Here is a 115,343-nt window from a genome sequence, read left to right as displayed (position 1 = left end):
ATCCCCTCACGGCCCAGGCCGGAGTCCTTCACGCCGCCGTAGGGCATGTGGTCAACGCGGAAGGAGGGCACGTCATTGATGATCACGCCACCGACTTCAAGCCGGTTCCAGGCCTTGTTGATCTTCGAGATATCGCGGATGAACAAACCCGCCTGCAGCCCGTAACGCGAGTCATTGATGGCCTCGATCGCGGCGTCGAAATCCGAGAACTTCTCCAGTGTCACGACCGGCCCGAAGATTTCTTCCTCGCGCAGCTTGCTGTCGGCCGGCGCGTTCTCGACCACCGCGGGCCGGACCACGCTGCCGTCGCGCTCACCGCCGACCAGCAGCCTGCCACCGCCGTCGACGGCCTCCTGGATCCAGTCGACCACCCGCTTTGCATCGTCCTTGGTGATCAGCGGACCGATCCAGGTCTCCTCATCACGCGGATCGCCGCCCGGCAGGTCGCCGACCTTCTCGCACAGCTTCTTGCTGAAGGTGTCGTAGATATCCTCGTGTACCAGAACGCGCTGCACGGACACGCAGCTCTGGCCGGACTGGTAGTAGCCGCCGAATACAACCCTGGCGACGGCGTCCTCGAGATCCGCATCATGGTCGACCAGGCAGGAGGCATTGCCGCCGAGCTCCATGACCACCGGCTTCTTGCCGGCCTTGCTCTTGAGCATCCAGCCGACCTTGTCCGAGCCGGTGAAGCTCATCAGCTTGAGCCGGTCGTCCTCGGTGAAGCGGTCACGGGCGGTATCGTCACCCTCAACGTTGAGGATCGAAAACGCGCCCTCGGGCAGATCGCATTCGGCCAGGATCTCGCCCATCAACAGGGCGCCGACCGGCGTCTTTTCGGCCGGCTTTAGAATGAAGGGACAGCCGGCGGCAATGGCCGGGGCGATCTTGTGCGCCACCAGGTTGTAGGGGAAATTGAAGGGTGTGATGAACGACACCGGCCCGATCGGAACGCGTTTCCACATACCGGAGAACTTTTCCGAGCGCGGGCTGATATCCATCGGGATGACTTCCCCGCCGATACGGGTGGCCTCCTCGGCGGCCACCTGGAAGGTCTCGATCAGGCGCGTGACCTCTCCCTTGGCATCACGCCGGACCTTGCCGCCCTCGACGATCAGCACCTCGATCAGTTCCTCCTGGCGCTCCCGGAACCGCTCAACACAGTGCAGCAGGGCATCACGGCGCTTGTACGACGGAAGCTCCGCCATGGGCCGGGTCGCCTTGACGGCTGCGGCGACGGCCTTGTCGACAATCGCATCGTCGGCATTGGCAACCCGCCAGGCAACTTCGCCGGTATGCTTATCCAGCACTTCAAGATCTTCATTGGCGAAAACGGCCTGGTTGGCAAGGTAGTACGGCAAGGCTTTCGCTGTCATCACTGCGCTCCGGTGGGGATACTGAGATCACATTAACGCACTACCCGTTAACTTTCATCGACCAGGCACCAACCGGCCAAGCAGCCAACGACTTATAATCGACTTATGGGTAACCGACTTTCGAAAATTTACACGCGAACTGGCGACGATGGCACCACGGGCCTGGGCGACGGCAGCCGGACAGCCAAGGACAGCCGCCGCGTCGAAGCCTTCGGCACCGTCGACGAACTCAATTCCGTCATCGGCGTCGTCGTGGCCGGGCTCAGCGACACCGAGGAACTCGGCAAGCTCTCCAGCCTGCTGCTCGATGTGCAGCACCATCTGTTCGATCTCGGCGGTGAGCTTTGCATCCCTGACAGCGAAATGATCGCCGACGGGCACATCAAGCGGCTCGAGGCCGAGCTCGACGAACTCAATGAGTCCCTGCCGATGCTCAAGGAGTTCATTCTCCCCGGCGGTTCCACAGCCGCGGCCCACGCACATCTCGCGCGTACGGTCTGTCGTCGCGCCGAGCGCCGGGTGATCGCCCTGGCCCGCCACGAGCCGGTCAACGAGCCGGCGATCCGCTATCTCAATCGTCTCTCCGACCTGCTGTTCGTCGTCGCCCGTACAATCGCGCGCGCTTCCGGCGCCGGAGAAGTCTTCTGGAATCACGAGCGCAAGCGCTGATGCTCCGCATTCTCTCCCACCCCGACTGTGCCGGGCACGTAACACCGGACGAGCATCCCGAGTCACCCGCCCGACTGGCCGCGGCCATGCGCGGCCTGGAACGGATGCAGAACGTGCACTTCCGTCAGGCCGCGCCCGTCGATGATGCAACGCTGAAACTGGCGCACACACCGCATCACATCGCGCACATGAAGAACCTGGCAGCCGAGGGTGGGGCTACGGCCATCGATCCCGACACATGGTTCGGCCCCGGAACACTCCAGGCAGCCCTGCTGGCCGCCGGCGCCGCCTGCGACGCGGTCGACCATGTCATGGAGAACCGCTGCCAGCGCGCCTTCGCCGTGGTTCGCCCACCCGGACACCACGCCGAATCCTACCGGGCCATGGGATTTTGCATTTTCAACAATATCGCGCTCGCAGCAGCACGCGCCCTGGCCGAGCACGGCCTGGAGCGAATCGCAATCTGTGATTTCGACGTGCATCACGGCAACGGTACCGAGGAGATCGTTTCAGGCAACGAGGAGATCATGTTCGCCTCCTCTCACCAGTTCCCTCTCTACCCCGGAACAGGAAATCCTGAAACGACGGCGGCCGGCAACGTTCACAACGTGACCCTGTCTCCGGGCGCGACCAGCGATGCATTCCGCGACGCCTGGCTGTCTCATCTGTTGCCGCGAATCACGGCTTTCAGGCCGCAGTTGATACTCGTCTCGGCCGGCTTCGACGGCCACTTTGCCGATCCGCTCGCGCAACTCAGGCTCAAGGACGACGATTATTTCTGGATCGGGCAGGAACTGCGCAAGATTGCGGACAAACACGCCAGCGGACGCCTCGTAGCGTCGCTGGAAGGCGGATACAACCTCGATGCACTCGAGCGCTCCGTCCAGGCCTTTGCCGACGCATTGGTCTGAGGGCAGAGCCTTCCCGCGATTGAGCCCTGGCCAAGGTGAGTCTCACCGGCCGCGGTGCGGGTCTCGACACGTCAAAGGCGGTTTCGCCCGGCGCGCTTCGCGCGCTCTTGCGGCGAATTCCTTTTGCCTCGCGCGGCAAAAGGAATCAAAAGCGCGCTTAAAAGATTGCGGATGCACCGCAGGACCAACGGGACGTGCGGGCTTCAGGATCTTGCTTCCGTCTTCGCTCTAGCTCCGTCTAGACACAGGGCGTCTTCGACGTCCCTGGGGCGTAATCGGCATTCTGACGGCCCGACCTCGATCAACCCGGCTTCGGCTACACCAGTGCAGATCGCTTCGGGTGAATGCGCCCTGGCTTCAGATCCACGGCACGGCCCTCGAACGCTCGCTTTCGAAGTCGTGACGCTGGGTGCGGGCCCGTCCAATCGGACGTCGAAAGCCCGCCTGCGTCTCAGAGATTACAAACGAAGCCCCGCACAAAATACTGAAGCCACTCCGTGGCGGGATAACTACTTGGTATCCGTCATCTTTTCAGCGCGCTTTTGGCTACTTTTTTCGCGCAAGAAAAAAGTAGCTCGCCGAAAGAGCTTGCGAAGCAAGCCGGGCGAAACAGATTTTGAATTGTCGAGGCCCGCACCGCGGCATCCCGCGGCAAGTCTTCCATCCATGGCTGCATCAGGGGTCGGCCAGCTGCCTGCGGAGCAGGCGGGCGCCAGGCAGCTGCGGTTGGAGCCAAAAGGAGCCAAAAGGCGCGAAAATGCCTGAATAGCGGCCGCGCTGGAAAGCGTGTATCGAAGTAGAAGGATGGAGCGGGCGAAGGGAATCGAACCCTCGTCACGAGCTTGGGAAGCTCGGGTAATGCCATTATACGACGCCCGCACCGGCTTGTATCGTAGCTCTGCCCTGACCCTTTTGGCAATCCCCTAAAAAAGAAAGCCCCGCACCTTCCGGTAACGGGGCCATTTCTTGTTGTTATTGATTATTGTTGTTGTAATTAAAGCGCGTGTCAGGCGTGACCATGCTTGATCAGCGTTAACTCGTGGTTGAGTGCCTTGGCCAGGCTGAAGCACATGAACAGCAAGACGACCGTAAACGGCAGACCCGTACTGACGGCACCGGCCTGCAGTGCATTGAGTGCGGCATCGCCACCGACGGCCAGCAAGACACCAGCCACGGCACCCTCGGTCACCGCCCAGAAGATGCGCTGCGGAACCGGCGCATCCAGCTTACCGCCGGCAGTGATGCTGTCGATCACCAGCGAACCGGAGTCCGAGGAGGTGATGAAGAACACCAGCACCAGCACGATGGCCAGGAAGGATGTGATCGTCGTGAACGGCAACTCGTTGAGCATCTGGAACAGCGCCAGCGAGGAGTCGCCGATGCCACCGGCAAGCTCGCCGACACCTTCCTTGACCTGGTCGATACCGCCACCGCCGAAGGCGCTCATCCACACAATGGTAACGAGCACCGGAACGATCAGAACGGCGGTCATGAACTCACGCACCGTACGGCCGCGCGAGACGCGGGCGATGAACATGCCGACAAACGGGGACCAGGAAATCCACCAGGCCCAGAAGAAGATCGTCCAGGCGTGATAGAAGGTGCTGTCCTCGCGGCCGACCGGGTTGGAAAGCGGCAGCATGTACTGGATGTAACCCATGATGGTTGTGCCAGCATTGGCGGCAAACGCAATCAGGCCGCCGGCGACCATGGTGAACAACAGCAGCGCCACGGCGATGAACATATTGAGATTACTGAGTACGCGAACGCCGCCGTGGATACCTCGAACGACCGAGACTACGGCAATGGCAGTGACGCCGATGATGATGGCAACCTGCGTCATCAGGCCACCGTCGATTCCGAACAGGAACGACATGCCGCTGGCGGCCTGCTGGGCACCCAGACCCAGCGAGGTGGCCAGACCAAACAGTGTCGCCAATACCGCGAGGGTATCGATCAGGTGACCGAACCAGCCCCAGACGCGATCACCCAGCAGTGGATAGAACGTCGAGCGGATGGTCAGCGGCATGCCCTTGTTGTAGCAGAAGAACGCCAGCGAACACGCGACCACGCCGTAGATGGCCCAGGGGTGAAGCCCCCAGTGATACATCGTGGCGCCCAGAGAAGCTTGAGCATCGCCCCCTCCCACATTCAGTGGCGTTCCATACCATTCAGTAAAGTAACCCACCGGTTCGGCAACACCCCAGAACATCAGGCCGATGCCCATACCGGCTGCGAACAGCATGGCAAACCAGGACAGGACACCAAACTCCGGTTTTGCATCCTGCCCCCCGAGCCGGATCTTGCCGACCGGAAGAATGATCAGGGCGATGCAGAACAATACGAAGATATTGCCCGCGGTCAGGAAAAGCCAATCGAATTTTTCGCCGATCCACACGCGCGTAGCGTCCAGTGTGGAGTTGGCCGTTTCCGGAAAGATCAACGACAACACGACGAAAAGCACGATCAGTGTCGAACTGATCGCGAACACGGGATGGTGGATATCCATGCCCATGGCTTCGACGTTGTCCTGCCCGACTTCATAGTCGGTGTCGTAGATCGCCTCGATCTCCTCTATTTCTTTTGGTTTCTGGTTCTGCTCGTCGAACTCACTCATGGTTTGTTCTCCCTTCGATGGAACCTCGAATGATATCGGCCCAATGCCGCGTTCGCCATGGACAATGGCATGCGGACATTGGGCCGAGTCGGTTCACTGGTTTTAGAAGTAGTATCCGAAGTTGATATTGAACCGAGTGTTGGTGCCAGGTTCGGTGGCCGAATCCATGGAACCGCCGATGAACGGTTGATTCTCAGCCAGGATCAGGTCGATATAGGTATACAGGCCACCGGACGTCACGGCCACACCGCTGACGTTCATCCAGGTGTCTTCAAGGCCGCCGGACTTGTCCGTGACCAGAGAATAGTCGTTGTAGAAGGTCAGGTTCGAAACCGGACCCCAGTTAACGGGGAGGCTGTAGGCCACGTTACCGGTGTACGATGTGGCTTCCGCCGCGATGGTGTCGAAGAAGTCATAGGCACCGACTGCCATGCGACCCGAGTCATTATCCATGTCGTACTCGTACTCGGTAGCCTGAAGCTGGATATTCCACGGACCGTAGTTACCAACCAGGTGGGCAGCAAAGGCCGACTGGCTACCGATGCCGTCTGCACCGCCGCCCTTGACGTCACCGTACTGGGCGGAAAAGCCGAGCTCTGTGGAATAGTCCGTTCCGTGACCGAGCGTGTAGGCGACGCGTCCGTTGGCAATGTTGCTGTCGAACGCAAAATTTGACGGGGTGGCGAACGTGCCTTCACCCGGATCCCGTACCCCGACGATGTCGTAGGAATAGCGGTCGTTCAGGAAGTCCGGAAAGTCACCACCGTCAAAGCCGAGATAGCTGTCGGAGCTGCCCAGTTCGTCGCCCCAGTAGAACGCACCCTGGATGTTCAGCGGCCCCTCGTCGTAAATCAGCTTGGCACCGAAGTCATAGTCGTCTTCGAGCCCGAGATAATAATTCGAGCTGAAGAAGAAGCTGTGTGAGTTATACGGCGTCACACCGAAGGGCACCTGGTTGACGCCGACCTGGCCCTGCAGTGAATCGCTGAAGTCGTAGCCGGCCCAGGCGTGGTGAATAACGTTCATGTACTGGTACCAGCGCCACTCGGCCGAAAGAATCACGTCACCCACGGTACCGTCAAAGTTCAGGCGAACGGTATCCATCTCGAACGTGCCGTTGTTGTCCTTCGAAAGATCGTTATAGTCTTCGAGGACATACTGGAACCTGACGGCGCCACCGACATCGATCTCGGTGGATTTTTTCTCGTCGTAGGTCTCGGCCGCGATTTCCTTGACCTTTTCCTGATCAGCGTCGCCTTCTTCAACTTCGGCCAGGCGCGACTCCATGTCTTCACGCTTCTCTTCTTCTTCGTCACGTTCAGCGCGCAACTCGTCGAGTTGCTGTCGCATTTCGAGAAGCTGCTGCTGCATGCGGTCGATCTGTTCCTTGAGCATGTCGGCCTCGTCCTGCCCTTCCGAAGCAGAGGCGGATGACATCGCACAGGCCATAATCAGGAATGCAGAGACTCTCAACCAGGATGGCTTTCGCATGTTCCTCTCCCTAAATGTCTGACATTGGTTTCTTCGGCAGCTGCAGTCGAGCCCGAATGAATCCTGGGAGTTTTCTTTGACCGCACTTGTCTCGACAAGCGCGTGGAGCAAAAAGGAACTCCTTGTTTCGTTCCAGCTCGAACGCGCTGCAGAAGCTCGTGATTAATGCAACCTTAACAGACGCCGATAAGTGGACGCAAACACTTATCCACTTCATCCCGTACGGGATACCTCACTCACGGTAAGGGCGTCGCAGCGGCAATCGCATGCCGAGAAGCGCCGAACGCGCCCTGTTGACGTCGGGATCCTTGCGTGAAGAATGGCGCGCGATTTGTTGTATATATGACTCATCAAACCCATGAAAGCGCGCGCCTGCCGCAATCAGGTCGACATACCAATCGAAGGGCAGCACGGCGTCGGATCGCCATTGCGACGGCGCGAGGTAGGTAAATACGTCCAATTCTTGACCGGCATGCTCGACGTTCATCAGAAACGTTTCGTAGCCGCGGCCGCAACCCTCGAACACATCCAGTCTGCCGACCTGCTCGGGATAGAGGGCGAAGAGCGCGGCATGAACCGTTTGGGCGCCCCCTGGACATGGTCTGAGATTCGCCTTGGCCGAGCCATCGCCGCCGCGCTTGTCGAAGCGAAGTTGCCAGCCGGGTAGTGCCACCGTACCAAGAATATCGGCCGGGCCGACGCGCGCCTCGAGTCGGCGCGGGTGCAGGTTCGAGCCGTAGGCCAGGTATATTCGTTGCCGCCCGCTCGGCATGACGCTTACACGAGTCCGTGCGGCCGAAACAGTCGATCGTACAAGTTCAGTGCGTAGCGATCGGTCATGCCCGCAACGTAATCGAGTACCTGCGTGAGCGGATCGGCATCGGCGATGCAGTAGGTCTCGGGAATCTGTTCGGGATAGGCAAGCAGGTGGTCAACCAGTTGGTGAATCACGCTGCGGGCGCGCTCGTTCTGCGCCACCGCTTCCGGCCGCAGGTAGACGCGCTCGAACATAAACTCGCGAAATTGTTTCATGGCCTGCAGCACATCGGCGCGCATCACGACTTTGCCCCGCTCGATCGATTCCTCGATGACCGCCTCGATCATGGCGTTGATCCAGCTGCGGCCTTCCAATGGGCCCAGCACATCGATGACCTCGGACGGTACGTCGCAAGTCCTGATCACACCGGCGCGGAGAGCGTCCTGAAGGTCATGATTGAGATACGCGATGCGATCGGCATAACGACAGACCCAGCCCTCCGGCGTATGCGGCGGCGGCTTGACCCGCCAGGTGTGGGCGCGAATTCCGTCGAGCACCTCCCAGCTCAGGTTGCGCGGTTCGAGCACCCGGAAAATGCGCACGCCCTGCTCCGAGTGCAACCACTCGCCATCGTCGATGTAGTCCGAAAGCGCCGCCTCACCCGTGTGACCGAAGGGTGTGTGGCCGCAGTCGTGCGCCAGGCAGATCGCTTCGGTCAGGGTTTCATTGAGCCCGAGGGCAGCCGATATTGCGCGGGCGACCTGTGTCACCTGCAGGGTATGCGACATGCGAGTGACGAAATGGTCGCCTTCCGGATTGATGAATACCTGCGTCTTGTGCTTCAGCCGCCGGAAAGCCTTGGAATGCAGAATCCGGTCGCGATCCCGCTCGAATTCCGTGCGGTACGGGTCGGGTGCCTCTTCCCGCGCTCGCCCCCGGCTCGCGCTGGAGCGGGTGGCCAACGGCGAGAGCCATTCCTCGCGGGCTTCACGCTGCTCGCGGGTGACGGTACTCAACGGAGGGCGCGCGGCCATTGCATCCATGCCTGACAGTCTACAGTGCGCGCTTGACCGAATCGGTGAAGCCGACCATTACCGCCTCAGCCAGTTCGAAAACCGGGCGCTTGATCAGCGTGGGATGACGAAGAAGAAGCGCTGGGGCAGCGCCCCCGTCCAATGCACGCGCCCGATCGTTCTCATCGAGGCTTCGCCAGGTCGTCGAACGCCGATTGACCAGCTTTTCGAGCCCGACGGCATCGATCCAGCCCCGGAGCGTCGACTCGTCGATGCCGTCGGTGCGGAGATCGTGCCAGCGATAGGCCCGCCCGGACTGCTCGAGCCACTTGCACGCCCTGCGACAAGCGTCGCAATTTCCGATACCGTAAACGTCGATCATGAAATGGATGTGGGAGCAGGCCGGGTGAAGCTCAAGTGAACGCGCAGCATACGCCTCATTGGAATGCGGACTGGCGACATTATATCGCATTATGCTAATATAATAGAATCGGAATCATGGGGAATGTCATGAAAGCGCGTTTGATTGTCATGGCCGCCGTAGTCACAGGGTTCGCGTCGCTGTCGCCACCGGCCGGCGCCGTTGAATGGGTGCCGGTGGAGCGGGCCAGCCTGGTCGAATCAGTGCGGCTCGACGGCGTGATCGAGGCCGTTCAGGAAAGTACCGTTTCGGCACAAACCGCCGGAACCGTCGTCGCGCTGCCCTATGACGTGGATGACGTCGTGGAGGCCGGGGAACTCATCGCCCGACTGGATGACACGGAGCAGCGCGCCCGGCTCGAGCAAGCCCGGTCCGACCTGGAAGAAACCGAATCCGGTCTCGAGGACGCCCGCCAGCGCTACGAGCGCATCGAACCGTTAGCAGAGCGCGGCGTCGCATCCCAGTCCGACCTGGACCAGGCCCGAAACGCGCTCAGCGCCGCTCGCGCACGCGTGGCGCGAGCGCGCAGCGCCATCGAAGAGGCCAATGAGCAACTCGATTACACGCGCGTGACCGCGCCCTACGGCGGCATTATTACGGCCCGTCATGTCGAAATCGGCGAATCCGTTCGTCCGGGCCAGCCCCTGCTGAGCGGTTTCGCGCTCGATCCGCTGCGCGCGGTTGCCTCGGTGCCGCAGCGCTACATCGACCGGATCGACGGTGACGGTAGCCAATTGCGGGTCGTGCTCGACAGCGGCCGTGAACTCACCACCGGCAAGATCACCCGGTTCCCCTTCGCCGATACGATCGGCCACGGCGTGACCGTCCGGATTGCCGTCGACAACGGCGATCTGGGCGTCTACCCCGGCCAGCTCGTACGCGTCATGCTGCCGGTCGAGCGACGAGAGGCGCTCTGGATTCCGGCAGATAGCCTGCTCCGGCGCAGCGAGTTGCGTGCCGTGTTCGTACGCGGCGAGTCCGGCGAGCCCCGGCTGCGCCAGGTCCGAATCGGCGCGCGCGACGATGACCGCCTGGAAGTCCTTTCGGGCCTGGATGAAGGCGAAGAGGTCGCGCTCGACCCCGAGGCCATTTTCGCCCGGGACGCGTCACAATGAGCGAACACCAGACGAGCATGGGCCCGTCCGGATTCATCGCACGCGCCTTTCAGGATTCCCGCCTGACGCCGCTACTGGCTGCCGTGGGCATTATTGCCGGTTTGCTCGCCGTGGTCGTCACGCCCAAGGAGGAAGAGCCGCAGATCGACGTCACCATGGCCGATGTCTTCGTGCCTTTCCCCGGCGCCAGCGCCGAGGAGGTCGAATTTCTGATCACCAACCCCGGCGAACAGATCTTCGACGAGATCTCGGGCGTCAAGCACGTCTACTCGACTTCCCGCCAGGGCCAGGCGGTGATCACCGTCGAATTCGAGGTGGGCATTCCCCGCCAGGATGCCCTGGTCCGCCTTTACAACAAGGTCTATTCCAACAGCGACTGGTTCCCGGCCGATCTCGGGGCCGGGCAACCGGTGGTCAAGCCCAAGGGCATCGACGATGTCCCGATCGTCACGCTCACCCTCTACGATCCGGACCGGCGCCAGACCGGCGAGGAACTCACCCGCCTGGCCCACACCCTGGAAGTGGCGCTCAAACGGGTACCCGGCACGCGCGACGTCTACACCGTCGGCGGCATTCCCGACCGAGTGGACGTGGTCTTCGACCCGGCCAGCCTGGCTGGCTACGGACTGACCCTAGCCGATATTCGTGATGCCATCCAGGCGGCCAACAGCGCCGCCGGCGAATCGCGCATTGTGCGCGACGGCGTGTCCATTCCGCTGCAGCCCGGCAGCTTGCTGGAGACCGCCGAGCAGGTTCGGCGCCTGGTCGTCGGCCTGCACGGCGACACGGCGGTGCGCCTTGGCGACGTCGCCCAAGTCCGCCGCGGCGAGACGGTGCCCGACCAGAGCGTCATGCTCGGCTTCGGCCCGGGCAGCGAGCACGGCCAGGGGCAGATCTATCCGGCCGTCACCCTCGCCGTGGCCAAGAAACCGGGCGAGAACGCCATCGACATTGCCGATGCCGTCAAAACACGCCTGGACACCCTGAAGGGCCGCGTCATCCCCGACAACACCGAGGTGCTGGTTACCCGCAATTACGGCGAGACCGCCTCGGACAAGGCCCGCTCGCTGATTCGCGACCTGATCTCGGCAACGGTGGCCGTTATCTTGCTGGTGCTGGCCACCATGGGCTGGCGCCAGGCGCTGATCGTAGGTACCTCGGTACTGGTTACCCTGCTGCTGACGCTGGTGTTTTCCTGGGCCTGGGGCTTCACACTCAACCGCGTTTCCCTGTTCGCGCTGATCTTCTCGATCGGCATCCTGGTCGACGACGCCATCGTCATCGTCGAGAACGTACACCGCCGCATCAGCATTTCGAAGCGACCGATCCGGGAGATCGTGCCGGCAGCAGTCGACGAGGTGGGCACCCCCACCATCATGGCCACCCTGACGGTCATGGCCGCCCTCCTTCCCATGGCCTTCGTCACCGGCCTGATGGGCCCCTATATGGGCCCGATCCCGATCAACGCCTCCGCCGGCATGGTGCTCTCGCAGGTGGTGGCCTTCGTGGTCGCCCCCTGGCTGGCCGTACGATTGCTCCGTCGCGACAAGGGCTCCGAGGAGAGCACGGTCGAACGAAGAGAAAGCTCGATCGAGGGCATCAACCCGCGCCTGCATCGCATCTTCTCGTCGATTTTCACCCCCTTCCTGGGCGACAAGCGCAGGAATCGATGGCTGCTGGCCGGCGGCGTCGTGGGGCTCACCCTGCTCGTGATGCTGCTGCCGATATTCCAGGCGGTGGTACTGAAGATGCTGCCCTTCGACGACAAGTCGGAGCTGCAGGTCGTCGTCGACATGCCCGAACACACGCCAATGGAAGAAACCATGCGGGTGCTGATGGCCATGGGCGACTATCTCTCCGACGTCGATTCGGTCACCAACTGGCAGGCCTACGCCGGCACCGCCTCGCCGATCAACTTCAACGGCCTGGTCCGCCAGTACTATCTCAGGGGCGAGCCCTACCATGGCGATCTGCAGATCAACCTGGTCGAGGACCGGGACCGTCAGTCGCACGAAATCGCGCTCGACCTGCGCGGCCCGCTGACCGAAATCGGCAAGCGGCACGGGGCGGCGGTGAAGATCGTCGAAGTCCCGCCCGGCCCGCCGGTGCTCTCGCCGGTGGTCGCCGAAGTCTACGGCCCCACGCCCGAGGCGCGCGCGGAGCAGGCCCAATCGCTGGCCGCGCAAATGGCCGGCATCGACGGCCTGGTCGATATCGACACAACCGTCACTGCACCCACGGAGCGCTGGCAAGTGGTGATTGATCGCCACCGCGCGGCCACCCTGGGTATTTCCCAGGCCCAGGTGGTCGACGCCCTGGCCGTTTCCCTCGGCGAGCGCAACGTCAGCTACCTGCGCGACCCAGGCGCCAAGCACGCCGTGCCCATTCGCGTCATCCTCGACGAAGGCGACAAGGCACAGCCCGCCGCCCTGATGTCGCTGCCGGTAATGAGCCGCGACGGTGAATTGATCCGCCTGGCCGACGTGGCCCGCATCGAGCAATCGCAGTGGCCGGGCATCATCCAGCACAAGGACTTGCTGCCGGTCACCTACGTCACCGCCGACATGGCCGGTGACATCGACTCGCCGCTCTACGGCATGTTCGCCCTGGCCTCCGAGCTCTACGACCAGACGAACGCGCCAACGCAGTACTGGATCAAGCAGCCCGACTGGCCGGGCACGCCGGCGCTGAAGTGGGACGGCGAATGGCAGATCACCTACGAGACCTTCCGCGACATGGGCCTCGCCTATGCCGTGGGCGTGTTCGTGATCTTCCTGCTGCTGGTCGCGCAGTTCCGCGCCTATCTGATCCCGCTGGTCGTCATGGCCCCGATTCCGCTCACGCTGATCGGCATCCTGCCCGGCCATGCCCTGCTCGGGCGCGAATTCACCGCCACCAGCATGATCGGCATGATTGCGCTCGCCGGCATCATCGTGCGCAACTCCATCCTGCTGGTGGTATTCATCCGGCAGTTGCTCGACGAGGGCGAATCTCTGGAAGACGCTGTGGTGCTGGCCGGTGTGGTCCGGCTCAAACCGATCGCGCTGACCGCGATCTCGGCCATGCTGGGTGCGGCCTTCATCCTGCCCGACCCGATCTTCAACGGCCTGTCGATCTCGCTGATCTTCGGCCTGGCGGTGTCGACCGTGATGACCGTACTGCTGATTCCCCTGCTCTACTACGTGTTCATCGGCGAACGCGAGGTTAAAACCTGATCAGCGGGCGGCGCGCAATAGTTCGTTGACCGAAGTCCGCGAGCGGGTCTTCTCATCGACCTGCTTCACGATAACGGCCGCATACAAACTGTAGCTGCCGTCCTCGGCGGGGAGACTGCCGGCCACCACAACCGATCCGGCCGGCACGCGACCGGTTGTGATCTCGCCGGTGTCACGGTTGTAGATGCGCGTGGACTGGCCCAGGAAAACACCCATACCAACCACCGCGCCTTTCTCGACGATCACGCCCTCGACCACTTCCGAGCGCGCGCCGATGAAGCAGCCGTCCTCGATGATCGTGGGATTGGCCTGCAGGGGTTCGAGCACGCCGCCGATGCCTGCACCGCCGGAAAGATGCACACCCGATCCGATCTGGGCACAGGAGCCCACCGTCGCCCAGGTATCGATCATGCTGCCGGCGCCGACGTAGGCACCGATATTGACGTAGCTGGGCATGAGCACGACGTCGTCGCCGATATGCGCCCCGCGTCGGACGGTCGCCGTCGGCACCACCCGAGCACCGCACTTCTCCGGAGAGTCGCCCTCGTCGGTGAAACGCAGATCGACCTTGTCGAAGTAGTTGCTGACGCCGCCTGCCATCACGCGATTGGGCGTGAGACGAAAATGCAGCAGGATGGCCTGCTTGAGCCAGCCGTTGACCTGCCAGTCGCCGTCCGAGCCGGGCTCGGCCACGCGCAGCTCGCCATTTTCCAGTCCCTGCAGGCAGGTATCAATCTGCCCGCGCAGTTCATCGTCGGCCGTCTCGGGCGAAAGATCGCCGCGGCGGTCCCAGGCGGATTCGATGGCGGATTTGAGTTTATCGAGATCGGTCAACATAAGGGTTCGGGGTTCGGGATTCGGGGTTCCGGAAGTCAGGATAGCGCAGTCCCTTGGTTGCCTGAACGCTTTCTTTTCCCGAACCCTGAACCCTGAACACCGAACCCCTTCATTTCCTGAACCCTGAACACTGAACCCTTCACACATCCAACCGCTTCCGCAGCTCCCCCTCAAGCCGATCGCAGGCGTCGCGGTCGAGCGGCCGGCCGTCGGCGTCGGTGATGGTAAACACGTCTTCCACGCGCTGGCCGAAGGTGGCCACGCGGGCGTCGTGCAGGCGCAGGCCGTGGGCAACCAGGGCTTCGGCGATGGCCGACAGCAGGCCCGGGCGATCGGTGGCCGCGATTTCCAGGTCGGTCACGCCGTCGCCGGCCGACAGTTTGATCTCGGAGCGCCCCATGAAGGGCTGGAGCCGGCGCGGCACCGGTCTTGGCGGCAGCGGGCGAACCTCACGTGCGTCGAGCTGATCGACCAGGGAATGCCTCAGGCGTTCGGCATCCGAGTCGTACAGGGGCTGGTTATGCGAGTCCATGACCTGGAAGATATCCCAGCTCTTGCCGTCGTCGGTGGTGATCACGCGAGCACCCATGACGTTGAGCTGCATGCGGTCGAGTTCACGCGCCACGACCGCGAACAGGCCGGCGAAATCCCCGGCGTGCACGAAGATCTCGCTGATGCCCTTGTCTTCCAGCCTTCGGCATGCCACCAGCGGCAGTGACTGGCTGCCCAATACTTCCCGCGTCGTCCAGACCAGTTGTTCGGCGTCCAAACGAAGGAAAGCCCGGTCCGGCAACGACCGCCAGCAATCCTCGACGGTTTCGGGATTCACGTCCAGGTCTTGCAGCAGCGCGAGCGCTTCACTGCGGGTCTCGTCCAGGCTCGCCTGGCGATCGACGGGGTGCTCGAGCCCGCGGCGCAGGGCTTCGGTCGTAGCCACGTAGAGCTCCCACAGCAGGCTGTCCTTCCACGAATTCCACAGCCGGGGACTGGTCGCGGCGATATCGGCCACGGTCAGGACAAACAAATGATCGAGATGGCGCTGATCACCCACCGTTTCGGCAAACGCGTTGACGACCTCCGGATCGGAAATATCCTCGCGCTGACTGGTCCGCGACATCAACAGGTGCTGGCGCACCAGCCAGACAACAAGGTCGCGATCGGCATCCGCCATTTCGAGACGATCGACGAAGCCATTGGCATCCTCGGCACCCAGCTCGGAATGATCACCGCCCCGGCCCTTGGCGATATCGTGAAAGAGCGCGGCCAGGTAGAGCACTTCCGGACGTTCGATATGCTTGAAGATCTCGATGGCGTGGTTGAAGCGATCCGGGTGCTTGGCGTAGGCAAAGCGTCGCAGGTTGCGAATCACGAACAGGGTGTGCTGGTCGACCGTGTAGACGTGGAACAGGTCGAACTGCATGCGCCCGGTGATCTGGGCGAACTCGGGCAACAATGCGGCCAGCACCCCATAGCGGTTCATGCGCGCGAGCTGGCTGTAGACCAGGCGCTCGCGGCGCAGCAGGGCCAGCAGGCAGTTGAGGATTTCCGGATCCCGGCGAAAATCATCGTCGATCAGGTAGAGATGCTCGCGCACCATGCGAATGGTGGTGGCCCGAACGCCGCGCACGTCCGGATGATCGGCGAGCACCAGGAACATGCGCATGATCAGCGCAGGATGCTGGACCAGGGCGTGCGGATCCTTGAGCTCGAGGTAGCCGTGATGGATTCGAAAGTGCTCATCGATATCGGCCGAGGGGAGGTGGCGGCGCCCGGCCAGCAACTCCTCGTCAAAACTCTGCAGCAGCCGCTCGTTGAGCCGTTCCAGCTGCATCACATTGCGGTAATAGACCTGCATGAAGCGCTCGACCGGCTCGTTGCTCTCGCTGCAGTCGCCGTAGCCGAAGGTCTCGGCCAGCCGACGCTGATATTCGAATAGAAGGCGCTCTTCCGCGCGGCCGGCCGTCTCGTGCAGTGCCCAGCGCAGGCGCCACAGGTGTTCGCGCGAAGCCACCAGGTCCTCATGCTCGCGCTCGCTCAGAAAACCATGCTCGACCAGGCCGTGCAGAGTCGACGTGCCGAAATGGCGGCGCGTCACCCAGGCGATCATCTGCATGTCGCGTAGCCCGCCTGGTCCTTCCTTGAGGTTCGGCTCGAGGTTGTAGACGGTGTCCTCGAAGTGCTCGTGGCGGTCGTCCTGTTCCTCGAGCTTGGCCGAGAAGAATTCATCGGCCGGCCACAGCGCGGGGGCATCGGTCCGCTCGCGCATCTGCCGATACAGCCGGCCTTCGCCGGCCATCAGGCGCGACTCCATCAGGTTGGTCGCCACGCCGACATCCGCACGCGCCTCCTCGACGCATCCATCGACGCTTCGGACGCTCTGCCCGGGATGCAGGTCCGCGTCCCACAGCACCTGAATGAACTGCTCGAGCGCCCCGGCGTCCGGATCGTCATCGTCCGGCAGCAGTATCAGAAGGTCGACGTCGGAGTGCGGGTGCAGTTCACCACGCCCGAAACCGCCAACTGCGCACAGCTCGAGCCCGCTGTCGGACGGGGCCAGCCGATCCCAGGCGGTGAGGATGAGCCGCTCGACCACCCAGGCCCGGGCCTGGACCAGGTCGCGGATATCCGTACCGTCAGCGAACTGGCGGCTCAGTTCGGCGTCGGCATGCTCGCGCGCCCGGCCCAGCGCAGCGCTGAGGGTATCGGGGTCGGCATCCAGTGCGTCCAGCGCCGCGAGGTCGAGGCAGTCGCGGGTGGCCGGAACTGCGCTCAATCGCTCGGTCACAGCGGATCGTCGGGCAGCTGCGTCAGGACATCGTAACCGTCGTCGGTCACCGCCAGGGTGTGTTCCCACTGGGCGGTAAGGCTGCGATCACGGGTGATCACGGTCCATCCATCCGGCAGCAGCTTGGTGTGACGCTTGCCGAGGTTGATCATCGGCTCGATCGTGAAGGTCATGCCCGGCTCGAGCACCATGCCCTGGCCCGGCCGGCCGTAGTGAAGGACCTGTGGTGCCTCGTGAAACCCCCGGCCGATGCCGTGGCCGCAGTATTCCCGCACCACCGAGCAGCGCTCGCCCTCGGCGTACTGCTGGATCGCGTGCCCGATATCGCCCAGCGTCGCGCCCGGCTTCACCGTTTCGATCCCGCGAACTAGTGCCTCGTGCGCCACGTCGCAGATACGGCGCGCCTTCACCGACGGTTCACCGGCATGGAACATCTTGGACGTATCGCCGTGCCAACCGTTCTTGATGACGGTAACGTCGATATTGAGGATATCGCCGTCCTTGAGCTTCTTGTCACCGGGAATGCCGTGGCAGACCACGTGGTTGACCGAGGTGCAGATCGATTTCGGGAAGCCCTTGTAGTCGAGCGGCGCCGGCACGGCGCCGAGCTCGTCGACGATGTACTCGTGCGCGATGCGGTCGAGTTCGCCGGTGGTCACGCCAGGACGAACATGTTCGCGCAGCAGGGCCAGGACGCTCGCAGCCTGCTGGCCGGCGACGCGCATGGCCTCGATTTCCTCGGGCTTTTTGATGTGAACTTGATGATTCATTGACCAATCTAATGCAAACCGGCGACAGTCTACCCGAAAGCACCCTGGATAGCGTCGGCAGCAGGGTTTTCCAGTCGGTATGACGATCGATTCATGCCTTTTGGCACGTGTGTCGGGCAAGATGGAAATGGCACGATGACCGCCACTGGAATCAATTGCACGAACATCGCGATCCGGGACACGCGAACCCCATGAATAAAATCCTCAAATACGCACTGCCGCCGGTGCTGGTCGTCGCCTCGATCATCGTCGTCGTCATTCTGGCCAGCAACCGCCCCGAGCCACCCGAGCGTGAGCCGGTGGAAACCGCCATGCTCGTCGACACGATCCCCGCCGAGAAGGCCGGAGACCACTTCATCGTGGCTGCTCAGGGCACCGTTCAGCCGCGCACGCAGACCACGCTGGTGCCCGAAGTCAGCGGCAAGGTCAATCGAATCTCGGATGCCTTCGTCGCCGGTGGATTCTTCCGTGCCGGCGAGGTGCTGGTCGAGATCGACCCGAGCGACTACAAAACGGCAGTCAAACGGGCCGAGGCCGACCTGGCCGCGGCGCGTGCCCGCCTGTCGGACGAGCAGGCACGGTCGGACCAGGCACGGCGCGACTGGCGCAAGCTGCACGGCAATGAGGGTGAACCACCGCCACTGGTGCTGCGCATTCCGCAGCTCGAACAGGCGCGAGCCGCCGTGCAGGCCGCCGAGGCGGACCTGGCCCGGGCCGAGCGCAACCTCGAGCGCACGCGCATCTCCCTGCCCTACGACGGCATGGTGCGCGAGCGCTCGGTCAATATCGGCCAGTACGTGAGTGCCGGCACGACCCTGGGGCGGGCCTTTGCCGTGGACGTCGCCGAGGTTCGGCTTCCACTGCCCGACCGCGACCTGGCATTCGTGAACCTGCCGAAGCCCGGACGAAACGACCAGCCCACGCCGACCGTTCGCTTCTACGCCGATGTCAGCGGCGAGCGCGGCAGCTGGACGGGCGAAATCGTGCGCACCGAAGGCGTGGTCGATGAAACCAGCCGCCTGACTTATGCCGTAGCCCGCATCGAGGACCCCTACGGCCTGCTCGTAAAAGACCGCAGCGTACCCCTGCCCATGGGCACCTACGTGCAGGCCGAAATTCGCGGGCGATCGGCGGCGGGCTTGATGGAGTTGCCGCGCGAGGCCCTGCGGGACGACAACCGGCTGTTCATCGCGGATGAAGACGATCGACTGGAAATCCGCAAGGTCAACGTCGTGCGTTCGACGCCCCAACGCGTCTACCTGGCCGATTCCATCGAGCCCGGCGAGCGCGTCATCACCACCGCCATCGCCGCGCCGATTGCCGGCAGCAAGCTCAACGTTCGCGAGTCCGGCTCGGACGAACCCGCACTGCGCATCCTGCCCGCACAGGAAGAGGATCAAGGCACGAAGCAGGAAGTCGCCGCGCAAGAGGAGGACGCGCAATGAGCCTCGAACGCAACTGGTACGGCAACATCATTGCCTGGTTCGCCCACAACTCGGTGGCGGCCAACCTGCTGATGCTGTGCCTGCTCGTCGGCGGCATAGTCACCGCGTTCACGATCACCAAGGAAATCCAGCCGCAGATCGAGACCAACTATGTCACGGTCACCGTGCCCTACCGCGGCGGCACACCGCGCGATGTCGAACAGGGCGTGCTGATCAAGATCGAGGAGGCGATTCAGGACCTCGAAGGCATCGAGGAGATCGTATCGACCGGTCGTGAGGGTTCGGGCAGCGTGCAGGTCGAAGTCGACCAGGACTACGACGTGCTCGAAGTGCTCGACGAGATAAAGACCCGTGTGGATTCCATATCGACCTTCCCGGCCGAAACCGAACGCCCCATCTACCAGCGCGACACCTTCACGCAGCAGGTCATCTGGGTCTCGGTTTTCGGCGACGTCGGCGAGCGCACGCTCAAGGAGGCCGCCCGCGAGATCCGCGACGAAATCATCGCCCTGCCCCCGGTCACCCGAGCGGAACTGGTGGGCACGCGCGACTACGAGATCAGCATCGAGGTGCGCGAGGAAACGCTGCGCGCCTACGACCTGACCCTGAGCGAGGTGGCGCAGGCGATCCGCGAATCGTCCCTCGATCTGCCCGGCGGGCGCATCGAGACCGCGGGCGGCGACGTTCTGCTCAGAACCGTCGGCCAGGCCTACGTCGGTCGGGATTTCGAGGAAATCGTCGTGCGCAGCAACCCCGACGGCTCGAAAATCCTATTGCGGGATATCGCCAATATCGACGACGGCTTCGTCGAACGCGCGCGCTACTCCCGCCATAACGGTCAGCCGGCCAACGCCATTCGCGTGCTCAGCGTGGGCGAGCAGAACGCGCTGGCCGTTTCCCAGGCCGTGCGCGACTACATCGCCGAAAAACAGTCGGAATTGCCGTCCGGCATCAGCGTCGACTGGTGGGCGGACATCTCCTACTACCTGCAGGGCCGCATGGAGATGATGGGCAAGAACCTCGTCGCCGGCGCGATCCTGGTCTTTCTCATTCTCACGCTGTTTTTGCGCCTGAAGCTCGCCTTCTGGGTGATGGTCGGCCTGCTGGTCGCCTTCCTGGGCGCGCTGTGGATGCTGCCGGCCTTCGGCGTGACCATCAACCTGATCAGCCTGTTCGGCTTCCTGGTGGTGCTGGGCATCGTGGTCGACGACGCCATCGTCATGGGCGAGTCGGCCTATACCGAGATCCGCAACCACGGTCACTCGGTGGACAACGTGGTCAAGGGTGTCTACAAGGTGGCCATCCCGGCCACCTTCGGGGTGCTGACGACCATCGCCGCCTTCCTGCCGATCCTGATGATCTCCGGCATCTCCGGCCAGTTCTTCGCCGCCATCGGCTGGGTCGTGGTGCTTTGCCTGTTCATGTCGCTGGTCGAGTCCAAGCTGATCCTGCCAGCCCATCTGGCGCATATGCGCGTCAAGAAACACGAGCCGGACACGACCAACCGCTTCATCCGTTTCCAGAGGCGCTTTTCCGACGGTCTCTACACCTTCATCGACCGCTTCTACCTGCCGTCGCTGGGCGTGCTGTTGCGCAACCGCTATCTGGCGCTGGCGGGCTTCATCTCCGTCTTGATCCTGTCGCTGGGGCTGATCGTCAGCGGCCTGATGCGCGTGGTGTTCTTCCCCGACTTCGCTGGCGACTTCATGCAGGTCGACCTGGAGATGAACGAGGGCACGCCGGCCTACGTCACCCACGCCAACATGGACCTGCTGGCCGAAAAACTGGAAAGCACCGACCGGAAGCTGCGCGAAGAATACGGCCTTGAGGAGGACATCGTGCGGACCGTCTTCGCCTGGTCGGGCTCGGACACGACCGGCGGCATGCTCATCGAACTGACCAAGAACGAAGACAGCCCGGTCACGATCACCGAACTCGAGCGCGAATGGCGCAACGCGGTCGGCCAGATCCCCGGCGCGCGCGGCCTGCGCATCGGCAACGCCGGCGGCGGCCCGGGCGGCGGCGGACCGGATATTTCCTTCCAGCTCGTCGGCAACAATCTCGGCCAGCTCGAAGCCGCCGCGGCCGAACTCGAAAGCCGCGTAAACGCCTACGAAGGTACCTACGACGTACGCAACTCCTTCGAGGGCGGCCTCAGGGAGCTGCAGCTCGACATCAAGCCCGAGGCCGAGGCGTTGGGCATGAGCCAGCAGAACCTCGCGCGCCAGGTCCGCCAGGCCTTCTTCGGCGAGGAAGTCCAGCGCATTCAGCGCGGCCAGGACGACGTGCGCGTCATGGTCCGCTACCCGCGCGAGCAGCGCACCTCGGAGGGCTACCTGGAAGACATGCGCATCCGCACGCCCGACGGCACGGAAGTGCCCTTCGGAGCAGTCGCCGAAGTCAAGTCCGGCAGCAGTCCCTCGGTCATTCGCCGTTTCGACCGTGAGCGCTCGATCAGCGTTACCGCCCGGGTCGACAAGGAAGTCGCCGAACCCGGCCGCATCACGAGCGAACTGCGCGAAACGCATCTGCCCGAGATCCTGGCCGGCTACCCCAGCGTCGACTATCGGATCTCGGGGGCAACACGCAGCCAGCAGGAGGTCGCGCAGGAACTCCTGCTCGGTACGCTATTCGCCCTGTTCCTGATCTATGCCCTGCTCGCCGTGCCGCTGCGCTCCTACCTGCAGCCACTGATGATCATGTTGGTGATTCCCTTCGGCATGGTCGGCGCCGTTGTCGGGCACTTGTTGCTGGGCATCCCGATCAGCATGCTCAGCTTCTTCGGTATCGTCGCGCTCGCGGGCGTGGTCGTCAACGACAGCCTGATCCTGGTCGACTTCGTCAACCGCCATCGCCGCGCCGGCGAATCGCGCATCGATGCGGCCATCAAGGCCGCCCGCGCGCGCTTCCGCCCGATCATCCTGACCTCGGCGACCACTTTCCTGGGCCTGGCACCGATCGTGTTCTTCGAGACCAGCCTGCAGGCCCAGATCGTCATTCCGATGGCAACCTCGCTGGCTTTCGGCATTCTCTTCGCCACGGTGATCACGCTGGGCCTGATCCCGATTCTCTACCTGATCGGCGATGACTTAGTCCACTTCATGCAGCGCATCCTGGGGCGCAAACGCACCGGCATGGTCGCCTCGCAGGAGGGTTGACCGCGTGTCGTCCCGGAAGGTGCGAAGCACCTGTCCGGGGCCTCGCACATCTCGGCCGGCAATGAGTGGGCCCGTGCAGAAAGGAAACTTGCGGGGTCCCGACTCAGGGCCGGGACGACATTCTGAGAACACCGGTTAGAATGCGATCAATGAATCCATCGGAGTAGTTCATGCGCCCGGTAATCCGATTTCCAATGCAGGCCGCCCTGGCGCTGCTTCTCGCGCTAGCCACGCTGGTCGGCTGCCAAACCGTCAAGTACCGTACGCTAGAAGCCTTTGGCGTGGAAAAGCGCGACATCCTGTCCGGCCGGGTCGAATCGGCCCGCGACGCGCAGGACGACGCCAAGGAACAGTTCTCCTCCGCCCTGGAACAGTTCCGGGCCACGGTGGCTTTCGACGGCCGTGAACTGGAAGATCTCTACGACCGCCTCGACGGCGCCTACCAGCGGAGCGTCAGGGATGCCGACCAAGTACGCGAACGCATCGATGAAGTCCGCGACGTGGCCGAGGACCTGTTCGACGAATGGTCGGAAGAACTCGACGACTACGAGAGCGTGGACCTCCGCCGCCGCTCGGCCAAACTGCTGCAGGAAACGCAGGATCGCTACGAGCGCATGATCACCGCCATGGAGCGAGCCGAGGCGACAATGGAACCGGTGCTGCAGGCCTTCCAGGACCAGGTGCTGTTTCTCAAGCACAACCTCAACGCCCGGGCCATCTCCGCACTCAGAGACGAACTCGACAGCATCGAGTCCGACACCCGCGCGCTGATCGAGGCCATGAACGAGGCCATCGCCGAAGCCGACGCGTTCATTCAGGCGCTGGAATAGATACCCTCTGTCGTCCCGGAAGCCGCAACGCGGCTATCCGGGACCTCGCACACATCCGGCGGCACTCAGTCAGGCCGTACAGACACCCGGCGTGCGGGGTCCCGGCTCGGAGGCCGGGACGACAACAAGAATGGCGCGGTGACCAGCATTCAGAGCCGGGTACCAAACAGCCAGTCGCCGATCGGATAGGTGATATTGAAGTTCTTGTCCGTCATCAGGGTCGTGTCGTGATGGCGGTGGTGCAGGCGGCGCAGACGGCGCAGGAAGGGAAACTGCAACAGCCTCGACTCCTCGGGCAGATGATAGGCGAGATGCAGCAGTTCGTAGTTGAGGTAGTAGCCCAGCGCGGTGGCCACAAACAGCCAGGCAACATTGGCCGAGGCCAACCAGGCCAGCAACAGGCCGCTCGGCAAAGCGAACCCCCCGAAGAAAAACACCATGAGCACGGCCGGGAAAAGTACCGCCCGGCAATCCCGCCAGCCCTCCAGTGCCATGTGCTGGTCGGTAAAGAAACGGTGGTGCTGGCCGGCGTGTCGCTTGTAGATCAGGCCCAGCCCGGGCACTTTTCGATGCATGACCCAGCGATGACCGACATACTCGACCAGGTTGGCATAGAGAAAGGTCAGCGGAATCGCCAGCCATTCCAGCTCCGAGACCGACTCCAGGCGCCATGCACAAAGGGCGATGCCGCCCAGGGTAAAAACCAGCACAAATGCGAAGTGCGCTCTGCCCGAATAATTCGGGCCGATGTTCTCCTGCCGATAGGCGGCTCGGTAATCGGCGTTGCTGACCATGCAATCAGATTGCCACTGCAGTGGGTGTGCTGCAAGCGGGATGGGTCTGCGCAAGGTAGCATTAGTTTGGCGTGAGAAGCCGCAAGTCGTGCGGGTCTCGACAAGTCAAAGGCAGTTTCGCCCGGCACGCTTCGCGCGCTCTCGCGGTGGCGCCTTCAATGCCCTGTCGGCAAACAGCTCGTTGCCCCGAGGCCGCTGTGCCGGCTTCGACAAGTCAAAGGCGGTTCCGCCCGCCTGCTCCGCAGGCTGATGGCGGGTACCTTTTTTCATGCGCGAAAAAAGGCACGAAAAACGCGCTTAAAAGACAGACGGATTCGACTCAGCAGCCTTCTGGCGAAGTGGCTTCACAGGATTACGATTGGGGCTTCGCTCGTGCCCGGCCGGATTCGTTGAGGCTTCGATTCAAGGCTTGGCGTGGCCCGACCGCTTGCCCCGACCTCGATAAATGCCAACAGCGGCGCCAGGGCGCCCACACTCGACGCTATGGCCCTTTAGCCTTATCCTGCCCCGCGGTGAATGGAAGTTGGCCTCTTCGAAGTCGTACCGTTTCGGTGCGGGCTACGCCCGCTTTTTACCGAAGACACCACCCAATTCGACCAATCAGGAGCGAAGACGCAGGCAAAATCCTGAAGCCCGCACGTCTGATAAGTCCTGCGGCGCATCCGCAATCTTTCAAGCGCGCTTTTGGTTACTTTTTTCGCGCGAGAAAAAAGTAACTCGCCGCAAGAGCCTGCGAAGCAGGCCGGGCGAAACAGCATTTGAAGTGTCGAAGCCCGCACCGCGTTCGGTGTCTCCAAGCGCCCCAGCGACAGGAAAGTGGATGAACCGCCCGCCATCACCCCGCGTGGCAGACAAGCGAGGTGGCACATTCACACCCAATGGGGCACCATAACCCCATGAATGCTGCAGAACTTTTCGTCAAGTGCCTGGAAAACGAAGGCGTCGACTACGTCTTCGCGGTTCCCGGCGAGGAAAACCTGGCCTTGCTCGAGGCGCTACGCGGATCGAGTATCCGGTTGATCGTCACCCGTCACGAGCAGGGTGCCGGATTCATGGCCGCCTGCTACGGACGGCTGACCGGCAAGCCGGGCGTCTGCCTGTCGACCCTCGGCCCCGGCGCGACCAACCTGATCACACCCGCTGCCTACGCTGAGCTGGGTGCCATGCCGCTGGTACTGATCACCGGCCAGAAGCCAATCAAGACATCCAAGCAGGGCCATTTCCAGATCATCGACGTGGTCGATCTGATGCGGCCGGTCACCCGCTACACGCGGCAGATCGTGTCGGCGGCGACCATCCCGTCGCGCGTGCGCGAGGCCTTTCGCCAGGCCGCCGAGGAACGCCCCGGCGCCACCCACCTGGAGCTGCCCGAGGACATCTGCGAGGAAGAGACCGATGAGTTGCCGATCAAGGCCAGCATGCACCGCCGCCCCGTGGCCGAGGAAAAGGCCGTCAACGCTGCCGTCGAGGCGATCGAGAAGGCCCGGCACCCGCTCCTGCTGATCGGCGCCGGCGCCAACCGCAAGCTGACCGCGCGCATGTTGCGGCGCTTCATCGACCACACGGGTATACCGTTCGTCAGCACGCAGATGGGCAAGGGCGTGGTCGGGGAAACCGACTGCTGGATGGGCACCGCCGCGCTGTCGGAAGACGACTATGCTCACCGGGTCATCGAGCGCGCCGACTGCATCATCAACATCGGCCACGATGTGGTCGAAAAGCCGCCGTTTTTCATGCGTGAGGGGCGGCGTACCGTCATTCACGTCAACTTCTTCAGCGCGGAAGTCGACCCGGTCTACTTCCCGCAACTCGAAGTCACCGGTGATATCGCCAACGCCGTCTGGCAGATCGACGAGAAAATCACCGTCCAGGATCACTGGGATTTCAAGTTCGCCCACAGAGTCCGCTCAGCCATGCTCGAGGACCTGGATCGTGGTCGCGACCTGGACGGTTTCCCGGTCCATCCCCGGCGGGTCGTTCACGCCGTGCGCGACGCCATGCCCGAGGACGGCATCGTCAGCCTGGACAACGGCCTCTACAAGGTCTGGTTTGCCCGCAACTATCGCACCACGCGACCCAATACCCTGTTGCTCGACAACGCCCTGGCAACCATGGGCGCAGGGTTGCCGGTCGCCATGGCTGCCCGCCTCGTCCATCCGGAACGCAAGGTCCTGGCGGTATGCGGCGACGGCGGCTTCATGATGAATTCCCAGGAAGTCGAAACGGCGGTGCGGCTGGGACTCGACCTGGTCATCCTGCTCCTGCGCGACGACGCCTACGGCATGATCAAGTGGAAGCAGCAGGACATGGGGCTGGCAGACTTTGGACTGGACTTCGGCAATCCGGACTTCGTGCGTTACGCCGACAGCTACGGTGCCAGCGGCTACCGGGCGGAATCCCCCGCTCATCTGGACGAACTCCTGCGCGAGTGCCTGGATCGTCCCGGCGTCCATCTCATCGACTGCCCGGTCGACTATTCCGACAGCCAGCACGAGCTGTTCGAGGCCATCCCCGAGGCCAGTGCATCGTTAAGCGGCTGATCGGCGCCTTCAATCCAGTGTCGCCCCGGAATCGGCGTAAGCCGATACCCGGGGCCTCGCAAGCATCACCGGGTACGACTCTGGCGTAGCACCAGCCGAAATGTGTGAGACCCCGGACAGTCGCGTCGCGATTTCAGGGGCGACAGGGCGAACCAGAGGTTGGCATTCGGCATGCTCGACCGCATCTGAACGAATAGGCGACTCGACGACAAAAATTTATGAAGCTCCCCGAGAAACAATATGTTGCAAGCTTCGACGTCGACGCTCAACGCACGTTCACGCCGCTGTGCCCGGATGAACTACCGGTCGACGAAGGCGACACCATCGGCCCCGAGCTCAACCGTCAGGCCGGCTTTGCCGCCTTCCGGCTCGGGTCGAAGGACGCCCACAACCCGAAGGCCGTGTGGGTCACGGACATCCCCCAGAAGATCGGCAGGCCCGGCGTGGATGGCGACAATGTCGAGGAACACTGGCCGGTCCACGCCGTCCCCGGCACCGAGGGCTTCAAGCTCGTTCCCGGCCTGCCCCGCCCGGCCGATTACGATTTCTTCGTCTGGAAGGGCGTGGAGCTGGACATGCACCCTTATGGCGCCTGCTACCACGACATCGCCGAGAAAATGAGCACTGGCGTCATCGAGTGGCTCCGGGCGCGTGAGGTCAGCCACGTGCTGGTGGGCGGCCTGGCCACTGATTTCTGCGTCTGGGCGACCGCACGGCAACTTCAGCAGGCCGGGCTCCAGGTCATTCTCAACCGGGGCGCCTGCCGCGGTATCGCGGATGAAAGCATCGGCCAGGCACTCGAAGAGATGGAGCAGACTGGCATCGAGTTCATCGATAGCTGTGACGATGTGGAGCAGCCGGCATGATCATTGAATCGCTGCTCGACACCGACATCTACAAGTACTCGATGATGCAGGCGGTGCTGCATCAGTTTCCCGGCGCCGAAGTGGAGTACCAGTTCAAGTGCCGCAGCGAGGGCGTCGACCTGAGCCCCATCCGTCAGGACCTTGAACGGGAGATCGAGCACCTTTGCTCGCTCAAGCTCGGACCCGAGGAGCTGAATTTCCTCAGCAGCCTGCGCTACATGAAGTCGGACTTCATTGAGTTCCTGCGACTTTTCCACCTGCAGTCGCGCTTTGTCGAGATCGGGGAGGACGACGGGCAGCTCACGATCCGGATTCGCGGACCCTGGCTGCACACCATCCTGTTCGAAGTGCCGGTGCTGGCCATTATCAGCGAGCTCTACAGCCGCCATGCCTGGCCGGATCACGAACTGAAGAAAGGGCGAGAGCGCCTGGAGCAAAAGATCGAGCAGGTCAAGGCCCTCGACGAGCCCGAAGAGTTCGTTTTTGCGGACTTCGGCACCCGCCGCCGATTCTCGCGCGAGTGGCACGACGAAGTCATCGAGACGTTCGCCTCCGAAGTCCCCGGGAGCTTCCGCGGCACCAGCAACGTCCGCCTGGCCAAGGAACTCGGGCTGGTGCCCATCGGCACCATGGCGCACGAATTCATCCAGGCCTGCCAGGCGCTGGGACCCAGGCTGGCCGAGACCCAGCGCTTCGCTTTCGAGGTCTGGGCGCGTGAGTACCGCGGCGATCTCGGCATCGCCCTGTCGGACACCTACAGTCTCAGAGCTTTCCTGCGCGATTTCGACATGTACTTCTGCAAGCTATTCGACGGCGCCCGACAGGACTCGGGGGACCCGATGGCATGGGGGGAAGCCATGATCGAACACTATCGGGAGAACCGGATCGATCCGAAATCGCGCAACCTGATTTTTTCCGACTCGCTGACGATTCCTCGGGCCGCCGAAATCTGGGAGCGATTTCGTGACCGCATCAACGTCTCATTCGGGATCGGCACCGACCTGACCCACGACACCGGCGTGAAGCCGGTCAACATCGTCATCAAGATGACCGAGTGCAACGGTCAACCGGTGGTCAAGCTTTCCGACTCCCCCGGCAAGGTCGTATCCACGGACCAGCACTACCTGGCCTGGGTTCGACAGGCCTTCGATGTGCCGGCTGAATGAGCGCGAAATCCTCAGTGCTGATATGGATGCGCTAGAATCCGACCAATGACTACCGACAACAAGCCCTTGGCCGGCCGCAGCGTGTCTCTGGTGCTGGGCTCGGGCGGTGCCCGCGGCCTGGCCCATATCGGCGTGATTCGCGCGCTCGAAAAGGCCGGCCTCGAGATCCGGCATATCGCCGGCTCCTCCATGGGGGCCCTGGTCGGCGGCATCCATGCTGCCGGGCGTCTCGACGCCTACGAGGAATGGGTCTGCGGGCTCGAGCAGTCGGACATCCTGGCACTGGTCGACTGGAGCTTTTCCGGTGGTGGCCTGATCCGCGGCCGCAAGATCATCAACAAGCTGGCCGACCTGATTGGCCACTATGACATCGAGGACCTGGAGACCGAATTCACGGCCGTTGCCGTGGATCTGGACCGGGGCCGTGAAGTCTGGCTGGACCGGGGCCCCTTGTTCGACGCGATTCGCGCTTCCATCGCGATTCCCGGCGTTTTCGCGCCGCACGAGTACCGCGGGCGCACCCTGATCGACGGCGGCATTCTCAACCCGGTTCCCATCGCGCCGACCTTGCGCACCATCAACGACCTGGTGGTTGTCGTCGACGTCAATGCGCCGGCCGTCCACCCCCCGCCGCTGGAACAGCAGCGGGAGGAATCCGACGATGACGACAGCATGCTCATGCGGGTCCGGGAATTCATGAATGGCTGGCGCGACAGCGAACGGAACGAAAAGGACGAACGCCCGGGTCTGATGGCCGTGATGATGCGCGCGCTGGACACAATGGAAGCGGCCATCGCCCGCCATCACATGGCCATCTTCCGCTCGGATATCATGATCAGCATTCCGAAGAACACCTGCTTCGTGCACGAATTTCATCGCGCATCCGAGGTGATCACGCTGGGCGAGAAGCTTGCCGAAGAAGCGCTCGCCTCAACCGATGTGGAACGGCTGCACCACGCCGACTGACTGTAGTAAAAGAAACCGGAGGATCACCGATGTCCAATAATGACGACAGGCTGTTCGACGAAGCCGCCGACGCCGTGGTCGACCTGGGTAACCGGCTTGCCGCCGACAACCCGGATGTCGACCCCTGGGCGCTGGCGGACGGCCTGATCGCCGGCGCCGTGCACTTCTGGCTCTATTCCCATCAGCCCGAATCGCCGGTGCCGTCCGACGACGACCTGACCACTGCGCGCGAGCGCGTCGAGGAACTGATCGACCAGGTCATGCAGTCGGCCGAAGAGAGCGAGTATCTGCACTCGCCGCAGGACAGCGACGTCGGGCGGGCGTGAAAACATATTGGAACCACGGAAAACACCGAATTCACCGAATACGGAATGACTGTCGCCCCGGAAGCCGCAAGGCGGCTATCCGGGGCCTCGCACACTTCCGGGGGCATTGAGCTGGCCCGTGCCGGACTGGCAATTGCGAGGTCCCGGCTCTTCGCTGACGCTCAGGCCGGGACGACAGGAGGCCTTTACTGCCTGCTCTTCTCTCGGATGGCACGGAACTCGTTGCCTTCATACCACTCGGGCCAGCTTTCGCTGTCGGCGACTGAACGGCCCACGCTGTAGAGCAGTTCCACGTCTTCGGCCACGCCGCGCAGATCCCAGTCCTCGCTGTAGGTATCGGCGGTCTTGTGATAGCGGTTGGCTCGATAGTCGGCCTGCCATTCCAGACCGTACTCGCGGCCGTTCTCGCGATGATCCACGCCACCCTTGGCGTACAGGGCCGGGATGCCGATCTTGGCCAGGTTGAAGTGGTCGGAGCGGTAGTAGTAGCCGGCTTCCGGACTGGGCTCCTGCTCGATATGACGGCCCTGGCGCTCTGCGGCCTCGGCCAGGGTTTCTTCCAGCTCGGAGGACCCGTAGCCGATGACGGTGACGTCATTGGTTGGTCCGAGCACGGTCATGGCATCCATATTGATGGCTGCAGCCGTATCCCCCGGCGCGTAAACCGGGTCGCTCGCGTAGTGTGCCGAGCCCAGCAGCCCGTATTCCTCGAGCGTGACCGCGGCGAACAGCTGAGTACGTTCGGCCGGTCCGACCTCGGCGTTCAGCCGCGCCAGTTCCAGAAGGCCGGCAGTTCCGGAAGCATTGTCCACGGCACCGTTGTAGATACCCTCGGAACCCGACCGGGCCATGTTGCGCCCGAGATGGTCCCAGTGCGCCATGTAGATCACGGCCTCGTCCGGTCGCTCGGAGCCGGGCAATTCGGCCAGCACGTTGTACGACTTGCCGCGTCGAATGCTGTTTCGCACCTGGGCGGAAGCCGTGGCGTCCAGGCTCACCCACTCGAACCCGGGCTGTTTGGCGCGCTCCTTTTGCGCCTCGTAGTCAAGGCCGGCCCCGGCGAAAAGGTCGCGGGCGGCGTCGACGGTTAGCCAGCCTTCCAGGGCCACCCTCGGGGCGGATTCATCGCTAGCCAGAACGAACTCCGCGCCGGACCAGGAATTGACGACCACTTCCCAGGGATAGCTGGCCGGCTCGGTTTCATGCACCACCAGCGCGGCCGCCGCGCCCTGCCGGGCCGCTTCTTCGTACTTGTAGGTCCAGCGGCCGTAGTAGGTCATGGCGCGGCCGTTGAACAGCGCTTCATCAACCGTGGCGAAGCCGGGATCGTTGACCAGCATGACGACGGTCTTGCCCTCGACGTCGAGACCGTCGTAATCGTTCCAGTCGTACTCGGGCGCGACGATGCCGTAGCCGACAAATACAATCTCGGACTCCTCGATCGCGTGCGGATCGGTACCCAGGCGACGCGAATTGATCACCATCTGCTCTGGATAGGCCAGGGTCATGCTGTCACCAGCGAGGTCGACCGAGATATCGCTGCGCTCGGCATTGGTCAGCTCGATCATGGGCACCGGCTGCAGGTAGCTGTCGCCATAGCCTGGCTTCAGCCCCATCTCGCTGAATTCACGCACGAGATAGTCGATCGTCATGCGACCGCCACGGGTGCCCGGGGCGCGGCCCTCGTATTCGTCCGAGGCCAGGGTGGCGACATGCTCAGCGTACCGATCTGAATCCACACCGTCACCCGGCACTTCGGGAAGCGATTCTTCCACCTCGTCGGCCTGGTCCGTGCCGGCAGCATCCGAGCTGGATTGCGCCGATTCGGCGCCGGAAGCGTCGTCAGCGGATTCGGAAGGGGATTGACCACCGCAGGCGGCCAGCAGCAATACAAGAATAAGGCTCAGCAGACGAATCATGGAAATCGAGCTCCGTGGCAAAACCCCGATTCTAGCACTCCCTCAATTCAGATAAGGCCGCCCTCAAGTGCCTTCAGCACGGCCCGGGTGCGGTCCCGGACCCCCATCTTGGAGAGAATATTGGAAACATGGTTCTTGACCGTCCCCTCGGCCACGCTGAGGGCCCCAGCAATCTCCTTGTTGGAGTAACCGCCGGCCATCAAACGCAGGATTTCCGTCTCTCGGGAGGTCAATGGATCCGGCTGAGGCAGGCTGGTGAAATCCGTGCGCATCTTGCCGAGGCCTTTCATCAGCCGCTCGGTAACCGCTGGCTTCACCAGGGTCTCGCCCTCCGCGACCGCCCGGACGGCTGAAATCAATTCCTCGAGCGCGACATCCTTGAGCAAGTAGCCCTTGGCACCTGCCTTGATGCCCGCCAGCAGAAGGTCATCGTCGTCGAAAGTGGTGAGAATGATCGTCGGAGGAAGTTTGCTCTCCTGTTGCAATTCCTCCATGACATCCAGACCGTTCTTGCCGGGCATGCGCATATCGAGCAGCAGGACATCAGGCTTGATCTCCGGAATCCGCTCGATCGCAGTCTGCCCGTCCGGGGCTTCGCCGGCGACTTCAATGTCTTCTGCCAGCTCAAGCAGGGAACGAACGCCCTGCCTGACCAGGGTCTGGTCGTCGACCAGCATGACTCGAATCATGATGCTTGCTCCATGGGTAACCATGCTTTGACCTGAAATCCCGCACCCGGTCGCGTGGCGATATCCAGCCGGCCACCAAGTTCTCGCAAACGCTCACGCATGCCGCTGATACCGTTACCAGGCACCAGGTTGGGGGTACCGCATCCATCGTCACGAGCTTTTAGGACGATTCCCTGATCGTAGCTGGACAGACTGATCCAGAGATTGCCTGCACGCGCGTGACGGACTGCGTTTGTGATCAGCTCCTGGGAGCAGCGCAAGAGAATCTGCGCTCGCTTCGGGTCGGTCTGTGCCATTTCGGACGGAATCTCCAGGTGGATATTCAGGTCCGGCACACCAGCAGCCAGCATCTCAAGCGCCTGCTTGAGATCGACCTGGTCATCCCGGCGCATATCGCTGACCACCTCCCGCACGTCCGCTAATAGAAGGCGCGCAATGGAGGCAGCCTGGTCGACATGCTCGCGCGGCTTTCCTTCGGAGGTGTGGCTGGCCACTTCCAGGTTCAGCGTCAACGCCGTCAGGTGGTGCCCCACCAGGTCGTGAAGCTCGCGCGATATCCGAACACGCTCGGCGACGCGAGTGTTCTCCGTCAGAAGCGATTGTGTAGCCAGCAGTTCTGAGTTCACCCGTCGGAGCTCCGCCCGAGCCTGCATTTGCTTGAGTGCCAACAAGGAGGCAATGAAGGGAAATGAGGTCAGCCCGAGGTTCATCAGCAGGTAGACGAGGAGGAGGAGCCAGCTCCCTTCAGGGCTGAATACGATCCAGACGCTGAAAGCGAGCGCTAGGCACACCACCCCCACCATTCCGATCACCAGCGGCAGAATCCAGGGTAACAGGGCCGCCACCAGCATGGCCAGGAGGCTGCCCAGGCCGGTATGGGTGAAATAAGTAACGCCGAATGCCGATATCGACAGGACCAGCATCACCGTCACGCGCTGCCAGAACGGTGCCGTCCGCTGCTGGCCGATGACCGGATGCCATAAAACGAGCAGGAACAGCAGGGCCGCCGACCACCAGCCGATGATGTCACCGGTTTCAGGCCTTTCTGGCAACAGCCACGGAAGGAGGATCAGCGGCAGCGCAGTCAACATCCAGACAAGCACCCCGACATAGCGAAGCCAGTCGATGGTACGGATCTCCGCCAGCGAGCCGAGTCGATCCACGAGATGTTTCAGAGCCATGACGGGATTCTAAACCGTAAGCCGGGTTGGAACATGGGCCAGTCGTCATGAGCACAAAAAAAGCCGCCGGAGCGAACTCCGGCGGCTTCAGGGTCTTTCATCGGCCGCTACACCGGTGGCGCAGCGAACCGTCGGGTCAGATGATCAGACCCGGAAGTAACGGATGCTCAGACCACCCACCATCAGCATGAGCATGGTCAGCACAACCAGGCCCCAGGGCTGCATGGTCGGGATGACCAGCGGCTGACCGGTGCAACTGAAGTTGTAGGTCACCGTGCCATTATTCGGATCATTCGTGTCGCAAGTCAGGCTGGCCGAATACGAGCCTGGGTCCGGAACAGTACAACTGACATCGAAAGATCCCGCTTCGCCCGCCGCGATGGGGGAAAGCGACTCAGGACTCGATCCAAGACTAATCTGGCTCGTGTCACCGGATAGTCCGGAGCAATTGCTGATTGTCAGATCCTGATTACCTTCGTTCGAGATGCTGACGGACTCATTCAGCGAGGATCCCGGAGCAGCAACGCCTAGATTGACGTTGAGGTTGGATACGAAGCGGGCTTCTTCAACGCCATCACCTGTAGCGGTGACAGATGCTGACTGAGTATCGCCATTACCGTCGGTGCCTTCCGCCGTCACCGAGGTGGAGAGGCCGTCGCCGGCACTCTGTGGATCGAAGACAAGCTCAAACGTGCAGGAGGCATTCTTCGGGAGATCCTCTCCAGAGCAGTTGTCGCTTCCAGCGGGAATGCTGTAATGGGTGTTGTCACCTAGTGCAAGCGAAATTCCGTCGACAGTGGAGTTATCGGCTCCATCACTGGTAACCGTTACCGTCATGGACGAGGTTTCTCCGGTAAGAACATCGCCAAACTCTATAGGATCGGGCTCCATGATCAGCGCGCCGGCCGGGCCTTCCGTCCCCGTTCCACTCACAGCGACTGCATCATTCGTCACCTGACCGGCGTCGCTACCAATGACGAGGTTCGCGCTAAATGGACCCCCAATCGCTTGCGGGCTGAATACCGCTTCAATTTCACAGCTCTCGCCATCAGCGAGTGTGAAAGGAATTGGACCGCAATCAATATCGGACCACTCAAAGTGGGTGTCATCATCGTAGGCAATAGAAGAGACCTGCAAGTCAATTTCATCGGTACCGTCGTTGGAGATCGTGATGGGCTCCGCAGCTGATGAAAAACCACTTTGCGTATCCGGAAAGCCAATGCTCGGCGGCTGGACATTCAGAACCGCGCTTTCTTCAACAACCTCAATATTGGCGTCGGTAAATGTTCCTGGCGTGACATCAGTGCCGGTACAATCAAGGACTTCAACGATGTTGTTGGTTAGCGTCACCGTGTCCCCGGTTGTCAACCCACTGGCCAAATTGACTTCAATGGGTCCCGCGCCGGTGAAATCATCAATTGTGGAACCAAAATCAACCAACGCGAGCCGGATGGTTTCGTCGACCGGGTAGCCCTGGCCAGCGCACTCACCGCCCCCGGTTTCCAGTTCACAGGCAGAAAAGGTGCTACTGGCATGCGGCTCGGGAACACCGTCAAGACAACTACTCGTATCAACCGAATCGACTTCTGCCGGGTCAAAGACAATACACACGGAAATCCCGCACACCTCGGCAGGATCGGTATTCGTAAAGTCGTATGAAATCTCTGCCGTTCCTGGTGAGTTCGCGCTTGTATCCTGAAGATTTAGGTCAGGCTGCGCGAAAGCCACAGTAAAAGGCAGGGCCAGCGCCAAGAACGCGGCAGATGCTAGTGTCGCCAACGGACGAAAAACTCTGCCTGTCTGGAAAGGAATATTCATCAGTACATCTCCGAGGTTTATGCTAATTAACTATACTTTTTCTCAGGAAATCTGCCTCAAAGCAGATTATTTACGCAGAACAAATCACCGATCGTCATGCTGCCATTTTCGTCGCAATCTGGCTGACCGGCTGCAAAATCACCGCCAGGAGCGAGTTCATTGTTCACAGCAAAGAGATCGGAAATAGTTAGCGATCCAGAAGCATCGGCGTCACCAACCATCAAACGACCCGGACGTTCAACCCGGCGAGAATCGAAATCATCAAAGTCAATCCAACCGGAACCCGATTGGCCGTTAACATTACCGAGAAACGCGTTTTCGATCGTCATGCCGGAGGTATCGATAGTAGATGATGGAGTTACATCATCAGCGCCATCTACAATAAAAGCAATCTGCGCGTCGGCTGCTTGCTCCCAAACAAATTCGATGGAATGCCACCCACTTCCAGCACCAGCGACATCCAGGGTGTGTTCCGTTTCGCCAGAGTCCCATACATGCAGTGACAGATCTCCGCCATCGTACTGGACTTGAATCTGATCGTCGGTTCCATCGTTTGCAGCAAACAGCACAACCGGTCCGGACGGCGTCGCATCATCCAGGAACACATAAAACCTAGCAATGTAATTCGTCTCGCCACCCGGACTTCCGTCGGTAACGTAGCGTTCCGTGCCATCTACATCGACGCGCAGACCGCAGGGGCCGCCGTATCGGCGGTTGTCACCCTCCTGTTTGCCCGCATCGGCATCACTCAAACCGCTGGCGGTGGGAGCACCATCAACTTGCCAGTTAGAGATTACGCAGTCCTGCGCTTGGGCGTTGAAAGTGAAGCCCAGGCAAGCCGTCATGGCAATACCGGCCAGAAGTGCCTTGCGGCTGTTTGTCACAATATTCATGGTCATCAATCCTCTCGATTGGGCTGTTTCTGTTGCAGAGTAAACCGTCTGACCGGCACACACCTCCCGAGGAAGCTATTTTCCGCAAGCGCGGCAGACACTTACAAAGCCCTGCCCAGAAACTCTCGATGCGAGTTTAGCCCATGACATAAGGGGCTGCAACCCGAACCCGAATTTCAGAGCAGTGGGACTCCTACCCTAGTAATACGCATTTGGGCGGGGAAGCGTGTCAGGTTTTTTCGCTCGGTCCGAACTGGGGTTTGGATCGGGCCTCTCCCCCAGCCAGATACAGAAAAACCCGCTCTAGGCGGGCAAGGGGCCTCGGTCAAAGTCCGTGCAAAACCGGGGACTTACGGGATGGACTGCGCCAGCTTCGCTGGCTTGCCCCTCGCTTCGCTCGGGGTAGCTCCGCCCGCTTCGCGGGCTACGCATCGTTCCCTCTCCCCCAGCCAGATACAGAAAAACCCGCCTAGAGCGGGTTTTTCTGTATCTGGCTGGGGGAGAGGGATTCGAACCCCCGCTGACGGAGTCAGAGTCCGTAGTCCTACCACTAGACGATCCCCCATGAGATCGTTTGCTTTTCCTCCGATCTGGATCGAAGGGATTCGGCGAGTGGATTTTCGTCGCTGGCAAGGCTTTGGGCCGCGGAGGAAGCGCAGTGTACTTGCGTGTACATGAGCATTCCGGAGCGGCCCGAAACGCCGCCAGCGGCGAAAAGGCGCCGCCGAATCAGCGCTTGGAGTACTGGGTGGCCTTTCGGGCCTTGTGCAGACCGATCTTCTTGCGTTCGACCGCGCGATCGTCACGCGTGCAGAAGCCGGCTCTGCGCATCGGGCTGCGGAGCTCTTCGTCGTACTCCATCAGGGCACGCGTCAGGCCCAGGCGGATTGCGCCGGCCTGGCCGGTCGTGCCGCCGCCGCTGACGGTGGCGTTGACGTCAAAGCGGTCCAGAAGCTCGGCGAGCTCGAGCGGCTGGCGCACGATCATCTGGGCAGTCTTGCGGCCGAAGAATTCGTCCAGCGGCTTGCGGTTGACGGTGATCTGACCATTGCCGCGACGCAGGAAAACGCGTGCGCTGGAGGTTTTGCGTCGGCCGGTGCCGTAATACTGTTCAGTAGCCATGTCTTTTCAGTCGTCCTGTTCTTTACAGTTCCAGCGGCTGCGGCTGCTGGGCGGCGTGCGGGTGCTCGGTACCGGGATAGACCTTGAGCTTCTTCAACATTGCCCGACCGAGCGGTCCCCGCGGCATCATGCCCTTGACCGCCATCTCGATGACCGTCTCCGGCCGCTTGGCCAGCTGCTTTTCCAGGGTGATCGACTTCAGGTTGCCGATATAGCCGGTGTGCTTGTAGTAGACCTTGTCGCTCATCTTGCGGCCGGTGACGTGGATCTTGTCGGCGTTGATCACGACAATGTAGTCGCCGGTGTCCACGTTCGGCGTGTATTCCGGCTTGTGCTTGCCGCGGAGGCGACGGGCCACTTCGGTGGCCAGACGGCCTAGCGTCTTGCCGTCGGCGTCGACCAGATGCCACTGGCGGCGCACGTCTTCTGCCCTGGCGCTGTAGGTTTTCATGATTCCGTTCGCTCGCTGAATTGAGAACGTTGCAGTAAAGAGCGGGAATTCTACAGCAAGCATTCTGGCCCTGCAACAGAATTTCAGTCGTTTTCCGAGGCCTCGGCGGGCAGCATCAGCCGCTCGACCGGGCGCCCCTCGATCACGTGCGACTGGATGATCTCGTCGATGTCGGCTTCGTCAATGTAGGTGTACCAGACGCCCTCGGGGTACACCACCAGGCAGGGCCCCTCCTCGCAGCGATCCAGACACCCGGACGTGTTGGCCCGCACGCCGCCGGCTCCGGCCAGGCCCAGCTCCTTGAGCTTCGACTTGGCGTAGGCGCGCAGCCGTGCCGACCCGCACCGGCCACAGGAGGGCCGCTCGGCGCCTTCAGCGCGTACGTTCGTGCAGAAAAACAGGTGGTGGCGGTAGTAACTCACTGTTCACCGAACTTGTAGACCAGGTTGGCCGTGGTCAGCGTATCGGTCTTCTCGATGCCGGGATCGACGTCCGTGTTGTGGCGTACCGCGCCCGACAACTTGAGCGCGAAGCGTGAGTTGATCGCCACCTTCAGGGATAGCTCGTTTTCGGCGAAGGTGTTGTCGCTGCCGGACTCGACCAGCAGGGCGTTGCTCAGGTCCGCCGTCTCGGAAATTGTCCAGGCGTAATCGGTGGAAAGTCGCCCGATCACGTTGGTTTCAGTGGCGGCGAGCGGGTCGTTGGACTCGGTACGGCGCACGCCCGGCCCGACTTCCACCGACAGCTGGTGGGTGTCGGAATCCAGCAGCTGCCGCCCGTAGCCCATCGACAGGCTGGCCTGGTAATCGTTGCTGGAAAACTCGTCCTGGTCGTAGCGCAACGCGCCGAACAGATAGGATTTCTCGTTGAAGTTGTAGCCGGACTTGTAGGCCAGCGTGTAGCGCTCGGCGTTGAGCTGGCCTTCGTCCTCGGCGCGCAGCGCTGTCATACGAAGGAGGTTACGCCATTTCTCCGATTGGCGCTCGAACTCCAGGCCCAGATTCAGGGTCTCGGTCTCGGAATTGCCGCGAGCCATCACGAAACCGAATTCGCCCTTGCCCGACCACTCGGCGGCTTCAGCCGGGCACACCAGCCAGCCGCACATCAGAATCATCGCAAAAGACTGCATGGAAAAAGCTTTCTTCGTATTGAAAAGGCGCACGGCTGGCACTGACAACTCCCTCATGTCAAAGTTTCTCCCGTTTTTCATTGCCCAGCTTGAAATCAGCCGTCGAAGTATAAAACGTGTAGCATCCTCGTCATGTAAAGCACCTGATCCGGTCCCGACTCCATGCGTGAACTCACCCCCCTCGACCAAATCCTCGGCCAGCTCGACAACGGCCTGCGCGCGGCCTTCGGGCCGCCACCGTCCGGCACCCGGCCTTCTCCCGCCAATGGCCTCGACGAGACGGGGCTGGACGAAAACGAGCGCCGACTGAGCGCGGGCCTGATGCGCATCAATCACACCGGCGAGGTCTGCGCCCAGGCGCTTTACGCCGGCCAGGCCGCCACGGCGCGCAGCAGCGAGGTGCGCGAACAGATGGCCGAAGCCGCGCGCGAGGAAGAAGACCACCTGGCCTGGTGCGCCGAACGGCTCGACGAACTGGCCAGTCGCCCCAGCCTGTTCAACCCGCTGTGGTACGCCGGTTCGTTTTCCATCGGTGCGGGCGCCGGCCTGGCCGGCGATCCCTGGAGTCTGGGTTTCGTGGAGGCAACCGAACGCCAGGTCGAGGCCCACCTCGACGAACACCTCGACCGCCTGCCGCCGCAAGACCAGCGCTCACGCGCCATCGTGTCCCAGATGAAAGAAGACGAGGCCCGCCACGCCCAGATGGCCCTCGACCACGGCGCCACCATCCTGCCCGCGCCGGTGCAGCGCCTGATGTCGCTGACCGCGGGCATCATGAAGGCGGTGGCATACCGAATCTGAAAAGAAGGTTTCAGGTTTCAGGTTTCAGGTTCCGGGTTCCGGGTTCCGGGTTCCGGGTTCCGGGTTCCGGGTTCCGGGTTCCGGGTTCCGGGTTCCGGGTTCCGGGTTCGCAACATTATTCGCTTGGCACGACCGATCGCGGCTCGTCCGCCCACCGATTCTTCCGGATGCCGCCTGAACCCTGAAACCTGAACCCTGAACCCTTTCTTTTTTATCCCCGGATAATCCTTCGCCGAATCTCGCCGGAGACCATGTCGATCGCCAGCACGATCAGGATGGTGAGCACCAGCACCGCCGCGGCCTTGTCGAAGTGGCGATACCTGAGGGTATTGAGCAGCACGCCGCCGACCCCGCCGGCGCCGACGACGCCGAGCACCGCCGAGGCGCGGATATTGAGCTCGAAGCGGAACAGCCAGTGGGCGATGATTTCGGGCAAAACCTGTGGCAACACGGCAAATCGCAACGCCATCACGCGTGAGCCGCCGGCGGCCTCGACCGCCTCGACCGGCCCGAAGTCGATCGAGTCGACCACTTCCGAGCCCAGCTTGGTGAGCATGCCGATCGAAGAAATGCCAATGGCCAGCGCCCCGGCGAACGCGCCCAGGCCGACGATCGGTACGAAATAGATCGCCAGCAGGATCTCGGGAAAGGCACGTGTGGTTGCCGAGATCAGCTTGACCACGCGGGCGAACTTCGGAAACAGCGATCTGGCGCCAAGCAGGGCCAGCGGAAGCGAGAATACGGCGCCGATAATGGTCCCGATCCAGGCGATCTGGATGGATTCCGCAATCGACGGCAGTACCCTGTCCCAGCCGTAGGCCATGTCGGCCGGGTAAAAGAAGCCCAGCACCTCCGCCATCTGCGCCGGCAGTTTGCCCAGGCGCTCCGGCGAGAAGCCGATCGCCCACATCGACCAGAAGAAAAGGGCAGCAATGATGAACGTCGCCCAGGTCGCCCCACCGATTCGCCTTTGCCTCTGAAGCTTCGAGCCGCTCATGCCAGCCGACTCCGGATCGCCTCGGAAATCTCCTCGATGATCAGCACGGCCACCAACACCACCAGGACGATCATGGCCACCCGCTCGTACTCGAAATTCGCACGCTGGGTCTCGAGGATCATGCCGATACCGCCGGCACCGACCAGGCCGAGCACCATCGAGGCGCGCACGTTCAGCTCGAAGGCGTAGAGCGCGTAGGAGACATAGTGCTGCATGGCCTGGGGAATGGCGCCGAACTTGAGCATCTCGAGCCAGGTGCCGCCCGCCGCGCGCACCGCCTCGGGCAGGCCCATGTCGATCGACTCGAGCGACTCCGACCAGAGCTTGGAGATCACCGCGACGGTGAACACCGATAGCGCCAGCGCCCCGGCCACCGGCCCGAAGCCGACAGCGGTGGCGAACAGCATCGCCCAGAACAGGTCCGGCAGCGTGCGCAGCACGTTCATGAAATTGCGATCGGCAAACCAGATCACCCGGCCGAGAGTGAGGTTGCGTGCGGCCAGCACGGCAACGGGCACCGACAGGATGCCGCCGATCACCGTACCGATAATGGCAATATTGAGCGTCTCCATGAACGGCTCGGCCAGTCGCGGCAGGTAACTGAAGTCGGGCGGCCAGGATTCCGCCAGCAAACGCCCGCCGCCGCTGATATTGCAAAGGAACTCGACCACGGAAAAGCCGATACCGTTGCCCGACCACCAGGTCATCGCGAGGAGGAAGCCGGCCGTGCCGCCGATCAGCCACCAGTTGCGGGGAGGACGATCAGGAAGCACCATTCCGCTCCGTTTGTCGGAATGACCAATGACCAAGCACCAATTTGCAAACAAGGACCGAATGTCCAATGAACAAATGACCCAAACCACGCCGCACCGCCGCTGGCTGCCATCCGTTTTGGTCATTGATCATTCGATCATTGGCCCTTGATTGAAAATTGCTGCTTGGTACTTGGAAATTGGCTTTCATGACGACCCTTCTTCCAGCAAATCGTCTTCCGTAAACTCCCTCCCGTAAATATCCCGGAAGTCCTCGTCGGTGACCGTCTTCGCCGATCCGTCGTAGACCAGCTCGCCGTGCTTGAGTCCGATGATGCGCTTGCCATACTCGCGCGCCAGGTCGAGGAAGTGCAGATTGACCAGGGTGGTGATGCCCAGTTCGCGGTTGATGCGCACCAGGTCGCGCATGATCTGGTGGGTGGTGACCGGGTCGAGCGAGGCCACCGGTTCGTCGGCCAGGATGATCGCCGGCTCCTGGGCCAGGGCGCGGGCGATACCGACGCGCTGCTGCTGCCCGCCCGAGAGCGTGCTGGCGCGCACCCAGGCTTTTTCGGGAATACCGACGCGCTCGAGGGCCCGGATCGCGATATCGCGGTCATGCTGCGGCCACAGGTTGAACATGGTTCGCCAGCCGGGCACGTGGGCCAGGCGGCCGATGAGCACGTTATTGATCACGCTCAGGCGCTTGACCAGGCGAAAGTCCTGGAAAATCATGCCGACGCGCTTGCGCAAGGCCCTCAGCTCCCGGCCTTCGCGCTGTGACACCTTTTCACCGTCGACCTCCACGGACCCTGAAGTCAGCCGGTTGAGTCCATTGATGGCGCGAAGCAGGGTCGATTTGCCCGCACCCGAAGAACCGACGATGACGACGAACTCGCCGGGTTCGATCTCCAGGTTGATGTCCTTCATCCCCACCGTGCCGCCGGGATAGGTCACGCCAGCGTCGATGAAGCGGATGCGGCCGCGCTGCTCAGTCATGTCTCATTCCCCTGGGTCGATTCCTCGTTGGGTCGATTTATCGGCTGGTGGTCATTCGCGCAGCAGTTCGTAAGCCTCGCGCACCGGGTCGTAAAGCCCCTCGGTGGCGGGCACGAAGCCGTCGATTTCATACAAAACCCACAGCACTTTTTCTTCGCGCGGCAGGTGGGCCTGTGACTCGGCCAGCTTGACGAAGGCCTCGGCGATGGCCATTTGCAGATCCTCGGGCAGGCCGGGCCGCAGCTGTACCCCGTCGTTGGGAATCATCACCGTGTGATCGAAGGTGATGACCTTCTCGCCGATGTCGGGGTACTGGTCGTCGATGAACATCCGCACATCGTCGTAGGCCACGGCAAAACGAACGTCACCGGCGTAAACGGCCAGTGCGGCCGAATCGTGACCGCCCACGAACAGGCCCTCGACGTCTTTTCGCGGGTCCATACCATGCTGCATCAGATGCACGGACGGAAACAGGAAACCGGAAGTGCTGTTCGGGTCCGTGAACGCGACGGTTTCGCCCTCGAGCACGCGCACGTCGCCCCGGCAGGTCAGGAAACCGCGCTCGTCCTCGACCACCGGCGTGTCGCACACCGACGGGTCGTTGGTCATGAACTGCGAACGGTAGCCGGTCTCGCCCTCGCGAACGGAAATCAGGATGGTCTCGATATCGTAGCGGCGCTGGCCCAGCATGGCGGCGAAAGGCGGCAGCATGCCGATATCGGCGCGGCCGGTGCCGAGCGCCTCGACCAGGCCGGTGTAGTCCTGCGGCACGAAGCTGGTCACGGGCATGCCCAGTTCCTCGCTGAGGAAGTCGGCCAGCGGACCGAGGTTGTCGACCATGGCTTCGGCTTCCAGCGAAGGCACCAGGCCGAGCACCAGCTCATTCGGCCAGCCGCGTTCGTCGACCTGATCGCGCGGGCAACACCCAATCAGGACGATCGCCAGCAGTGTCAGGGAAGCATTTCGCAACGGACCCGCCCTTTTGAGACTGGCGTCATGTTAGCGGATTTACCGAAGCCGAACATGACAGCCAAGTGACTGCTGAGGAACCTCTGAACAACTCTGCGCGGGCGCGACGGGTCTTTGCGGGAGGCACGCACGACGGCTCCACTCCAGGGCTCCTTGCGCTTCGCGCAAACCGCCCTTGCGTTCTCGCCTGTGCTGCTCCGGCTTCGGCGAGCGTGGTTTGGTGGTTCCAAATGAGTGAGCCGAAACGGGGCGGAGACCCCGCAAAGGCCCGTCCCGAAGGGTTTTGCCGGAGAAGCCGCATCTCGCGCATTGCGCCGCTCGGCCGTAGCTACGGCTACTGTCACTCGCGTCGCAACACACGATCTGCGGCTTCTCCGACAAAACGCGCTCCGTGCAGAGTTGTTCAGAGGTTCCTTAGGCCACCGACTTGCCCTCGAAAAGCTGCCTGTAGTGTTTCCAGTGACCGCTGGGTCGCATCGTGGCGACCCCTCGGTCGATGGCTGCCGCCATGCCAGCGGGATCGGGCCTGTCCAGCCACTCGGCCAATTGTGCAGCCACTTCGCCGGAATCGTTCTGCAGGTCGCCGCGGGAGAAAACGTGGAAATCGAGCGGCAGCTTCTCCATCATCGTCTCAAGCGCAGCCTGCTCACGCTGCCACATCGCGCGCAGGGTCTCGACGCCGCGGAAACCCGCCAGTCGCCATTCCAGCTCCAGGTCGCGAAGCTCGGCATCGGCGAGGATCACGGTGCTGCCGGGCAGGAAGCGGGCAATCGCCGGCAATGCGGCGGCCGGCAGCCACATGGTTTCCAGGGCATATTTCCTTTCGGTACCGGCTTCACGCAGGTAACGTTTGCGCGCCAGACGGCACTGGGTCTCGTCGGCGGCAACCAGTCGATCCGGCCCGGCCGGCAGGCCCAGCGCCTCGCGTCGACGCTCGCCGCCCTCGCGGCCGAGCGTGGCGACAGCACCGCTTTCAGCCAGCGCGGCGACAAGCGCCTCGCGGCCGCTACCGGGCCAGCCCAGAACGAATATCGCCTCGGGGCGACCGTCGTCGGGTGACGATTTCGGCCAGTCATCGGTCTGAAGGCCGGCAAGGGCCTCGTACAAGGCGGCGGGCATCTCCCTGTCGCGTTCCCGGAATACCGGGGGCAGGAACCAGCCGGTGCGCGGCAGGTGGTCGCCCGCTGCTTCATGGCGCCCCACGCGATCCAGGGCACGCGCCAGCATCCAGTGCACTTTCGGCTCGGCCGAATCTTCGTCCGCGAGGGGCTGCAGGGCATCGATGCAGCCGGCCGGGTCGTCAGCCTTCAGCGCCAGACGGGCGCTGAGCAAACGCGCCTGGGTGCGAATGTGCTCGTCATCGTCATCGTGCAGCCCCTCGGCCAGTTCGGCTGCACGATCACGGTCTCCTTCGCGTTCGGCCAGCCGGGCCCGAATCAGCCGTTCGGCCCCGGGCCAGTCTTTTTCGAGGCCCTCAAGCAGCTCTCCCGCGGCGGCCGGATCCCCGGTTTCCAGGCGCAGCTCGGCCAGGGCCAGTGTGTCTCCCGGATCAAGCGAGCGCGAGCGAGCCAGGGCCTCGAGCATTGAGCGCGCCTCGACGTCACGGCCGAGTCGGCGTACGCACTGGTATTCGATGCGGAACAAGCGACCGTCGTAAGCACCCAGCCTTCCGGCCCGGGCCACGGCGTCCAGGCATTCTTCCAGGCGCCCGCGCTCAAACAACAACTGCGCCTTCGCCGCGTGAAGGTCCGGGGCGTCGGGGACGACTTCCAGCGCGTTATCGAGGCAGCGCTCGGCAAAGTCGGGATGGCCGCGATGCCGAAAGATTCGCGCCATGACGATCTGTGCCGGAACGCTCCGCGGCTGCCTTTGAACCGCCTTGGCGGCCAGTTCCTGCGCCTGGTCAAGGCGACCCACCGCGAAGTGCCGCTCGGCCAGGCCGACAAGGGCCGGCACACATTCCGGGTCGGCACGCAGGGCCGTCTGAAAATGCCCCTCGGCGCCCTTCTGGTCACCGCTGGCCAGGCACTGTCGACCGCGCTCGACGCGGGCCAGTGCATGGTTGGGATCGAGCAAGATGGCCTTCTGCAGCGCCTCGGTCGCTCCTGCTTCGTCGCCGGCCTGGCGGCGGGCGCGACCCAACTGAAACCAGGACTCGGCGCGCGAGTCGTCCATATCGACAGTTCGCTGTAGGGTTTCCAGGGCGTCGTCGCCCCGCGCCCGGGCCTGCTGGCAGGCAGCGATCAGCAATTGGAGATCGACGTGCTTGTCCTCGGAAAGCACCTCCATCAGGTCACGATAGGCTTTTTCGGCGCCCTCGTAGTCACCACGCTCGAACAGGCCGCGGGCCTGCCGGATCAGGTCTTCGTCAGTCTGCATAATTCGCTCTTCAGTCTCTGTTCTATCCAGCTGTCCAGCCGCCAATTGGCGAGGAAGCCGCAATGGCCGCCGTGGGGCAGCATTTCAATATCCAGCGCCGCCGGGCGCGGCAAGGCCTCGAAATCCCTGATCGGAATGATCGGATCGTCCGCGGCGGTGATGATCAGGGTCGAGGTCTCCAGCCCGGCGAGATAGTCGCCGGCCACCGAATACCCTTCGAGGTAGGCGTCGAGATCCTCGAAATCCGTCAGGCGCTCGATCAGCCACTCCGTCTGGGCGCGAACGCGGCCCAGGCGAAACCAGTCCTCCAAATTGTACCGCTCCGGAAACAATGATTGCTTGTGCTTGAGCGATCGGCGCCACTTGTGCACGAAGTAGCGCTCGTAGATGGGCAGGCCCTGTTCCATGGCGTCGAGCACGTGATGCGGTCGGATCACCGGGCTGACCGCGATGGCGCGGCGGATGTCGATCCCGCGCTCGGGCGCTTGGCGGGCGATGCGCAGCGTGAAGTTCCCACCCAGGGAAAACCCGGCCAGGAAGACCGGGCCGTCATACTCGCCGGCGACAGCGGCCACGACATCGAGTACCTCGTCGAGCAGGCAGGAATGGAACAGCCCCTCGTTGAGATGGTGCGAGTTGCCGTGGTCGCGGAAGTTGAGCCGGAAGGTATCGAAACCCGCCCGGTCGAGCGTCACCGCCGTCGACAGCAGGTAGTTGGAATCGGCGCTGCCCTCCCAGCCGTGGAGCATGATCACCAGCGCGTCGCGACGATCGGTCTGCGCCCGGTTGGCAAATCCCAGCAGGCGGGTACCGTCATTGGCGGTAACGATCCGCTCGGTGCAGCGCGACAGGTATTCGGCCGCGCGCTTTCGCACCTTGCGCCGACGCCAGGGGCCGGAGGTGAGGATCGACTGCACATGCGGGCTGGTCAGCAGCCCGCGCGGCTCGAATTCGGGCAGGGGCGATTCAGGCGTTGTCATAGAAATCCTTGACCACGGCGCCGGCCTTCTCGGCCAGGCGGCGCCGGCCGTTATCGTAATCGAGTATCGGCTCGCCGATCATGATCCGGCCGGTCAGCGGCGGCTCGGCCATCAGGCGGAAGAAATTGCGCAGGAAGCTCTCACCGGGGCCGAAGACGAACTCCTCGTGCAGGTCATCCTCGCGCTCGTAGCGAATGGCGACCGGCACGACCGGCATGCGCGTTCGAATCGCCGGGGCGAACAGCGGTGCGTGAAAACGGTTGACGCCACGGTCGGGGCGAATACCGCCCTCGGGAAAGATGCCGACTCGGTCGCCGCGGCGCATCAGCGCGGCCATGCGCCGCGAAATCTTCTGGCGCGATTCGAGCCTGCCGCGCACAATGAACAGCGTGCCGCCCACCTCGGCCAGCCAGCCGATCAGAGGCCAGGCGCGAATCTCCGCCTTGGCCACTAGCCACATCGGCCACAGCGCCTGCAGCAGGACAATGTCGAGCCAGCTGATGTGGTTGGCCACGACCAGGGCCGGCCCGTCGGGCAGGCGCCCGGAAATATCCATGCGTACGCCGAACAGGCGCAGCGTGATGCGTTGCCAGGTCCGGTGAGCGCGCTTTCTCAGTGGCATCCCGGCAACGGGAATTCGGCTGATGCCGGGCAGAAAGCACAGCAGGGTCAGCGGCAATCCGATGAACACATGCAGGACGAACAGCGGCACGCGCCAGGCCAGGCGCCAGGGCGTGCGGAACGCGGGTACGCGATGGTCGGTCTCGCTCATCCTCCGGCTCCGTGGGCGTGACCGCACTGCCAGCAGGTGGTGAACTGTGCCTCCAGCCGTTCGCCGCAAACCCGGCAGGTCCAGGGTTCACCATGGTCGGGATTATCGCGTCGCTCGAGTGTCCGTTTGGCGCCTTCGAGATCTTGATTGCGGACCCAGATCGACGGTCTCGCACCCTCGGAATAGTAGATCTCCACCGCCGCCGTCCAAAGCTCCATGCTTCTCACCTGGACCTCGATACCGGCCGATTCCAGCAAGCCGCGCAGAAAGCCGGCCTCGATCGGGTCGTCGGCCGTGATCAGCTTGGTCCAGTCGCTCAATTGACAAGCCCTCGATGGGCGGAATCAGTGCGCGCGCAGGTTAGCACAGCACACCCCGGGGAACCCCCAACGTTTCACCCGCAATCTGGCATCATGTAGCGCTTGTTGAAAACAACTCTTATTCAGTGTCCTCTTCCCGGAACCCTCACATCCGCATCGCCTCGACCGGCCGCGAGTTCAGCGCCCGCCCGGATGAAACCATCCTCACCGCGGCACTGCGCCAGGGCATCGTCCTGCCCTACTCCTGCCGCAACGGCACCTGCGCCAGCTGCAAATGCCGCCTGATCGAGGGCAGGATCAGCTACCCGTACAACCCGCCAACCGCGCTCGATCAGACCGAACTGCACGACGGCCAGATGCTCAGCTGCCAGGCCGTGGCCGAGGGCGATGTCGTGATCGAATCGCGCGAGATCGAACAGGTGGAGGACATTCCCGTGCGGCTGCTGCCGGCGCGCGTGGAAACCATGGATCGCTTCACCGAGGACACCATGCGCCTGCGCCTGAAGCTGCCGGCCGCGGCGCGCCTGCAGTTCCTGGCGGGACAGTACATCGACATCCTGCTGCCCGAGGGGAAGCGCCGGGCATTTTCCATCGCCTCGCCCCCTTCGGAAGGGGACTTCATCGAACTGCACGTCAAGCACGTCGAAGGGGGCGGCTTTACCGGCCACGTCTTCGAGGACATGAAGTTGAAGGAGATCCTCAGATTCGAAGGTCCGCTGGGCACCTTCTTCTTCCGCCGCAATTCCGATCGCCCTGCCGTCCTGGCCGGCGGCGGCACCGGCTTCGCGCCGCTGAAAGCCATGATCGAGGAGCTGATCCACGCCGGCGACGAACGCCCGCTGGAACTGTTCTGGGGCACGCGCACGGCCAACGACCTCTACGCCACCGAGCTGATCCAACGCTGGCAGAAGGAGCATCCGGCCCTGAATTTCGTGCCGGTGGTCAGCGAACCCGGTACCAACTGGACCGGCGAAACCGGTTTCGTCCACGAAGCCGTCCTGCGCCACCACTCCGATCTTTCCGGCTGGGACGTCTACATGTCCGGCCCGCCGGCCATGATCCACGCCGCCCGCCCGGCGTTCCTCGATGCCGGCGTGCCGGAAGACCGCCTATTCTACGATTCCTTCGACTTCGCACCGGACGTGCCGCCGGCGAGCGACTGAGAATCCCAGGCAACCCCCGGTAGCCTGTTATTCATTCAGCTAAGTCGAAACTTGATTCGGCTTCTCAACGCTTTCATCTTCCGAAGCACTGTCGAAATCGGCCTCCTCGGCCGCCGCGCTGTAGCTGTAGGGCTCACCTTCCTCGTCCTGAAGCTGATAATCGTAGGCCGCCTGCAGGCCGGTCTCCTCTTCTTCGACTTCGGCTTCTTCCGCCGCTTCTTCGATGTAGCGCGGATAAAACGGCGACAGCATCGCCACCAGGATGCCGAAGGCCGAGAAAGTGGCAAAGGCATCCGCGTAGCCGAATTCATCGACCATCGCGCCAACGACGGGTGAACCAACCGCCTGGCCGAGTGCGCAGGCCATGAACGGCAACACCGGCCCCATCGAGAGTCGGCCGGGCAGCAGGCGAATGCCGGTCATCAGGTACAGCCCGGTCAGGCTCATGTAGGCCATGCCGAAGACCAGCGCGGAAAATGCCGCCAGCACGATCTGGCCGGGGCTGGCCGCGATCAGGGCCACGCTCGCCGAGAGCATCATCAGCATCAGTGCATGCGTGATGGGCGGGTTGTTACGGTCAGCCAGGTCGGCAATGACGGCACCACCCAGGCCGGCGATGCCAACAGCCAGCCAGAGCCAACCGCTGGCCCCGGGCGCCAGCCCGCCGAGGCTCACGACCAGATCCGGGGCGAAAATCCAGTAAGCGGCCGAGATGAAGCCCATGGCGAAGCCGAACAGCGAGAGACGCAGCAGCCGCCACCATTGCAGCTTGCTGATCGGCGGTGGCGGCGCGGCACCCGCTGGCACGAAGGCCGAGACCGAGGGAATGAACAGCCAGGCGGCAACCACGCCGATGCCCGCCAGGACGGCAAACGATCCATACGCGAAACGCCAGTTACCCGCCAGGAACAGCACCGCGGGCACGGCGACGATCACGCCGATGCTGGTTCCCGCGTTCAGGACCGAACTGACGCGTCCGTGCAGCGTGCGTTTGACCAAGGCCTGCATTGCGGCGGTGAGCGCCGGCATCATCAGGCCGGTGCAGATACCGCAAGCGAATACCCCGATTCCGAGCGACAGCGGGCCGATGGACAGGCTGATCAGCGCGAGCCCCACTACGCCGAACCCGCCTGAAATCACGGCCGTGTAGCGTGCGCCGAGGCGCTCGGCTGAAAGTGGGGCCACCATCGTCGCCAGCAGGAAGCTGACTAACGGCAGGGCGCCGATGATGCCGATGACATAAGGCGTCAATCCCAGGTCGGCGCGGATGGGCGGCACGAACAGACCGAACGCGAAACGCGCCAGGCCGTAGCTGATCGCGACCAACGCGGCGCCGAACAGCGCGAAGCCCGTCGTCGAAAGCGACTTCATGCCGCCCGCACCCTCCGAGACTCTACGTTCGAATTGCCTTTGGTCACCATGCAGCCCTCACCTGGAAGGGAAACAGAGTCAGATACTACACCGCGCGGCGGATGGCTTGCCGAGTCAGCAAGTTACGCCGGCCTCAGGCCACCGTACCAGTAAGCCGCGGTTACGCCGCCGTCCATCAGAAAATCGCTGCCGGAGATGAATTGTCCCTCCGGCCCCATCAGGAGCGCGCCGAGGTTGCCGACTTCATCCGGGGTCCCGGCGCGCCCGGCCGCGCACACCTCGATCATCCGCCGGTAATCCTGGCTGTGCGGGCCGCTGAGTTCTTTCCTGGACAGGGGCGTGACGACAATCCCCGGGCTGATGGCATTGAGTCGCGCGCCGCGTCGGGCCCATCGAACCGCCTCGGCCTGAACCCTTAGCGAGCTGCCGCGCTTGGCGATCTGGTAGGCCCGCAATGAATCCGTCACTTCATCGGCCTGAAGCATGGGCAGGTCGAGCAGATCGTCGGCCGGCGTGGTCGCCAGCGCTGCGGCATCTTCGGACGCCAAGGGCCCCAGACGGTGCCCTGCTTGCGAGCTGACCACCACGCCTGAGCCGCCGCGGGCGATCACGTCTCCAAAGGCTTCGAGCACGACTGCGGCGCCAAAAAGATCGACCTTGAAGATCACTTCCGGCGGGGCGCTGGAAGGCGAGACGCCAGCGGAGTGGATGATACCGGTGACATCGCCAAGACCCAGCGCTTCCGCGACCAGTTCGTCGACGGATGCCCTGGAAGTGACGTCAACCGTCGTGGGACGGACATCGAACCCGGCATCCGTCATCGTGGAGGCCACGGCTTCCGCATTCTCTCGTTGAATATCGGCGAGCAGAACCTGTTTGCCCGCGCTCACGCGCCTGGCGATGGCCTGGCCAATCGCCCCCGATCCGATGACAACAATGACATCTGCCATAAATGCTCCCTGTCTGATAGAGGAATTGACGTCGATCCGCGACGACACTCGCACATGTGGTTTACGGGCTGTCGCCGTGACCGACCATCCTAACCGGGTCAAGCAGGCCCTCGAAAGAAAGTCGCAGGTGGGGGACCGCTTCAGTCTTGCCCGCCATGTTGAAGCGGGATATGGCCGGCAAAGCGGTTGAACTCCTCGGCGGAGAGGGGTTTCGCGAACAAGAAGCCCTGCACGAGTTCACAACCGTGTTCACGCAGGATGTCGAGTTGCGCCTCGGTTTCCACACCCTCGGCAAGGACTTTCAGCTTGAGATTCTGGGCCAGCGACAGCGAAGCAATGACCAGCTCTGCGTCTTTCGGATCCTCGGTGATATCACCGACAAAGCTGCGATCGATCTTGAGCGTATCGAAGGGAAAGTGGCGCAAATAGCTGAGCGAGGCATAACCGGTGCCAAAGTCGTCCATGGCAATACTGACGCCGCGCTTTTTGAGTTCCGCCAATGCGCTAGCCGCCTGCCCCCGCTCGTCGAGCAGAACGCTCTCGGTGATTTCCACCTGCAACGCACAGCCCGGAACCCCGGCAATGGACAACGCCTCGTCCACAATGGCCACCAGGCGCGGATCGCGGAACTGCTGGGGCGAGACATTGACCGAAATCCAGAAGTCCGGATTGCGCTGGCCACGCCAGCGCGCGGCTTGCTCGAGGGCCCGGCCCAGCACATGCCTGCCAATGGCGTCGATCTGGCCGGTCTGCTCGGCGATTGGGATGAACTCATCCGGCGACACCTGGCCCAGAGTCGGGTTGTGCCAACGCACCAGGGCTTCGGCACCGACCACGGCGCCATCGCGCAGATCGACGATGGGCTGGAATACCAGCGACAGTTCGTCCCGTGCCAGAGCGCCTCGCAATTGCTCTTCCACGCTCTGGCGCCGCTCCACGGCCTGGTTCATCGCCGGCGTGAAGTAGTGATAGGTATTGCGGCCCTCGCCCTTGGACTGGTACATGGCAATGTCGGCGTTACGCAACAGGTCTTGCGAGGTGGTGCCGTCCTCGGGGGCGATGGCGATACCCAGGCTGGCGGTAAGCATGAACTCCCTGCCCTGGATGTGGAACGGGTCCCGAAAACTCTGCAGCAGCTTCTCGGCCACCGGAAGAGCCGCCGTGGCGTGAGGCAGGCCACCAGCCACGATCAGAAATTCGTCGCCGCCGAATCGCGCCACGGTGTCCTGTTCGCGCACGTCCGCCAGCAACCGTTGGGCCGCTTCACGCAGGAGTTGGTCGCCGACCTCGTGACCCAGGGTGTCGTTGGCCTTCTTGAAGTGATCCAGGTCCAGGAACAGCACAGCCACTTGCTCGTCACTACGCTGCAGGGCCTTGAGCAACTGGTCCAGGCGGTCCAGCGCCAGGATGCGGTTGGGCAACTCCGTGACTGCATCGTAGTGCGCCAGCTGGCGCATCTTCCGCTCGGCCTCGCGCTGCTGGGTGATGTCGCGCAGCGTGCCGGCGCAGCCGATAATCCGGCCGTCCTCGTCCCTGGTCGCGCGGACGTTAACCTCGACCCAGCGGGAGTCGCCCTGGCGAGTCCGGTAGCGCACCTCCGACCGCGCCACGGTCTTGCGGCCCGCCATTAGCTGGCGAAATTCACGGTCGCTGCCGCCGCGATCCTCGGGATGGACGAACTCGATATAGCGTTGTCCCAGGGTTTTCTCGACGGGAAACCCGGTAATCTCCTGCCAGGCCGGGTTCAGGAAGGTCCAGCGACCCTCCACATCGGCCTGGAACACCACTTCCCGGATATTGTTCACCACGGACCGGTACCTGGCCTCGCTTTCCGCGATCGCGGCTTCGATGCGCTTGCGTTCGGTAATGTCCTGGATGAAGCCATACATCCGGCGCGCGTTTTCGGGCGTGCCCTCGATCTCCGCGTGAACCTTGATCCAGCGCAGCTCACCGTCGTCTTGGCGCTGGATACGGTGTTCAATGTCGTACGGGACACCCGTCTTCAGTGTCAGGCGTAGCCGCTGTCGCACCTCCTCGAGATCGTCCGGGTGCGCGATTGCCACCACCTGCTCCCGGGTCAGGACGCCGGCGCGGCAACCAGTAACCCGGCACCATTCCTCGGATGGAGAAAAGGCATCACGCTCGAAATCCCACTCCCAGCTGCCCAGATGGGCCAGACGCTCGGCGTGGGTGCGGAGCGTCTCGCTGTCATGCAGGGCGCGGGCGGTGCGCTCGCGCTGGATCACGGCACCGAATAAGTCGGCCAGCACCTGCAGCAGACGGATTTCCTCCTCGCCCCAGGCTCGTGCACGGCGGACGGAGTCGAAGCCGACGAAGCCGTGCAACTCGCCGCTGACGACAATGGGCACGACGACCAGGGACTGAATGTCCTCGGACTCGAAAACGGCGCGGTCGTCATCCCAGTCCGGAGTCAGGTCGGCGACGCACGGCACATGCATGACCTGGCGACGCTCCATCAATTCCACCACCTTCGGCACCGCCTCGCGCGGCAAGCCTTGGAGGTTGTCGATCTCGGGCGTGATCCCGGGTGCGCACCACTCGTGGGTGTTGTCCATCAACGCCCGATCGTTCTTGAAACGGAAGAGGTAGCTTCGGTCGACGTCGCAATAGCTGCCCACACGGCCGAGGACGTCGGTGATCACTTCGTCCAGATCAGCCGAACCGAGTGCGATGAAGCGCTTGGATGCTTCCACCAGGGTGCGCTGCAGGCCGGAAAGATAATCCAGCGCCGCCTCGGTGCGATACACATCGGTCATGTCGATGCCCAGGCCCGTGAGAAATTCCTCGCCGCCGAGGGTGATGCGCTGGCCCTGGAAGTGGTAGTCGAGCAATGTGCCGTCCTTCAACCGCAACGGCGCCTTGAGTACCGCCTGCCCTTCTTCGAAGACCGCGCGCATCGCCTCGTCTGCCTTGCAATGCTCGGACTGCTCGAAGAAGTCCCATACGGTCATGGTCTCGATCTCGTTGGCCGAATACCCGGTGACCGTTTCCAGATTGGCGTTCCATTGGCGGAATCGGCCTGACTTATCCATCAGGTAGAAGATGCCGGGCAGGCTGTTGACGATGCCGTTGGAGAAATCCGCCTGCCAGCGTTGCTCGGCCTCGACGCGACGGCGCTCGGTAACGTCGCGGATGGAAGCAACGGCCAGCATCCCCTCGTCGGAGGCCAGCGGGCTCAGGCTGATTTCCACGGGAAACACACCGCCATCGCGGCGACGTGCATCCAGGGCCAGCGGCGCGCCCATGGGACGCACCGCGGGACGGTCAAAATACTCCCGCCGATGTTCTGCGTGGCCTGCAGCCAGGTGTTCGGGCACGAGCACCTCCAGCAACTGGCTCTCGAGCTCCTTGCGCTCGTAACCGAAAAGCACTTCCGCCTGGCGGTTAGTCAGTCGGATGCGTCCATCCCGATCCACTACCACCATGGCATCCGGAACGGCGTCCAGAAGCTCCTGCAGGTCGCGATGACCCAGGCTGTCGACGCTGTCGATGGCACCGGTCGTCTCCAAACCAGCTGCAGAGTGTGAATTTGGGTGGGACGTCGTCAACGGCACTCCCCTTCGAAGCTGTGCCTGAAACCGATGAAACGTATCGTACCTCGGATATGGGTGGCAAACGGCTGCGTCCTGGTTTCCCGCTACTGAGGGCAGCAGAACATAATGCTCACGGCGTTGGCCACAGGGAACTGCGGCACCGTCGATGACACACCCAGCATCGCTACCGTATCCGTCCGACGCCGACCACGACCACTGACAGGATGAGGAGCATCATGCCGACTAATCCGAGACTTGAAACCGTTGCAACAGAGAAATTCTGGAACAACGGCTGCCCCCGGCAACCGTGGGTGAGCCAGAATGGCAGTTGATCGGTGGCGTGCGGGTCGCTCATGATGCCACTAACGCCTCCGGGGACGACGTCGCAGGTCTCGATACCGTCAGGTGACAACTCGGCGACGAATCGCCGCGCGGCACCCGAACCGAACATGAACTCGTTCGAGCTATCAGCACGGGCACTGTGGCTGGCCTGATCGACGGTGAGGAAACCACCCGAACGGGCCAGACCCGGAAGTCTCGCACCCAGGCTGCTGAACCCGCCCGCCGGCGGCACGCTGTTCGCCCCGCCGAGGGGATGATCGAGAACGATCCGGTGAAGCCTGCCCCACCGGTAGTCTGACTGATCGGTCGATCCTCCAAACGCATCGTCCATCGCCGGACTGGCGAGAGCTGCGAGCGATTCGGACAGCGCGCTCAGGACCACGCCATCGAGATCGCCGCCCGGGATCAACTCGAGGCCGGAAGCGCCGCTGCCGCCATTGCCCGGGAAGCCCGCGAACAGGTGTGCAAGCGCTTTGAGGCTGTCCACCGACCCTGGCCGGGGCAGTCCGCCGGCACCGTCGAGGGCATCGTCGATCGTGAGGCTGATGATGCGCTCGCGCCACACGGCGTAGATCGTCGCAGCGACACTGGCATCGACCTCGGCGGCAGTGGGCGCCTGAAGATCGTTTGGGTCGTCACCGGGATCATATCCGGGTTGGATGCCGGTCGGCGTGCTTCCGTCCCAGGCGGCGAGCCGCCCCACCGCCTCGGCCATCGCCGCGGCATCGGCTCCGGGCCAAGTGTCGCCGAGCCGCTCCCAGGCATCGGTAATATAGGGAACGAAAAACAGCGCGTCTTCGAGCACATTATCCGCCTGAATTGCTCGCGCCTCGTCCATGGAGATCTTACCCCCGCCGGCAAGCTCGGCCTCGATGCGACCTAGAATGCGCTTGGCGCGCAGCCCGGGCGCCCAGGTACGCCCGAGATAGAAGACGCCACCGTCGGGACGGGTTTCGTTGAGCGGGTCGTTGTCGAAGGTGAGGCCGAGGAGATCGTTGTTGGCGGCTGCGAGCCAGCCTTTGGCAGGATCGACGGCCGAAGGCAGTTCGGCCGCGGGAAGTACTTCGAAGTCGATCGAGCGTGTCGGGTCGACGGATGTCGCCGGCACCCACTCGTGGAACCGTGCTCCAGTGCCGTCACGGAGCAGGAAAGGCGGCACGCCGCCGTCGGCAGTCCCCAGCTCCTGCAGGTCCTCCCGCAACGGAATCTCGCCGCTCGCAAACCAGGCGATCGTCCCGTCGATATCGGCCCAGGCCCATGCCTGACTGCCCGTGTCCCATGAGGCGAGGGCGTCGTGAAACTGATCGACCGTGTAGGCGCGGCGGAATCCCAGCAGCGCCTCGATCTCTCGGGTCGCGCCGCTGCCGGTGTACTGGACGCTGATCGCCGTGGAATCGTCGGTGTCGATCTCGATGATCGGTCCGTTATTGCGCCTCGGGACGAGTATGGTTTCGGCTGGCACGCCCGAGCCGCTCCCGGCCTCGACCAGATTGTCGTCGGTGGAGTCGCCAACCTGATTGACCATGAATGACTGTGAGATGGTGTCGACCGGTTCAAGCGAACCGTCGAAGGTGGTGTGAGTGGGCAAACCGGTTCCCGAGTCGATCACGACCTCCTCGAGGTAGACGTCGGTGACGTCGGCCGGGTCCCGGGCACCGGCCCAACAACCTCGCGGATTGCAGCCGTGCAGCACGGCCGGGATACCCGGAAGGGTGACACCGCTTACCCGCATCTCCGGATCGGTGTCGGCGGTGACTTCGATGCTCACCTGGTGAAAGAATGCAGGCATATTCAGGGAAAGATGCGGGTCACTGGCGAGAATCGGACGGCCCGAAGCCGTGATGTCTCCGGAAAGGATCCACCAGTTACTGCCCCGTTCCCCGGCACTTCCTTCCAGCGCCTGCTCAAGCAGCGGCACCTCGGAAAGACGATCGACCGTCTCCTCAAGCAAAGGACTTGAGCGGCGGATGTAGTCAGGCACATCCGGAGCTTCGGCGCGCTCGGCTTCCACCACGGAAGCCCCCTCGGCGCTTGTCGCCGGGGCGAAGGGGGCAGAGCGGAACAGGTCCTCGTAAAAAAGCGCCTCTCCGTCGAAGCCGGACCCGCTGCCTGCCGCCTCGTATTGCGCTATGGTCAACGAGCGATCGAGGTCAGAGAGATCGAATGACCATCCGAAGACCAGAAGCTTCAGCACGGTGAGACTATCGACGGGTGTCCATGCGGGGATTGAAGTACGGGTAAGTTCGAGATCCGCATACTCCGGCGGCAACGGTTGGTCCGTGTCATCGAGAACGGCGTTGACCCCGTCCGCGTACGCCTGGAGCCATGCCATCGTCGTGGCATCGAGCACCGGCGCGGTCTCGTCGGCGGCGCGACGAAGGCCCAGCGTTCTGAACTGAACATCGGAAGGAAGTGCTGACGACCCGAGGAGTTCAGCAAGGCGCCCACTTGCCTGGCGGCGCAGAAGATCCATCTGGAAGAGACGATCCTCGGCGTGAACGACGCCGAGCTCATATGCTGCCGAGAGATCATCGTCCGCCGTGATATGGGCAATGCCCCAGTCATCCCGCGTGATCTTCCGTTCTGAGGTTGCCTCAGTGAGCCAATGCGTTTGCGAAGATTCTTCCGCAGCCGCGACCGGGACCATAAGCAGTACCAGGGTGGCAATGACGGCAAGGTTCTTCTTCATCTCTCCTCCTTATCCGGGACACTACTGGTACCGAATCGGTTGGCACGATGCCAGGCCAGAAGGCGTGAGGTGGCAACCTGTCGAGTCAGCAGGTACGGCAGTGAAGCACTACGGAGTATAAGCGCCCTATTTCCCGAATTCCAACCAGCACCCCAATCAGCGTCGGACTCGTACTTTGCCCCCGGTGAAACGTTTAACTCAAGCGGATAGGAACGCGTCCCCGTTTCATAATTGCCTGTGCATGCACGACCCTCCGCAAGTCAATCTGAAACCGAACTATAGTTTCTCCTGAAACCCATCCATAAATACCTCATCAATCAGGTACTCAATGGCACCCATATCCGGAAAGGGCCCGACAACGCGGCTAAAGTCAGCTCCGCGTTGGTCGAATTGCGGCATAGGCAGTGCGAGAACAGCACCCGCATCAAAAGCGGAACTCGCTTCATCAATTGCATGCGTGCGAGTTGGCCCACCAAACTGTCCCAGCTCAGAAAGATTTGCATTGGGGTCGTTCAGAAGATTCCCAACCTGATTCTGAATCAGAGAGCCCTGCGTATCACTTACCAGGGTGTGGCGGAGAAGGCAGGCGCTTCCGAAAAGGTCTGGACCGTTATTTGCAATATTGTCGCTTATGATCGAATTGGCAATATCACATGCCCCGGAATCTATGAATATGCCTCCCGATTCGGTGGATGCGGAATTGTTGGCAATTGTGGAAAAACTGATTTCCACTGCTTCAGTCGCTTGTAGAGACATCCCCGCCACATCTTGAAGAGACTCGTTTCCGGAGACGGTAGCGTTCTGAATCCAGACAGAGGATACATTGCCCGCAACACTTATACCCCCGATGGACTCCGTTGCCGTATTTTCAGAAATCTCGGAGTTGCTTATCCGCAATCGTACAGACGCATCCTGCATCTCAGGCTTCAGGCCACCTCCTCCTGATTTTTTGGATCGGTTCCCCACCACTGCAACCTGGTGCCATTCGACCAAATTACCATCACCTTCAAATTGAAACCCGCCAAAAGAGCCCTGCGCAGCCTTGTTTCCGACAACTCTCACGTTCTGCAAGACGGCATTTGAGGTGCTTTGATCCAATCGGACATAAAGGCCGCCCGCACTTCCGCTCAATGACTCATTTTCAATGAAGTCAGAGTTTTCCAGCATGAATTCGCCAGAGGCTGAGATAGAGAGCCCTCCAGCATCAAATTCTGATGTGTTTTGCTCGAAGAGGCTGTCTTTGACCGTGACCGAGGAACCCGAAAAGGTGGCGCCCCCTGCACTTCGGGCATCGTTATTCAAGACCGTATTCCCAATGAACTCAAAGTGATTTCCGGAGCCGCCCATGGCCATAACCGCACCCCCTGTCCCCTGGCTAGAAGAGTTTGAGAGAAACTGATTATCAGAAAGCTCGATAGCGCCAATACCAGCTGATCCATTAATCTGGAAAAACGCTCCCCCGCCCGAGCCACCATCACTTGCGACGTTGTTCTCAATCACATTGGAAGAAAAAACAAAGCTCTGGGAGATGTCATCCACATCAAGAAGGAAACCGCCCCCAAATGAGTCACTCGAGTTTCCAATAAATTCGTTCGACTCCAAATCTAGCGAGGCGATTGTGCTGGCTCGTATTGCCACAGCGCCGCCTCCCATTCCTGCAAACCCTCTTTCAAATTGATTATTTATGAATTTCGTGTTGGAAATAATCACGGAACCCTCGAATGCCAGAAAGCTAACTCCGCCACCGCGTGCAATACCGAGATAGGGCGTAACATCTGATGGCCCGGCCGAATTATTCCGGACAATGCTGTCTCTGATTTCCAGAAAACCCTCCGAGCTCTCTGGCGGGAAATGCCAAATGGCAGCTCCTTGATCAAGAGCGCTGTTAGCATCCATCACGACGTCCTGCAGAATGAGCGATTGACTGGTGGAGCGGATCCCAGCACCAATTGTTCCTGTTTGGCCACCTGTAATCGTCAGCCCGGAAATAGTGATATCAACGATGTCACCTGAGTCTACTTCCATCACTGGCCCGGATTCCTGGCCATCAATTGTCAAAAGGCCGGACCCCGGGCCTTGAATCTGCATGGTGCTCTCAATGAACAGAGCAGACCCCTCTCCCCCATCACTAGGTGCACTAAGTTCGATAGTTCCGCCTTGATCAAAAAGGCTTTCAAGAAACCTTATGGAATCGGTTCCGGATGACCATGAGCAGCCACCCAGGGCAGTGGTCTGATTGATGGATTGTATAGCCGCTCTCAGGGAGCAGGCATCCGGCTCTACCGAATCCGCTAGTGTGTCTACCGTGACTGATTGAGCGTTTACCGAAGAAACACTGAAGAAAATCAAGACAACGGCCAGGGAGCGAAGCAAATTGCGCGGGACTGCCGGAAAAGAGCATCGAAATTTCATTGCACACCACAAATAAAAGGTTCCATTGCTTAAGTACGAGATTTTGGGGCAATGCAGGACACTTTTCGGGAAAACAGACATCCTTTGACCTTGTCGAGGGCTGATTACCCTGGTCCGGGTACCGTAAAACCCACCTCCGGAGCGCGAGACCTTCATACTCACACCCCGGAGCGAAGGGGTGAAAACTCATCGGCTACAGGCTGGCCCAAGATGATCTCATCGACGGCCAAGCTATGCCGGAAGGGCGAGGTCCTAATCACGATTTGTGCACCGGACCAGACACCGGCGGCGACATTGTTATTTCCTTATGTCACCGTCGACCTGGACGAGAACGGTTCCAGCCCGACAACGTTTCTGTCGGTTCGCAACAACGGCTCAGAAATGTCGCCACCACCGTAGGCCAGCCAATATCGTGGAGGCGCCCGATTTTTCCTGATTTTTCGTCCGATGCTATTCTTGTTATTCGATTCTTTGTCAAATCATGCAAAACAGGAGGGCCCATGGCCACTGCAATGGACAAGGAACTTGAGGAGCTTAAGGCCGAGTATTCCGCACTGAAGAAAGAGCTCTCGGATATGAGCAAGACCGTCTCCAGGCTGGCACAGTCCGCTACCGACGAAGGCCGGGACCGTATCCGCGCGGCGGCCGATCAGTCGCGTGAGCAGGTCCACCAGAGTTGGAGCGCGTTCGAAAAGGAAGTCGAGGAACGCCCGATGACCAGCATCGCAGCCGCTCTCGGTATCGGGTTCATTCTCGGCAAGCTGCTCAGTCGCTGAAGCCAATCGACGGTAACCGGATAACGCGATGCTGAAGAAGCTGAAAAAACGCATTGAAGCCGGCGCATTGGTCACGGCGTTGGTCGTGCCCCTGGCGTTGTGCGTGTTCGCGTTTCTCGGTCTCGCCGCCTACTTCGCGTTCAGCGAGGCCTTGCCGCCGAAACTGGCCGCGCTGGTGACGGCAGCATGCGGTATCGTCCTGATCGCCGTAATTCTGGTGATCGCGCGAATTGCCAACGCCAGCCGCGGTGCTTCGTCACGATCGGCCTCTCGGTCGGATAGAGAGGACTTCGATCTGGGTGAGGATTTCGAGGCCTTCCTGCGCGAACACGCCGACCCGGTGCTGAGCGATTGGGTCCGAAACCATCCCGACAGGGCGGCAATCGCGACGCTGGTGCTGGGCATCGCGGCGGGGTACAGCGATCGTTTCCGCCAGGTACTGATGGATCTGTATTCGCGCTATTCAGAATCCGAGTCGTTGCGTCGATCCCAGCATCAGCGCTGATGTACTGAGATCACCGGGGCGGGTGCTCGCTTGTCCCGTTCGGAGGGCGATCGCCTTATTCCTCCTCAGGAAAGGCGGGCTTAGAGCGCAGGGCAGTCCCCGGCAGTTCCAGTGTCGTCGCCCAGGCCATCCCCAGGGCCAGCCCCAGGGCGATTCCCGAAGGCGCTGCCCATCCGGCCACGACCGTTCCCAGCCCGATGGTGAACAGAACGAACGTGCCGATCGCTGCACACGCAACTGCACCTCCCCAATCCAGCAACCTGGCCGTGAGCGCGGTCATATGTACGAGCAGAACCGCTGAAACGGCGACCGGCACCGAGGGGAACTCCGCGCCGGGCACGTGCCCTTCGAGCACGAAACGATCGAGGAAATAGGCGCCCCCGGCCGCACCCACAAGACCGACGCCAATTCGAATCGCGGCGAACCACCCCACCCGCCACCAAGCAAAGATCATGAATGGCGCCGCGAGGCCCAAGACTCCGGGCCAGTGAAATGCCAGCAGCCCGCTGCGTGCGATCGAGACCGCCTCATCGGTTCGGGTGTTACCCATCCACTCGAGCACCGGAAAATCAACCAGTGCCAGGCCCCGGACCGCCTGAGTCTGACTGAACACCAGGCCGACGCCTCCGATCGCTCCCAGAAGCGCAAGAAAGCCCAGCGTCAGGCTCAGTCCCTGGGCCAGCCGGGGGTCAAATCGTCGGTTCAGCCAGCGGAATCCGGGAGCAAGCGTACGTGCGATGCCCCGGGTACCCGTTACCCGGAGCGTCAGTCGGAACAAAGCTTCAACCCGGCGCCGGTTTGCCGCCACGCGAGCCGCCAGCCACCGAATACCCACGGCGACAAGGAACAGGATCAGCACCAGCAGGGCCGCGGTACCGCTCAGATCTCTGATGACGTCCCAGGATGCGCCGAGCACGTACCCGAGCGTGGCATACACCAGGGCCCAGACCAGGCTTGCCGGCACATCGAGCAACACGAAACGCCGATAGGGAAGCCTGGAGGCGCCCGCGAGAAACGGCACGACGATTCGGGTGGGAGTGGATACTCGGCTCAGCGCAATGGCCCACTCCCCCCGCCGGTACATGAAATCCTGCGTTTTCCGGATCGAAGGGCCGAAGAATCGCTGAAGCGGGGCCCATTCCAGCATTCCGGCACCCCAGCGGCGACCCACGTAGAAGCCGGTGGCATTGCCCGCGGTGGTCGCGGTCACCACCATCCCCAGCAGGACATCCATCTCGAGGTGGCTGCGCGATGAAAGAATCCCCCCGGTTACGACGGCGAGCTCTCCCGGCGTCACGAACCCCAGGAAGAATGCACCCTCCGACCAGCAAAGCAACCCGATCAGCACGTAAACCGTGAAGGGCGAAAGGTCGAGAAGCGGCTGGAGGAGTTTGTCCATGAAACCAGGTGTGTCGGGTTTAAGCCAACAATGGTCGAACAATCGTTCTTCCACAGCCCCTTGTGGAGTATAAACAAACTAATTTGACCCGAAACACCGCCCTGAGACTGAAATCAGGCTCGACCGGGACAATGCCTGAATCACGGGTATTCGACTGCTGGCTGATCAGAGGGCAGTGGCTTCGAAGGTGTCGCAGCGCGTGGGTTCGCCGTGCTCAAAGCCGGTTCGAAACCAGCGCACGCGCTGCCTTGCCGAGCCGTGCGTGAAGGCGTCTGGCACCACCACGCCACGCGATTGCCGCTGAAGCCGATCGTCTCCGATGGCGCTGGCGGTTGCCAGCGCTTCTTCGACGTCACCGGCCTCCAGCCATTGATGACGATTCTGGGCATGATGCGCCCAGACGCCGGCATAGCAATCCGCCTGAAGTTCCTGGCGCACCAGTAGTCCGCCATCACCGTCGACGTCACGACCTGCGCGTCGGGCGTCGTTAACGGCATCCGCCGACCCGGTGATCCCCTGCACGTGATGGCCGACCTCATGGGCAATCACATAGGCTTCGGCAAAGTCGCCACCGCCGCCAAGACGCCGCTCCATTTCGTCAAAGAAAGACAGATCGATGTAGACCTTGCGATCGCCGGGGCAGTAGAAGGGGCCCATTGCACTGCTGGCGCTGCCGCAAGCCGATCGTACCTGACCCGTGAAAAGCACCAGCGTGGGTGCCGCGTAGGTCGCACCGCGTGATTCGAAGAGGACGCGCCAGACGTCTTCAGTCTCGCCAAGAATAGCGGCGACGAACTGGCTGTCCTCGTCGGCCGGATCGGGCGCAGACGCGCTTGGTGAATCATTGGCCACCGTTCGAGTCTCGGATAACAGGCCGAGCAGCTCCAGGGGGTTCTGACCGAAAAGCAGGCTGATCACGACCACGATTGCGATACCGCCGAGTCCAAGCCCACCTCCGGCTGCCACTCGACGGCCGCGACGATCCTCGACATTACGGCTTTTCCGTGCGCGTTCCCATTTCATCGCTGGTTTTGTCTTTACGACCTCCGGTGAATCAATTCCAAGCTAAGATCCAATCACCCGGTGGTCTGTACGCCACCACACCCAGACCCTGTAAAGGGTCCACAAGCAACCCAATGAGTTCGACCGCTTGCGATCAAGGGATCGATTTGCCACCGGATCGCGCCGGCGGTAGATTGGTTGAACTGTCCACTGATGCTGCGCGTACGGGAGCAGTAACCATGAAGCGAGCCAACCTTTTTTCGAGCATGCTGCTGGTGCTGATAACGGCGTCGGCCGCCGTTGCGAACGAAGCCGCGGACGTGCAGGGCGTCGATGATCGCATTGCCGCCGTCGAGGGCCTGGCCGGCCCGGAAGCCGTCCACTGGGATGCGGAGCAAGAAATCTGGTTCGTCTCGAACTTCAACGGCGATGCCGCCGACGACGCGAACGGCTTCGTTTCGAAGATCGCCTCCGACGGCGAAATCCTCGAGCTCGAATTCATGACCGGCACCGATGACCACCCGCTGCACGGTCCGCGCGGGATGCGGATCGACGGTGAACGCCTGTGGGTCGCCGATGCGGACGGCTTGCACGCCTTCGACCGCCGATCGGGCGAGCAGCTCGAATTCATCGATTTCTCTGGCTTCGAGCCGGGCTTCCTCAACGATGTCGAAATCGGGCCGGACGGCGCGATCTACCTGACCGATACCGGCAACGCGCGCCTGTTCCGGATTGCCGATGGAGAGATCGCGGTCGTCGCCGATGATGCCCTGGTCTCGCCGCCCAACGGCGTTGTCTGGGATCCGGTGCACGAAGCGCTGGTGCTCGCACCCTGGGGCGGGGGACTCGACTTTCTCGGTTATCGTCCATCGTCGGGTGAGTTGGTCGACATCACCACCCTGCCGTCCGGCGGCAACATGGACGGACTGGAGCCCTGGCAAGGCGGTCTGCTGATCGCCTCCCAGAACGACCAGGCGATCTGGTTCGTGCGCGACGGCGAGACCGAGATCCTGATCGAGACCCCGGGCCGTCCTGCCGATATTGGCCTCGATCCATCCGGGCACCGCCTCGCCGTGCCCTACATTGCCCTCGATCGCGTCGATCTCTGGAAACTTCGGGACCGGCCCTGAAGACTAGGCAGCCCTGCAGCCGGCAACTACCGGATCCGGACTCGCTGCTTCGGAGACAAGTACCAGTGAAGCCGCGGAAGCAAGCACCGTCGTGCCGGCTATTACCTGGTCAATCCGCTACGATCTGATCGCGGCCCTCGGCCTTGGCGCGGTACAAGCGGTGATCGGCCGCGCGCAGCAGCGAATCGAGATCCGAGCCGTCGCTTCCCAACATGGCGATGCCTACGCTCACAGTGTGCGGGTCCGGATTGTGTGAATCGCTCCATTGGGCCGGTTGCTCGCGCCAGGCCATGCGCAGCCGCTCGGCCACGCGACCGGCCACCTCCCTGGATGTGTTCGGCAACATCGCAAGAAACTCCTCGCCGCCGAACCGGCACAGGAAGTCCTCGTCGCGAAGCTCGGATCGGAGTCGGTGGGCAAAGTCGACCAGTGCGCGGTCTCCGGCGGCATGACCGTGGACATCGTTGATGTGCTTGAAATGATCGAGATCCATCAACAGAAGCGAAAGCGGTTGATGGTCATCGCGCGCCGCGGCACAGAATCGCTCGAAGGTCTCGTCCAGCAGATTCCGGTTCGGCAGGCCCGTCAGCGTGTCGGTGGCGGCAATCTCGCGCAGCCGGTGCTCGCTACGTTCGCGGCCGCGTTCGTAGACGTGCGCAAGCGCAAGCCCCAGCATGCCGGCCAGCGAAAAATTCGCGGTCACCGTGAACGCCGCGCTGTCAGCCGGCAGTCCAAACCGGCTCCAGGCAAGCAACGCCGCACCGGAAAGACTGGCCAGGGAAACCGTAAGGCCCAGCCGGCTGCCGAGCAGGAAATGCAGAACCAGGGGCAACAGAATCGGCCAGACAAACACCGACGGCGAGGCCCTCGGCATCGCGAGGATCGCCAGCATCGCGCCAGCCCAGGGGATCACGTAGGCGACCGCCCAGAACTTGAAATGCTCGGTGCGGCCGATGACCGGCAGCAGGACGAGGGAATAACCGACGAACGCGAATTCGACCAGGGATGCCACCCAGAGACCGCGGTACAGGTTCAGCCAGGCGAACAGAATGCCGCCCAGGGCGGTGACCACCATCATTGCCCGCAAAACGGTGCGGCGCTCGCGATGACGCCGTGGTGTCGAAATGGTCATTCCTGATCTTTCCCCCTGGACTCCAGGCGCGAGGCCGTCCACTTTCCGATCAAAGCGTTTACGCGCAAGCGGGAAGGATAAACCCCTGTTCCCAGAATGCCAATTCATTCCGAATTTCCCTCTAGAATGGCGCCATGACGGGCTCACCGGATAGACAGCTGATCATCGAGGCCACTCACCAATGGCTGGAGAAGGTCGTGATCGGGCTGAACCTGTGCCCGTTTGCCGCCTTGCCGTGGCGCCAGGGCCGGGTTCGATTCAGGGTCAGCGAGGCGACCAATCAACAGCAGTTGGCCCAGGATCTGGCCGACGAGTTGCTGGCGTTGCAAGCTTCCGATCCGGCCGAGTGCGAGACCACTTTGCTGATTCATCCCCACGTGCTCGGCGATTTTTTCGACTACAACGACTTTCTCGAACTCGCAGACCGGCTTGTGGAAGACCTGGCGCTGGATGGAACGATCCAGGTTGCCAGTTTCCATCCCGACTACCAGTTTGCCGACAGCCAACCGGATGATCCGGCCAATTGCACCAACCGATCGCCCTACCCCATGTTGCACCTGCTGCGCGAAGCGAGCATCGAGGTGGCCACGGCCAACATGCCCGATCCCGATATGATCTACGAGCGCAATATCAAGACGCTGCAGGCATTAGGCATGGACGGTTGGAAAGCGTTGATGAAGGGCACGCGGAAGGAGCGGTCAGAATAAGTCCGAGAGTGCGCGCGGCGCTGTGTGTGGGGCGTCTAGTCCTGACCTTCACATCACGACGCTAAACTGGTATCCGGTTAAATAGGAACCTTCCAATGCTGCTCGGCCGTCGTTTGGCAATCGCGAGCCTGCTCACCATGGCTCTGTTCATCGCTGGCTGCGCGGGCTTCCCGCAATCGCAGGAGGGTCTGCAATTCGACGACGGATTGAGCGCCGAGCAGTGGTTCGAGCGCGTGATGCGTGCGCACGGCGGCAATCTGTCCGATGATTCCCGCGACTTCAATCTGGCCATGACCGGCGAGTGGTCGGGGCTCATCCAGCGAATCCAGCCCTTGGTCACCGACGCCGACTACCGAATATCAGCCGAGGAACGGTACCGCCCGTCGGAGGATCTCTACGTGATCCGGCACCGCGGCCCGGAAGGCATCAAGACGGTCTGGCGCAAGCGCGGGGAAATCCGGGTCTGGTACGACGGCGAGCCCGTAAACGATCCGGATGTGCTGGCCGCAACGGCCATGACCACCGACGCCTTCGAGCTGTTTCACTACGGGCCGTCCTTCCTGGCACGCCGCGCCCGGGACATGACACGGTTGCAAGCAGGCCGCGAGCGCGGTCAGGACTATCCGCGGATTCTTTTCACCATCCAGCCGGGGTTCGGACAAGCCGAGCGCGATCAGGTCGTGGCCTGGATCGACCCGGACAGCCACCGCCTGTTTCGCGTGCACATCACGCTCAACGGCTTCGAGACAACACAGAACGCTCACGTGGACACCACCTTCTCTGAATACGTGGAACAGGGTGGCTACTGGTTTCCGACCACATTCGAGGAGCGTGTTCGCGGCCCGATTCGCATCCATGCCCACGACTGGCGCATCACCGGTCGGGACATCGCACGCGGCTGGCGCAGCGAAGATGTAGAAGGGCCTGAATTCGGCGGCCCGGCCGCCCGGCCGGCCGGTTCAGGCTCCGCCAGTCAGGACTGAGCCGCGACGGTAACGCCGCCGGGCTTCCTGCAGGACATCCCACGGTGTGGATTCTGACGGTGAATAGGTCGGGCGAAACCCTATAGACTGGTGCGCTCAGTCTTTAGGGAGCAAAGCATGATTCAATCCGTTAATTCCAATGGTCGCGGCCAGCAAGGGCCACCCGACCTGACCGAAATACTGAAGAAACTCGGCAATAGTGGCGGTCCGTCGGGCAAGTTCATCATCGGTATCGCGATCGCGATTGCCCTGATCTGGGGTGCGTTCAGCGTGTTCTATACCGTCCAGCCCGAAGAGCGGGCGGTGGTCAAGCGATTCGGCGCGGTCGTCGGCATTACCGACCCGGGCCTTCACTTCAAGATTCCATTCGGCATCGACCAGGTCCAGCGCGTGGCCACCGAGCGGGTCCTCAAGCAGGAATTCGGATTCCGGACCCAGGGTACGCGCCAGGGCGGACGCTCCACATACAGCAGCCAGGACTTCGAGCCCGAATCGCTGATGCTCACCGGCGACCTGAACATGATCGATGTCGAGTGGGTGGTTCAGTACCGCATCGCCGACCCGATCAAGTTCCTCTACCAAATGCGTGAGCCGACGCGCACGCTGCGTGATATTTCCGAATCGGTGATGCGCCGCATCGTCGGCAACATGCTCGGCTCGGAGGTGCTCACCGTCGGTCGCGTCGAGATTCAGCAAAAGGCGCAGGAAGAAATCCAGGAAATCATGGACGGCTACGACGCCGGCATCCGGATCAACACCGTCGAGATGCAGGACGTCGTCCCGCCGCCGGCGGTGCAGCCTGCATTCAACGAGGTCAACGAGGCGCGCCAGGAGCGCGAACGCATGATCAACGAGGCGCAAAAGCGCGTTAACCAGGAAATTCCCAACGCCGAGGGTGCGGCCTTGCGTACCGTGGCTGAAGCCGAGGGCTACGCCACCGAGCGCGTCAACCGGGCCATGGGTGAAAGTGTCCGGTTCACGGCGGTTCTCGACGAATACCTCCAGGCGCCCGAGGTCACTCGCTCCAGGCTGTACCTGGAAACCCTCAACGAAGTACTGCCCAATATCGGCCAGGTGCTGATCGTCCAGGACGGCCAGATATCTCCGCTACCGCTGCTCGACGTCAACCGCAACGCCGCGCCGCGCGCCGGAGGTGAACAATGAAGACTGTCATCATTGCAATTGCCGCGATCATACTGATCGCCGGCGCCAACTTCGTGTTCTACACCGTCGACGAAGCCGAGCAGGCCATCATCGTTCAGTTCGGCGAGCCCATGGGTGACATCATCAGCGAGCCGGGCCTGAAGATGAAACTGCCCTGGCAGAACGTGCGTCGCTTCGACAAGCGGCTGCTGGTGTGGGATGGCGACGTCACCCAGATCCCGACCCTGGGCCGGGAATTCATCCTGGTCGATACCACGGCACGCTGGCGTATCGACGATCCGCTACTGTTTTTGACCAGCGTGCGCGACGAAGCCGGCGCCCGGACCCGGCTCGACGACATCGTCGACTCGGTGGTACGCGACATGGTCTCTTCGACCGAACTCGAGGAAATCGTGCGCTCCAAGGACTGGGAAGTCGATGTCGACGACCTGGCCGACCCGGCCATGGCCGATCGCGGCGACATCAACCTCGAACAGCAGCCCAAGCTCGGCCGCGAACTGCTGGAGACCGAAATACTCGAGCGCGCCCGGGATTCGATGCCCACCCTCGGCATCGTGCTCGACGACGTACGCGTCAAGCGCGTCAACTACATCGATTCGGTGCGCAAGCAGGTCGAGAACCGGATGATCGCCGAGCGCCAGTCGATCGCCGAACGATTCCGCTCCGAGGGCCAGGGCCGGAGCCAGGAGATCCTCGGCAACATGGAGCGCGATCTTCGCCGTATCCGCTCCGAGGCCGAGCGCGAGGCCGAGGAAATCCGGGGCGAAGCCGATGCCGAAGCCACCCAGATCTACGGCGAGGCCTTCGGCGCCGAACCGGAGTTCTATTCCTTCTTCCGCACGCTGGAAAGCTACCGGGCGCTGGGTCCCAACGCCACCATCATGCTCAGCGCCGATTCGGACTTCTTCCGCTACCTGGAAGAGTCACAAGTGCGGTAAACCGGCTGTTGCACCTTCCCCCGAGCCGGGGGAAGGTGGTCCCGGAAAAGCGCGGCGATTCTGTATGCTAAAGACTTATTCCTGACAATGATATCGAGAGGCCGCAATGGCAAAGCACATCTTCGTGATCGGGCTCGACGACTTCAACCTGAAGGAACTGAAGACGGTTCGAGACGCAACAGATTACGAGTTCCACGGCCTCGTCGACTACGACACCATGGTGCTGCCCGAGTCCTACCCGATGGACGAGATCATGGCCGAGGCGCGCCGCACTCTGGACGAGGCACCGGCCGTGGACGCCATCATCGGTCACTGGGATTTCCCTACGACCTCCATGCTGCCGATCCTTCGGCGCGAGCATGACCTGCCGACGCCGACCCTGGAGAGCGTGCTGTATTGCGAGCACAAGTACTGGAACCGTCACGCAAGCTGGGAAGCCTTGCCCGAATGCACGCCGGATTTCCAGGGCCTGGACCCGTTCAGCGACGATCCCGTGGCCGATCTGGACATGGACTATCCCTTCTGGCTCAAGCCCAGCGTCTCATTCTCGTCCTACCTGGGGTTTCGCATCGAGAACGAGGATCAGTACGTCGAGGCCATGCAAACCATCCGGGAAAAGATCTGGATCTTCTCGGAACCGTTCAACAACATCCTGGGGTACTGCGAAAACCGGGAAGCCTTGCCCGATTATGGTGACGGCTCGACCTGCATCGCCGAAGCCATAATCGGCGGCAAGCTTTGTACGCTGGAGGGCTATGTCTACAACGGTGAGACCACGGTCTACGCGATCATCGATTCCCTCAGAACTTCCAACCAGGTCAGTTTTTTCAGTTACCAGTATCCTTCGCAGCTCCCGGAAGGCGTGCAGGAGCGCATGAAACAGCATGCCGACACAATCCTCAAACGCATCGGCCTCGACAACACCCCATTCAACCTGGAATTCTTTTGGGACGAATATCAGGACAAGATCTGGTTGCTGGAAATCAATCCGCGAATTTCCAAATCCCACTGCCCCATCTTCCAGATTGCTACCGGCGCCTCGCACCACGAGGTGGCCATCGATATCGCGCTGGGCAGGAAACCGGAATTTCCCCGACATGAAGGCCGCTACCCGATCGCTGGAAAATTCATGCCTCGCGTCTTCGGCGACACCACGGTTATCCGGACTCCCTCCAAGGAACAGATTGCCGCACTGCAGCGCATCTATCCCGAACTGCTGATAGACATCGCGGTAGAGGAAGGCATGCGGCTGTCCGATCTCAAGGGCCAGGACAGCTACAGCTTCGAAATCGGCGACATCTTCATCGGCGCGGAAAACCCGCAGGAACTGCACGTCAAATTCCGCAACATCATGGACATCCTTGACTTCCGCTTCGAAGACGTACTACCCAACAGCTGGGGCAACATCCTTGTCTAATCGGGCAGTTGATCGTCAAACGAGGTCTCGGTCGATCTTCTTCTCGATATTGTGGGAATGGACGCGCCGATCGCCCTCGTAGCCGTCCAGTTCGGCGCGAAGATAGAAGTGTCCCGCGTCTGACGTGAGTACCGTGCGAGCGCGCACGGTTACTGACCAATCGTCTCGGCAAAGGCGACGCACGTTTTCGGTTTCACCACGGACCGAGTCGTAGTCATTTCCCGAGTGGCTGTACCACTCGACTGTCCGAATCCGCATGTCCAGATCCAGTTCGTCGATACGAACCTCGCCCTCGTCCTTGCGAATCTCGAGTACAGAACGATCCTGCGCCAGGTCGCGCGTTACCGTCCAGGCATAGTCGCGAGGCTGGATCATTGTCGTCGCCGATTCAGCGGCACCCTGCGGCGCGCCGAACAGCTGGCGGTCGTCTTCAGTCTCGTTCGACTCGCGAACGGGCAGATCCAAGTAGCTGCCGGCCGCGTCGATCACCACCCTGGACGGTTCGGGCGCGGGCCAGGCCAGGGGCCAGTACGAGGTAGACACCGAGAGACGGACGCGGTGCCCCGAAAAGAAGCGATGCGCCACTTCGTTCAAGGTCACGCGCACGGTGTAGAACTTGCCGGGCTCCAGCGGCTCCGGATGCTCGTGACTGTTGCGGTGAGTCAGATTCAACAGCCCATAGGTAATACGGGTAGCTTCCTCGTTCTGACGCACCTCGGAAAGCCTTACGGCAAGCATGGCGACGGGACGGTCCGACTTCACGCGAAAAGTGACAACCGGCGAGCCCAGGATTTCCATGGGCGCGGTCAGCGTCTTGCTGTCGAACACCAGTGCGCCGCCGTCCTCCTCGCGCTGGTCGTGCGGCAGATCGGGGGTTGCCGTGAACGAGGCCCATCGTCCGGCGAACAGGCCGACCGACAGCGGCGATTGGAGTTTGAGCTTGCCGCGTCCCCGGCCGCTCTCCGGCCCGCCGATGCGACCGCGACGCAACGGATGCCGCACCGTCCGGACGTGCGGTGAAGGCCAGACGTTCTCACCCACCCAACGGCCGGCGCGCTCGCGCCGCTGGGGGTTCGGAGGCGCGCTGTCCTGCATCCAGGTGCGTAGCATGGGCTCTTGTTCGATGCCGCTTTCGATGTCCTTGAGCCAACGGTCCCACCAGCGCAAGGCTTCCGAAAGAAAATCGATGGCCGGTCCGGGGCGCCCCTGGTGCGGATACTTGTGCCCCCAGGGGCCGATGAGCCCCATGCGCGGCGTGCTCAAGTTTTCCATGAGCCGAAACACCGCATTGGAATAGCCGTCGGCCCAGCCCGAAAGGGCCATGACCGGGACCTGGATCCGATCGTAATTTTCGTTGACCGAACCGTGTCGCCAGTAATCATCGCGGCGCTGGTGGGCCAGCCATGCCTCCAGCCAGTAGCCGCTGCCTTCCATGCGTTCGTGCCAATGGCGCCGCCAATCCTTCTGCAGAAGCGGATCCGGAGGCAGTGCGTTGTGGCTATACATCGTGGAGGCCCAGGACAGGTTGTCCGCCAGCAGGCAGCCGCCCATGTAATGGATGTCGTCGGTATAGCGATCGTCCGTGGAACAGGCCGTGATGATAGCCTTGAGCGGCTCCGGCTGGCGCTCGGCGATCTGCAGTCCGTTGAAACCGCCCCAGGAGATGCCGATCATGCCGACCCGGCCGCTGCACCAGGACTGTCTCGCCAGCCAGTGGATGATGGCTTCACCGTCATCGAGCTCCTGGGCCAGGTACTCGTCGGTGAGCAGCCCCTCCGAATCCCCGCTGCCGCGAATATCGACGCGTACACAGGCATAGCCGTGACCGGCGAACCAAGCGTGCATGACATCGTCACGGAGTCGGGTGAAATCCCGCTTTCGGTAGGGGATATATTCAAGAATGGCCGGAACGGGCTCGTCTTCGGCCGAGCGCGGAATCCACGCCCTGGCGGCAAGCTGGACGCCGTCCGGCATGGGGATCCAGAGATTCTCGATCTTCCGGACACGGTGCGGAAATCGCTTCACCGTCTTCATCGACAACCTCCGGCCATTGCGGCACTCAAAGCGCCATAGTACCAGCCAGAACGGATATGGAGCCGCCCTTCCTGACCGCATCCCCATGACGGAAACCGTCCGGATCTTGACCTGGATTAGTGCTTTCCTCAGCAAGCCCGGTTATTGTGTTCATGTTGGTCAGGCAGGTTGATTGCAACCATCGCCTTACATGCCGCTTTGTGGAGAACGGATCCATGGTCAGACGGGCTTCGCTGATAGACATCGACCGGATCAAGGAAAACCTGGTTTCGCTCATCCGGGTCCCTTCGCTGACCGGCGCAGAAGACAACATCGTCTCGCATATCGCCAACTGGCTTCAACAGTTCGACGCCGAAATCGACTACTGGAACGACGGCATTGCCTCCCTCCAGCGCGATCCACGATACCCGGGTCACGAGGTCGAAAGGGCCTGGGCACCGTTGGTCGTGGGCGTGCTGCGCGGTGATCAGCCCGGCCCGTCGATCCTGCTGACCGGTCACGTCGATGTGGTGCCGCCGGGCGATTACGACCGCTGGAGCGACGAACCGTTTTCCGGGGTCAGCCGTGGCGACCGCATCTACGGCTGCGGTTCTTCCGACATGAAATCCGGACTGGCTGCAGCCATGGCCGTATTCGAGGCCTTTGCCGAAAGTGGACGCAATTTCCCGGGCCGAATCATCTTCGCGGCAGTGCCGGCCGAAGAGGACAGCGGCCTGGGAACCCTGGCGGCCATCCGCGGCGGCTGGGATGCGCACGCCGCCATCATCCCCGAGCCAACCACCGGCGCGAGCGGCGTGCCGGAACTGGTGATTGCCCATGCGGGCGCCATGTCGCTGAAGGTGCAAGTGCCCGGTCGTTCAGCCCATGCCAGTAAGCGCCAGATGGGCGAGAGCGCGCTCGATCATTTCCTGACCATCTACAAGGCCATGCGCGAGGACGAGCGCCGAATCAACGAAAAGGAAACCCACCCCCTGATGCGCCTCCATCCGCTGCCTTACGCCACCAATGTGGGCACCATTAACGGGGGACTGTGGTCGTCGAGCGTGATGGACTCGCTCGAGGCCCAGGTGCGCGTCGGCGTATCGCTCGAAGAAACCATCGATCAGGCCGAAGAGCGGTTTCGAAGCACGATCGAGGAATTCATTCGTGACGATCCCTGGCTAAGCGAGAATCCGCCGAAGATTCAGCGCCTGGCCTCCGGATTCGGTTCGGCGATGACCAGGGAAGACCACCCGCTGGTGACCGCCCTCGGTGAAGCAGCCGAGGAAGAGTTCCGGAAGAACCCCACCATCGCGGCCGCACCCTACGGCTGCGACATGTCGGGCTGGGTCCGGCTGGCCGGCGTTCCCACGGTTATCTATGGGCCAGGAGAAATCGAGCTGGCGCACGCACCGAACGAGTCCGTCTCACTCGAGGCGACCTACCGGGTAGCGCGCACACTGGTCAAGGCGACCGAGCGGCTGCTGGAAATCCCGGTCGACGAATTGCGACCATCCAAAGAGTATCCGCGGGAGGCAACCCGCAACGAGCGTCATTCAGCCAGTTAAACAGCGATAACCGGCAGTTCTTGATGGATCGGAACAACACCAGACGGCGCTGACGACAAAATCGAGCAAGCGGAAACCACAAAGGCAACCAACCATGGCAACGTATCCCCTGAACTACCAACCCTTGTCGTCATCGTGCTGGGTGACTTCGATGATCAACGGCATTCTCTGCCTGTATCCGGGCAAGCGCGTGTCCTACTTGGCCTACAACGTGCTTCATAACCTGCTCGGCGAAGATGGCGTCTTCTATTACACGAACAAGCAAGTGCGTGAATATGAGGCAATCGTATCGGCCGTCGGCGTATGCACCGGCCTGGATATCAGCTACGTCAACGGCAAGGACGTCCCGGATGCCATCAAGAAACTGGATTATCAGAACCAGGTTGCCGTGTGCGACATCAAGGCCGGGGCTCACTCCATTCTCATAAACGGCTATCAGGACGGCGTCTTTGAGGCCTTCGACCCGTACTGGGAACACGTGGAGAAGAATGAAGTCATCGAGGACAAGTACGAAACCTACCCTCCCTACATGGAAGGTACCAACAACACGGTGAATGTGCTTATCCGCGATAAGCACCTTTTTGCGCAGCGACATCTCTTACCATTCCAGATGGGATCGCTGAAATATCGTTTCGCCACGATACTAACCCGGCATAAAGACAGCGCCTGAGCAACAACAGGAAGTCTCCTTCCCCTTTAAATTGGGATCGTGTTGACCCGGAGGCATCATGACCAGTAAAAAGCAAACCAGCATCCCGACGGGCCGCGGAGGCGGCCCCGTGAAGGTCGCCGTCCTCCTGCCCGATCCGCGGCTTCCGTATGCCTTTGCGCCGGGCGGCTGGCTCGGCGAAGCCGACATCGAAGCCGCGCGTTGCGTGGAAGAAGCCCTGATCAGTCTGGAGGGGTATGACGTCACCATCCTGGATGACCATCCGCGCATGATCGATCAGCTCCGGGCCGGGGTATTCGACATCGCCCTCAATTTCTGCGATACGGGTTTCCACAACGAGGATTTCATCAGCAACGTACCATCGCTGTGCGAGATCCTGCGCGTACCGGTCACGGGATCCTCGGCAGTGGCCATCGACACCTGCGGCGACAAGTTCCTGGTCTCCGCCCTGGCCGATCGCATGGGCATACCGGTTCCCCGGGAATACCTTGTGGATCTGACCACACGACCTTTTCGGCTGCCCGATGATTACCCGGTACTCATCAAGCCCAATGTAGGCGGCGGGAGCTATGGCGTGACTCGAAACTGTGTGGTCTACGACGAGAAGGAGGCGCAGGAATACCTCGACTGGATGGCCGAAAATATCTCACCCCCCGAAGCCGTGGTGCAGGAATTCCTGACCGGTCGCGAGCTCACGGTATCGGTCATCGGCAATCCAGAAACCAGTCTGGAAATACTGCCGCCCGCAGAGATCGACTACTCAGGACTGGACGCTGACCTGCCGCCGATTTTCACTTACGGCGCCAAATTCGACCCGGAGTCACGCTATTACGTGCAGCTTGAGCATTTCCGGAGCGAACTCGATGCAGACAGCCTCGAATGGATTAGCCGCACTTGCAAGCTTTTGTTCGAGCGCCTGCGATGCCGCGATTACGCGCGAATCGATTTTCGTGCCGGCAAGGACGGTCGGCTGCGACTGCTCGATCCCAACCCCAATCCGACCTGGCATCACGACGGTCGGCTGGCCAAATCGGCCGAATGGGCTGGCTACAGCTACGCCGACTTGCTGCGAAAGATTCTGGAGGCCGGGTTGTCGAGGTATCGCTAGGCGGAGTTCGGGATCAGCATTGCCCTCAGCGTGCCTCAGGCAGTCGCGTGACTACGGCGGCGAGACCGGTCAAAGCGAGCGCCCGCAAGCGGATTCCGTCCAGATCGCCTCGCAAGTCGCGGCAACCTTGATCCGAGCGGATAGAATGGCGGCTCGATGAATCCAACCGCGCCATCAACCGATGGCGCCATTACGAAGCTCACCTGGAACCACTTCTGCGAGGGCTCGGATCCACGCCCCTGGACGAGCCGCCCCGAGGCTGAACCCTCAGCTCTGCCGGGCACAGTCGTGGGCGTTGGTTCTCCTCGCTTCAGGTCTTCTTGCGGGCTTTGAACCCGGCCTTGCGTTCGGCACGCGTTCGGGCCGGACGCTTTAGCCTGGGCTTGTCCGGCTCATCCGGTTTCTTCCCTGTGCCCTTCTCGCCCTCATCTCGCGGTTTCTTCTTGTCAGAAGTCTTGTCCTTGCCTTTCTGCCATGGCTTGTTGAACGATCGCCCCGGACTCGAAGGACGACGACCCGGCCCACCGGGACGTGGTGAAGACTGGCCGGGCGTACCGTCATCCTTTCTGATCAAAAGAGGCTGGCTGGCAACACGCACACCGCGAAGGTGCTCGAGAGTCTCCGCGGCCAGGTTGGCGGGAAGATCGACAGTGCTGAAATTCTGCTGGATGTTGATCCGTCCGATCTGGCTGGCGTCCAGCCCGGCCTCGTTGGCGATGGCGCCGACGATATTGCCGGGCTTTGCCCCGTGGCTAGCACCGACCTCGATGCGATAGCTGACCAGGTCTGCGTCGCGGGCCGAGCCTGACTTGGCATCACGGCGAGAAGGCGCACCCTGCCCACGCTGATCCCTTGGTCTTCTTCCTGCCTCCGGACTCTGCTCTGCAGCGGTGGGTAGCACACTGTCGTCACCCAGCCTGCGAGATTGGCCACGGGCAATCAGCGCGAGCGCGGCGGCGAGATCTTCGATGGAGGTATCCAGTACCTCAAGCGTCTGCTGCACGGTCTCTCTTCCTGAATCCAGTTCGTCGCTTTCCAGCGCGGCCTTGATCCTCGCCTGGAAGCGCACCAGGCGCTGGGCGTTGACATCGCCGACGGTCGGCAGCGTCATGGACTCGATCGGCTGGCGCGTCGCGCGCTCGATTGCGCGAAGCATGCCGCGCTCGCGCGGTGCAACGAACAGGATCGCCTCGCCGGACCGGCCCGCCCGGCCCGTGCGCCCGATCCGGTGCACGTAGGCTTCCGTATCGTGCGGAATGTCGTAGTTGACGACATGGCTGATGCGATCGACATCGAGACCACGTGCGGCAACATCGGTGGCTGTCAGGATGTCAATCTCACCGCGCTTCAGGCGTTCAACGATCTGCTCGCGCTGTTTCTGCGGCACGTCGCCGTTCAATGCGGCCGCCGAGAACCCGCGCGCTTCCAGGCGCTGGGCGAGCTGTTCCGTTGCAATACGGGTGCGGGCAAAGACGATCATGGCGTCGAATTCCTCGACCTCCAGGATCCGCGTCAGGGCATCGAGCTTGTGCAGGCCGCTGACCACCCAGTAACGCTGCCGGGTATTGGCGGCTGTCGTGGTCTTCGAGCGGATCGTGATGTGCTCGGCCTCGCTCATGTGGCGCTCGGCGATTCGCCGGATCGCATCCGGCATGGTCGCCGAGAAAAGCGCTTTCTGGCAGGTCTCGGGGATTCGCTCCATGACGTCGCGCACGTCATCGATGAAACCCATGCGCAGCATTTCATCGGCCTCGTCGAGCACCAGGGTCTGGAGCTGGTCGATCTTGAGCGTACCCTTGCCCAGATGGTCGATGATGCGGCCCGGCGTGCCGACGACCACGTCAGGCCCGCGCTTGAGCCCGTTCAGCTGCGGTGCATAGGCCTGGCCGCCGTAGATCGGCAGCACGTGGAACCCCCGCAATCCGCTGGCGTAGGTTTGAAAGGCTTCGGCCACCTGGATGGCCAGCTCGCGGGTGGGCGCGAGCACCAGCGCGGCCGGGCGAGCTTCACCGGGCTTCAACCGGGCCAGGATGGGCAGCGCAAACGCAGCCGTCTTACCGGTGCCGGTCTGGGCCTGACCGAGCACGTCGCGCCCGGCCAGCAGCGCCGGAATCGTTGCGGCCTGGATTGGCGACGGCGCTTCGTAACCCAGGTCCCGCAGCGTGGCAAGAAGTTCGGCGGGGAGACCCAGGGCATCGAAGCCGGGATCGGAGTCTTTTGAATCGGACATGTTTCAGAGCCAGAGCAGAATACTCAATGATACCGCCCAAGCCGACCCCATCGCCCACTAGAGCGGAATCCGGCTTTTAGTTAGCAAAACGAACCCAAACCCAACAGGCTGCTAAGCATCCTCGTCGTTAAACGCTGCAAGGTGGAATTCCGCGGCTTCCTGGACCTCCCGGACGCCGGGCTCCATGAGTTTCGGGACATCGCCGCCTGCGAGCACTTCCAGCACGGCATGGACACCGTGCGAGAGGGAAGTGAGGTTATAGCCGCCTTCCAGAACGAAAGCCAGTCGCCCCTGGCAGTGCTTGTCGGCAATATCCTGCACGATGCGCGTGATCACCTTGAACCCATCGTAGGTCAGGTTCAGCGCCATGTCGTTGCGGTGCGGATCGAACCCGGCTGAAACAAGCACGAGCTCGGGCTCGAAGTAGTCCGCCGCCGGGACGAGAATGTCGCGAAACACCTTCTCGAAGGCAATATCACCGGCGGCTTCCGGAAGCGGCACATTGACGGTGTAGCCCTCTCCCAGGCCATCTCCCGTTTCCTCCAGGTGCCCCGAACCGGGATAGAACGGCGCAGCGCAGTGCGTGTCGAAGAAAAGCACATCCGGGTCTGCCCAGAAAATGTCCTGGGTGCCATTGCCATGGTGGGCATCCCAGTCGATGATCAGCACGCGCTCCAATCCCAGCTTTGCCTGGGCATGCGCGGCAGCCACGGCGACGTTGTTGAGCAGGCAAAAGCCGCGCGCGCGCACCGGCTCGGCGTGATGACCGGGTGGCCGAATGAGCGCAAACGCACTGTCTGACTCGCCCCTTACAACGCTTTCCACGGCCGCAATCGCATTACCGGCGGCTGCGGTAGCGGCATCAATACTGGCGGGAGAGACGGCCGTTGTATCCCTGTCAAGCCAGGCGCGTTGACCCGCCAGCGAAAAAATATGATCCAGGTAGGAGGTTGTATGAACCCGTGCGAGCTGGTCATAGCTTGCAGGACTGGCGCCGGTACGAATCTGCACGCCCTCAATGGGATGATTATCCAGGTGCGCCTTGATTTCGGACAGGCGTCCCGGGTGCTCGGGATAACTCCACTTGAAATCCAGCCCCTCGAGGACGCTTCTGACGCGTTTTTCCACCCGGCTGGGCATGAAGGGGAGCTCTACCTCGGGGTTGTGCTCCAGCATGATTTCATCGAAAAACACGTTAACGCTGCGATCGCCGATCATGTGACTCTCCCACTTCCCAAAAATCGTAGTTTCAGCGTCCTGACTGCAAGGAGACACCTCGCCGTCATGGTTAAATCACTTTGCTGAAAAGTTGCCAAAGCATCGTTACTCAAGGGCAGATTTGACGCTCGAAGTGTACGCCGCGGCGCAAACACCGGTTGTCTTGAACCCCATCTTGGTCCAGACCGCCTTGGCTTGCTTGTTGGTTACCGAGTATTCAAGCACCAGCTCATGCGCATTGTGACTTTCGGCAAACGCCACCAGCCGCTTAAGCAAAGCCCGGAATACGCCGAAACTCCGAAACTCGGGCTCGACCCATACGTCATCGATAACGCCCGTTCGATACTCGACCGGTTCTGCTTGCTCCCAGATGCCTTGACTGCGATAGACATAGACATACCCCATCCCGACAAGGCCGACCTCGGGGCTATCTGCTACAAACAAACGCTTGTTCTCGTCGTCCAGGGCCGAGCGCAGCGCCTCCATAAGGCGATGATGTTCGCCTTTCTTGAGCGTCTGCGGCCCGTCGCCTGCAACATGGAGCGCGAGCTTGACGAGGAACTCCACGAGCACCGGCAGGTCCGCCTCGGTCGCCTCCCGGATCTCAAAGGATCGTTTTTTCGGTCTTTTTCCCGTCATGAATGTCCAAAATCTCCGCTAGTGACGCTAACATCTCGCGAGGCATAGAAATCCTCGACTGCGCGATTGACTTCATCCGGTCTTTCGGCCGTGGTCATATGCCCGCTGCCCTCGATCATCACCAGCTTCGAGCCGTCGATTCGAGCCTGCATGTTCCGCGCACGAGCCGGTGGGGTGGCGCGATCCCGGTCGGCGGCGATGATCAGCGTCGGCGTCTCGATCTGGTGGATGCGCTCCAGGATCGATTTTCGCGATACCACGCCGCGCACCGCCCGGGTGACACCGATACGGTCGTTGGCCGTCACCATCGCCAGCCATCGCTCGCGTTCCTCCTGGCAAGTCGGGTCCTGGATGAAACGCTCAGAAAACAGGAGCGGCAGGATCTTCGGGGCCACTTTCTCCAGCCCCAGAAACCGTGCAGCCAGATTCAGAAGCGCAAAGCGCGGGCGCTCGCGCATTGGTTCAGGTTCCGCCGAGGTATTCATCAGCACGAGTGACCGCAGCAGCTCGGGGTGCTTCAACGCAACCCGCTGCGCCACCATCCCGCCCATCGAGAAACCCAGCAGGTGAACCGGGCCGCAGTCAAGATGCTCGATCAAGGCGACGACGTCGTCTGCCAGTGTGTCCAGGTCGTATCCCGCACGCGTGACTTCACTATCACCCTGCCCGCGAAAGTCCATGCGAACGCAGCGAAAGTGGGGCTGGAGCGCCGCGACCTGGGCATCGAACATGCGGTGGGAAAACAGCAGGCCGTGGAGGAGGACAAGGGTTTCGGCGCCGCTGCCGGATTCGATGATATTGAGGCGGGAGTTGTTCAGAGAATATTTCGGCATGCGATGCTCTTTGCGCGCGCTTGGCTTAGGATGCCCTCTGATGATAAGCCAGCGTGACCGGAATCGGCCATGGAACAGCTCGAAATACTCGCAATACTGACCGCCGCCATTGCCGCTGCCCACTGGCTCGGCAACAAACCCGGCGGTCGCATCGTCGGCGGCGCACTGCTGGTCATCATCCTCGTCGCCGCGTTGGCAAACCTGGGCGTGGTGCCACTGGCCAGCGACGACGTACCGGTCTACAACCAGCTGCTGGGGGTAGCTGCGCCGGTATCCATCTTCCTGCTGCTGCTCAATGCCCGACTTGCACCGCTGATGCGGGCCGGTGGCCCGATGCTGGCGATGTTCACATTCGCCGCCATAGGAACCATCGCGGGCGTGTTGGTCGCGGGCTGGCTGCTTGGCGCATCGACATGGATGGGCGACTGGTACGGTCCGCTCTCGGGGATGTTCGCGGCGACCTACATCGGCGGTGGCGCCAACTTCAATGCTCTGGCGCTGCACTTTGATTTCATGGAAAGCGGCAATCTCTATGCCGCCGCCGTGGTTGCCGACCACGTGCTGACCGTGGTCTGGATCGCCGTGCTGCTGATCTTCCCGCGGCTGGTCGGCCGCATTCTGCCCAAGCGCGACGTCTTCGACCAGGATCGAGCGCCGGCTCAGACAGCAAACCCAGTTTCTCCCAGGAACGACCGCGAAGCGATCCCCGCACCCTCTGATGACGAACGGCCGGCGCTGGGTGACCTGGTGATGCTGGGCGCACTGGGGCTGGTCGCGTTCGTGGTTTCCGAGCAGTTGGCGGCCTGGCTGGCTGCAATGACCGGAATCAACGTGCCGGCCATCCTGATCCTGACCACCCTTGCCCTTATCCTGGCCCAGACCAGGCCGGTTGCCCGCCTGAAGGGCGCGGAAATGCTGGGCATGTACGGCGCCTACCTGTTCCTGGCCGCGCTGGCGGCCTACTGCGAGGTTGCCGCATTGCGCGAGACCGGCAAGATCGGTCTGCTGTTGATGGCATTCGTGACCATCCTGATTGTCGTGCACGGCGCATTCGTCGTGCTGGCCGGTAAATTCACTCGGCAGTCGCCCGAAGTGGTCGCCGTGGCCTCGGCCACAACCGTCGGCGGCTCGACGGTGGTCCTGCCGCTGGTCGAGCGGTTCCGGCGCCCGGATCTGCTGTTGCCGGGCGTCGTACTCGGTTCTCTGGGCAACCTGCTGGGCACCTACATCGGCTTTATGCTGGTCTACACCCTCCAGCTGTAAGGGGATTGCACATCCGTGGCGTACCTGGTCATTCCCCTGGCACCCGGGCAGTGCCGGGAAGGACGACCGGGTCATAGACACGCTGGTCCCAATCATTCGGTGCCAGGTCCGATACACGCTCCAGCCGCACTTCGATCCGTGACTGGTCGGGGAAGTGAATGATGACCACGCCGTGCCGATCGAGCGGACCCTGCGCCAGGAATCGGCGGATCTCGCGAACCCGCGGGTCGTTCGGATCCGCGGATGAACAGCTTTCGTCTCCGTCGATCCAGCACTGCAGGCGATGAACCAGCGAATCCCGATTGCGCCCCGCCGAACCGTCTTCGGGCCCGACCAGATCGGTGGCGGACGAAACCTGATCCCCAAGCCCGAAATCGGCTATCCGGACCTTGTCCCCCGGCAACGGGACCGATTGCTGCGCCGTCAATTGCTGAGCGACCAGAAGAGAGCACCACGAGCCGATGGAGAGGACAAAAAGGGTCTTGATCAAACGAGCCATGTTCGGGCTCCCTTCAGGATGGGACGTGCGATTAACGCTAGCGGCGTTTTCTAGAGTGCCCGCTCTAGAACCGCCCACGCCGCTGCAAACCGAATTGCGTACACTAGGCCCCTCGCGTCGCCGTGGGTCGTGTGCCTGACAACCAGTGCTCAAGAAATTCATTCTCAATCACCGCCGACAGATGGCTGCCGGCGAGGACCAGGGCCGGACCAGTGAGCGCGTGCGCCAGTGGTTGCGACGCTCTGGCTGCCTGGCCTTCAGGCGCGAGCCCATCGCGCGCGGCATCGGCATCGGCCTTTTTGTCGGGCTGACCCCGACAGTCGGGTTGCAGACCGTGATGATGCTGGCCGGCAGCCTGCTGGTACGCGGTAATTTTCCGGCCGCGTACGCAATCTCCTGGGTCAGCAACCCGTTCACCCTGCCGCCGATGGTCTACGCCTACCATGAGTTGGGAAAATGGCTGTTCGGGTCCTGGGCGCAGGCCTTGTTCAAAGGCTCGGATGCAGTCGACAACGCGTTAATTGCGGTAATGAGCACGGTCCTGGGTACACTCCTGATCGCCATTCCCATCGCACTGCTCGGCTACTTCGCCTCACTGGGCATATCGGAGGTCTGGCACCGCCGCCGCCACCGGGCCCGGGAGAAACGCCGCCAGGCAGCCCGCCGAGAGCGCAAATCCTGAGCCGCGGAGAAACAAACCTACCGAGGAATGTTCCGAACGAACGTGGTACTGGCAGGCCAGGCCCACCAGGCATTCCCGTCAGCTTTTGCTGAGCGCAAAACTCAGCAGCCACCGATTGCCGCGTTCTATCTTCGAGACCTGGTGCTGGTAAACATCGGGCCGGAACAGAATGAATCGCCCGAACAGGTTGAAGATGTTCTTCTCGCAGATGAACTCACCGCCCAACTTCGGCTTGACCACGACCCAGTTGAATTTGTACAGCTTGCCTTCGGACACCATGTCCACGTGGGGCACGATCCTGTGGCCCGTCGAATAGCGCACCAGGTAGATGTTCAGGTAGCTGGAACGGAACAGAATCCGGGTTTTGACTTTGTCTTTCATCGCGTACCTATTCGCGAGTCGGGGCGTCATTCTTGCCTTATCAGAAATCACAGCCGGTCGGCTCTCGCGCAGTTCTCCAGGCTGTTGAAGATCATTGTGACAAAAATAGCGCGCACAATCAGCGTAAACAGGGCAAAGAGCACCATGGTCGGCGATTTCAGCCTTCTGTCAGTGTCCCTTGAAGATCGCATCGCGCCGCTCCAGGAAGGAGCGAATGCCTTCCTTGACGTCTTCACTTTCCATGACCGGGCGCAAGTCCGGGAACAACCGCTTCTTGGCCGCGTCATGGCCGTGCAGCCTGGCCAGACGGGATGATTTCAGGCTCGCCTGGACGCCCAGGGGCGCGGCCTTCGCCACCTTGCCCGCCAGCTCCAGGGCGCGATCGAACTGCTGCCCGGGTTCGACCAGCTCCTGCACCATGCCCCACTCATACGCCTGGCGGGCTGTCCACTCATCGCCAGTGAGCAGGTAGCGCTGGGCATTGGCCCAGCCGATTTCCTCCTGCAGGCGAATGGTGGCCCCACCGCAGGCGAAGATGCCGCGTTTGACTTCGAGCTGGGCATAGCGCGTATCGTGGGCCGCCACCCGGATGTCGGTATTGAGCATCATCTCAACCCCGCAGGTAAAGCAGATGCCCTGGGTCGCATAGACAACCGGCTTGGTCAGCGGCTCACCGGACACAAAGAACGGGTCAATCTCGCCCTCGCCGAGTTCCAGGCCCTTGCCTCGGGCAAATACGTCGGCCCAGTCGTCCAGCTCCAAGCCCGAAGTGAAATGGTCGCCCTCTGCATAAAACAGCCCGACCCGAAGATCATCATCGCGGTTGAGACGCCCATAGGCGGCGGCGATGAGGTGATACATCTCGCGGTTCATGGCGTTCATCTTTTCCGGCCGGTTCAGGCCGATGAACAGAATATGATCGCGCGCTTCGATATTGACCAGTGACATGCGTTTATCCTCACGTGTGCCGCATTCAGAACCATTCATCCTTCATCGCAAGACAGGTGTCGTCCATACGCTCGAGAATCTCGAGGTCGCGGCCGACAACCGGCAGTTCCCAGCGGAAGAAATAGCGTGCCGCCTGCATCTTGCCGAGGTAGAAATTGCGATCGGCCTGTCCGATTTCGTCATCGAGCCGGGCGGCGGCAACATTGGCCTGCCGGAGCCACATCCAGGCCACCATGACATGGCCGAACAGATGCAGATAGGCCGAGGCGTTGGCCAGGGCATCATCCGGCCCCTCCTTGCCCAGCGCCTGGCCGAGCCTGCGCGTTACGGTACCGACCCTGTCGAGGGTTTCACCGAGTGACTGCGCCCATTGCTGGCATTGCGTGTCGGCGGCCTCCTTCATGTCGGCCTGAATCGCGCCCAATAGCAGCTCGAGCCCTTTTTCCTGCCAGACCTTTCGACCTAGCAAATCCAGGGCCTGGATACCGTTGGTGCCTTCGTGGATGGGATTGAGACGATTGTCGCGCCAGCACTGCTCGACCGGGTACTCGCGGGTGTAGCCGGCACCCCCGTAGACCTGGATGGCCAGGTCATTGGCCCGGGTGCCGTATTCGGATGGCCAGGCCTTGATGACCGGCGTGAGCAGGTCGAGAAGCTGCCGGGCCCGTTCGCGTTCCTCGCGTTCCGGATGGGTCTGGCTGTCGTCGACCAGCCTCGCGCCGTATAGGCACAAAGCCAGCGCTCCTTCCACCCAGGCCTTCTGTGCCAAAAGCATCCGGCGGACATCGGCGTGCTCGATGATGGCCACCGGCGGACTGGCCGGATCCTTGTTCGCGGGCGGCCGGCCCTGGAGCCGTTCCCGCGCGTAGTCGAGGCTGTGAAGGTAACCGCGATAGCCGATAGCCGCTGCACCGAAACCGACACCCAGGCGGGCCTCGTTCATCATCTGGAACATGTATTTCAGTCCCTGGTGCGGCTCACCCACCAGGTAACCGTGGCAGGGCGCGTCATCGCCGAAACTCAGGGCGGTGGATGTGGTTCCGCGGTAACCAATCTTGTGGATCAGCCCGGCCAGCGAAATGCCATTCCGGTCGGCCGGATTGCCCTCGGCATCCAGGCGGTACTTGGGCACGATGAACATGGAAATGCCCTTCACGCCGGCGGGTGCGCCTTTTATCCGGGCCAGCACCAGGTGAATGATGTTGTCGGCCAGCTCGTGTTCGCCGCCTGAGATGTAGAGCTTGGCGCCCCGGATCAGGTAATGGTCGTTCTCAGTGGGCGTGGCCGAAGTGGTCAGATCGGCCAGTGACGAACCGGCCTGGGGTTCGGTCAGCGCCATGGTGCCGGTAAACTGGCCCTCGAGCATGGGCGGCAGGTAAGTCGAGCGCTGCTGCTCCGACCCGAACAATCGGATCACGTTGGCCGCCGCCATGGTCAGGAAGGGATAGCCGGCGGTGCCGGGATTGGCGGCAACGAAGAAGCCGTTGCAGGCGGTCATGACGCTCTCGGGCAGCTGCATGCCGCCGAGCGCCTCGTCATAGCGCCCGGCGATGAAACCGGCGTCGGCATAGGCGTCGATCGCTTCCTTGACCTCGGGCCGCATCTCGACGCGCCCGTCGACAAAGCGCGGCTCCTCGCGGTCGGCCAGCGCGTTATGCGGGGCGAATTTTTCCCGGGCGATGCGATCGGCCGACTCGATCACCGCGTCGAAGGTGTCGCGGTCGTGCTCGAGAAAACGTTCCCGCTCGCACAGCCCAGCCGTATCCAGCACCTCGTAGAGCTGGAATTCGAGATCCCGCCGATCGAGCAGCGCTTCGGTCATGAACCATCTCCCTTTTCAAACAAAAAATCCGGAAAACCCACGATTTGCAGGAAAATTTCTGCGGTCAGTAGCGACACGTTCAGAATTGCACGGTGCCTAGAATAACGCCATCGTTGCCTGGTGGCCCATCGGGGGATTCAGACTTCGATGCCTCTTCAGAATCCGACCCCGCCGAACCACCGCCTTCTGACCCAAACCCTTTAACGGCGTGTTTTCACCGAGTCATTTAGCATGCGGGGCATGACTGATATTCATGCCACAACAAGCCCCCGCCATCCGAGTGTCTCACCGCTGCATCCAGCGCATGTCGAAGCCGTGGAGAAAGCCGGCGGGAAGATCAACCCGCTCAATCCCATCGGCGCCGAAGTGCACGGCATCGATCTTTCGGCCGAACAACCGCCCTCGCCCGAGGCGCTGGCGGCGCTGGAAAAGGAGATGGCCAGTCGCGGCTTTCTCGTCTTCAAGAGCACCCGGCAGCTGGAAATCGAGGACTTCCTCCGCGCCAGCGCATGGTGGGGCGGCCGGGAACTGCACAGCACGCATGGGGTACATCCGGCGACACCTGGCGGCAATCCGCACATCTTCCGCCTGTCGAACGATCCACGCCACGGCATACCGGGCGTCGGGCCGCAGTGGCACAACGACGGGAGCTTCAACACGACCACTTTCTCGCACGCGGGGTATCACATCATCCGCCCGGCCGAAAAAGGCGGCGGCACGTATTTCGCGCACCAGGGCGCCGCCTACGACGCGCTACCGCCGGAGCGGCAGGCATTCTGGGATCGCCTGTCGTCGGTCAATTCCGCGTCCGGGGTCGTTCACCCCGCCGTTCATGAGCATCCCGTGACCGGGCGCAAGAGCCTGTGGCTGCATCTGGGCATGACCGGCGCCGTGATCGAAAAACTTCCGGACGAGGACGGCTTTCGCCTGCTCGATGTCGATGAACTGACCCAGCTCTGCCGCGAATACAACGACATCCTCAACGCGGGCCTCGAAAACGGCTACGCCATCGCCTACGAATATGCAGAGAACGACTGCATCTTTATCGACAACTTGGCCGTCGCCCATCGGGCCTCTCCCGAGGCACACCTGCCGCCCGAGAAGCAGGGATTGCGGATCATGCACCGCAGCACCGTCCGCGGCGTCGGTGAATTTACGCCGCATTTCGACCTGCCCGCCCGCGTCAATATTCGCGGCCCCAACCCGTTCGACGGTGGCGTCTGGCACGCAGGCGGCATCGGCTTTCGCTGGGATGCCAGCATTCCGATGCAGAACTGAGGTCTTACCAGGTGCCGGTATTGGGCATCGACGCCCAGGGTTCTTTCGGCGACAGATGATCGCCTTCCTGCAACAACTCGATCGAGTGACCGTCCGGGGAACGCACGAAGGCCATATGACCGTCTCGGGGCGGGCGGTTGATGGTCACGCCAGCGTCCATGAGCTTCTGGCAGACCGCGTAGATGTCGTCGACGCGATACGCCAGATGGCCGAAATTCCGGCCGCCGTCCAGTTCTTCCGGATCCCAGTTCCAGGTCAGCTCGAGCATCGGTGACTTTTCGGTCTCGGCGCGCCCGACATCGTTGGGTGCGGCCAGGAAAATCAGCGTGAATCGCCCCTCTTCGCTTTCCTTGCGCATGACCTCGACGAGCCCGAGCTGATTGCAGAAGAATTCCAGGGAAGCATCCGGATCACTGATACGGAGCATGGTGTGGAGATAGCGCATCGTCGCCTTCCGTTCGAGTGAGATGCCTATTTTGCATCATCCGCTGCCAGGACGACCAATCAGGTACGCTGCGGCTACAGACTCGCGGCCCGCAAAGTCAGTCCAGCGTCTGCGTGCAAATCGACTGCGGCGCCGAGTCCACCCCGAGGTGCAAAGGATAGGTCGGACCGGTCCGTACATCCCTTCTGATGACGCAGGTCAATTTTTCCTTCACTTTCACGACGAAGTGATTGACAGGCCCCTCGGATGAGCGTAAACCTGTACTTGACGCGGAAGCCTTACACGGGTGAAGCGGTGCTAGAGAGCTCGATCCACCGAGATCTGGCGACGGAAAGTGAAGACTCTTGAAGTTGAAGCATTTTGTCGTACATCAGGACCTCAGCGCTAGCGCTCCAATCTCAAATTATTCGCGGACAAACCCCGGTTCCAGAAAACCGGGGTTTTGTTATGGGCATGATTTATTACTGCGCCGTATAGCCGCCGTCGATTATCAACTCGGTACCCGTAACGAATTTGGATTCGTCCGAAGCCAGATAGACGACACCCCAGGCGATGTCATCCGGCTCACCGACGTGACCGATCGGATGCTTGCTGTCGAGCAACTGCCGAAAGGCTTCTACGCCCTCTGGATGCTGCTTGCCGAGATTCTCGACCAGTGGCGTCCAGATATAGGCCGGGTGAATTGAATTGACTCGGATATTCTCGCGAGCATAGAGCAGCGCATCATTCTTGGCCATGAGGCGAACTGCGCCTTTTGATGCGTGGTAGGGCGGCAGGTCAGCAGCGCCAATGAGGCCATAGATCGATGACAGATTGATGATACTGCCGCTGCCGGCGGTCCTCATGTATCCGATGGCGTGCTTGGTGCACAGGAATACCCCCGTCACATTGACATCGAATAGCGCTTCCCATTCTTCGCGAGAGATCTCGTCGGTCGGCTTGTTGACGCCGGCGATTCCCGCATTATTGACCACCACATGAATTCCACCGAATCGCTCTGCGATCTCGGCATAAGCGTTCCGAACGGCATCTTCATCGGTCGTGTCGACATGCCAGAAACCGGACTGGCCACCTGCCGCGGTGATCTCGGACACAACGGCCCGTCCCGCTTCATCATCGATGTCCAGAATGGCAACCGAAGCGCCTTCCTCCGCCAGACGGAGGGCCGCGGCGCGACCAATCCCGAGCCCGCCGCCAGTCACTATGGCCACCTTGCCTTGTACTCTGTTCATGAGCGCTTCTCCTGCACTGCTTGTCATCCTCGTTTTGTATCACTTCCGGGCCACGAGGCGATTGACGTCAGGCAAGATTCGAGCGATGAGCAGAAAAACACGCCTCTGGCAGGCCAGTTCCACTGAATTCAGTCTCCCAACGGACCGATACCGACCTGTTACAGCCGAGAAAATTGGGGGTGTCCTGGTAGCAAGCGCTACAGGCTCGACGCGGTGCGTTCCCGAACCTCGACAAGCAGGGAACGTATATCCTCGAACCCGGTGGATTCATGATTGTTGTAGCGCCTGAGGGCGGAGCCGAACGGTCCATCGTCGGCGAGCCATTCGAACGCCGTGTACGCCACATCGTACGCGGCGGCGTAGCTGCCCACCGGGGCTCCGCCGATCTGCCGGGCCGGCGCTCAGGCCGGCGACGAAAAGCTGCTCAGGCATCCCGGAGTAGCCATGACGTTATGGCGCCCCAAGGCAAAGCGCCCGGCTGCACCACCTGAGGGAGAAGATGCGACGCCGTTCAACCCGCTCCGGCGTCGTAGAGGAAGGGACAAATGAACGAAGCCAGCGCAGGCTTACCCGTTTCCAGGGCTCTGGGTGTCGACCTGGTCAAGTGGACGGCACCGGCCGTCTTGTCGCTGTTGATGGCCCAACCGCTCCTCATCCTCGCCCGGCGACCAGCCGTTCACCGCTTGCTCGGTTTTATGCCTCTTTGCTACTCGCCCCGCTGGTCGTGTGCGCTTTCGTGCTGACGGCGGACTGCTCGGTTTGATCTGGTTGCTCGGGATGATCAAGCGCAAGGACCGGCTGGTGCACGCACGCCTCATGGCTGCCACCGGCCTGACCTTCGTGGATCCCGTGCTCGCCCGGCTATTGCCCGATATCTCTGGGATGAACAACCAGTTTGTTACCTTTGCCGTGGTGGACATCATCCTGGTCGGCAGGATCTGACTGGAACGCGACGCACGCCAGGGCCGATGGGTGTTTCCGACCGTGCTGGGCCTGTTCGTGCTCATCCAGCTTCCGATCTACCTCGGGCTTACTAATACGGGTGCCTGGAACACGTTCGCGTGTTGGTATCTGAGCCTATCCATCACTTGAATCGAAGCGCTGAGTTACTGGGGCGCGAGTCGCGGAGACGCTCTGCGCTATAGCAGCGGGCCTACCAGTTGCCGATGCTTGGCATCGATGTTCAGGGTTCTTTCGGCACCAGATGGCCGTAATTCCCGCCGCCATCCAGTTTCTCCGGGGCTCAGATCCAGGGCCAGCTCGATCATCGGTGAATTTCCGTTGCTGCGCGCTCCACGCAGACGGTCAGCTGCACGCGAGAAGCATCTTGAGTGTCCTAAAGCTTTCTCTCCGCGGGTGCCTTGGACCTCCACGTACTGTTTTTTCGCGGACAAGGTCGATTGCCCTCACTCCCATTTCCGGCTTCACTACGTGAGCTATGTCGCATTTTGCAAAGTTTTGTCGTATTTTAAAGAAACCGGGCTTCAGGCTAGGCAGGCGTGTGCGGTCGCAAGCGCCGTGGCCGCTGGCCGGAATTGTTGCCGCAACAATACATAGGGAGATTCCAATGCACGCCAAGTTAAACCTTTTTTGTCTGCTCAGCGCCGCCATGGTGCTGGCAAGTAACCCGTTTGTGCCAGCTACAGCCCAGACAGAAACGCCTGACGGCATCTGCTGCGCGGAACCAAGTTCCAGTCCGCAAAGCGACCGTCAGGCCCCAGCCCGGGGAAGCACCAACCCCGGAGACGTGGTGCTGGATTTCGAAGGCCTGGAGAACCTGGAACCCGTCGAGGAGTTCTACAACGGCGGCCTCGGAGGCAACGGCAGCGGCCCGGGACCCGATTTCGGCATTACCTTCTCCGACAACGCCCAGGCCATCATTGACTCCGACGCGGGAGGCACCGGGAATTTCGGCGGGGAGCCAAGCCCCGACACCATCTTGTTCTTCCTGAGCGGCTCCGCAGCCACTATGAACGTTTCGGATGGCTTTACCAATGGCTTCTCGTTCTTTTACAGCGCCATAAACCAGCCCGGCGAGATCATCGTCTACGATGGTCTGGATGGCACCGGCAACGTCCTGGCAACGCTCGACCTGCCGGTGACACCAACGAACGGCGACCCGGATCCCACGGGACAATTCAGCCCGCTGGTATCTACCGGGGTTAACTTTTCCGGAACTGCCCGGTCGGTGGATTTCGGCGGCACTATCGACCAGATCGGATTCGACAATATCACCCTCGGCAGCAGCGTGCCGGGCGGTGCAGCACCGCCGACTCCAGAATTCCGGTCTGTTCCCGTCGGCGGCCTAACATGGGTCATCCTCTTGACGTTGAGCTTGATGGTTGCAGGAGTTGTCGTGCTGCGTGGGTAAGCCAAGCGCGCCCGGGGGGCGCTCCCCCGGGCGATTCAGCAAAAACTGCAGAATCATGGTTCCCCCTTTTTCTGCAGCCTGGCTGAAGGAAACTAGTCAGCGACGCCGACCACCAAAGCTTCCTGGCACGAAGTCGATGGAAATCCCCCTAACTTAGCTACGGGACGCGACAGAGGGCAAAAGTCATGAACGGAGCAAATCGCACCTCTTGGTTTTCGATACTGACTGTTGGGCTGCTACTGCTGAACCAGGCGGGCGCCCAGGTCATCTTCCACGACCGCTTCGAACCGCCCGAGACCCGATTCGAGGCCACTTGGTCAAACGACACGGTCAGACTCAGCGGTGATTCGGTCAATGCCCTGGAAGATGTGGATGAAGCCGGCGAAGTGTATACCTTCTCGACTGCAGCCCTCGATGCAGCCGGCGTCAGCTACGCATCCGGAGACATCATGCTGATCGACGGTATTGCTCTGCGCCGCGTCGAGTCCGTTTCGCAGTCGGGCGGCTCGACCGTGCTGGTAACCTCCACGGCTGCCCTCAACGAGGCCATCGTCAGCGGAGAGATGGAGTGGAATCTGGATATCGGCTTCGACCAGGTCGCGGCCGGCGAGGCATATGTCCCGGGGCGGGCGGCTGATTGCAGCCCCGGTGGTAACGAACAGACAGTCACTTTCGAGTGTACCGTCGATGACTATACGATGTCTCTGGAACTGACGCGCAACGGCACTACATCAAGCATCGAATATAAGGTCGTCAAAGGCACCGAGGAAGCCAATGCGTCATTCACCGGAACGGGTGTGCTGAGCGAGTTCGATTCATCCGGTGGAGCCACTTTCGACGGCGGCGAACTGACGTCGTTCCAGCATAATACCCAGGACACCCAGATGGACATCAATATCACGCTTGCCGCAGCTGGATCGGGAAGTGCCAGCTTGGACCATGAGATCCCGTTTCCAATCATTCGGATTCCGTTTACTGTCGGGCCCATACCGATGTCGATCGACATCGGCGTACAGTTCGTTGTCTTTCTAAACGTGCCGCTGGAGGCACAGGCTTCGGCCCAGGCAGAGGCCAATTTCAGGTATCGGGGCGACACCGGCTTTACCTACGAAGGATCATCGGTCGAGGCAGGTGGCACTATCAACGGTCACGACATATTCGACGGCATGTTCGATTCCGCCAGTCTTATAGGAGCTTCGGTCGACGCCGGTTTTGGGATAGCCTTTCCCCGGATATCCCTCAGCGTTCTGACCAGCGAGGTGGCCTGGGTACATACCGGCTTCATTGCGGAATCTCACCTCCGCTGGGGCCCGATCTGCAAAATAGGCATCTACAAAGTTGTGCTCGAAGGCGGCTACCAGCTCGAGATAATGGGCGTGGAACTGCTTTCGGAAAAGAAGACTTTCGCTGAAGAAGACAGACGAGAGGAAAGTGATCCGGACCAATGCGCGGAGTACCGTCCGGATGATCAGTGACTAGCGAGAGCACATCGCCAGCGAAAACCTGAAATCACGTATCGCTACGGTAATGAAGGATCTCGTCAATCTCTTTCCGAAGAGAGACTTTGGAATCCCGACGTGATCCGTCGCGAGCCTTTGAGACACCGACTCTAAGCAGCGAGATCCGTATTCGGAAAACTCTTTGGCCGAAGAGCGCAGACTCGAGCATTCAAGCCCAGTGCCGGATATGCCCGCCCGACCGCAGCAAGGCTGACCCATTCAGAAAGGATCTTGGGCGTCTGATTTTCTGAGCGCCGACTCTATGTCTCAGCGCCCCTCTTTTGTCTTGCGCAGTCGATCGAGAGTCGTCTTCGCGGTCTCATCTTCGGGATCAAGCTCCATCACTCGTTCATACGCACTGATGGCAGCCGGGGCCTGACCGGCGGCCTCGTAGGCCTGGCCCAACCTGGCCCAGGCCCGCGTTGACTCGGGGGCGATCCGAGTCACCAGTTGGTAGATCTGAACACTGCCATCCGGCCTGCCCGTCTCCATGAGCATTTCTGCGGCACCATCGAGCAGAGCAGCAACACTCGTTCGATTCGTTGCCAGGAGCCGTCCTATGGCCTGTTTGGCCGAATCCTGGTCGCCGGCCAGAAGGTCGACCAGGGCACCGCCGACCGCCACCAGAAGCTCCGATTCGCCCTCGGTCCGGTCCATGAGTTCGCATGCCCTCGCGACTTCACCGCCGGCGGCTGCGTACAGTGCGGCCCGGACCAGATGCTCGGCGTCGACGATCCCGGTCAGGGTGCCGTCGTCGTCCCGGACCGGCCAGTAACGTGCGTGGCTGTCCTCCTCGTGCAGCGTGCCGTCGGGCTGAAGGTAGAGGCGAAACGTGCCTGCAAACGGGGCATCAAAGACCAGGTGACCGTCCGCCGCCGTGATCTCCACGGTGCCCCGCTCCGGCAGGCCTAGAGAAGCAGGGGGATAACGCCATTCACCGACGAATTCGGAGAGTGCGTCGTCGCCAACGGAGGTTATCAGCGGATCGGATTCAGTGGTTACGGGCGTCAGCTCCGGGTCGTCGACCGGGTTGCCCGTCCGTGCCGCGAGGACGTCCTCGATCAGATCCAGCAGCTTGCCGGAAGGCGTGAACTCGAATTCATACGTGTTCGACCGGTTCACGATCACCACGTCAATATCCCGCAGCACGGCGATCATCTGGTTACCCGTGCCCCGTGCTGCGTACATGCCGTGCTGGAGGAAACGAGGCTCGAGTGCCGTCCACCACATGAAACCGTAGCCCCAGGCCTCATTATCAAACGAGTAGGTGGCGGTGCTGCGACGGACCCAGTTCCGGGAGAGGATCCGCGTGTCGCCCCACAACCCTTCCCTTGCAAACAGTAGCCCGAAACGGGCCGCGTCCCGTGCCGACATCCGGAACGGATAAGCCGGGTAGCGGGATTTGTCCCGCTCGTAGGCGTAGTAGCCGTCGGAAACCCGCCAGTCCTCCATGCCGAGCGGCTCGCCGAAGTGCTTGTCCAAGGCGGTGAAGACCCCGGCACCGGTCTCCTGCCGGAGGATGAACGCCAGCGTATTGAAGTCCCAGTTGTTGTAGGCGAAGTACCGGCCCGGCCCCTCACTCCCTCGAGGCCGCGAATCTGTCCGACCGGCGTACGCCGCGGGGTGGAAGACGCCCGACCGGGCTTTCAGCAGATCCAGAATCCTCGCGTTGCGCTCCGTCTCGAGTAACGGGGCCGGGCGGTCATCGATCCCGAGATCCGAGAGCCGTTTGTTGAGTTCGATCTCGCCCCGGTCCCAGTAGATTCCGTACAGCGCGGACAGGAAACTCTTGCGCACCGAGTGAGCCTCGAACCGACGGTCCACCTCGCCCCAGGCGGCCACCACCGCACCATCAGCCACGACCATGAAGGCCGACGACGGCAGCGCTTCCCAGCTCTTTCTCGCCGAGTCCAGCCGTTCCGGATCGAACCCGGCCTCCTCGACCTCCGCATACCTCATCCACGTCTCACCGGGCACTCGCTGGGCGTTGAGTTCTCCCGAGAGGACCAGGGCCAGTGCCAGGCTCATCACCCCAACCAGCCGACGGTGGTGTCGCTTGCGAAACTCCATGAGTGTCCTCCTGTTCATCGGCAGCCAGACAAGAACGAGCAGGCGCTCGCTCGAAGGGCATCCATTGAACTGCGCGTCACAGACAGTCGCTCTTTCCAACGCCTGAAGGTCGCGTCTAGCGCACAAGCGCACTTCTTCAACATGCCCCATCTACCCCGGCCTCACCCCATCGACCGAAGGCTATAGTTAGCCTAAACCCCCAGCCCATTGATTTCAAAGAGGATTTATCCCTCCGCAATTTGTAGGAGATTTCCTACAGCCAGTTACCACACCTACAAAAAGTTGAACGGTGCCTGAAATGAAGAAATGCCAATGACTCAACTTGAGGGCTATTCACCGAGCGCGTATGCTGGTTTATAGCCGGTTTGAGTACCGGTTCACGTTGAATCAATTGGGGAAATTCAATTGAATCAACTGGGGTCGTCAATGAAGAAAGTAAGATCGCGTTTATCCCGATTCGGGATACTGTTCGTTGCTCTGCTGCTTTGCCTGGGCCTGGTCGCGCCCGCCGCATTCGGCCAGGTGATTTTCCAGGATCGTTTCGAGCCCCCCTGCGCCGACTGCCCGGATGCCTTTGACCACTTCACCATCGAGGTGAGCCCGAGCCCGCCGGTGGCCGGGCTCGACTTCACCATGAACGTCACGGCGTACCGGTCGGGGGACGACTCCGAGGTCATGACGAGCTACGACGGCACGCTCTCGGTGACCGCCTCATCGGGCGCGCTCACGGGCGAAACCGACACGCAGCCGATCACGGCCGGCACCGCCGAGCTCAAGCTGCAGCACGATACCGCGGCAGAGGACGTCGTCCTTACCGTGACCGATGACATCTTCCCGGAACTCACCGAGTCCCTCACGGTAACGTTCGTTCCCGAGGGAGATGTGGCCGGCTCGCGCGACGTGGTGATCAGCGAGATCAACTGGTACGGCAATGGAATCGATAACGCAGACGAGTGGATCGAGCTTCGCAACATCTCCGGCGGCGAACTCAACCTCGCCGGCTGGATGATTGAAAATGCCGGGACGAGTGGCGGCGCCGTGATCCTCGACTCAGGCACGGTGCTCGCCGACGGCGATTATCTGGTGGTAGGTCAGATGCAGGGCGCCGATGTCGATGGCGAGCGCACCTCGCTCACGGGGGTCGACGGGGTGCAGATTCAAACGATCAGCCTCGGCAACGGCGGTGAGCAGCTCACGCTGCGCGACGTCGACGGCAACATCGTTGACGCGACGCCGGCCGGTGAGTGGCCCGCCGGCAATCAAGACCAGTTGATGTCGATGGAGCGCTTCGACAACATCACCGGCGGCGGGTACGGCGACGGGGAGTCCGCCGACTCCTGGTACACCTGGAACCAGTCCGCCGGCGTCGATACGACCCACCCCGCGTCGGCCGATCACGGCACACCGGGCGCCGACAACAGCGATCCGTTCCCGCCGACGATGTAGCCGAGTTTCAATAAACATCGCGCTGGCTTGCCAGCCGGCGCGCGTTTTCTACCGATCAACGAAGCCGCTGACGGTACTTTTCGGCCAGGGCCTTGTGGTGATCACCCAGGTCGACTTGGCGTCCGTCGATGAACAGCGCTTCGACGGCATGTTCACGGTAGTCGAGAACATCGCCACTGCTCACCAACAGCGAGGCGGAGTAGCCCGGCGCGATACGGCCGATTTGATCGCCCACCCCGAGCATTTCCGCCGGCGTACGGGTAATCATGGCCAGCGCGGCCTGTCGGTCCAGACCATGGGCCACCAGGTAGCCGGCGGCAAACGCCAGGTTGCGGGTATCCCAGTAGCCGCTGTAGGCCAGCGCCGTCTTCACGCCCGCCTCGTGGAGAATCGCCGGCGCCCGGAAGGCAGCGTCGTAGCCATCCCCGTCGCGGATCGGCATGCCGAACGTGGCGGTGTAGACGACGTCGACCTCCGCGGCGGCCAGCTCATCGGCCAGACGCCAGGCATCACGCCCGCCCACCAGCGTGAACGCCAGCTCCTCGGACTCGGCAAAGCGCATGGCCTGCTCGATCTGGCGCAGATCGTCAGCATGAATGAACAGCCGCAGGTCCCCGTCGAACACACCGCGCATCGCCTCGAGACGCTCGTCGCGAGGCGTTTCCTCGTCGGCCGAGCGTCGAAGGTGATAGGCACGCGCCTCATCGAAGAAATCGAGCAGTTCCCGGCGTTCGCGCTGGGCCCGCTCGACCGGATCGGAACCCGAAGACCCGCCGAACCACGACCAGCGGGGACGCGGTGAAGGCCAGCGCACGTGCAGCGCGTCGTTTGCCTTGACCAGGGCGTCTTCCCAGTGCCATCCGTCGGTGTGCATCAGGCTGCTGCGCCCGGAGACCAGGCCGTCCTGGGGCACGACCTGGACATGCGTCAGGCCGTTGGACCGAACCGTCGGGATGACCTCGGAGTCGGCATTGAATGCAATATGGCCCTGCACCTCGGGCGTGAAGGTGCCCACCTCTCCGGTGTCCACAGTGGCGCGTACTGCCGATATCTCGACCAGGCCGAGCGTGGTGTCCAGCCCGACCAGGCCGGGATAGACGTGCCGGCCGTTCAGCGCCATGACTTTTGCATTGTCGGGCACCGGCAGCGAGCGCCCGACCGCGGCGACGCGGCCGTCACGGATAAGCACGTCACCGTCGCTGATGATACCGTCCTCGCCCTGCTGCGGGTCCATGGTGACGATAAGGCCACCCTGCAGCAGCAGGGCGTCGGCCGGCGCTTCGCCGGGGGCGTAAGGACTGGCCATGAGCTGACTGGTCAGCAACAGCGCCAGTGCGGCAAAAATCCATCGTGTCACTCGGCTCATGCCCCTCATGACTGACTCCCACGGTTGAGAATGGCCCACACGTCGACATTGTGTTCGCAGTGCCATTCGTGTTGGTGTTCAACGTCTTGCTCATCGTCTTCGCGCGGCGCTTCGTCGCCGGCCAGAACGCGCTCGACCAGCGCCTGTTTCTCGCTGGCGGCCGCCTGGCGCAGTTCCTCGTCCTCGCTGCGGCTGAAATAGCGGCGTCCGTCGACCCAGGTCTCGTCGGCCCGCGCGTAGACCGACAGCGGGTGATCGTTCCAGATCACGAAATCGGCCTGCTTGCCCGGCTCGAGCGAACCCACGTACTCATCGATCTCGAGCTGCTTGGCCGGGTTGATCGTGACCAGGTCCAGCACCTGCTCCTCGGTAACGTTGTCGCAATAGGTCAGCGACTTGGCCGCCTCCTGGTTCAGTCGCCGGTGCAGGTCAGCGCTGTCGGAGTTGACCGAGGTCAGCACGCCGGCTTCCATCATCAAACAGGTGTTGTAGGGAATGGCGTCGATCACCTCGTACTTGTAGGCCCACCAGTCGGCAAAGCTCGACGCCCCGGCGCCGTGCTCGGCCATCTCGCTGGCGACCTTGTAGCCCTCGAGAATGTGGGTAAAGGTCTTGATGGTGAAGCCCATCGATTCGGCCAGTCGAATGAAGGCGAGAATTTCGGAGGCGACGTAGGAGTGCACGTGCACGAAGCGCTCCTCGTTGACCACTTCGGCCAGGGCCTCGAGCTGGTAATCGACCCGCGGCGGCGCGGTGTCGCGACGCGCCCGGCGGGACAGATCGTTGTAGGCCTGGTGGCGCTCACGATAGGCCACTGCCGCGTCGAGGGCGGCGCGCATCAGCGTGTTCACGCCCATGCGCGTTTGCGGATACCGGCTGTCGACGTCGTCGCCCCAGTTGCTCTGCTTGACGTTCTCGCCCAGCGCGAACTTGATGCTGGGCGGGGCCTCATTCATTTTCAGTCCCTCGGCGCCCTGCCCCCAGCGCAGTTTGATCACCTGGGCCTGACCGCCGATCGGGTTGGCCGAACCGTGCAACAGCTGCGCGATGGTGGTCCCGCCGGCCAGGCCGCGGTAGATGTCCACGTCGTTGCCGGTGACCACATCGGCAATGCGCACCTCGGACGTGACCGGGTGCGAACCCTCGTTGACGCCACGCGAGATGGCGATATGGGAATGCTCGTCGATCAGCCCCGGCGTGACGTGCCGGCCCTCGGCATCGATCACGAGGGCATCTCGCGGAGCAGCGAGATCCTCGCCCACTTCGCGGATCAGGCCGTCGCGCACCAGCAGGTCGGCGTTCTCGAGCACGCCCTGCTCGCCCTGCGTCCAGATGGTGGCGTTGCGCACCAGCACGTCGCGCTGCTGCGGCAACTCGGCGCGGCCGAAGGCCTGGTTGGGGGAGACGATGCGCGAGACCGGGGCGCGATCCGCCGTTTCGCTCTCTTCGGATGGGTCATCGTCTTTTTCAGCGGCGACTTCCGCACGGCTCAACGCCAGCGCCCGCGTCGAGCCGTCCGGCGCGATCGCCTCGCCGCTCAGGCCGTCGTCGGAGGGGCGCAGCACCAGTCGCGTCGCCTTGGGCCAATCGCCCAGTACCTCCGCGCTGCGGGCACGCAGTTCGCCGAAAGCCACGCTGGCGTCCTTGAAGGACAGCTTGCCGTCCTCGTGCTCGAAGCTGACCTTGAGTTTGTCGCCTCGCGCGGGGGCGATGCTGAGCGTGCCTTCCACACCGCCCACATCGCCGGCGTAATCGCCCAGCAGGGCGCGCTGCTCCATCGCCACTTGCTCGTGGCGGTGCCCATCGACCCAGGTTTCGAGCAGACGCGCGTCGGATTCGAACAGATCGCCGTCGGCGATCACCAGGTTGGCTCGAAAGCCCGGCGCGATTCGTCCCAGTTCACCGTCGGCGCCCACCAGATCGGCCGGCGTTGTCGTCAGGGCCGCCAGCGCCGTGTCGGCCGCCAGGCCGCGCTCGACGGCACGCCGCAGATGAGGCCAGAATTCGTCGGCCTTCTCCATCCCGTGCTGGGTGAAGGCCAGCCGCAGACCCGCATCGGCCAGCATGCCCGGCTGATAGGCCGCGCGCTCCCAGCGGCGCAGCTCGGCCAGCGAGGTATCCAGCACCTCGCCAGAGGTGGCTACAGGCGGCGGCTTGGGGAAGTCCAGTGTCACCAGCACGGGATGACCGGCTTCGGCCAGCGCCTCGGCGTGTTCCCAGGCGTGGGCGTCTGCCCGCAGGATCATCGGCAGGTCGAATTCGGCCGCCAGCGCGCTGGCACGCAGCATTGACTCGGCGTTGCCCGGATCGAACAGCAGGCCGCGACCGAACACGTCCTGCAACGCGGACAGTCCCCGCTGCATGGCCACGGGTTCGTCGAGGAAACGGGTGTCGTCGGCGGCCAGTGCCTGCGGATACCATCGCGCATCGCTGAGCGTCTGGCGAAGCAGCGCGATGCTGCCCATCAACGAACTCGGATAGGCCTGGCTGGAAGCCCCCTTGTTGAAGGCGCCGAAGTGCAGGCCATCGGCGGCGATTACGCGCTCGTTTGCGCTGCCGGGGGCGAGGGAGACCAGCGCGCCGCGACCGCGCAGGATGCCGTCCAGGCGGGCGGTCTGCACGGCGGCGAAACCGTTGCCGCGCCAACGCTCGGCCGCATCGCTGTCGGGCTCGAACGCCGCTACCCAATCGCGGTCGGCATGTAGCGCGGCGTTCCAGGAAACCGCACCGGGCCGCTCGACCTCGTAAATCGGCGGATCGCCCCAGCTCGTGCCGCCGCCCTCGGCGGACGGCACGCCGTACTCGGCCATCAGATCGATAAAGCCGGGATAAACGAAAGCGCCCAGCAGATCGATGCGCTGCACGCCCTGCGGCGGCTGAAGATCCTCTCCGACGGCGACGATGCGCTCGTCCTCGATCACAATCGTGGCGTTCTCCAGACGCTCGCCGGGCTCGGTGACCACCGTGGCGTTGACCAGGGCGTAATGAGAACCTGTGTTGTCCTGCAGCCCCTGGATGGGCGCCTTCGCGGCTGCCGTCACGCCCACAAGAGCCAGGGCGATGGCGAAAAGCCAATGGACGGCCACACGGCAACCGTGTCGTTCAATGGACATGGAATGCTCCTTGGATTGGCAGGCCAAACAGGCCTGCATGACGTAAAGACTCGCGCCGCCCCCTTCTGATGCGGCTCCTTCAGGACCGGGCGTGCCTTATTTGCACGGGCAGTACTTCCTGCCTGTGAAGGCAGTGCCCATGATTCTCCAAGTTTTACGCATTCGCGTCCAGTCGGCGTGAAAAGTCACCTGGTCCGGCTGAATCAAAGCCCCCCGAAGGGAACGCGCTCGTACTCCGGGGAACTTTCGACCAGGTCCTTGAGGATCTGGACGTGCCCTGCGCCGAAGAGCACCAGGATTCGCTCGCGTCCCTGGTCGGCCAGCCGCTGGATATTGCGAAAGATCCGCAGGTTGCGGTTGTACCAGTAGAGCGACAGCGCATCGGCGCCGCCGTGCTCGCCCAGCTTGAAGTCGCCGACCAGGTAGGCACCGTAACCGGCATCGAGCACGTCATCGCGGTTCGTGTAGCGAAGTCCTTCGAGGAGCGTGGCCTTCCTGGCCAGTCGATCCCGGTACTCATACCAGTGTTTATAGCGCTGGGTCATCTCGTCGTCCGACTGGAAGTCGTACGCTTCGGGAATTGCACCCAGATCACGGATGGTCTGTTCGTGGTCCTCGGCAAAGGAGCCCGCATCCGTGCAATGAATTTCTTCCAGACCGATGCGCCTGGCCAGTCGGAATCCGACCTGATATCGCTCGTCGCGCTGTTCCTCCAACTCACCGTCGAGAAATCGCTGATAGCGCTCGCCATAATCCGAGTCTCGGGGACATTCCAGGGCGATCGCATCGGGCTCGAAGCGCTCCAGGTAGTCGAGCAATTCGCCCATCTCGGCCTGGCGCTTTTCAGACAACACGTCCACCCGGTTCGACTCCTCGGTGACGTGGGCATCCAAGCCGGGATAATCGAAATGCCAGGTACCGACCAGGAGCACCTTCGTGGCGGGGGCGCCTTCTGGATTCAGGAAGTGCTCGGGCGGCAGAAAGTCGCCATCCTTGCGTACCGGATTTTCATCGGCAAGCGCCACCGTAGCCACCACGGCCATAAGGATTGCAGTCATTGACTTCATGAAGCTCTCTCCTTACTGCGCTGATCGTGCCATAACCCTAACAATTATCGTGGATGATGAGATGGACGCCTCCCCTTTTTACTCGGCGTCGCGATGCGCCACACTGGTTAGACGTAACCACCAGTCAAACAAAGAGGAGGCGTCCATCATGCATATTAAAGTTCTCGGTATCGATTTGGCAAAGAACGTCTTTCAACTGTGCGCGATCAACCAGGCCGGCAAGGAGGTCTTCAACCGGCAGGTGCGCCGGGCAAAGCTGGCCTCGACCGTCTCTAACCTCGAGCCGGACCTCATCGCCATGGAAGCCTGCTCCAGCGCCCACTACTGGGGCCGCCGTTTCGAGGCGATGGGTCACCGGGTAGCGCTGATCCCAGCCCAGCACGTGAAAGCCTTCGTCCGGGTCAACAAGAGCGATGCGCACGATGCCCTGGCCATCGCCGAGGCCAGCCAGCGGCCCAATCTCAAGACCGTGCCAGTCAAGTCGCTCGAGCAGCAGGATCTGCAGATGATCAGCCGGCAGCGCCAGCGCTGGATTCGTCATCGCACGGCAGTCGTCAACCAGATCCGATCGACCGGGCGCGAGTACGGGGTCTCGATCCCGCTCGGCTACCGGGCGTTGAAGCAAGCGCTGCCCGACGTCCTCGAAGACGCCAGTAATGAACTCACGCCCGTCGCCCGGGAGCTGATCGCGGAGTGGGCCGAGGAGTTACGGCAGCTCGACGACAAGATCCACGCCGCCCAGGAGCGGCAGAAGACTCTGGTTCGGGATAATCCCGCTGCGAGCGCGCTGCAGGACGTCCCCGGCTTCGGGGCCGTGAACAGCGCGATCGTGCTCAGCGCCGTCGGCGATGCTCGCCAGTTCAGCAATGGCCGGCAGATGGCGGCCTGGATGGGGCTGGTGCCCCGCCACACTGGGACCGGCGGCAGAACCCGGATGCTGGGCATCAGCAAGAACGGTGACCGCGAACTACGAACGATGATGATCCACGGCGCCCGAGCGGTCATCCGCTGGGCCGACAGGCGCGACAATGCGCTGGGGCGCTGGGTAAAGCGGCTCCAGGCCCGGCGCGGCCACAACAAGGCCGTCGTCGCCCTGGCCAACAAACTCGCCCGGATCGCCTGGGTGGTGATCGCCAAGGGCGAGCGCTTCGACATGAACAAAGCCTTCAGCGGCTAGTCGCTGAGGACCGAACAGGAGTCACGCCAACGAGTTTGCTCGACCTGATGAACAAACGGTCATCCGCCCTCGCAAGAGCCTGAGTAAGGACAGAGGTCACTACACCGAGTGGATGTCTAGGCGGCGGGGGACGGATCTCATCATGGCGCGGAGCCAGAATCAGGTTCCACAAAGACGCCGAATATATGTCCGCGAACCGTATCCCTCATCAGGTTGACAGACCGGAGGCGTCCATATATGTCCTGGTTTTTCGCTCGAAAAGCTGGAGGATATCGTAGAACACCGGGTCGACAGCCAGCCTCGGCCAGCCCGTCGTCGATGGTCAGGGCCAGGTCGGCGTCAGGTCTTGGCTTGCAACGGCGCATAGATCACCATGATCTTGCGCATGGACAGTAGCATTTAGAGTGCGTAGGGTTTGCACCTATATATCTCCAACAGCGACCGGTTAAAATCAGGCCAGCACGTGATGAATCAGCCAACACAGGCGCCTCTGCGGGCCGAGCTCAAGTTTCTGGCCGACCTGTCGGCACCCCTGGTCTACGTGCCCTCGAAGGGAGGTGGCGACCAGACCGAACACCTCGGCAATTACCGTAATCACGAAGTCGAGATTCACGATGCCAGGAAGGCGTTGCCCGAAACCGATCTGGATATCGAAGGATTCATGCTGATTGCGCATCGAAGCGAAGTCGGCGACTTCTACAACGACTCGGCGCTGACGTCGACCTACCATCCCGAACTGACCGGCCTGATCAAGCGCGTGACGGGCGCGCAACGGGTCGAGGTCTTCGACGACACCCGACGAAGTTCCTCGGTTTCAAGTCAGCAGGCCCGCGGCTCGCGAGATCCCGCCAGCATCGTCCATAACGATTACACGCACGACTCGGGTCCGAGGCGACTCGATGATTTCTTCAGCGACTCACCGGCTGAGGCGACGGAGCTGAAGCAGAGACGGTTTGCAATCATCAATGCCTGGCGACCCATCGCTGCGCCGGTACTCGACCACCCACTGGTGCTGTGCGACGCAAGCACAATGCGGGAAGACAGCCTCGTAGCCGTGGAACGGCGCGGGGAGGACCGGATCGGTGAGCTGCAGGTGGCTCTTTATGATCCGGCGCAGCGCTGGTACTACTACCCCCGAATGGGTTGCGACGAGGTTCTGCTGTTCAAGACCTACGATTCGGCGCTCGATGGGCGCACTCGTTTCACGCCGCATTCTTCCTGCAAGGATCCGCGAGCACCCGGCGACGCCCCAGCGCGAGAAAGCCTGGAGACGCGTTGCCTGGTGTTCTTCTAGAGTTACGAGTTGGGGGAAGAGGAGCCCATCCTCTCCCGAGCATGAAGGTATTCAGCTCCCGCTTCATCCTTTCGGGCGCACTGTCCTGAGGCCCGGGCGGCATCGCGCGAGGCCAGCCCACGGGCGATATACTCCCGCTACATATTCCGATGCTCGATCTACCGCCTGAGGGATTCTTCGACAAATTCGCCGAGCGACTCCCCGTCGTGAAGCACACTTTCCATGTCCTGGCGGAGCTGCGGTATTGCCCGAAGAGGTGGAATGGTGGCCGACTTCTTCGCCAACATGATTTGGGATGCCCTAGTCGCTTTTCTCACTCGCCAGATAGGCGTACTTGTCGAGCATCTGGCTGAGTGATTCGTTGCGATTCGGGCGATCGAGCTCGCGGCCGATACGTTCTTTCCGGTATTCCAGGCGCTTCACGTAGGCCATACGAAGATCAGCGGGTGGGGCGGGCTCGCCAAGCGCTTCCAGAGTTGAGGCTGCTCGATCATTCCCCCAACGAGCCGCGCGCCGATAATGCGAAACAGCCGCGTCGCGCCGGCCCGACATCAACTCGAGGCGAGCAAGCGCCAGCATGGCAGGCACAAACTCCTGGGCGACTGCCTGCTGCCACCATCGAGCGGCTGCAGCAGCGTCATCCCGATGGAGCTCAAGAACCCCAAGATTGTGTTGAGCGTCGGCACCGCCCGCTTTAGCAAGCTCGCGCCAATGCGATTCGGCCGAGGCATAGTCGCCGCTGCGAAATGCTTCGTTACCCTTGATTAATGAGGACTTGCCGCATCCTGCGAGCAGCGTGACGCAAATCGCAAGCAGCCCCAGACTTTTGATGATGTTGATCATGACAGCGCCCAAATATTTCTGCCTTCCTCCAATACTAGCTTAGCCATTCATACCGGGCAAATAGCGCTGAAACAGGTGAATGGCGACTGTCCGGATTTTCCCTCTTCACTGCTCAAATCTGTCACAGAAGATGGCATCGATGACTCCGCACGCCATGATGGCGTCACTCTGAAACATGAACACCGCGCCGTCCTCCTCGTCGCTGGTGGTGTCATCCCAGCGCTGTGCACCCACCAGGATGCGCCCGTCATCGTAGTCCACGTCGGAGCCGAACAAGGCATTGAAGAAGTCCTCCGCGGGCGGCGGGACCAGAAAAGCAATTTCTTGCCAGCCCGCACCAAGGTCAGCATAAGCGTAGGCCTGGTTCGCGCCGGGCGCCCCGACCATCAGCACGCCATCGTTTAGCACCACAACTTCGCCATAACGATCGATCGAATCGGGCGTGCTCGGGGCGATCTGGTCAATCTGCCCGAAGTTACCGGCGCCGCCCACGTCGCGGTGAAACAGATGCACGGACCCGGAGTTCGACGGGCTCGGGGCATCGTTCCCGTTGGTCGCGCCGACCGCGACGATGTCGCCCTCAACGGCAACACTCACGCCGAAATTGTCGTCGGTGGCCTGGCCGACAGGCACAAGCGTCTTGTCGAAGTCCCAGGTCCCACTGGCAAATCGATATATATAAACGGTCTCGTCCACATCGTCACCGACGGCAATGGTGTCTTCGGCACCCGAGACCGATATGCCGAAGTTGTTGCCGCTCGCAGGCGAAGGCGCAATCAATGTGGCCTCCAGTCCCCAATTACCCGACCCGCCCAGGTCGCGGCGAAATACCAGCACTGCCCCCGCATTGCCGATGGCACCAACGTTTGACGGCGCGGCGGAGACCACCAGCAAATCGTCCTTGAGGTCCATGTCACGCGCCATGCCGCGAATGGTGATATCTGGAACGTCCGGTGCTTCCTGGCTACCCGCCAAAATCCAGCTGCTTCCATTACGGTGGTAAAGGTCGAAGCGGTTGTCCGAGTAATACCCTACGGCTGCCCAGTCGCCGTCGACGGCGATGTCGTCGCCGAAGCGGAAGGGAGTTTCGCCGGTGGTCGCCAGCGGCGACAAGGGCCCGAACTGACCTGAAGAGTCAACCTCGCTGCGCCAGGTCCGTCCATCGAAACTGTTGGCTTGCGGTGCGCCGAACCAGGCGGTGTCGCCAGTGAGCGCTACGGCGCGGCCGAGTTGGCCGCCATCTGAGGCAGGGTCGATTACTCGAAGTTCGATCATGTCGGTCAGCTGAAAATCAGCCGCAAGCAGCGGGCTCGCTGCCAGCACGGAGAGCAGAATCAGTCGTTTCATGTTCGTCACCTTGGTTGCCTTCTTGGTCATCCCAAACCCGCAGGCCTCGAGACAACATGGCGGCGCGGGCAGTTACAAAATCCGGCGCAATGCCGGATACCCACCCTTTATGAAACATGATCTACAGCCCGAAAACCGTCGAGTGCCCTATTTCTCCGTTCAGAGCAGGGACTTACGAGTCGAACGAAGCTTGCATACATAAGTTATAACGAGGACTTCTCGCAAAAACGGACACCCACACCGAAAATAACTCGCAATGAGTCGGGAAACCGACAACAGCGGCGCTTCCAGGGTTCTTCTCATGATCCTTTTGGCCGGGGTGTTCACAGTCGCCGCGTTATTGTCTCGTTAGTTCAAAATCAACAGGAACCACAATGAATGACGAGCGACATGCACTTTCATCACCATTGTTCCGCGCGCTGGCAAAGATCGCGTTCACTTCGGTCATGGTGACCCGAGCAACCGACGAGCACGGCGCCTCCGAGATCGTTTACGTCAACGACCGGTTTACCGACCTGACTGGATACAGCGGCGACGAGGTGATGGGCGAGACGCCGGGCATGCTGCAAGGTCCCAGGACCGACCGCGAGGTGCTCGAGCGGCTGGAAAAGGAAGTGGCCGAAGGTCGCGTATTTCATGGTCGCACCATCAACTATCGCAAGGACGGCAGTGAATTCGAGATCGAATGGAAGGTCGAGCGCGTAATTGACATCGATGACGTGACTTACTATATCGCGGTGCAGCGGGAAGCCCCCTGAGAACGAATCACCCCGGAATGCCATGACAGACAAGGCTGTGCTCATCATTGGCGCAAGCAAAGGGATCGGCCGGCATGCGGTCGATTACGCGCTGAAACGCGGCTGCTCGGTACGGGCAATGGCGCGCGGCGCCGCGAACATCAAGCGCGAACACGAACGACTCGAGAAGTTCTCCGGCGACGCGACCGATCGGGACGACGTACGGCGCGCGCTAAAGGGCATTAACGCGGTGATTTTTGCACTGGGGATGCCCTCCGGCCCCACTCGGCTTTTTCGGCCGGTCACTGTGTTTTCCCGCTCCACCGAAATCCTAGTCGACGAGATGGAGGAAAACGGGCCGAAGCGCCTGGTCGTGGTGACGGGTTTCGGCGCCGGGGCAAGCCGCAGCGCGATGAACATAGTCGAGGAAACCGGGCATCACCTGCTCCTCGGCCGCGTGTACGCCGACAAGGATGTGCAGGAGAAGATCGTCGAACGCAGTGGTCTGGACTGGACGATCGCGCGTCCCACGATTCTGACCAATGGCCGGGCGAAGGGCAAATACAAGGTCCTGACCGATCCGGAATCCTGGCGCAACGGCCTGATCTCCCGGGCCGACGTTGCGGAGTTCCTGGTCGAGCGAGCGCTTGACGGCAAAAATCTACACCAAGCGCCGGTGTTGGCGGATGGGTGTTCCTCGGAATCCTGAAGCCGGCCGGAAGTGAATCTGGAACACGCAGGATTCATAGTAAATGAAAAGGGCTTCCGGGTAATCTGCGCTCAAGACACTATGACAAGAGCAGCGTCTCCCGGGAACTCACTGTTCGGCCTTCGAATGCTCACCCTTGCCCGTAAGCGTGGCACCGAGCGAAAGAATCGCCACGATAATTGCGCCGATCACGACGCCGAGAAACCCGTCAAGCAACAGTCGCGTGACCGGCTCAAGCGCTACGGTCAATGCTGCCCAGCCCTTGAAGAGGTGCTCCATCCAGGGGATGTTGTGCGAGAAGATGCCGCCGCCGACCAGAAACATCGCGAGCGTGCCCACGATCCCGAGGCCCTTCATTACCACCGGTGAGGCGTCGATGAGCCACTCTCCGAATCGGCCGATCCCGCCACCGCGTTTCGACAGCTGGACACCCAGGTCGTCGATCTTGACGATGCCGGCGACCAATCCGTACACGACCAAGACCACGAGCGCGCTGATGGCGATGAGCACGCCGAGCTGTACGCTCAGCGTCGCTGCGGCAACCGAGCCCAGCGCGATGACGATGATCTCGGCCGAAAGGATGAAATCGGTGCGGATGGCACCCTTGATCTTCTTCTTCTCGAAGGCGACCAGGTCGACCTTGGGGTCTCGAAATGCCTTTTTCAGCTGCTCCTTCTCCTGCTTATCGGCTTCGCTGTGGAAGAGCTTCTGGTGAACCTTGTGGGCACCCTCGTAGCATAAAAAGGCACCGCCGAGCATCAACAGCGGCACGATCGCCCACGGGATGAAAGCGCTGATCAGCAGCGCAGCCGGAATCAGGATGATCTTGTTGAGAGTCGCGCCCTTGGCGACGGCCCAGATGACAGACAGTTCGCGCTTGGCCGAGATGCCGGTGACCTGCTCGGCATTGACCGCCAGATCGTCCGCAACCAGCGTCGCAGTCTTCTTGGCGGCGACCTTGGTCATCACGGAGACGTCATCGAGCAATGTGGCGATGTCGTCGAGAAGACTGAGTAAGCTTGCTCCGGCCATGCAATATCCCTTTTCGTCGATCGGACAATCAGTCTGTCACAGTCGGGTCGACTCGTGGCGCCTTCCTACACAGCCGAAACATTGGGTATCCGGGGCTATTTCCTGCTCATTTATCCGCTAGATCTCAATCACCATCTTTCCCAACTGCCGGCCCCGGGCGTAACGCTCGAAAACCTCTCGCAGGTCTTGCAATTGATAGGGCCCATCTCGGCAAATCATGGCCTTCATTTTTACGCCTTATCCGGCCTATCCCTTAAACCCATTTTCCATTACCAAAGTGTCGACATTATCGGGCTGGAGACCGCGTGCCTTGAGCATGCTTCCGGGATCACGCCCGTATTCGAAATACGCCGGCGCAACGCGCCATGATGAGCATCAACATTGCCAGCAAGGCCACTGACCACGGGGTCAGCGAAGGAACCGGCGCAGCACTGCCGGGCGGGCCGATGGGCGGCTCGCCTGAGGGCTCGTTCTGAACCTGGACGTTCTGCTGCGATTGCGTCGTACCGGCGCCGAAACTCAACCCGCCGGGAGACGGCGCGGTTACCGTTGCCTGGTTATCCACCGAAACGACGGACGCCGGCATGACGGCCTGGTAGGTGAACTCCAGTGCGGTATTGGGCCCAAAGGTCGCGATCGTGGCCTGAAGGCCCGTGGGATCGCTGGTGATCGGTGGACACACGGCCGTACCCTGCGGATTGGGAATGAATCCAGAAGTGCTGATGTCGATGCAACTCACGTTGATATAGCCGCCGGCGTTGGCGGGCAGCAGCGCGGGCGGAAAGGGGTCGACAAGCACGGCGCCATCGGCAGACGCCGAACCGATATTCACCACGGTGACTGTGTAGGTAACGGTATCGCCCGGCTCGGCCATCTGTGGCGATACGGTCTTCTGGACGCTCAGCTCCGGCGCCGGGGGCGGACAACTGGTCGCTGTATCCTCCGCCGGTATCCAGCCATTGGGATCGTTCGGGGCATTGAACTTCGCCCGATTGAATATGCAGCCGAACATGCTGGTCGGGTTGGCCAGTTGAGCGGTGATCACAAACTCGATGCTGCCCCCGGGAGGGAAGGTTCCGTCGCCGGCCGCGCCCCACTCGTGGTCGATGTGCAGCGGATTGGACAGCGGCGAAGTCGCCCCCGAAGCCGGCGTCTGCACGCCCGGCACAACCGGAGTGGGCGGACACTGGGCGCCGCCGGTAATAACCGTGCAATCGACACTGACAATCGAAGCGTTGACCCCAAAGGCAAAAGTCTCGTCGACGAAACGCGGGATATCCAGGGTTTCGCTGGTCGATGCGTTGGTTAGGGTGACGCTCCAACTGATCTCGCCGCTGATCGGAATACTTGTGTCGCTGGCCGGCGGCAGAATGGCTTTCTCGATCTCCAGCGCACCCGGCGTGCAAGGCGGCATGCCGATGTATTGATCGACGATGCTCTGCGGCGTCGAAACCAGGTCGCCGGCGGCGTTGACGTAGCGCGCCGTGACATTGTTGCTGGTCAGCTCGGGGTCGTGGCAGCGGTTGAGATGGACCGGCATGGTAAAGGGCACGATATAGGTCAGCGTGCCCTCCGGCGCCAGCGGAACCTCGCTGTCACCGCCGTGCAGCCCCGGATCGTAGCTGAGCGTAAACGAGTTGATATAGCCCGTCGTCAAGAAGCTGCTGGCCATATCGTGACAGTTCTCGCTGGCAGGAACGGCCGTACACGTGATCCCCCAGTCCGACAGGTCGCTGCCGCTGTGCACGAACCCGCTCTGCGGCGTATTGGCCAGGCCGGGCAGATTGAAATTGAAGTCGTTGAGCTCACCGAGCGGAACGGCATTGACCGTATTCGGATTGGTCACCACGATCTTGTAGAACACTTCGGTGCCGTCGGTGATGAAGTCGACCGGCGCCTGCCCGATGAGTGGTGTGCCCGCCGCGGCGTCGGCCGCGCTGGCAAAGGGGCCGGATTTCTCGACCTCGATGAACGACTGTGGTGACCCACCGGGACAAACGTCCAGGCCGGTAACAGGTGCCACGGTCTGCAGCCCGTTGTTGCCGAAGAAGGAACTGGCGCCCGTTGCGAACGGCGGCGGCTCTGGTGGCGTGGCCGTGCTGTAAATCGGGTCGTACAGCGCCGGCGAGGGAGACGCCTGGCCGCGGAGATCGATCTCGGCGGTATTGCTGCCCCAGCAGGTCGTGCGCGAAATATCGACCGGCAGGGAAATGGTGACCGACGCGCCCGGGGGCAGTGAATCAATCAGCGATGCAAAGCGAAAGTGGCTGTTACTCGTCGAGACGATCCCGCTGTTGAGTGCCGCCGACGACGGGCAAAGACCGACTGGCGAGGAACTGCAGCTTAGCGCTCCGAAGCTGTGGGCGAATGCCAGGCTGTGGTGCTCGAACTCGAAGGCGACGTCGGTGGCCGTTCCGGCCGCCGGCCCGGTGCTCAGGTTGGTCACCGTGACTTCTTGCACCCAGCTGGCCTCGCCGTTTCCGTCCAGCACCGGTGCAGCCGGGACCGACTCGGTCGTGAATTCGATATCAGCCACTTCGCAGTTGCCAGCTACTTCGGTGGTCACCGTGGCCGTGTTGTCGGCCGGGCCCGGCGGCACCAGGTCGGTGCCCTGCAGGCCCTGGACGCTGAACTCGAAGACCAGGTCGCGCACACCGGTTTCAGGCGCACTCACACACACCGGATCGCCGACGAGCACCTCGGCCCGGAAGCGCATCACGCCACCGCCGGTCGGACCATCGAGCGTACCGGGCAGGTTGGCCAGAAAATCGCCGGTGGGGAACCCGGAGACCGGCGCACTATTCTGTGGGCTGCTGGGCGTCGGAACCGGGATCAACCCGGTCGACGGGCAGGTTTGCCAGGGCGCCGGCGAGGCGGGAAAAACCGAAGCCAGCGGATAGCTGCCCAGCGAAGACGATACGCAGTCGATGCTCAGCAGCTCTGTATTGGGCAGCGTCGAACCGTTGGCGCCGAAGGGATGGTTTGAAACGCTCAGCGGAGACATGCTGCCGGCCTCGCCCCGGATCTCGATATCAAGATTCAGCAAGTCGGATGGCTGAAGGCCGAAGCTGTAGAGCTCGAATTCGTATTCCACCACCTGTCCGGGCGTGGCCGTAGTCGGCGCCTCGACGATATCGACGGCGTATTGCACATCGGGTGGAAACAGGAAGACGTTGGTCGTGCTGCCGTTGGTCACGGCATTGCTTTCGGTTTCGGCCGCCGTGACATCAGCGGAAACGAGAAAGTTACCGGTCGGCACCCCGAAACAGGCCGGTTCGCCGGCATTCGATGAGGGACAGTGCACCTCCGTCTGGAAGTCGATCCGTGCCTGGCTGAGGGCAGGAATCTCCGGCAAAGTCACGCTGAAAGTCTGGCCGCTACGCACGAATGCCCCCGAAGGCGCAGTACCCGAGCCCGGCGGACACACGGCCGGACCGTTCGGGTTGGCACCGGGCTGGGCCAGACAGGTGGCGCTGTCTTCGAACGGCGTCTCGGCGATCGGATGCTCGACGACCAATTCGACATTGGTAGCGGTATCAGGGCCGTTATTGGAAACGGTGACGGTGAATGACTGCATGTCCTGCGACATGTAGGCAGGCTGGTCGCCAGAGATGTTGACCACAAGGTCGACGTCCTGGGCACGAACTTCATCGGCGGTCAGGCCACTTGCCACAAGGGCAATGGCAAGAATAACGGCCACTTTGGCCAAAAGCGTTGTTGTGCGCACGGGGCTCCCTCATGATGCAATGACGGCTACAGCATGAAATCGCCGATGCCCCGCCTTGCAGGTTCGAGTTGTTATTGCTATCGAGCATAGCACCCGAACCCCGGGCGCACCATATAGCCGGGAGCCCGACCTGATAGCCCAGCCCTGATCAGGCTTCCCGTTACACGGAAATGAGCCGGACGCCAGCCCATGCCGCTTGAATTTCGTTCTCCATGGGCCCATTCAGTGCACTTGTCGCAGCAGAAACCACCCCTGAGCTTGTACGACGATTCCATCAAAGCCGCCTCCATGATGGAGGGGCTCTCGGTACTGCACGAAGCTCGCCTGGACCAGGCGTTGCATCGCTTGAGGGCCAGCGGTGCGCGCCGGGTGGTCGATCTCGGCTGCGGCGCAGGCTTGCTATTGCACCGCCTGGCCAATGAGGAACAGCTCGAACAGGTCGTCGGCCTGGAACCCTGCCCGCACACGCTGGCAAGGGCACGGCAACTGGTGGCAAGTGACTCCCGGCTGTCATTCCCCCAACTGAGGCTGATCAACGGTTCCTGCACCGAATCGCAACCGTCTCTGCACGACTTCGATGCCGCGGCCATGGTGGAGACCATCGAACACATCAATCCGGGGAAACTATCGGCGATGGAGCGGGTTGTATTCAAAGAAATGCGCCCGCGGGTCGTTTACGTGACCACACCGAACCGCGAGTACAACGGCCTGTACGGATTGCGCCACGGAGAGTTCCGCGAGTCCGATCACAAGTTCGAGTGGGATCGCGCCCGGTTCGGCCAGTGGGCGCAAGGGGTCGCCCAGCGCAACAGTTACCGCGTGACACTGGAAGGCATCGGCGAA

Annotated in this window: 94 protein-coding genes and 2 tRNA genes (2 of these 96 cut by a window edge); 38 read left to right on the top strand and 58 right to left on the bottom strand. The window is 62.0% G+C overall.

Going from position 1 to position 115,343, the window contains the following annotated elements:
* Positions 1–1,376, bottom strand: partial view of an aldehyde dehydrogenase family protein gene (locus ACDC66_RS08570; RefSeq protein WP_376696291.1) — the 5' portion only. The gene continues 58 nt to the left of window position 1, outside the view; the window shows 1,376 of its 1,434 coding nt (coding positions 1–1,376); it begins with the start codon at positions 1,374–1,376; its stop codon lies beyond the left edge, outside the window.
* A 105-nt stretch (positions 1,377–1,481) separates the two neighbouring features.
* Here ACDC66_RS08570 and ACDC66_RS08565 point away from each other — a divergent pair, with 105 nt between their 5' ends.
* Positions 1,482–2,045 carry a cob(I)yrinic acid a,c-diamide adenosyltransferase gene (locus ACDC66_RS08565; RefSeq protein WP_376696290.1) on the top strand — a complete coding sequence of 188 codons (564 nt, stop codon included), beginning with the start codon at positions 1,482–1,484 and terminating at the stop codon, positions 2,043–2,045.
* Positions 2,045–2,956 carry a histone deacetylase family protein gene (locus ACDC66_RS08560; RefSeq protein WP_376696289.1) on the top strand — a complete coding sequence of 304 codons (912 nt, stop codon included), beginning with the start codon at positions 2,045–2,047 and terminating at the stop codon, positions 2,954–2,956. The genes ACDC66_RS08565 and ACDC66_RS08560 overlap by 1 nt, the downstream gene beginning before the upstream one ends.
* An 805-nt stretch (positions 2,957–3,761) precedes the next feature.
* Here ACDC66_RS08560 and ACDC66_RS08555 read toward each other — a convergent pair.
* From ACDC66_RS08555 to ACDC66_RS08530, 6 genes are all read right to left on the bottom strand, one after another.
* Positions 3,762–3,835 (bottom strand) — tRNA-Gly (locus ACDC66_RS08555).
* Positions 3,836–3,962: 127 nt separating this feature from the next.
* Positions 3,963–5,573 carry a BCCT family transporter gene (locus ACDC66_RS08550; protein WP_376696288.1) on the bottom strand — a complete coding sequence of 537 codons (1,611 nt, stop codon included), beginning with the start codon at positions 5,571–5,573 and terminating at the stop codon, positions 3,963–3,965.
* A gap of 102 nt (positions 5,574–5,675) precedes the next feature.
* Positions 5,676–7,064 (bottom strand): carbohydrate porin, encoded by a 1,389-nt coding sequence (locus tag ACDC66_RS08545; protein ID WP_376696287.1) that lies wholly within the window; start codon positions 7,062–7,064, stop codon positions 5,676–5,678.
* A 232-nt stretch (positions 7,065–7,296) separates the two neighbouring features.
* The gene (locus ACDC66_RS08540; protein WP_376696286.1) at positions 7,297–7,836 is read right to left on the bottom strand and encodes a gamma-glutamylcyclotransferase family protein; all 540 of its coding nucleotides are present in this window, start codon (positions 7,834–7,836) and stop codon (positions 7,297–7,299) included.
* A gap of 5 nt (positions 7,837–7,841) precedes the next feature.
* Entirely contained in the window at positions 7,842–8,855 is a 1,014-nt protein-coding gene (locus tag ACDC66_RS08535) for a deoxyguanosinetriphosphate triphosphohydrolase (protein ID WP_376696285.1), read from the bottom strand.
* Positions 8,856–8,874: 19 nt separating this feature from the next.
* Complete coding sequence (locus ACDC66_RS08530) at positions 8,875–9,216, bottom strand: Spx/MgsR family RNA polymerase-binding regulatory protein (protein WP_376696284.1); 342 nt, start codon at positions 9,214–9,216, stop codon at positions 8,875–8,877.
* A gap of 128 nt (positions 9,217–9,344) precedes the next feature.
* Here ACDC66_RS08530 and ACDC66_RS08525 point away from each other — a divergent pair, with 128 nt between their 5' ends.
* Positions 9,345–10,370 carry an efflux RND transporter periplasmic adaptor subunit gene (locus tag ACDC66_RS08525; RefSeq protein WP_376696283.1) on the top strand — a complete coding sequence of 342 codons (1,026 nt, stop codon included), beginning with the start codon at positions 9,345–9,347 and terminating at the stop codon, positions 10,368–10,370.
* Positions 10,367–13,585: an efflux RND transporter permease subunit gene (locus ACDC66_RS08520; protein WP_376696282.1), complete on the top strand. Its 3,219-nt coding sequence runs from the start codon at positions 10,367–10,369 to the stop codon at positions 13,583–13,585. Before ACDC66_RS08525 ends, ACDC66_RS08520 begins: the two co-directional genes overlap by 4 nt.
* On the opposite strand, the gene dapD is transcribed toward ACDC66_RS08520, so the two are convergent.
* From dapD to map, 3 genes are all read right to left on the bottom strand, one after another.
* Positions 13,586–14,422 carry a 2,3,4,5-tetrahydropyridine-2,6-dicarboxylate N-succinyltransferase gene (gene dapD / locus ACDC66_RS08515; protein ID WP_376696281.1) on the bottom strand — a complete coding sequence of 279 codons (837 nt, stop codon included), beginning with the start codon at positions 14,420–14,422 and terminating at the stop codon, positions 13,586–13,588. It abuts the gene before it with no gap.
* 139 nt (positions 14,423–14,561) lie between these two features.
* Positions 14,562–17,207 carry a [protein-PII] uridylyltransferase gene (glnD, locus tag ACDC66_RS08510; RefSeq protein ID WP_376696280.1) on the bottom strand — a complete coding sequence of 882 codons (2,646 nt, stop codon included), beginning with the start codon at positions 17,205–17,207 and terminating at the stop codon, positions 14,562–14,564.
* Positions 17,204–17,977: a type I methionyl aminopeptidase gene (gene map / locus ACDC66_RS08505; protein WP_376696279.1), complete on the bottom strand. Its 774-nt coding sequence runs from the start codon at positions 17,975–17,977 to the stop codon at positions 17,204–17,206. Before map ends, glnD begins: the two co-directional genes overlap by 4 nt.
* A gap of 191 nt (positions 17,978–18,168) precedes the next feature.
* Here map and ACDC66_RS08500 point away from each other — a divergent pair, with 191 nt between their 5' ends.
* The 3 genes from ACDC66_RS08500 (at position 18,169) to ACDC66_RS08490 (ending at position 23,410) form a co-directional block, all read left to right on the top strand.
* Positions 18,169–19,422, top strand: a complete 1,254-nt coding sequence (locus ACDC66_RS08500) for an efflux RND transporter periplasmic adaptor subunit (RefSeq protein ID WP_376696278.1) — start codon at positions 18,169–18,171, stop codon at positions 19,420–19,422.
* On the top strand, positions 19,419–22,580 hold the full coding sequence (locus tag ACDC66_RS08495; protein WP_376696277.1) for an efflux RND transporter permease subunit: 3,162 nt from the start codon (positions 19,419–19,421) through the stop codon (positions 22,578–22,580). Before ACDC66_RS08500 ends, ACDC66_RS08495 begins: the two co-directional genes overlap by 4 nt.
* Positions 22,581–22,750: 170 nt before the next feature.
* Positions 22,751–23,410: a DUF2959 domain-containing protein gene (locus tag ACDC66_RS08490; RefSeq protein ID WP_376696276.1), complete on the top strand. Its 660-nt coding sequence runs from the start codon at positions 22,751–22,753 to the stop codon at positions 23,408–23,410.
* Positions 23,411–23,559: 149 nt separating this feature from the next.
* Here ACDC66_RS08490 and ACDC66_RS08485 read toward each other — a convergent pair whose 3' ends face one another.
* Positions 23,560–24,204 carry a fatty acid hydroxylase family protein gene (locus tag ACDC66_RS08485; RefSeq protein WP_376696275.1) on the bottom strand — a complete coding sequence of 215 codons (645 nt, stop codon included), beginning with the start codon at positions 24,202–24,204 and terminating at the stop codon, positions 23,560–23,562.
* 896 nt (positions 24,205–25,100) lie between these two features.
* Here ACDC66_RS08485 and ACDC66_RS08480 point away from each other — a divergent pair.
* The 5 genes from ACDC66_RS08480 to ACDC66_RS08460 all read left to right on the top strand — a co-directional run bounded on the left by ACDC66_RS08480 (position 25,101) and on the right by ACDC66_RS08460 (position 30,068).
* A complete protein-coding gene (locus tag ACDC66_RS08480; RefSeq protein ID WP_376696274.1) occupies positions 25,101–26,744 on the top strand; it encodes an acetolactate synthase large subunit in 1,644 nt (547 codons plus the stop codon).
* A gap of 218 nt (positions 26,745–26,962) precedes the next feature.
* A complete protein-coding gene (locus tag ACDC66_RS08475) occupies positions 26,963–27,610 on the top strand; it encodes an isochorismatase family protein (protein ID WP_376696273.1) in 648 nt (215 codons plus the stop codon).
* Complete coding sequence (gene pncB, locus ACDC66_RS08470; RefSeq protein WP_376696272.1) at positions 27,607–28,776, top strand: nicotinate phosphoribosyltransferase; 1,170 nt, start codon at positions 27,607–27,609, stop codon at positions 28,774–28,776. The genes ACDC66_RS08475 and pncB overlap by 4 nt, the downstream gene beginning before the upstream one ends.
* Before the next feature lie 45 nt (positions 28,777–28,821).
* Positions 28,822–29,742, top strand: a complete 921-nt coding sequence (locus ACDC66_RS08465) for a patatin-like phospholipase family protein (RefSeq protein WP_376696271.1) — start codon at positions 28,822–28,824, stop codon at positions 29,740–29,742.
* A 29-nt stretch (positions 29,743–29,771) separates the two neighbouring features.
* Positions 29,772–30,068, top strand: a complete 297-nt coding sequence (locus tag ACDC66_RS08460; RefSeq protein ID WP_376696270.1) for a hypothetical protein — start codon at positions 29,772–29,774, stop codon at positions 30,066–30,068.
* Between the two features lie 185 nt (positions 30,069–30,253).
* Here ACDC66_RS08460 and ACDC66_RS08455 read toward each other — a convergent pair whose 3' ends face one another.
* The 10 genes from ACDC66_RS08455 to ACDC66_RS08410 all read right to left on the bottom strand — a co-directional run bounded on the left by ACDC66_RS08455 (position 30,254) and on the right by ACDC66_RS08410 (position 39,270).
* On the bottom strand, positions 30,254–31,987 hold the full coding sequence (locus ACDC66_RS08455; protein ID WP_376696269.1) for a M28 family peptidase: 1,734 nt from the start codon (positions 31,985–31,987) through the stop codon (positions 30,254–30,256).
* Positions 31,988–32,034: 47 nt separating this feature from the next.
* A complete protein-coding gene (locus ACDC66_RS08450; RefSeq protein WP_376696267.1) occupies positions 32,035–32,664 on the bottom strand; it encodes a response regulator in 630 nt (209 codons plus the stop codon).
* 8 nt (positions 32,665–32,672) lie between these two features.
* Entirely contained in the window at positions 32,673–33,857 is a 1,185-nt protein-coding gene (locus ACDC66_RS08445; RefSeq protein WP_376696266.1) for a sensor histidine kinase, read from the bottom strand.
* A gap of 144 nt (positions 33,858–34,001) precedes the next feature.
* Entirely contained in the window at positions 34,002–35,675 is a 1,674-nt protein-coding gene (locus ACDC66_RS08440; RefSeq protein ID WP_376696265.1) for a choice-of-anchor D domain-containing protein, read from the bottom strand.
* A gap of 56 nt (positions 35,676–35,731) precedes the next feature.
* Positions 35,732–36,568 carry a hypothetical protein gene (locus tag ACDC66_RS08435; protein WP_376696264.1) on the bottom strand — a complete coding sequence of 279 codons (837 nt, stop codon included), beginning with the start codon at positions 36,566–36,568 and terminating at the stop codon, positions 35,732–35,734.
* Positions 36,569–37,059: 491 nt separating this feature from the next.
* Positions 37,060–37,133 (bottom strand) — tRNA-Gln (locus tag ACDC66_RS08430).
* A gap of 164 nt (positions 37,134–37,297) precedes the next feature.
* Positions 37,298–37,690 carry a 30S ribosomal protein S9 gene (gene rpsI, locus ACDC66_RS08425; protein ID WP_376696263.1) on the bottom strand — a complete coding sequence of 131 codons (393 nt, stop codon included), beginning with the start codon at positions 37,688–37,690 and terminating at the stop codon, positions 37,298–37,300.
* A gap of 22 nt (positions 37,691–37,712) precedes the next feature.
* Entirely contained in the window at positions 37,713–38,141 is a 429-nt protein-coding gene (gene rplM, locus ACDC66_RS08420; protein ID WP_376696262.1) for a 50S ribosomal protein L13, read from the bottom strand.
* A gap of 83 nt (positions 38,142–38,224) precedes the next feature.
* Positions 38,225–38,563: a (2Fe-2S) ferredoxin domain-containing protein gene (locus ACDC66_RS08415; protein ID WP_376696261.1), complete on the bottom strand. Its 339-nt coding sequence runs from the start codon at positions 38,561–38,563 to the stop codon at positions 38,225–38,227.
* Positions 38,560–39,270, bottom strand: coding sequence for a DUF481 domain-containing protein (locus ACDC66_RS08410; RefSeq protein WP_376696260.1), 711 nt, complete (start codon positions 39,268–39,270; stop codon positions 38,560–38,562). The genes ACDC66_RS08415 and ACDC66_RS08410 overlap by 4 nt, the downstream gene beginning before the upstream one ends.
* Positions 39,271–39,432: 162 nt before the next feature.
* Here ACDC66_RS08410 and coq7 point away from each other — a divergent pair, with 162 nt between their 5' ends.
* Positions 39,433–40,071, top strand: a complete 639-nt coding sequence (gene coq7 / locus ACDC66_RS08405) for a 2-polyprenyl-3-methyl-6-methoxy-1,4-benzoquinone monooxygenase (protein ID WP_376696259.1) — start codon at positions 39,433–39,435, stop codon at positions 40,069–40,071.
* 211 nt (positions 40,072–40,282) lie between these two features.
* Here coq7 and phnE (ACDC66_RS08400) read toward each other — a convergent pair whose 3' ends face one another.
* A complete protein-coding gene (gene phnE / locus ACDC66_RS08400; RefSeq protein WP_376696258.1) occupies positions 40,283–41,068 on the bottom strand; it encodes a phosphonate ABC transporter, permease protein PhnE in 786 nt (261 codons plus the stop codon).
* Positions 41,065–41,844 carry a phosphonate ABC transporter, permease protein PhnE gene (gene phnE, locus ACDC66_RS08395; RefSeq protein WP_376696257.1) on the bottom strand — a complete coding sequence of 260 codons (780 nt, stop codon included), beginning with the start codon at positions 41,842–41,844 and terminating at the stop codon, positions 41,065–41,067. Before phnE (ACDC66_RS08395) ends, phnE (ACDC66_RS08400) begins: the two co-directional genes overlap by 4 nt.
* 25 nt (positions 41,845–41,869) lie before the next feature.
* On the opposite strand from phnE (ACDC66_RS08395), the gene ACDC66_RS08390 reads away from it, so the two are divergent.
* Positions 41,870–41,992, top strand: a complete 123-nt coding sequence (locus ACDC66_RS08390; protein WP_376696256.1) for a hypothetical protein — start codon at positions 41,870–41,872, stop codon at positions 41,990–41,992.
* Positions 41,993–42,027: 35 nt separating this feature from the next.
* On the opposite strand, the gene phnC is transcribed toward ACDC66_RS08390, so the two are convergent.
* The 6 genes from phnC to ACDC66_RS08360 all read right to left on the bottom strand — a co-directional run bounded on the left by phnC (position 42,028) and on the right by ACDC66_RS08360 (position 48,239).
* Positions 42,028–42,819, bottom strand: a complete 792-nt coding sequence (phnC, locus tag ACDC66_RS08385) for a phosphonate ABC transporter ATP-binding protein (RefSeq protein WP_376696255.1) — start codon at positions 42,817–42,819, stop codon at positions 42,028–42,030.
* Between the two features lie 51 nt (positions 42,820–42,870).
* Entirely contained in the window at positions 42,871–43,788 is a 918-nt protein-coding gene (locus tag ACDC66_RS08380) for a phosphate/phosphite/phosphonate ABC transporter substrate-binding protein (RefSeq protein WP_376696254.1), read from the bottom strand.
* Between the two features lie 414 nt (positions 43,789–44,202).
* Positions 44,203–46,167: a tetratricopeptide repeat protein gene (locus ACDC66_RS08375; RefSeq protein ID WP_376696253.1), complete on the bottom strand. Its 1,965-nt coding sequence runs from the start codon at positions 46,165–46,167 to the stop codon at positions 44,203–44,205.
* Positions 46,146–47,147: a YheT family hydrolase gene (locus ACDC66_RS08370; protein ID WP_376696252.1), complete on the bottom strand. Its 1,002-nt coding sequence runs from the start codon at positions 47,145–47,147 to the stop codon at positions 46,146–46,148. The genes ACDC66_RS08375 and ACDC66_RS08370 overlap by 22 nt, the downstream gene beginning before the upstream one ends.
* Entirely contained in the window at positions 47,134–47,919 is a 786-nt protein-coding gene (locus ACDC66_RS08365; RefSeq protein ID WP_376696251.1) for a lysophospholipid acyltransferase family protein, read from the bottom strand. The genes ACDC66_RS08370 and ACDC66_RS08365 overlap by 14 nt, the downstream gene beginning before the upstream one ends.
* On the bottom strand, positions 47,916–48,239 hold the full coding sequence (locus tag ACDC66_RS08360; RefSeq protein WP_376696250.1) for a putative signal transducing protein: 324 nt from the start codon (positions 48,237–48,239) through the stop codon (positions 47,916–47,918). Before ACDC66_RS08360 ends, ACDC66_RS08365 begins: the two co-directional genes overlap by 4 nt.
* 125 nt (positions 48,240–48,364) lie before the next feature.
* On the opposite strand from ACDC66_RS08360, the gene ACDC66_RS08355 reads away from it, so the two are divergent.
* Positions 48,365–49,402 (top strand): CDP-6-deoxy-delta-3,4-glucoseen reductase, encoded by a 1,038-nt coding sequence (locus ACDC66_RS08355; RefSeq protein ID WP_376696249.1) that lies wholly within the window; start codon positions 48,365–48,367, stop codon positions 49,400–49,402.
* 39 nt (positions 49,403–49,441) lie between these two features.
* Here ACDC66_RS08355 and ACDC66_RS08350 read toward each other — a convergent pair whose 3' ends face one another.
* The 5 genes from ACDC66_RS08350 to ACDC66_RS08330 form a co-directional block, all read right to left on the bottom strand.
* A complete protein-coding gene (locus ACDC66_RS08350) occupies positions 49,442–50,773 on the bottom strand; it encodes an MFS transporter (RefSeq protein ID WP_376696248.1) in 1,332 nt (443 codons plus the stop codon).
* A gap of 122 nt (positions 50,774–50,895) precedes the next feature.
* Positions 50,896–51,723 (bottom strand): SDR family oxidoreductase, encoded by an 828-nt coding sequence (locus ACDC66_RS08345; RefSeq protein ID WP_376696247.1) that lies wholly within the window; start codon positions 51,721–51,723, stop codon positions 50,896–50,898.
* 140 nt (positions 51,724–51,863) lie between these two features.
* Entirely contained in the window at positions 51,864–55,253 is a 3,390-nt protein-coding gene (locus tag ACDC66_RS08340) for a bifunctional diguanylate cyclase/phosphodiesterase (protein WP_376696246.1), read from the bottom strand.
* A 208-nt stretch (positions 55,254–55,461) separates the two neighbouring features.
* Positions 55,462–58,308 (bottom strand): penicillin acylase family protein, encoded by a 2,847-nt coding sequence (locus tag ACDC66_RS08335; protein WP_376696245.1) that lies wholly within the window; start codon positions 58,306–58,308, stop codon positions 55,462–55,464.
* 276 nt (positions 58,309–58,584) lie between these two features.
* Positions 58,585–60,396 (bottom strand): choice-of-anchor Q domain-containing protein, encoded by a 1,812-nt coding sequence (locus ACDC66_RS08330; protein ID WP_376696244.1) that lies wholly within the window; start codon positions 60,394–60,396, stop codon positions 58,585–58,587.
* 824 nt (positions 60,397–61,220) lie between these two features.
* Between ACDC66_RS08330 and ACDC66_RS08325 the strand changes: the two genes are divergently transcribed.
* Together ACDC66_RS08325 and ACDC66_RS08320 are read left to right on the top strand one after the other, a co-directional pair.
* On the top strand, positions 61,221–61,496 hold the full coding sequence (locus ACDC66_RS08325) for an ElaB/YgaM/YqjD family protein (protein ID WP_376696243.1): 276 nt from the start codon (positions 61,221–61,223) through the stop codon (positions 61,494–61,496).
* A gap of 28 nt (positions 61,497–61,524) precedes the next feature.
* Positions 61,525–62,001, top strand: coding sequence for a hypothetical protein (locus tag ACDC66_RS08320; protein ID WP_376696242.1), 477 nt, complete (start codon positions 61,525–61,527; stop codon positions 61,999–62,001).
* A gap of 55 nt (positions 62,002–62,056) precedes the next feature.
* Here the strand turns inward: ACDC66_RS08320 and ACDC66_RS08315 are convergent, their stop codons facing one another.
* Complete coding sequence (locus ACDC66_RS08315; RefSeq protein WP_376696241.1) at positions 62,057–63,400, bottom strand: DedA family protein; 1,344 nt, start codon at positions 63,398–63,400, stop codon at positions 62,057–62,059.
* A 165-nt stretch (positions 63,401–63,565) separates the two neighbouring features.
* On the bottom strand, positions 63,566–64,423 hold the full coding sequence (gene ypfJ / locus ACDC66_RS08310) for a KPN_02809 family neutral zinc metallopeptidase (protein WP_376696240.1): 858 nt from the start codon (positions 64,421–64,423) through the stop codon (positions 63,566–63,568).
* A gap of 218 nt (positions 64,424–64,641) precedes the next feature.
* Here ypfJ and ACDC66_RS08305 point away from each other — a divergent pair, with 218 nt between their 5' ends.
* Positions 64,642–65,532: an SMP-30/gluconolactonase/LRE family protein gene (locus tag ACDC66_RS08305; protein WP_376696239.1), complete on the top strand. Its 891-nt coding sequence runs from the start codon at positions 64,642–64,644 to the stop codon at positions 65,530–65,532.
* Positions 65,533–65,641: 109 nt separating this feature from the next.
* Here the strand turns inward: ACDC66_RS08305 and ACDC66_RS08300 are convergent, their stop codons facing one another.
* A complete protein-coding gene (locus tag ACDC66_RS08300; protein ID WP_376696238.1) occupies positions 65,642–66,664 on the bottom strand; it encodes a GGDEF domain-containing protein in 1,023 nt (340 codons plus the stop codon).
* Between the two features lie 134 nt (positions 66,665–66,798).
* Between ACDC66_RS08300 and ACDC66_RS08295 the strand changes: the two genes are divergently transcribed.
* The 5 genes from ACDC66_RS08295 (at position 66,799) to ACDC66_RS08275 (ending at position 71,873) form a co-directional block, all read left to right on the top strand.
* Positions 66,799–67,371 carry a DUF1415 domain-containing protein gene (locus tag ACDC66_RS08295; RefSeq protein ID WP_376696237.1) on the top strand — a complete coding sequence of 191 codons (573 nt, stop codon included), beginning with the start codon at positions 66,799–66,801 and terminating at the stop codon, positions 67,369–67,371.
* A 137-nt stretch (positions 67,372–67,508) separates the two neighbouring features.
* Positions 67,509–68,354 carry a hypothetical protein gene (locus ACDC66_RS08290; RefSeq protein WP_376696236.1) on the top strand — a complete coding sequence of 282 codons (846 nt, stop codon included), beginning with the start codon at positions 67,509–67,511 and terminating at the stop codon, positions 68,352–68,354.
* Between the two features lie 117 nt (positions 68,355–68,471).
* Positions 68,472–69,518, top strand: coding sequence for an FtsH protease activity modulator HflK (gene hflK / locus ACDC66_RS08285; protein ID WP_376696235.1), 1,047 nt, complete (start codon positions 68,472–68,474; stop codon positions 69,516–69,518).
* A complete protein-coding gene (hflC, locus tag ACDC66_RS08280) occupies positions 69,515–70,456 on the top strand; it encodes a protease modulator HflC (protein ID WP_376696234.1) in 942 nt (313 codons plus the stop codon). The genes hflK and hflC overlap by 4 nt, the downstream gene beginning before the upstream one ends.
* A 106-nt stretch (positions 70,457–70,562) precedes the next feature.
* Positions 70,563–71,873 (top strand): ATP-grasp domain-containing protein, encoded by a 1,311-nt coding sequence (locus ACDC66_RS08275; RefSeq protein ID WP_376696233.1) that lies wholly within the window; start codon positions 70,563–70,565, stop codon positions 71,871–71,873.
* Between the two features lie 15 nt (positions 71,874–71,888).
* On the opposite strand, the gene ACDC66_RS08270 is transcribed toward ACDC66_RS08275, so the two are convergent.
* Positions 71,889–73,907, bottom strand: coding sequence for a CocE/NonD family hydrolase (locus tag ACDC66_RS08270; protein ID WP_376696232.1), 2,019 nt, complete (start codon positions 73,905–73,907; stop codon positions 71,889–71,891).
* Between the two features lie 215 nt (positions 73,908–74,122).
* Between ACDC66_RS08270 and ACDC66_RS08265 the strand changes: the two genes are divergently transcribed.
* From ACDC66_RS08265 to ACDC66_RS08255, 3 genes are all read left to right on the top strand, one after another.
* The gene (locus ACDC66_RS08265) at positions 74,123–75,454 is read left to right on the top strand and encodes an ArgE/DapE family deacylase (protein WP_376696231.1); all 1,332 of its coding nucleotides are present in this window, start codon (positions 74,123–74,125) and stop codon (positions 75,452–75,454) included.
* Between the two features lie 151 nt (positions 75,455–75,605).
* A complete protein-coding gene (locus ACDC66_RS08260; RefSeq protein ID WP_376696230.1) occupies positions 75,606–76,124 on the top strand; it encodes a hypothetical protein in 519 nt (172 codons plus the stop codon).
* A gap of 58 nt (positions 76,125–76,182) precedes the next feature.
* The gene (locus ACDC66_RS08255; protein ID WP_376696229.1) at positions 76,183–77,232 is read left to right on the top strand and encodes a D-alanine--D-alanine ligase family protein; all 1,050 of its coding nucleotides are present in this window, start codon (positions 76,183–76,185) and stop codon (positions 77,230–77,232) included.
* Positions 77,233–77,542: 310 nt separating this feature from the next.
* Here the strand turns inward: ACDC66_RS08255 and ACDC66_RS08250 are convergent, their stop codons facing one another.
* From ACDC66_RS08250 to ACDC66_RS08235, 4 genes are all read right to left on the bottom strand, one after another.
* Positions 77,543–79,462 carry a DEAD/DEAH box helicase gene (locus ACDC66_RS08250; RefSeq protein ID WP_376696228.1) on the bottom strand — a complete coding sequence of 640 codons (1,920 nt, stop codon included), beginning with the start codon at positions 79,460–79,462 and terminating at the stop codon, positions 77,543–77,545.
* A 111-nt stretch (positions 79,463–79,573) separates the two neighbouring features.
* Positions 79,574–80,680 (bottom strand): histone deacetylase family protein, encoded by a 1,107-nt coding sequence (locus ACDC66_RS08245; RefSeq protein ID WP_376696227.1) that lies wholly within the window; start codon positions 80,678–80,680, stop codon positions 79,574–79,576.
* A gap of 105 nt (positions 80,681–80,785) precedes the next feature.
* Positions 80,786–81,319 carry a GNAT family N-acetyltransferase gene (locus tag ACDC66_RS08240; RefSeq protein WP_376696226.1) on the bottom strand — a complete coding sequence of 178 codons (534 nt, stop codon included), beginning with the start codon at positions 81,317–81,319 and terminating at the stop codon, positions 80,786–80,788.
* Positions 81,316–82,152, bottom strand: a complete 837-nt coding sequence (locus tag ACDC66_RS08235; protein WP_376696225.1) for an alpha/beta fold hydrolase — start codon at positions 82,150–82,152, stop codon at positions 81,316–81,318. The genes ACDC66_RS08240 and ACDC66_RS08235 overlap by 4 nt, the downstream gene beginning before the upstream one ends.
* 69 nt (positions 82,153–82,221) lie before the next feature.
* Between ACDC66_RS08235 and ACDC66_RS08230 the strand changes: the two genes are divergently transcribed.
* Positions 82,222–83,415 carry a DUF819 family protein gene (locus ACDC66_RS08230; RefSeq protein WP_376696224.1) on the top strand — a complete coding sequence of 398 codons (1,194 nt, stop codon included), beginning with the start codon at positions 82,222–82,224 and terminating at the stop codon, positions 83,413–83,415.
* Positions 83,416–83,443: 28 nt separating this feature from the next.
* On the opposite strand, the gene ACDC66_RS08225 is transcribed toward ACDC66_RS08230, so the two are convergent.
* Positions 83,444–83,914, bottom strand: a complete 471-nt coding sequence (locus ACDC66_RS08225; RefSeq protein ID WP_376696223.1) for a hypothetical protein — start codon at positions 83,912–83,914, stop codon at positions 83,444–83,446.
* Positions 83,915–84,059: 145 nt separating this feature from the next.
* Between ACDC66_RS08225 and ACDC66_RS08220 the strand changes: the two genes are divergently transcribed.
* Complete coding sequence (locus tag ACDC66_RS08220) at positions 84,060–84,596, top strand: DUF2062 domain-containing protein (protein WP_376696222.1); 537 nt, start codon at positions 84,060–84,062, stop codon at positions 84,594–84,596.
* 78 nt (positions 84,597–84,674) lie between these two features.
* On the opposite strand, the gene ACDC66_RS08215 is transcribed toward ACDC66_RS08220, so the two are convergent.
* The 3 genes from ACDC66_RS08215 to ACDC66_RS08205 all read right to left on the bottom strand — a co-directional run bounded on the left by ACDC66_RS08215 (position 84,675) and on the right by ACDC66_RS08205 (position 87,747).
* Positions 84,675–84,977: a 2OG-Fe(II) oxygenase family protein gene (locus tag ACDC66_RS08215; RefSeq protein WP_376696221.1), complete on the bottom strand. Its 303-nt coding sequence runs from the start codon at positions 84,975–84,977 to the stop codon at positions 84,675–84,677.
* A 168-nt stretch (positions 84,978–85,145) separates the two neighbouring features.
* Positions 85,146–85,925 (bottom strand): crotonase/enoyl-CoA hydratase family protein, encoded by a 780-nt coding sequence (locus ACDC66_RS08210; RefSeq protein WP_376696220.1) that lies wholly within the window; start codon positions 85,923–85,925, stop codon positions 85,146–85,148.
* 25 nt (positions 85,926–85,950) lie between these two features.
* Positions 85,951–87,747 (bottom strand): acyl-CoA dehydrogenase, encoded by a 1,797-nt coding sequence (locus ACDC66_RS08205; RefSeq protein ID WP_376696219.1) that lies wholly within the window; start codon positions 87,745–87,747, stop codon positions 85,951–85,953.
* Between the two features lie 240 nt (positions 87,748–87,987).
* Between ACDC66_RS08205 and ACDC66_RS08200 the strand changes: the two genes are divergently transcribed.
* The gene (locus ACDC66_RS08200; RefSeq protein ID WP_376696218.1) at positions 87,988–89,025 is read left to right on the top strand and encodes a TauD/TfdA dioxygenase family protein; all 1,038 of its coding nucleotides are present in this window, start codon (positions 87,988–87,990) and stop codon (positions 89,023–89,025) included.
* Between the two features lie 4 nt (positions 89,026–89,029).
* Here the strand turns inward: ACDC66_RS08200 and ACDC66_RS08195 are convergent, their stop codons facing one another.
* The 3 genes from ACDC66_RS08195 to ACDC66_RS08185 all read right to left on the bottom strand — a co-directional run bounded on the left by ACDC66_RS08195 (position 89,030) and on the right by ACDC66_RS08185 (position 91,073).
* Entirely contained in the window at positions 89,030–89,470 is a 441-nt protein-coding gene (locus tag ACDC66_RS08195; RefSeq protein WP_376696217.1) for a VOC family protein, read from the bottom strand.
* Positions 89,471–89,931: 461 nt separating this feature from the next.
* Positions 89,932–90,729 (bottom strand): SDR family NAD(P)-dependent oxidoreductase, encoded by a 798-nt coding sequence (locus ACDC66_RS08190; protein ID WP_376696216.1) that lies wholly within the window; start codon positions 90,727–90,729, stop codon positions 89,932–89,934.
* A 170-nt stretch (positions 90,730–90,899) separates the two neighbouring features.
* Positions 90,900–91,073: a hypothetical protein gene (locus ACDC66_RS08185; RefSeq protein WP_376696215.1), complete on the bottom strand. Its 174-nt coding sequence runs from the start codon at positions 91,071–91,073 to the stop codon at positions 90,900–90,902.
* Between the two features lie 355 nt (positions 91,074–91,428).
* Here ACDC66_RS08185 and ACDC66_RS08180 point away from each other — a divergent pair, with 355 nt between their 5' ends.
* The 3 genes from ACDC66_RS08180 to ACDC66_RS08170 all read left to right on the top strand — a co-directional run bounded on the left by ACDC66_RS08180 (position 91,429) and on the right by ACDC66_RS08170 (position 94,548).
* Positions 91,429–91,644, top strand: coding sequence for a hypothetical protein (locus ACDC66_RS08180; RefSeq protein WP_376696214.1), 216 nt, complete (start codon positions 91,429–91,431; stop codon positions 91,642–91,644).
* Positions 91,645–92,269: 625 nt separating this feature from the next.
* Positions 92,270–93,073 carry a hypothetical protein gene (locus tag ACDC66_RS08175; protein ID WP_376696213.1) on the top strand — a complete coding sequence of 268 codons (804 nt, stop codon included), beginning with the start codon at positions 92,270–92,272 and terminating at the stop codon, positions 93,071–93,073.
* A 185-nt stretch (positions 93,074–93,258) separates the two neighbouring features.
* The gene (locus tag ACDC66_RS08170; protein WP_376696212.1) at positions 93,259–94,548 is read left to right on the top strand and encodes a hypothetical protein; all 1,290 of its coding nucleotides are present in this window, start codon (positions 93,259–93,261) and stop codon (positions 94,546–94,548) included.
* Positions 94,549–94,839: 291 nt separating this feature from the next.
* On the opposite strand, the gene ACDC66_RS08165 is transcribed toward ACDC66_RS08170, so the two are convergent.
* Positions 94,840–96,642 (bottom strand): serine hydrolase, encoded by a 1,803-nt coding sequence (locus ACDC66_RS08165; protein WP_376696211.1) that lies wholly within the window; start codon positions 96,640–96,642, stop codon positions 94,840–94,842.
* Positions 96,643–97,068: 426 nt separating this feature from the next.
* On the opposite strand from ACDC66_RS08165, the gene ACDC66_RS08160 reads away from it, so the two are divergent.
* Positions 97,069–98,088, top strand: coding sequence for a lamin tail domain-containing protein (locus tag ACDC66_RS08160; RefSeq protein ID WP_376696210.1), 1,020 nt, complete (start codon positions 97,069–97,071; stop codon positions 98,086–98,088).
* A gap of 55 nt (positions 98,089–98,143) precedes the next feature.
* Here ACDC66_RS08160 and ACDC66_RS08155 read toward each other — a convergent pair whose 3' ends face one another.
* From ACDC66_RS08155 to ACDC66_RS08145, 3 genes are all read right to left on the bottom strand, one after another.
* Entirely contained in the window at positions 98,144–99,463 is a 1,320-nt protein-coding gene (locus ACDC66_RS08155; protein WP_376696209.1) for an amidohydrolase family protein, read from the bottom strand.
* Positions 99,460–102,567 carry an amidohydrolase family protein gene (locus ACDC66_RS08150; RefSeq protein WP_376696208.1) on the bottom strand — a complete coding sequence of 1,036 codons (3,108 nt, stop codon included), beginning with the start codon at positions 102,565–102,567 and terminating at the stop codon, positions 99,460–99,462. The genes ACDC66_RS08155 and ACDC66_RS08150 overlap by 4 nt, the downstream gene beginning before the upstream one ends.
* A 203-nt stretch (positions 102,568–102,770) precedes the next feature.
* The gene (locus ACDC66_RS08145) at positions 102,771–103,634 is read right to left on the bottom strand and encodes a DUF5694 domain-containing protein (RefSeq protein WP_376696207.1); all 864 of its coding nucleotides are present in this window, start codon (positions 103,632–103,634) and stop codon (positions 102,771–102,773) included.
* Positions 103,635–103,782: 148 nt separating this feature from the next.
* Here ACDC66_RS08145 and ACDC66_RS08140 point away from each other — a divergent pair, with 148 nt between their 5' ends.
* Together ACDC66_RS08140 and ACDC66_RS08135 are read left to right on the top strand one after the other, a co-directional pair.
* Positions 103,783–104,811, top strand: coding sequence for an IS110 family RNA-guided transposase (locus tag ACDC66_RS08140; protein ID WP_376696206.1), 1,029 nt, complete (start codon positions 103,783–103,785; stop codon positions 104,809–104,811).
* Between the two features lie 466 nt (positions 104,812–105,277).
* The gene (locus ACDC66_RS08135) at positions 105,278–106,105 is read left to right on the top strand and encodes a CmcJ/NvfI family oxidoreductase (RefSeq protein ID WP_376696205.1); all 828 of its coding nucleotides are present in this window, start codon (positions 105,278–105,280) and stop codon (positions 106,103–106,105) included.
* A gap of 158 nt (positions 106,106–106,263) precedes the next feature.
* Here the strand turns inward: ACDC66_RS08135 and ACDC66_RS08130 are convergent, their stop codons facing one another.
* The 3 genes from ACDC66_RS08130 to ACDC66_RS08120 form a co-directional block, all read right to left on the bottom strand.
* Positions 106,264–106,392, bottom strand: coding sequence for a YlcI/YnfO family protein (locus tag ACDC66_RS08130; RefSeq protein WP_376696204.1), 129 nt, complete (start codon positions 106,390–106,392; stop codon positions 106,264–106,266).
* A 13-nt stretch (positions 106,393–106,405) separates the two neighbouring features.
* Positions 106,406–106,948, bottom strand: a complete 543-nt coding sequence (locus tag ACDC66_RS08125; RefSeq protein ID WP_376696203.1) for a hypothetical protein — start codon at positions 106,946–106,948, stop codon at positions 106,406–106,408.
* Between the two features lie 105 nt (positions 106,949–107,053).
* Entirely contained in the window at positions 107,054–108,325 is a 1,272-nt protein-coding gene (locus ACDC66_RS08120; protein WP_376696202.1) for an FG-GAP repeat protein, read from the bottom strand.
* 344 nt (positions 108,326–108,669) lie between these two features.
* On the opposite strand from ACDC66_RS08120, the gene ACDC66_RS08115 reads away from it, so the two are divergent.
* Complete coding sequence (locus ACDC66_RS08115; RefSeq protein WP_376696201.1) at positions 108,670–109,053, top strand: PAS domain-containing protein; 384 nt, start codon at positions 108,670–108,672, stop codon at positions 109,051–109,053.
* A gap of 22 nt (positions 109,054–109,075) precedes the next feature.
* Positions 109,076–109,741 carry an NAD(P)-dependent oxidoreductase gene (locus ACDC66_RS08110; protein ID WP_376696200.1) on the top strand — a complete coding sequence of 222 codons (666 nt, stop codon included), beginning with the start codon at positions 109,076–109,078 and terminating at the stop codon, positions 109,739–109,741.
* Between the two features lie 108 nt (positions 109,742–109,849).
* Here ACDC66_RS08110 and ACDC66_RS08105 read toward each other — a convergent pair whose 3' ends face one another.
* Positions 109,850–110,773, bottom strand: a complete 924-nt coding sequence (locus tag ACDC66_RS08105; protein WP_376696199.1) for a DUF808 domain-containing protein — start codon at positions 110,771–110,773, stop codon at positions 109,850–109,852.
* A gap of 328 nt (positions 110,774–111,101) precedes the next feature.
* On the bottom strand, positions 111,102–114,500 hold the full coding sequence (locus tag ACDC66_RS08100) for a COG1361 family protein (protein ID WP_376696198.1): 3,399 nt from the start codon (positions 114,498–114,500) through the stop codon (positions 111,102–111,104).
* A 258-nt stretch (positions 114,501–114,758) separates the two neighbouring features.
* Between ACDC66_RS08100 and ACDC66_RS08095 the strand changes: the two genes are divergently transcribed.
* Positions 114,759–115,343, top strand: the 5' portion of a protein-coding gene (locus tag ACDC66_RS08095; protein WP_376696197.1) for a methyltransferase. 57 nt of this gene lie beyond the right edge of the window; the window shows 585 of its 642 coding nt (coding positions 1–585); it begins with the start codon at positions 114,759–114,761; the stop codon falls past the right edge of the window.

The sequence above is a fragment of the Wenzhouxiangella psychrophila genome, assembly GCF_042310375.1.
In the GTDB taxonomy this organism is placed as follows: Bacteria; Pseudomonadota; Gammaproteobacteria; order Xanthomonadales; family Wenzhouxiangellaceae; genus Wenzhouxiangella.
The sequence above is the reverse complement of the archived record's forward strand: the minus strand, read 5'-3'. Positions and strand labels throughout refer to the sequence as shown.

Excerpts from the sequence above, each read along its gene's own strand:
- ACDC66_RS08450 (WP_376696267.1), bottom strand. The coding sequence starts at position 32,664 with ATGCTGGTCGACGACCAGACCCTGGTCAGGCAGGGCGTTCGTTCCCTG.
- ACDC66_RS08455 (WP_376696269.1), bottom strand. The coding sequence starts at position 31,987 with ATGATTCGTCTGCTGAGCCTTATTCTTGTATTGCTGCTGGCCGCCTGC.
- ACDC66_RS08435 (WP_376696264.1), bottom strand. The coding sequence starts at position 36,568 with ATGAATATTGTGACAAACAGCCGCAAGGCACTTCTGGCCGGTATTGCC.
- ACDC66_RS08145 (WP_376696207.1), bottom strand. The coding sequence starts at position 103,634 with ATGAAGTCAATGACTGCAATCCTTATGGCCGTGGTGGCTACGGTGGCG.
- rplM (WP_376696262.1), bottom strand. The coding sequence starts at position 38,141 with ATGAAAACCTACAGCGCCAGGGCAGAAGACGTGCGCCGCCAGTGGCAT.
- ACDC66_RS08105 (WP_376696199.1), bottom strand. The coding sequence starts at position 110,773 with ATGGCCGGAGCAAGCTTACTCAGTCTTCTCGACGACATCGCCACATTG.
- ACDC66_RS08245 (WP_376696227.1), bottom strand. The coding sequence starts at position 80,680 with ATGATCGGCGATCGCAGCGTTAACGTGTTTTTCGATGAAATCATGCTG.
- ACDC66_RS08170 (WP_376696212.1), top strand. The coding sequence starts at position 93,259 with ATGAACGGAGCAAATCGCACCTCTTGGTTTTCGATACTGACTGTTGGG.
- ACDC66_RS08130 (WP_376696204.1), bottom strand. The coding sequence starts at position 106,392 with ATGTTGGCGAAGAAGTCGGCCACCATTCCACCTCTTCGGGCAATACCG.
- ACDC66_RS08300 (WP_376696238.1), bottom strand. The coding sequence starts at position 66,664 with ATGACCATTTCGACACCACGGCGTCATCGCGAGCGCCGCACCGTTTTG.
- ACDC66_RS08350 (WP_376696248.1), bottom strand. The coding sequence starts at position 50,773 with ATGAAGTCGCTTTCGACGACGGGCTTCGCGCTGTTCGGCGCCGCGTTG.
- ACDC66_RS08460 (WP_376696270.1), top strand. The coding sequence starts at position 29,772 with ATGTCCAATAATGACGACAGGCTGTTCGACGAAGCCGCCGACGCCGTG.
- ACDC66_RS08320 (WP_376696242.1), top strand. The coding sequence starts at position 61,525 with ATGCTGAAGAAGCTGAAAAAACGCATTGAAGCCGGCGCATTGGTCACG.
- ACDC66_RS08500 (WP_376696278.1), top strand. The coding sequence starts at position 18,169 with ATGAATAAAATCCTCAAATACGCACTGCCGCCGGTGCTGGTCGTCGCC.
- ACDC66_RS08155 (WP_376696209.1), bottom strand. The coding sequence starts at position 99,463 with ATGAGGGGCATGAGCCGAGTGACACGATGGATTTTTGCCGCACTGGCG.
- ACDC66_RS08440 (WP_376696265.1), bottom strand. The coding sequence starts at position 35,675 with ATGAATATTCCTTTCCAGACAGGCAGAGTTTTTCGTCCGTTGGCGACA.
- ACDC66_RS08190 (WP_376696216.1), bottom strand. The coding sequence starts at position 90,729 with ATGACAAGCAGTGCAGGAGAAGCGCTCATGAACAGAGTACAAGGCAAG.
- ACDC66_RS08370 (WP_376696252.1), bottom strand. The coding sequence starts at position 47,147 with ATGACAACGCCTGAATCGCCCCTGCCCGAATTCGAGCCGCGCGGGCTG.
- ACDC66_RS08305 (WP_376696239.1), top strand. The coding sequence starts at position 64,642 with ATGAAGCGAGCCAACCTTTTTTCGAGCATGCTGCTGGTGCTGATAACG.
- ACDC66_RS08465 (WP_376696271.1), top strand. The coding sequence starts at position 28,822 with ATGACTACCGACAACAAGCCCTTGGCCGGCCGCAGCGTGTCTCTGGTG.
- ACDC66_RS08520 (WP_376696282.1), top strand. The coding sequence starts at position 10,367 with ATGAGCGAACACCAGACGAGCATGGGCCCGTCCGGATTCATCGCACGC.
- ACDC66_RS08365 (WP_376696251.1), bottom strand. The coding sequence starts at position 47,919 with ATGAGCGAGACCGACCATCGCGTACCCGCGTTCCGCACGCCCTGGCGC.
- ACDC66_RS08205 (WP_376696219.1), bottom strand. The coding sequence starts at position 87,747 with ATGACCGAAGCGCTGCTCGATCGGCGGGATCTCGAATTCCAGCTCTAC.
- phnE (WP_376696257.1), bottom strand. The coding sequence starts at position 41,844 with ATGGTGCTTCCTGATCGTCCTCCCCGCAACTGGTGGCTGATCGGCGGC.
- ACDC66_RS08410 (WP_376696260.1), bottom strand. The coding sequence starts at position 39,270 with ATGCAGTCTTTTGCGATGATTCTGATGTGCGGCTGGCTGGTGTGCCCG.
- ACDC66_RS08255 (WP_376696229.1), top strand. The coding sequence starts at position 76,183 with ATGACCAGTAAAAAGCAAACCAGCATCCCGACGGGCCGCGGAGGCGGC.
- phnE (WP_376696258.1), bottom strand. The coding sequence starts at position 41,068 with ATGAGCGGCTCGAAGCTTCAGAGGCAAAGGCGAATCGGTGGGGCGACC.
- ACDC66_RS08270 (WP_376696232.1), bottom strand. The coding sequence starts at position 73,907 with ATGAAGACGGTGAAGCGATTTCCGCACCGTGTCCGGAAGATCGAGAAT.
- coq7 (WP_376696259.1), top strand. The coding sequence starts at position 39,433 with ATGCGTGAACTCACCCCCCTCGACCAAATCCTCGGCCAGCTCGACAAC.
- ACDC66_RS08250 (WP_376696228.1), bottom strand. The coding sequence starts at position 79,462 with ATGTCCGATTCAAAAGACTCCGATCCCGGCTTCGATGCCCTGGGTCTC.
- ACDC66_RS08445 (WP_376696266.1), bottom strand. The coding sequence starts at position 33,857 with ATGGCTCTGAAACATCTCGTGGATCGACTCGGCTCGCTGGCGGAGATC.
- ACDC66_RS08175 (WP_376696213.1), top strand. The coding sequence starts at position 92,270 with ATGCACGCCAAGTTAAACCTTTTTTGTCTGCTCAGCGCCGCCATGGTG.
- ACDC66_RS08115 (WP_376696201.1), top strand. The coding sequence starts at position 108,670 with ATGAATGACGAGCGACATGCACTTTCATCACCATTGTTCCGCGCGCTG.
- ACDC66_RS08345 (WP_376696247.1), bottom strand. The coding sequence starts at position 51,723 with ATGGCAGATGTCATTGTTGTCATCGGATCGGGGGCGATTGGCCAGGCC.
- hflK (WP_376696235.1), top strand. The coding sequence starts at position 68,472 with ATGATTCAATCCGTTAATTCCAATGGTCGCGGCCAGCAAGGGCCACCC.
- ACDC66_RS08330 (WP_376696244.1), bottom strand. The coding sequence starts at position 60,396 with ATGCAGATTCAAGGCCCGGGGTCCGGCCTTTTGACAATTGATGGCCAG.
- ACDC66_RS08240 (WP_376696226.1), bottom strand. The coding sequence starts at position 81,319 with ATGACGGGAAAAAGACCGAAAAAACGATCCTTTGAGATCCGGGAGGCG.
- ACDC66_RS08315 (WP_376696241.1), bottom strand. The coding sequence starts at position 63,400 with ATGGACAAACTCCTCCAGCCGCTTCTCGACCTTTCGCCCTTCACGGTT.
- ACDC66_RS08235 (WP_376696225.1), bottom strand. The coding sequence starts at position 82,152 with ATGCCGAAATATTCTCTGAACAACTCCCGCCTCAATATCATCGAATCC.
- ACDC66_RS08200 (WP_376696218.1), top strand. The coding sequence starts at position 87,988 with ATGACTGATATTCATGCCACAACAAGCCCCCGCCATCCGAGTGTCTCA.
- ACDC66_RS08545 (WP_376696287.1), bottom strand. The coding sequence starts at position 7,064 with ATGCGAAAGCCATCCTGGTTGAGAGTCTCTGCATTCCTGATTATGGCC.
- ACDC66_RS08565 (WP_376696290.1), top strand. The coding sequence starts at position 1,482 with ATGGGTAACCGACTTTCGAAAATTTACACGCGAACTGGCGACGATGGC.
- ACDC66_RS08290 (WP_376696236.1), top strand. The coding sequence starts at position 67,509 with ATGGCTCTGTTCATCGCTGGCTGCGCGGGCTTCCCGCAATCGCAGGAG.
- ACDC66_RS08485 (WP_376696275.1), bottom strand. The coding sequence starts at position 24,204 with ATGGTCAGCAACGCCGATTACCGAGCCGCCTATCGGCAGGAGAACATC.
- hflC (WP_376696234.1), top strand. The coding sequence starts at position 69,515 with ATGAAGACTGTCATCATTGCAATTGCCGCGATCATACTGATCGCCGGC.
- ACDC66_RS08135 (WP_376696205.1), top strand. The coding sequence starts at position 105,278 with ATGAATCAGCCAACACAGGCGCCTCTGCGGGCCGAGCTCAAGTTTCTG.
- ACDC66_RS08275 (WP_376696233.1), top strand. The coding sequence starts at position 70,563 with ATGGCAAAGCACATCTTCGTGATCGGGCTCGACGACTTCAACCTGAAG.
- ACDC66_RS08490 (WP_376696276.1), top strand. The coding sequence starts at position 22,751 with ATGCGCCCGGTAATCCGATTTCCAATGCAGGCCGCCCTGGCGCTGCTT.
- ACDC66_RS08335 (WP_376696245.1), bottom strand. The coding sequence starts at position 58,308 with ATGAAGAAGAACCTTGCCGTCATTGCCACCCTGGTACTGCTTATGGTC.
- ACDC66_RS08390 (WP_376696256.1), top strand. The coding sequence starts at position 41,870 with ATGACCAAGCACCAATTTGCAAACAAGGACCGAATGTCCAATGAACAA.
- pncB (WP_376696272.1), top strand. The coding sequence starts at position 27,607 with ATGATCATTGAATCGCTGCTCGACACCGACATCTACAAGTACTCGATG.
- ACDC66_RS08260 (WP_376696230.1), top strand. The coding sequence starts at position 75,606 with ATGATCAACGGCATTCTCTGCCTGTATCCGGGCAAGCGCGTGTCCTAC.
- ACDC66_RS08225 (WP_376696223.1), bottom strand. The coding sequence starts at position 83,914 with ATGGCTCGTTTGATCAAGACCCTTTTTGTCCTCTCCATCGGCTCGTGG.
- ACDC66_RS08550 (WP_376696288.1), bottom strand. The coding sequence starts at position 5,573 with ATGAGTGAGTTCGACGAGCAGAACCAGAAACCAAAAGAAATAGAGGAG.
- phnC (WP_376696255.1), bottom strand. The coding sequence starts at position 42,819 with ATGACTGAGCAGCGCGGCCGCATCCGCTTCATCGACGCTGGCGTGACC.
- ypfJ (WP_376696240.1), bottom strand. The coding sequence starts at position 64,423 with ATGAAATGGGAACGCGCACGGAAAAGCCGTAATGTCGAGGATCGTCGC.
- ACDC66_RS08215 (WP_376696221.1), bottom strand. The coding sequence starts at position 84,977 with ATGAAAGACAAAGTCAAAACCCGGATTCTGTTCCGTTCCAGCTACCTG.
- ACDC66_RS08120 (WP_376696202.1), bottom strand. The coding sequence starts at position 108,325 with ATGACCAAGAAGGCAACCAAGGTGACGAACATGAAACGACTGATTCTG.
- ACDC66_RS08495 (WP_376696277.1), top strand. The coding sequence starts at position 19,419 with ATGAGCCTCGAACGCAACTGGTACGGCAACATCATTGCCTGGTTCGCC.
- ACDC66_RS08165 (WP_376696211.1), bottom strand. The coding sequence starts at position 96,642 with ATGGAGTTTCGCAAGCGACACCACCGTCGGCTGGTTGGGGTGATGAGC.
- ACDC66_RS08265 (WP_376696231.1), top strand. The coding sequence starts at position 74,123 with ATGGTCAGACGGGCTTCGCTGATAGACATCGACCGGATCAAGGAAAAC.
- ACDC66_RS08530 (WP_376696284.1), bottom strand. The coding sequence starts at position 9,216 with ATGATCGACGTTTACGGTATCGGAAATTGCGACGCTTGTCGCAGGGCG.
- ACDC66_RS08210 (WP_376696220.1), bottom strand. The coding sequence starts at position 85,925 with ATGTCACTGGTCAATATCGAAGCGCGCGATCATATTCTGTTCATCGGC.
- ACDC66_RS08540 (WP_376696286.1), bottom strand. The coding sequence starts at position 7,836 with ATGCCGAGCGGGCGGCAACGAATATACCTGGCCTACGGCTCGAACCTG.
- ACDC66_RS08110 (WP_376696200.1), top strand. The coding sequence starts at position 109,076 with ATGACAGACAAGGCTGTGCTCATCATTGGCGCAAGCAAAGGGATCGGC.
- ACDC66_RS08150 (WP_376696208.1), bottom strand. The coding sequence starts at position 102,567 with ATGTCCATTGAACGACACGGTTGCCGTGTGGCCGTCCATTGGCTTTTC.
- ACDC66_RS08560 (WP_376696289.1), top strand. The coding sequence starts at position 2,045 with ATGCTCCGCATTCTCTCCCACCCCGACTGTGCCGGGCACGTAACACCG.
- ACDC66_RS08195 (WP_376696217.1), bottom strand. The coding sequence starts at position 89,470 with ATGCGCTATCTCCACACCATGCTCCGTATCAGTGATCCGGATGCTTCC.
- ACDC66_RS08525 (WP_376696283.1), top strand. The coding sequence starts at position 9,345 with ATGAAAGCGCGTTTGATTGTCATGGCCGCCGTAGTCACAGGGTTCGCG.
- ACDC66_RS08535 (WP_376696285.1), bottom strand. The coding sequence starts at position 8,855 with ATGGCCGCGCGCCCTCCGTTGAGTACCGTCACCCGCGAGCAGCGTGAA.
- map (WP_376696279.1), bottom strand. The coding sequence starts at position 17,977 with ATGAATCATCAAGTTCACATCAAAAAGCCCGAGGAAATCGAGGCCATG.
- ACDC66_RS08475 (WP_376696273.1), top strand. The coding sequence starts at position 26,963 with ATGAAGCTCCCCGAGAAACAATATGTTGCAAGCTTCGACGTCGACGCT.
- ACDC66_RS08160 (WP_376696210.1), top strand. The coding sequence starts at position 97,069 with ATGAAGAAAGTAAGATCGCGTTTATCCCGATTCGGGATACTGTTCGTT.
- dapD (WP_376696281.1), bottom strand. The coding sequence starts at position 14,422 with ATGTTGACCGATCTCGATAAACTCAAATCCGCCATCGAATCCGCCTGG.
- ACDC66_RS08480 (WP_376696274.1), top strand. The coding sequence starts at position 25,101 with ATGAATGCTGCAGAACTTTTCGTCAAGTGCCTGGAAAACGAAGGCGTC.
- ACDC66_RS08125 (WP_376696203.1), bottom strand. The coding sequence starts at position 106,948 with ATGATCAACATCATCAAAAGTCTGGGGCTGCTTGCGATTTGCGTCACG.
- ACDC66_RS08140 (WP_376696206.1), top strand. The coding sequence starts at position 103,783 with ATGCATATTAAAGTTCTCGGTATCGATTTGGCAAAGAACGTCTTTCAA.
- rpsI (WP_376696263.1), bottom strand. The coding sequence starts at position 37,690 with ATGGCTACTGAACAGTATTACGGCACCGGCCGACGCAAAACCTCCAGC.
- ACDC66_RS08230 (WP_376696224.1), top strand. The coding sequence starts at position 82,222 with ATGGAACAGCTCGAAATACTCGCAATACTGACCGCCGCCATTGCCGCT.
- ACDC66_RS08295 (WP_376696237.1), top strand. The coding sequence starts at position 66,799 with ATGACGGGCTCACCGGATAGACAGCTGATCATCGAGGCCACTCACCAA.
- ACDC66_RS08325 (WP_376696243.1), top strand. The coding sequence starts at position 61,221 with ATGGCCACTGCAATGGACAAGGAACTTGAGGAGCTTAAGGCCGAGTAT.
- ACDC66_RS08375 (WP_376696253.1), bottom strand. The coding sequence starts at position 46,167 with ATGCAGACTGACGAAGACCTGATCCGGCAGGCCCGCGGCCTGTTCGAG.